We start from the raw sequence: 115,343 nt of genomic DNA on the forward strand, positions 1-115,343 counted from the left end.
TATTAGATTTTAAATATATTTATATTAATATTAGTACATTAAATGTAAGAACACACTAAATTGACTTTTATAAAGAATGGAGCTGAAAAATTAAAGTTTGTAGGAAAAATTATAATATGGTAGTATATTTATGTTAAAAAATAAATTTATTTGTAAAAATGAGTAGATATGAGAATAATAAAGTGAAAGTTAATTACATATAAAATCAATCATTCAGAGGAAAAGGTGTAAATTACATAGGAAAGCAAGAGAGGGAAGATTAATGAGAAATAACAATTTAGTCAAGAATAAGAGAGGACGTAATATTGCAATAGGTGGAACACTGTTTATTACAATAATAATAGTTTTCTTCCTTTTTATATTTAACAATAAAGTTAATACTGAGATAGAAGATATAGGCTTAAACTATATTACAGATATATCTAAGGAGATTGATGCAAATTTAGAGATTGAACTATCTAAATCTTTAAATTATGTTAAGGGTATAGCCATTTCTTTAAGTAATTTAGATACTAATTTTTCACAATATAGTTTAAATTATATCGATAAAGTTAGTTCCTTCACCAATTTTGATGATCTATTTATAATTGATATTAATGGCATGGGAAGGAAATCAGATGGAACTAAAATTAATTTATCGGACAGAGAGTATTTTAAAGATGCTATGAAAGGAAATATAGGGGTTTCAGACCTTATAGTATCAAGGATAAACAATAAAGAAGAAGTTGTTGTTTATGCACCAATATATATATAAATGGTAATATTGAGGGGGTATTAGCTGGTACATATATGATAGAAGAATATACTTCCATAGCAAAAAAAGCAATATTTAAAGGAGAAGGATTTGTAGAGATTTTTTCTGCTGATGGTAATTATATATCTAAATCAAAACATAAAAATAGCCTTATGTCTGAATGGGATAATATGTGGAACTTTTTTAAATCAGTTGAATTTGAAGAGGGTTATAGTTATGAAACTCTACATCAAGATATAACTGAAGGTAAGAGTGGCCAGATTAGATACAAAATATATGGTAAAGAGAGAATTGCACATTATATGCCAATGGATATAAAGGATTGGTATACTTTTGTAATAATACCTAAAGAGGCAATTGGAGAATACACAGGTAATATAAATAATACTATGAGTTTTTTACTAGCCTTTATTTTAATCTCTTTTATTATATTAATAGTTATAGTTATTTTATATGAACTTAAAGTACGGAAGGAATTAGTAAAGATTAATGAGGAAGTTAAGATAAGTAAGGAACGTTTTGCTATTGCTATAAACTTAACTGGTAGTCTAGTAATAGAATACGACATAGAAAAGAAATCTATACTTCATTTTAGTGAAAAGAGTGAAGAATATGGAATAAAGAAAGATGAAGAAGTTACTTTAGAAAAGCTATTAAGCCTTGGAATATTTGATGATGAATATATTAGGGATGCAGAAAATATATTTCGTAGAATTGAAGAAGGTGATGAAATGTCTGTTGGAGTAGTTAAAGCTAAGAAAAAGGATGGCAGAAGTTGCTGGGTAAAGATTAGCTTTACAACATTATACGATTCTAATGGGAAACCTATAAAAGGTATTGGAACTTTAGAGGATATAACAGACTCTAAGGTAATAGAATTGTTATATTTGCAAGAAGAACAAAATCGTATAGCTATTATGGCAGATACTGTAGAAACATATATTTTTGATGTTACAGAAAATAAATTTCTATATGGCTTCAGAAATAATGGTGAGAGATTTGAACAAAATAATAAAAGCTATGACAGTATTATAAATAAGGTGGCTAAAGAAAATATCTACAAAGAAGATAAAGAATTGTTTTTAAGTGCCTTTAAAAGAGAAAATATAAAGAAGGAATTTAGTGAGGGTAAAGTTAAAATTGCAATAGAATACCGTAAAGGAAATAAAGAAGATTTCAAGTGGTTTGAAGGAATTATAAATCTATTTTTAGATTCAGAATCAGGTAACCTATTAGGAGGTTTATATGTTAGGGATATTAATGAAAAGAAGAGTAAGGAAATATCCCTTAGGTATGATGCCGAAAGAGATCAGCTTACAGGAATATATAATAGACGAATGACAGAAAATTCTATAATAGATACCTTAAAAGATAATAGCGAAAGGCGAGTACATGCGCTTTTCTCTATTGATTTAGATGGTTTTAAGTCAGTAAATGATAGTCATGGTCATATGATAGGAGATGAACTTCTTATTGAAATGGCAAGAGAGCTTAGAGGGATATTACGTAAGGGAGATATTTTAGGTCGTATGGGTGGAGATGAATTTATTATTCTCCTAAAGGATATTAAGGATAAAAAACAAATAGAATTAAAAGCTAATGAGATATGTAATACTTTAAGAAGTTTAAAAATTATTAAAAGAGAAAATCTTAATGTGTCAGGGAGTGTAGGAATTTCTATTTCTCCAATGGATGGAACGAATTTTAGTGAGTTATACAAAAAGGCTGATGAAGCATTATATGTAGCGAAGAATGCAGGTAAGGATCAATATGTTATTTATGATGACTCAATAAAATCCTAGTATATATAGGTAAGAGAAAATAAATTATATATTATTGACTCGGAAGATAAGTATCAAAGTAGAATATCCCAATATTCAGAAATGAATTTGGGATATTTTTTATTAGTTTTCTACAGCACTAAAATAAAACCTATAATATCCAGAAAGATAAACTTACAAAATATGGTATAATAGATTTTGAGTTAGTACATAGTAACTTGATTACTATAAGTAATGGAGGTCTTATAGGGTGAAAAGTATAAGTAAAAATAGAGCAATTATAATACAGGTTATTCTTATTCTATTATCTGTAATTTCTGCTATAGTTGTTCATGCAATTCTGCCAGCTCCTGTGGAAGTTGTACAATTTGACAGCATTTTTGTTAAAGCCTTTGGGTTTCCTGCTGTAGCAGTATTTTATTTTCTTTTGATATTTTCACAGTGCGCAATAGTAGTAAGGTATGTTGGAATAAGGTCTAATGTAACTAGATTACAAATTGGATTCCGCTTTGGGATAGCCTTTGCAATAATTTACTTAGTTGGAATGCAAGAAGTTGTTGTTGAAGGATCCCCTTTTACAACTTGGGGACTTGATTTTATAAAATATCAGCTTTTTATGGGGCTAGGAGATGGGATACCTGCAATTTTCTTATGTATATTTACTGTTTATTTTACATTGAGAGATAATGAGAAAATTAAGGTAATTCATAAATTATCAATTATCAAAATTATAAAAGCAGTAATAATTATTGGGATAGCCATTTTTGCTGAGAGAATTATCGGATATGAAAGTGGTCTTATTAGCAGTAATCTTTCTACATATCCAGTTCAATGCTATATTTGGACAGGTATATTTGGAATAATGTTTGGGTACATCTATGTACTATTAAGGCCTTTGTTAGAATTTGAAAAGAAGAAGTATAGTATAACACTAAGATTCATAGCAATTATGGGCGTGAACTGGATAATTTTTAATAGCTTCATAGGATTAATATCTAAAGGAGCCATGAGTCAAATGATATTGAGAAGTGGATTAGATGTTTTAGTATTATTTCTTGCTTCAATGTTGGTAGAAAAATATATTTTAGAGGTAAAGGAAGGATAAAGCTATGTTATGACAAGAAGCTACATCTTAAATATTGAAAAAAGTAAGTATATTTATGAAGAATATAAGGATAGACTTCAACATAATAGAAAAAATGCCATTGAAGTTATGAAATATGTTATAATATATTTGATAAGAAATATCAATTAGAGTTTATGGAGGTAATAAAAATGCTTGAATATAGATACGATACCCAGTTATTAATTGAAGGGAAAAATCTTGATGAAGATAAAATCAATGAATATTTCACAAAGAACTTTAAAGGTGATTGTTTGTTAGCAGTTGGAGATGATGAATTGATAAAGGTACATTTCCATACAAATACGCCTTGGAAAGTTTTAGAGTATTGTGCTTCATTAGGGGAAATATTTGATATTGTTATTGAAGATATGGAACGTCAATCAAAAGGATTAAGAGGTTAATAAACTAAAGTTTATTTATAATTTTATTATTGATAGATTATTAAGTTGATAAGTAAATAACATTTAAAGTATCCCAATATTCAGATTTGAATATTGGGATGTTTTTTATAAAAGCCGAGAACATTAGCACTTTTCACATTCTATATATGCCATAGGAACAGTAAATACAATTTCACCTTTTTCAAGAGCAAGACTATTTAGTCTATTTTCTAACTCGATAAAAACATCATTCCAGTAATCTTCCCTAATTATTTCTTTCCAATCTTGTAGAAAGGCTAATTTTATAAAGTAATGATTAAAGAATGAGCTACCATCTACAAATCTCATAATATAATTCTCTTCAATTACCTTTTTCACAGAAAAGTAATTTCTTTTTGTAAGGTTATTAATACCGTCTAAAGAATGTCTCTTAGTTATATGTTCTTTTAGATTATTAACTTCATCTTCTAATTTGAAATGGGATAAAACATCTCTTAATATAGAATAAAACTCATTAAAGTGCCCCAATAAATTAGTAGTAAAAATAAGTTTTCCTTTTGATTTTAGTACTCTATAACATTCTGTAATAACCTCATCTGGATTTTTAAAATTATTTATACCTAAATTAGATATTACGATATCTAAGTATTCATTAGTAAAAGGCATATTTTCTCCAACCCCATTTATTAGTTCAACATTTTCTATTCTATATTGTTCCTTTTTTCTATTAGCTCTATCTAGAGCTTTTTCCAATGGATCAATTCCAAATACTTTGGAACTTTCTCCAAGTCTTTGTGCTAATTCAAGTAGGGGAAACCCAGTTCCACAGCCAATATCAGCAATTAGTGAATTCTTTTTTAGTGGAATATTATTTAGTAAAAGTAGTCCAAAAGGTGTAGACCACAGTGGTAATTCATCATAGTAGCAAACCATATTATCATCTAGATTTATATTGTCATATAAAAATTTCAAAATATTAAAGCCCCCTTAGTAATGTATTTATTATAATAAATATCAAATTTATTCCATTTATATTATACACAATTAAGGACGAAGTAATAATAGCTTCTTGATCATAAGCTATTTTAAGAGTTATATAAGATAAGGCAACGTAGAAATTGCGTCAGGTACATTCTTTGAAAGTTGAATAGTTCTGTATTGGTAAAATATGTTATAATTATTGAAACATAAGTATATTTATGAAAATTAACTTATAATAGGAGGAAGTGATTATGAAAGGAAAAATACTGAAACATTTCATTATAGCCATAGGCATATGGACAATTGTTCTTATAGCACTTATAGCATATGCTTCAAGTAAAGTAAGTAACATAGGTGCTTTAATTCTAGTACTGCTTGGATTAGCCATCCTGTGGCTACTTGTTAACTCCTTTATAATAGTATACTTTTTTAAAAAAGAAATGAAGGAAAAGATATTAAAAGATAAGATTTAACTTCCCTCAATAAAGCCTTTAATTAATATAAAAAAAATACTATACTTAGATAATGATTATAAATTAATGAATACTAAAAATAGAAAATATAAGAGTGAGGGGTTATTATATGAGGAAAAAAGATATACTAGAGTTAAAAAGACGTTTAAAGAAGGATCACTGTACCTTCACTAAAATGTGTGGCTGCTATGTTAATGGAGAAAAGCATATTATTTTAAAGTTTAGAGAAACCTTTCTAAATTTAGATGAGGATGAATACTTTAAGTACTTAGAAATAGCTAAAAAAGTACTGTCTGGAACTATTGGGAATAATATTTTAGAACTTAACTTCCCAACCAATGAAGACCTTGTAAATGAAAAGCAAATTTCTCTTATGCAACTTAAGAAAAGTCAATTAAGGGACGATGCTATACTTGATGATTTTTATGAATCAATTATAGATAATTATGATTATACAGGTAATTTTTTAATACTTATTTTTCATGATGCTTATGATGTCATGAAGAAGACTAGTGATAATGCAAAGCTAGATGAGTCAGAAGAAGTATATGAATATGTTTTATGTGCAATATGTCCTGTCTCTCTTTCAAGTCCTGGTCTTAGATATTTTGAAGAAGAGAATAAGATAAAGGCACGTATTAGGGATTGGGTAGTTGAAGGTCCAACTAATGGGTTTGTTTTCCCTGCTTTTATTGAACGTAGTTCAGATGTTAACTCTATTATGTACTACACTAAAAATGCTAAAGATACTCATCCTGAGTTAATGGAAAATGCTTTAGGTTGCTATTCAAGACAAACTGCTACAATACAGAAAGAAACCTTCCAATCAATTATTAAAGATTCCTTTAGTACTGAGGAGAAGGCTGAAAAGATCTTTATGGAAGTACAAGAAAACCTAAGGAATATGGTAGAGGAGCATAATGCAATTTATGAAGATACTGATTGTGAACCTATAAGCTTAACAAAGAAGGATATACAAAATCTTCTAATAGAGAGTGGAGTTCCAGAAGAGATTACTACTAAGATTGAAGCATCTTATGTAGATAACTTTGGAGAGGATCTTCCTTTAGCAGAAAGCTTAATTGATCCAAAGATAATTAAAGCAAATGAGCAAAGAAAAAAGGAAGAACACCTTAAGAAGCAAGTAGAAATACTTCAAACTAGACTTGAGCAAGTTAAAAAAGAGGTTGCTGTAGATAATGAAAGTGACTTGTATACAGGAGAAAATGAGGAAAAACCAGTTGAAGAAGAAGTTTTAGAAAATGATTCAGAGGAAATAATAGAAGAGGCTTTAGAGGAGATTCAGGGCAAAGAAATAGCAGATAATGAAGATACTCCAAATTATGATGTTATACTTCAAGTAAAACCTGAAAAAATACCTCAAATAAAATCTCAAATAATTGATGGGCAAAAGTGCATAGTTATTCCTATTAATGAGGATGAACAGACTACAGTTAATGGATTAGATGATTTAATTTAAAGTATATAAATTAATTATGGATAAGCCTATAAAAAGGGAAGTGGACTTAGCCTGCAATTGATATAAATATTTCTATTAGAAAAAAATGATTATAAAGATGTAAAAACTAAGAATACCATATGATATTAAGAGTAGTATTTACTTTATAGAAGTGATGGATGTAAAATATGACAATAATAAAAGCTGTATCAGAGTAAAAGTTTTTCAAAACTCTTGATACAGCTCTTTATTATTTTAATTAGTTAATATAATATTTATTTGTTAAATTAGTTAATTGGTGCAAAATCACAGTCTTTTGTGTAATTTATTAAAGTGTTACCTGCAACTAAATCTTTAGCTACTTGAATAGCTTCTACTTCAGTTGTAATATTTCGTGATCTTGCTTGGTCAAATCCATTTTGAGAATTTACAGTGTAAGTATAGTTAATTCCAGTAGTTCTAGTATCTGTAAAGAAGAAATATTGCTCCATTAACCAATATCTACCGGTATCAAGATCGGTATCATAACTCTTTGCATTTAAATAAACTAATGCTCCATATAATGCTTTATTAAAAGCATCGTATCTATCGTTAAAACCTACTCCATATTGTGTTGTTGTAATATCAAATGCCTTCTTATAAGAATCTAAAGTTGCAGTACCAAAGTTATAGTTAACATTTAAGATTCGTTGTTGTTGTGGTGTAAAAGCTCTAGACTTTACAGAGGTATTGGCATAAGTTCCATCTGGAGATGCTACATATAGTTTACCACTTTCAACTAAATAATTAACATACTGTACTAATACTGCTTCTGTGTTTGCAGTATTTCCTTTCATTAGAAGATCTGAATACCAGCCTTTACCTGTAATTGAGTTACCATTATCTATGGAATTTTCATAGCTAGTACTGTTATATAAAGCTTTGTTCCAAGTATCAAATGGAATTTGATAAAGTGCTAGAGCGGCTCCAATATATGCATTTTTATATGCATCTTTATTACCCTTTAAGCCACCATCATTTACATAAAATGTTTCAGAAAAATAATTAGCATGGTTGATAATTGTAACTACCTTCGCACCCTCTAATGGGTTAGCATTATACAAATCCTTTGCAGCCATTGGGAGGTCATTTTTAGTATAAACTGCTGAACCATATAGTGGATAGGATAAATTTATTTCCTTTGTATTGAATTCTCCACCTTGTCCACCATTACGACCTATTCCTGTTGCGGCTGATGCCGTTATTGTAGAAATAGACCATACCCCTGCTACTGTTGCTGCTAAAGCTAGTGCTAATGCCATTGTTTTGATTAATTTTTTCTTCATAAATACTCCTCCTTTTGATGATTACAAAAGTATTATATAATTTTAAATCAAAAGGACTCAAATCTTAAATTTCACAAGCAAAGCGTTTACAATATGTTATTATTTGTAAATACTTCCTTCACATACCAAATATATAGAAATGAAGTTAATTATAAATTTAACCTAATTTTAATATGTATTAAAATTATACTTTTAACTAAAGGAAAGTATATAAAATAAAATTATCTACAAATTAAGAATTGTTATATATAATAATTCTTAATCTAAATAGATAGTATTTTTAAACTTGGATAATTGTGATAGGGATGATATAATAAGAAAATATAAAAGGATATAAAGAGGTGAACTTGATGAGTGGATTTACTCCTAACTTTAATAAATAAATGTAAGGAGAAATAGTATGATTAAAAAATTTGATTTGAATAAATTAGATGAAGTAATGAAAATATGGCTTGATACAAATATAGATGCTCACGATTTTATATCAAAGGAGTATTGGACAGGAAATTTTGATATGGTTAAAGAAATGATGCCATGTGCTGAAATTTATATATATGAAGAAGATGAGATTATAAAAGGCTTTATAGGAGTAGTAGAAGAAAGCTATATAGCTGGGCTTTTTGTGAGAAAAGAATACCAAAGAGATGGTATAGGCAAGAAGCTAATTGAATACTGTAAATCTAAGTATCCATACCTTATATTAGAGGTCTTTGTTAAAAATGATAAGGCCGTAAATTTCTATAAAAAGAATGATTTTATAGTTCAAGAAGAAGGTATTAATGAGGATACAAAAGAGCTTGAATATACTATGTCCTTTAGGAAAAAGTAACATGTAATTAAGAAGATACCCTATTATTCAGAAATGAATAATGGGGTAATTTTATTTCAGGGTGTTATTAGCTTGATAATGACTGTATAATAGTAATAGGAATAAATTCAAAATAATGGAGGTGTATAAATGAGTATATTATATATAATTACAGGACCAGCAGGAGTAGGGAAATCCACTATTTCGAATTTATTAGCTGAAAGAATGAAAAGATCTGCACTTATTGAAGGAGATGATATATATCATATGGTATGTGGTGGATACGTAAAACCTTGGCTAGAAGGAAATCACTTAGATGTATTTTGGGAAAATTGTATTGATTTAATTACTAATTTTTTAGATAGAGAATATGATGTTGTATTTAACTATATATGTAAACCAAGGGATATAGAATTTATAGCAAATAAAGTTAAGGCAGAAAAGATAAAAATATGTGTACTAGTAACTGATGAAGACACAATTATAAATCGTGATAAGATGAGACCTGTTGAATACCAGATGAGAGAACGTTCTATTGTACTATTAAATGAATTTAAAGATATGAGGTATTGTAAGGAGTATTATTTTGATACAACTTTATTAACTCCAGATGATACAGTTGAAGAGATTATGAGAAATCATCATTTTGATTTAAAAGTATAGAATTAATTTTAACAAAAAATTTGTTGCGGAGGGGTATGAATTGGATTTTAATGAGATAAATAAGTTGTCAGAACAATTTTCATATAGTAAGAAATACTGGGATAGAATAGTAGAATGCATGATTAGTGATGATATTATCTCAGAATCAAAAATAGAGGTTATTCCAAATGATATTTGGTCATGGGCTAAGAGATGTATCTCATCCTCTGATAAAGTTTTAATTGCTTGGTTTAATAGTAATATACCTGCCTTTTATGGGGAAAAGCCTATTGATATTATTAGGGTTGAGAATGGGGAATATGCACTTAAAGAATTAATGATGAGGTTGCCTCTTTAATATAGAAGAACTAGTTTAAAAGGATTATGGCAGATATGAAAATAGGAGGATAAGGCTATGCAGGAATACGAAAATAAATTAGCACTAATAAATGAAATTAACAAAAGAGCAGAACTATTTATAGATGAATTTAAAGGAATATCGAATGAGTATAAGGATAAATTAGTAGAGGGAGTGGATAGGACTCCAGCTCAAATGATTGCTTATCAATTAGGTTGGATTTCATTGATTCTTAATTGGGAAAAGAAAGAACAAGAAGGGGATACAGTTGTAACACCTTCTCCAGATTATAGATGGAACAATTTAGGGGGACTTTATGAGAAATTTTATGAGGAATATGAGGGATACACACTTTCGGAGTTAATTAATCATTTTCAAAATAAAATTAAAGAGATTATTAGCTTTGTAGATAGCCTTAGTGATGAGGAATTATTTTTGCCAAGTGGGCGTAAATGGTCTAGTTCAACACCATCTAATTGGCCTATTTGGAAATGGATTCATATTAATACAGTTGCACCTTTTAAAAGCTTTAGGACAAAGATTAGGAAGTGGAAAAAGCTACAGTAATAAACTCTATTATATGATAAAGTACTAAATTCATTGATTACTATATGAATTTAGTACTTTTATTAATATAAAGAATGATTAGCAGCTTATAATTATTAAATTTATATAAAAGTTATGTATGAAAGTAAATTAATTAGAAAATATCTTACCAAAGGATAATCTCACTAAAGGAGATACAATAAGTAAGTTAAGTGGTAACGCTACAATAAAGTTTCTAGCAATGCATAGTGGATAAATCTTTAAGGCTGTACTATTAAAACCAACAGCAACAATAGCACCATACATAGACATTAATAATACCATTCCTACTACCATACAAGTTGATATTGCTAATATTACTTTGATTTGCCTTGTATTTTCATTTGGTTTCACAATTTTTAATGCAATTGGTTTTGCAAGTCTACCTACTACAAATATATCCAATAAAAGTGCTACAAAAAATCCTAGCCAAAAATCCTTTAAAAGATGATTAAAGAAATTACTATGAAGACCTTCATTTAAAATCATATTATAAATAGTCATACCAAGAACCATACCAAAACACATCATTAATGTGAAAGCAAATTTTTGAAATTTAGTTTGTCCCATAATAAAAGTTTTCCCCTTTAAAATTTAATTGTCAACTAAATTGACTTGATGATTATAACAAGAACGATTTAAAAAGTCAACTAAGTTGACTAAGGCGGTAGTTTAATTAACTTAAAATATGTTACAATATATTAAAATATAAAATAAGGTGATAAGATGAAGAGAGATTTAAATATAATAGATTTAATAAGTGAAAAACATATTATCCTTAGACGTGAAGTTGAAGATAGATGGGCAGAAAGTGAAGAAGAAGAAGATATTTCTCATACAGAAGGACTCCTTTTAGCTAAAATTAATATGGGTAAAATTTCTATTGCTGAAGTAGCTAGACAGGCAAATGTATCACGTCAAGCAATGTTTAAATGTGCTAAAAAGTTAGAATTAAGGGGATATTTAAAATTTGTGATAAGTGAGAGTAATAATAAGTACACAGAGCTTACTGATAAGGGGAAGGATTATTGTAAGAAAAGCCAAGAACTAAAAGAGAAATTAGAAGAGGAAATAGCAGATGCTTTAGGAAAGGATAAGGTAGGAATACTTAAAGAATTACTAAATAAAAATTGGATTGAGTAATAAGATATTAAGATACAAAAGCTGTAGTAATACGAGAATAAATAGAGTCTTAAACGTTCTATTTATATCATATACTTTAATTAAACTAACATTGGCTAATAAGAGGTTACATATATTAAAAACTAGAAAAAAGTGAATAATATTTATATATTGGGATTATTTAAAATATGATAGGTGATTAAATGGAGAAGAAAAATCCTATAGGAATTATGTTTATTGGATGCTTTCAGATTTTTAGTTCATTAGCATTATTATTTACACTTAATATTCAGCAAACACCGCCTTTTAATATACGATTTGCTATGCCATTCATTCCAGAAATTTTGGTAAGAGTATCTGTAGCTGTCTTTGCTATAATAATAGCTTATGGATATTTAAGACAATTTCAATGGGGTTATTGGAGTATGATAATTTATTCTATATTATTCTGCTTTATTAGCCTAACTCAATTAACTCAATATGGTCCTGAATACTTTCTAGGAAATGCTATTTATGCTGGTATAGTTACAATTTATACCATAGGAAATAGGAAATATTTTATAAAATACAATAAAGTTATGGAATAGTCTTAAAAAATTATAATAGAAACACCGTATAACTCCGAAATGGGATATAGGGTGTTTATTTATTTGCAATTCTAATTACTATTTAAGAGTAAAAAATAATTATACTATTGACAATACAACTAGTTAGTCATACTATATAGTAGTAGTAAGTAATACTAAATACCAGTGATACTAGATAGCGAAGAGGTGACTTAATTGGAAAATATCACAGAAATGTTAAAAGGCGTACTAGAAGGATGTGTTCTTGAAATCATTAGTCATGAGGAGACATATGGTTATGAAATTACTAAGAGGCTAAATGCACTAGGATTTTCAGATGTTGTAGATGGGACTGTTTATACCATATTAGTACGACTTGAGAAAAATAAATTGGTGGAAACTACAAAAAAGAAATCAGAAATGGGACCACCACGTAAGTTCTTTACCCTAAATGAAGCAGGACGTGAGGAATTGAAGAAGTTCTGGGAAAAATGGGACTTTGTTTCTACGAAGATAAATCAATTGAAGGAGGAGAGCAAAAATGTTTGATAAGTTTGTGAAATTGGTAATAGGTAGCTTAGATGAGAAGCGTGAATATAAAGAAATGATGAAGAAAGTTGATGCACTACCAAAAGATTATAACTTCGCATTTAAAAAAATCCAAAATTATATGTATACTGTTGGAGCACCTGGCGGTAACATTACCATGTTTACTGATATGACCATGTTTACAGATTTAGTAGATTTATTCGAAACTAGCGCAGCAGATGGTAGACAGGTTATCGATGTTATTGGAAGTGATGTAGATAAGTTTTGTGATGAATTTATGAGTGCTTATACTACTGATAAAGGAACATATAGGGAAAAACTTAATAGAGAGATTATGGAATGGTTTAATAAGGAGGGACAATAATTATGATAAAGCTCATTCAAAAAATGATTGGTGACAAAAAAGAGTATAAAGATCAAATGGCAAGAATAGAAGCGTTGCCAGAAGATTATAGATTTGTAATTAAAAAAATACAGGGCTATATATGGAGTTTCGCTGGAGGGGATGGTTCTGATATGGTGAAAACTCAGAGAGAATTAATAGAGTTATTTGAAACTAGTGCAGCAGATGGTAGGCATGTTCTTGAAGTAACAGGAGAAGATGTTGCTGGCTTTTGTGATGAGTTTATACGTGACACTAAAAAATGGACAGATAACTATCGTGAAAAATTAAATCGTAAGATGTTAAATAAACTTGGAAAATAGATATGATATACCAAGGATAGCTAACTATAGATATGATGTAAACTAGAAGAAGGACTCTCATATGTCTTTTTAGGTCTACTAGCTCTTCGAGAGGTAGCCTTCCATGAATATGAGAGTCCTTGTTATTATTTCATGAATCTATAAATATTTAGTATAAAGTAGGAAGAGATGGAATTTTCAAATTAAATAATATGATATAATTTAAATCATATTATAGATCTAAGCAAAGGATATTACACAAAGGAGAAAAAATATGACAGAATTTTGGGAAGAGAATTTTATAGAGAAACAAGCAATGTGGGGATTTGAGCCTTCAGACTCTGCAATATTAATAAAGGATTTATTTCTTAAAAATAAAGTTAAGGACATATTAATACCTGGAATTGGATACGGTAGAAATGCACAGCCATTTCTTGAAAGTGGAATTAATGTAACAGGTATTGAAATTTCAAAGACTGCTATTGATTTAGCAAGAGAGAATGGGATGGATTTTAAAATTCATCATGGTTCAGTATCAGATATGCCTTTTGATAATAAACTTTATGATGGTATATTTTCCTATGCACTTATTCATTTATTAAGTAAAAGTGAGAGAGAGAAATTCATAAAAGATTGCTATAGCCAATTAAAAACAAATGGATATATGATATTTACAGCAGTTTCAAAAAAAGCTCCAATGTTCGGAAAAGGAACAGAAATTAGTAAAGATCGATTCGAGACAAAGGATGGTGTGAAATTATTCTTTTATGATTTTGATTCAATAAAAGAAGAATTTGGAGAATATGGATTAGTAGAGTTCTTTGAAATAGATGAGTATAATAAGAATGTTGAAAATAAACCACCTATAAATTTTGTAATGATAAAATGCAAAAAAGAAGCTTGAAAATTAAGGGTTACTTAGAATAGATAAATTAGAATTAGTATTTATGAGGTGAATCATGAATTTTATAAGATTAGTATCAACGGATGATAAAATGTATAATGAAGCTATGGCATTATATAAAAAAGTTTTCCTAGATTCGAACAAAGAAAGAGTACATCTCAAAAAGAAATACTTGATGAAGAGGAATATCATTTCGATTTAATTTATGATGAGGATGTATTTATTGGGATCATCCTGTATTGGGAAACAGAGGACTATACATATATTGAACATTTTTGTATATACTCAAGTATGCGTAATAGAAAATATGGACAAAAAGCACTTGAATTATTAAGGGAAAAATACAAAACAATAATATTAGAAATTGACCCGCCAATAGATGAAATATCAATTAGACGTAAAGGATTTTATGAAAGAGTAAGATTTAAAGACAATTCATTTGTGCATGTACACCCTCCATATCATGAAGGGAAATCAGGACATTCATTATTTATAATGTCATATCCTAATTTGCTTAGCGAAATGGAATATGAGAATTTCAATTAATACTTAAAGAAGAAGGTTATGAAGATTTGATGTATCAATAAAGAATAAATAACTATTGAAATACCGTATTATTCAAAAATGAATATACGGTATTTTTTTATATTTTATTCTCTTATCCCCATTTGCACATTTCCTCTAAAATAGACATTAAAGACAAACCTCGCTTTGAAAGGGAATACTCAACTTTAGGTGGTATTTGAGGGTATTCTTTTCTAATGATAATGCGATCTCGTTCGAATTCTTTTAGCTGATTATTAAGTATTTTATCACTTATTTGACCTATACATATTTTAAGTTCTTCATACAGTAATACTTTATATTCTACTAACTAAAAGATTATAATCATTTTCCATTTACCACCTATAATAGAAAGTGTATATCCAAGGGAGTAGATGTTATATCAGTTAAATCAGATTTTTCAAATTTTTTCATAGTCTTCTTATCACCATCCAATATATTAGAACTTACTAAGGGGTTAGTACTTTACCTAAAAGTGCATACTTGTTTGAGTATAACATAACACATATACTTAAATGAGTAAAAATATTGGGAAATGGCCTATGTATAAAGAAAGGGGATGTATTTTATGCTTATTATGCAAAACCAGCAGGTTTTTGCGATAAAGCATGGAAAGCTATTTATCAATATGTTTTTGCATTAGCCCATGGTGCAGGAAAAGATGTGTTTTATTATGATGATTGGATAAGAAAACCGGTAACTGCTATTTGTAGTTGTAATGATGGAATACGACCAGTTATTTTTAAAATTGAATCAATAGATAAAGAAACTCTTATTGAATATACTCCTGTTAGTTAAATTAATTTGATCGGATAAATATGGAGAAGAGACCATTGAAGAAGTTAATACAATAAAGTATACTTTTATATATTAGCTACAGACAAAGTGGTAGGTATACTTTTTAGTAATCAAGAAGAAATAGTTTTGGAGGGAATAAATGAAATATCTAGGAATAACAGTTGTAATACTATTATTTGGATTAATAAATTTATATGTAGGTAAAAGTATTTTTACTTGTATTGATAGTAACATAAGTTCTACACTTGCAATTTTAATAACCATTTTTATAGTGTTATTAGCACTGTCAACTTTACTGATATATAGTATGAGATACAATTTTGGATCTATAATAGGAACCTTAGGATCATACTGGTTAGGAATTTCATTAATGCTAGCAATAGCATTAGCTGGTATTGGAGCTTTAGGTGGCATTTTAAAATCCTTAAGTATTGTTAATATTTCAAAAAATAGTATGACAGTTATAGCTTTAGTCTTAGTTTCAGTTATTACGGTATATGGAGTTTATAAGAGTAATAAGGTGGCTTTTGTTTCTTATGATGTAAATATAGACAAGTATCATAAGGGAGAAAGTATTAAAATAATAGCTATTAGTGATTTACATTTAGGGTATATAAATAATAATAAAAAGTTACAGGAATCTGTTAATAGAATAAATGATGTGAATGCAGATTTAGTTGTTATTTTAGGAGATTTATTTGATAGTAATTTTTTAGCTATTCAAAATAATGATGAAACCTTAAAGATATTAAATAGTATAAAATCCACTTACGGAACTTATTTATGTTGGGGAAATCATGATGCAGGTAGTACTTTTATACAGATGAAGGAATTTATTATGCAAACTAATATAAGGGTTCTAGAAGATGAAGTAATAGATATAAATGGCAATGTTTTATTAGTTGGAAGGTTAGATTCGGCACCAATAGGATATCAAGGTGAAAAAACTCGTGAGGCTTCTTTAGAAACTGATAAATTTGATAAAGAAAAAGCAAAAATAGTTTTAGATCATCAGCCTTCAAATATAGATGAATATATAGGTAGATATGATTTAATATTATCAGGTCATACTCATGGAGGACAAGTATATCCATTAAATCATATAACCAAAAGAATTTTCAGAATAGATTATGGCTATGATATTTTTGAAGAAGATACACATGCTGTTGTAACTTCAGGTCTAGGTACATGGGGTCCACCTATAAGAATTGGAACAAGAAGTGAAATTGTAGAAATAAATTTTAATTATTAGAAGTTTAAAGCAAATTAACTTTAAGTGGCAAATTTGTAGATATTGCGAAATAATCAATAAAATATGTTCTTTGAAAATTTAAGAATACAGATTTGTAAAAATATGTTATAATTTATTCCTAATAGTAACATATTATATAACAAATATTATTTATAGGTTGTCAGGAGGCTATTAAGAATGGTATTAATTATTCAATGCATTATTCTATGTGGACTATTTACTTTAGCGGTGCTTCCACCACTATATAAAAATCCATTAAATTGCATAATGTCATATCCTATAGCTATTAAACAAAGAGTGGAAAGTTTGCCTCAATATCGGTCATCAATTAAAAAGTACGAAACTAAACATAGTACTATTAAATTATTGTTTGCGTTATTATGTATTTTTCTTATGGCAATAGTCGCATGAGCTTCTGGTTCAAGAAGATTTATAGAAGCTTTTATACATATATTTATATTGTTTTCTGCAGTTAATCTTTATGACTTGTTTATACTAGACATATGGCTATTTTGTCATAACAAACGAGTAATTATTCCTGGGACTGAGGACATGCTAAAAGAGTATAAAAGCCCTGTTCATCATATTAGAGGTGCCATTATCGGTACATTAATTGGATTAATTGTAGCTACTGCATCAAGCGGAATAATTGAACTATTAAATTTTTCATTTTATAGATAAAATGAGCATAATCGTTAGCAGATTTCCTGGAAATATTCTTATATTATGAAGAATAAATTAAATATTAAGTTATTTAAAATACCGTATTATTTAGAGATGAATATGCGGTATTTTTTAGTGCATAATTCTAATATATTGCAAACAAAATTGCTCTTTTAAAATTGAATATTATGGCAATATAAAAAAACATATCTATTAACAAATGATAATGTATTTCTTATGAATGAAATATAAAATATACTTGGAGGTGATTATAGGTGAAAATTGATGAGAAATATAACATAATAAAGAATGCTTTTAGTAGTGAAAAAAACTACCTAAGTAATGAAATAATAGAGGAACTAATATCAATTAGTTATGAAGTTGAATTTTCTAAAAATGATATGATTTTAAATATGTTAGAAGAACAAACAGAAATATATATATTACTTTCTGGGATTGCTAGAAGCTATTATTTAGATAAAGATGGAAATGATATTACAAAATATTTTATGAAAGAAAATGATTTTTGTATCGGTGAAAGTCTTTTTTCTAAGGAAAAAAGTATTCAAGGATTTGAAGCTTTAGAAAATATAAAAGCATTAAGATTTAATGCGTATCAATTAAAGAAATTGCTTTTAGAATATAAAAACTTAACTAAGATTTATATAGAATATTTAGAGAAAAACTTAATATATAAAATGCAAAGAGAATATAGTTTTCAAATAATGAGTGCAACAGAGAGATATATAAATTTTCAAAAAGAATATAAAGAAATTGAAACAAGGGTAAATCAAAGTTATATTGCATCCTATTTAGGTATAACACCAGAGTCATTAAGTAGAATAAGGCGAACTATTAAAGATGAAAATTAGTGAAAGAAGGATTTAATATGAATTATAGTGAACAAAAAGAGTGGAAAGAGATTGAAAAGCTACTGCCTGAAAAATTACATTTTACTTCCGATTATCAGCCTCAAGAAGAGTGGTGGAGTTGGAAAGGAAATAAGGTACATTTAGACACATTTAGAAATCCCAAAGCTAAAGCGAAAATTATTTTATTTCATGGTGTGGGGACTAATGGTAGACAAATGTCAACGATAATTGGAGGTCCTCTTTCAAAAGATGGGTTTGAGGTAATTGCCGTAGATATGCCACTTTATGGTGTAACTGAAGTAAATAGAAATATGACTATCAGTTATAATGATTGGGTTGATTTAGGAAATGATTATATTAATTATGAATTAAGTAAAGATTCAAGACCTATAATTCTATATGGCTTATCTGCTGGAGGAATGGAAACATATCATGTTGCTTGCAAAAATAAAAAGGTAAAAGGTATTGTAGGAATGACTTTCTTAGATCAAAGAGATCAACAGGTAAGAAATGAAACTACTAAAAATATCTTTTGGGCACATCTAGGTGCTCCGCTAGCTGGACTAACTTGTAAAATAGGTCTTTCGAACTTTAGGATGAAAATGACTATTTGCTCTAAAATGAATACATTATGCAATAGTGAAAAGGCTCTTAAAGCAATGTTAAAGGATAAAACATCTGCTGGAAATAGTGTCCCAATGAAATTTATTTATTCATATATGACATATTCTCCAGAAATTGAACCTGAGGATTTTGATATTTGTCCAGTTTTATTGACACAACCTGAAAATGATAGATGGACTCCATTACATCTTAGTGAGCCTTTTTTAAGTAAGATAAAAAAAGTTCCAGTAACAATAGTACAACTAAGAAATGGAGGTCATTATCCAATAGAGGAATCAGCCTTAGAACAATTACATTCATATATTTTAGAATTTATTAACTTAATAGTAAAATAAATCATGATATAATTCTTTAAGGAATACCTACAAAAGACTTTAACGGACCTAAAATAAGGTAATAGTGATATTAGTGCCTGGTATGAAAATGGACATAATACCTTTTTGATATGCTCATCTTTAAAAAGATTACCATTTGAATAAGTAAAAGTATTAGAAACTATATTTAAAGGAAAATCTTCATTTGAGCCTAAAGACGTAGAATTAGTTAACGACTTTATATTGGTTGAAAGTAATACAAGCTACCAGTCTATAGTAAGACTGGTAGCTCAAAGGATACAAACACAGGGTTTATTGAAGAAGATGATAAAAAAACTTACGTTTCCGTACGTACAGCCGATGAAAAGCAAAAAACTGGCAGGATCAGTAGCTAAGGGCATAGCTTTAGATATTATAGAGAAACATTATAATATCTAATATATTATAGTATTTAAAAGCCGTATTATTCAGAAGTGTATATGCGGTATTTTTTGTTTATAATACTAATAAATTCTGTGGTATATATTACAAAATATGGTATAATAAATTGGTTATAATAAGCTAGTAGTTATAAGATTTTGAAAAATGGAGAGTACTATAATATAAAATGGTATTTTTAAATTAGTCTTTATAAAGAGTTAAAAGGTAAATTATACTTTGAGCGAAAAAGGAAAGAAGTTAATGGGCGAATTATTGAAAGTGATTAATATAGGTAGTAAATTAGAAGAACAACTTAATGAAGTTGGAATAGAAACCTTTGAGCAACTAAAAAAAGTTGGAAGTAAGCAGGCTTGGCTAGACATTAAAGCTATAGATGATTCAGCTTGTATTAATAGATTGTATGCATTAGAAGGTGCAATAAAAGGAATTAGATGGCATTATCTTGAAGATGATGTGAAAAAAGAATTGAAAATATTTTATAGTACAGTAAAGTAAGGATAATTTTAAAGTAAGTATTAGGATATTTACAAAAAAATTATAATAGTAATATGATAGGAGATAGCTATAGGAATTTGAAAGTATCGTTCAAAAATGAAAAAATAATATATGCATTATTTATGATAATTGGGTTGATTATAAGTTTAAGTGGATGTTCGTCTAGTTCTGATAAAAGAATTTTGAAAGGTTATATAAGTAAAGAAGAATACTTTGATAAAGAGGGCTTTCAGGATTATACCGATTATTGTAAATATTACTATGATAAATCTTCTGATTTATTTTCCGAAAGCGACACTTATTCAATGGTCAAAGAGAATGATATAGAAAATATCAAATCATTTTTTATTAACGTTGCATCATGGATGGAAGCAGCAGAGAGGTCAGAAGAATATGATTTTGACGATTCTTGTATTTCCGAAGGAGATTATTTTAATATAAGCCTAGTAGGGAATTCCAATCATCAAAAATTTGATAATTACTCTGTATATTTCTATGACACTCAATCAGCCACATTATTCTATATTCACTCCAATATTTGATTTAAAACTATCAATTTAGTAAATAGATCTAAACTACTAGGAAGTTAAATTAAATATATAATAGATTAAAATACCCTATTATTCAAAAGTGAATATGGGTATTTTATTTTTTATGACTATCTTTATTTTTTCTGTAAAAGTCAACAAAACTTTCAATAGTAAATTCTTCAAGACTACTTAAATCATCACTTACTAATCTGAAAAAACAACCTGGAATTTCTCCAGCATTTAGATTCTTTTTGATACAAGGATCACATCCTTTAGAATGATTACAAGGATTTAATTTACAACTTAGATCTTTACATGTACAGAAATGTTTTTGATTCTCCATAAGAGATCCCCCTTTTAAATATTATTAAGACAGAGTATATCAAATATATTGGGTTTAAACAAGGAACTGACAGTTAAATTAATAAAGATATTTTATTTATTTCTAAAAAAAATTCAGAAAAAAAGTGAATTTTTTGGGAAAAAGTGTTATGATAATAGAAAAAACTAAATTGGGGTGTAAATTATGTCAAGAGTGTACAATTTTTCAGCAGGACCAGCAATATTACCAGAAGAGGTCCTAAAAGAAGCAGGAGCAGAAATGCTTGAATACAAGGATAGTGGAATGTCAGTAATGGAAATGAGTCATCGTTCTAAAGCCTTTGAGGAAATTATTAAAGAGGCAGAACAAGACTTAAGGGATTTAATGAATATTCCAGATAATTATAAGGTGTTATTCCTTCAGGGGGGAGGATCTTCACAGTTTGCAATGGTTCCTATGAATTTAATGAAGAACAAAGTTGCAGATTATCTTATAACAGGACAGTGGGCTAAAAAAGCAGCAGCAGAGGCAAAGAAATTTGGGAAGGTAAATGAAATTGCATCATCAGCAGATAAGACTTTTTCATATATTCCAGATTTAAATGATATAAAAATTAGTGAGGATGCAGACTATGTTTACATCTGCCACAACAATACAATCTATGGTACTACATATCATAAGTTACCAGATACTAAAGGTAAAGTTCTAGTTGCGGATATGTCATCTAGTATATTATCAGAACCAGTTGATGTAAGTAAGTATGGAATAATATTTGCTGGAGCTCAAAAAAATATTGGACCAGCTGGTACAGTAATTGTAATAATTCGTGAAGATTTAATAACTGAAGATGTGTTAGAGGGTACTCCAACAATGCTTCAGTATAAAATACATGCAGATAATAAATCACTTTATAATACACCACCAACATATGGCATCTACATTTGTGGTAAGGTATTTAAACACCTTAAGAAACTTGGTGGATTAGAAGCTATGAAGAAAATAAATGAAGAAAAGGCTAAAGTTCTTTATGATTATCTTGATTCAAGTGAAATGTTTAAAGGAACAGTTGTTAAGGAAGATCGTTCTTTAATGAATGTACCATTTGTAACAGGTAATGATGAATTAGATGCTAAATTTGTAAAAGAAGCAAAACTTGCAGGATTAGAAAATATTAAAGGACACAGAAGTGTTGGTGGAATGAGAGCAAGTATATACAATGCAATGCCAATAGAAGGTGTTAAAGCCTTAGTTGAATTTATGAAGAAGTTTGAAGCTGAAAATAAATAAATAATTGAAATACCGCATATTTATAAAGATATGTGGTATTTTTATATTTTAAATAATAGTTACTTGGAGGTATGAAAGTATAGCTGAAATAATACTTGGAGGAGATTTTATGCTAGGGCATTTTGGATTTTCATATGTAGGATTAGCTTATTTACTAATGTTATTTATACCAAACCTTATATGGTCAAAGAATCAACCATCAGATTATGATTATAGTAATGAAAATAAAGTATTACTGTTATTTGAACGTATTGGACAAGTGTTAGTAACATGCTGTGCTTTGATTTTTTCAGATTTTAATCCTAGGACCTTTTCTTTATGGACATTTTGGCTAATTGCCTCATTATTTCTGATGATTATATACGAGATATATTGGATTAGATATTTTACAGGAGAACATACTTTAAAAAAATTCTACCGTAGTCTATATGGTGTACCTGTTCCAGGGGCAACTCTTCCTGTAATTGCTTTTTTATTTCTTGGAATATATGGGAAGGTGATATGGATGATTATATCCATAATAATTCTTGGTATTGGTCATATAGGGATACATCTTCAGCATCTAAAAGAAATACAATAAAAAAACATTATCATCTTACTTGAGATGATAATGTTTTTTTCTAGAGATTATCAGAAAAGCTATCAAAGAAATTAGTTATACAACGATTAATACAACCATATAGACTAGATTTATTATCTAATTTGTATGGAAGAATATTCACTTTCCTAGATTGAGAGCTATTAAGATTACCTTTTATTAAATCTAGATACTCAGGTATGTAATTACATAGTTCACTATATATAAATATATTATCTGGAGAAATAAAATTAGAGATATTATTAATACCTATAGACATTAATTCTATGTTTTTAGATATTGTAGCAACAGCCCATTCATTTTTAGCCTTATATAAGTCTGAAAAATGTTTAATTGTTGGAGCTTTTACATCTGATATAGAATTAAACTCATCTAATAATGCAGGCATAGAGCAGTATTGCTCAAAGCATCCATGATTTCCACAAGGACACTTCTTACCATTAGGTACAATAATCATATGACCTATTTCACCAGCACTCCCTTCTAGACCCGTATATAACTCACCATTAACAATAATACCAGAACCAATACCTGAATGAATATTTATAACAACAGCATTATTTAAAGGCTCTGCTGAATTTGAAAACTCTCCGATTGCAGCAAGATTAGCTTCATTTTCTAGATGAAAATTTAATTTTGGCATTAACTTAGATAGTTCACCTTTTAGATCAATTTCATCTAAGTCATAGTAAGGTGTAAATAAAATTTTATCATTATAAACTCTACCATGTACAGCAAGGGTTACACCTATAAGGTTGTACTTATATTCTTTTAGCTTATCTTCTATAGATGTAATAATTTTAACTATAAGCTCTTGAACATTATTTTTGTTAATGTTCTCTTCATAATAATCATAGACTAAAAGATTTTTTTGTAGGTCAGTTAATAAATAGCTTACATAATCAGTTCCTAAATCTATTCCCAATGCACATCCAGCCTTATTATTAAGCTCAAGAAGAATTGGCTTTCTGCCTCCACTAGAACCACTATTTCCTTGTCCTATTTCATTTATTAAATCTGCTTCTATTAAACTATTAATAATTTCTGAAACACTTGCTTTATTAAGATTAATAAGCTTAGAAATTTCAGCTCTAGATATATTAGAGGTATTTGAAAGCAGATTAAGTATCTCAACAGTATTTGATTTTCGTATATTAAATTTATTATCCATATCTACCATCCTTAATGAAAACATAAGATTAATATAGCATAGAAGATTAAAAAACTCAAAGCTGAATTAGATAATTCTAGAAAAATATAACAAATAGATTGAATGAAATGATTAGATACAAATTACAGCAAAGATCAAATATTCTAAAAATTTAAAATAAATTGAATGTAAACATTGACAATGGAAAAAGAATGTAGTTTAATATAGTTAGAAAGACAAACTAACTAACTAAAGGAGTGATCAAAATGGAATTTTTTAAAAACATTCCAGATATAAAATACGAAGGACAGAAGAGTGAAAATATGTTTTCATTTCGTCATTATAATCCAGAAGAAATAGTAATGGGAAAACCTATGAAAGAACATCTGAAATTTGCAGTAGCTTATTGGCATACATTTAATCAAGATGGATCTGATCCTTTTGGAGGAGGAACTAACATAAGGAATTGGAATGGACAAACTCCAATGGAAACTGCAAAAAACAAAGTTGATGCAGCGTTTGAATTTTTCAAAAAATTAGGAGTAGAATATTTTTGCTTCCATGACATGGATATAGCTCCTTATGGTAATAGCTTAGAAGAATTCTTTAATAACTTAGATATTATTACTGATTATATGAAAGAAAAGATGGATGAAACTAACATCAAACTTTTGTGGAATACAGCTGATAGACATTCAAATCCTATTTATGTAAACGGAGCAGCTTCAACACCAAATGTAGATGTATATGCTATCTCAGCAGCTCAAGTAAAAAAAGGTATTGATATAAGTAAAAAGCTTGGTGGAAAAAACTTTGTATTTTGGGGTGGACGTGAAGGATATGAATGCCTATTAAATACTGATATAAATTTTGAAGAAGAAAATATTGCAAGATTATATAAAATGGCTATAGATTACACAGAAAAAATAGGTCATAAATTAACTTTCTTAATAGAGCCAAAGCCAATGGAGCCAATGACTCATCAATATGATTGTGATGTAGCAACTACACTTGCTTTCCTTCAAAAACATGACTTAATGGAGCATTTTAAGTTAAATATAGAAGCAAACCATGCTACACTTGCAGGACATACTTTTGATCATGAATTAAATATGGCAAGAATCAATAATGCATTAGGTTCTATAGATGCTAACCAAGGAGATCCACTACTTGGATGGGATACAGATGAATTCCCAACCAACTTATATGACACAACATTAGCTATGATAGAGATACTAAAAAATGGTGGGTTACATGATGGTGGAATCAACTTTGATGCTAAAGTTAGAAGAAGTTCATTTGAACAAGATGATCTTTTCATAGCACATATAGCTGGAATGGATAATTATGCTAGAGCATTAAAATCAGCTGCTAGAATAATTGAAAGTGGATATCTTGATAATTTGAAGAGGGAAAGATATTCATCTTTTGAAAATGAAATGGGAAAGAAAATATTAAATAATGAAACAGATTTAGATATCCTTACTAAATATGCTTTATCAATAGAGAATGTAAATAATAAATCATCACATATAGAGTATGTTAAGTCAAGGTTAAACGATTATATATACTAAAGGAGGTAACTAATGTTTTACGTAGATGGTAATAAACTTATTCGTAAGTTTGATAAGGACATTGTAAGTATAGAGCCCTGGGGAAAGAATAGCTTTAGAGTGAAGGCTTCACCAGATGGCAATTTGCCAGACTATGAAAATGCCTTAACTGAAGAAGTGGGACAAGGTGATCCTAAGATAATAATTTATGATGATCTAAATGAAGCAGAAATTATTAATGGAAATATAAAGGCATACATAACTAATAGAAATAGAATTGTATTTAAGAATTCTAAGGATGAAATTTTACTAGAAGAATATTTAAGAGAACGTGCTATTGCAAATGATATGGGTAATGAAGATGTTAATGTTCAATCAATAAGTGGATTTTCATGTACTCTAAAGCTTAAAGCAAGAGAATTTTATCCTTTATCAGGAGGAGATTATAGACTAACTCAAAGATTTGAATCAGATCCAAAAGAAAAGATATTTGGTATGGGACAATACCAGCAATCATTCTTAGATTTGAAGAATTGTAAGTTAGAGTTAGCACATAGAAATAGCCAATTAACAGTTCCTTTCTATGTTTCAAGTAAAAAGTATGGATTCTTATGGAACAATCCTGGTATTGGTGAAGTAGACTTTGCTAAAAACATTACTGAATGGAAAATGCATTCTACAGATTATATAGATTACTGGATAACTTCTGAAGAAACACCAAGTAAAATAATTGAGAATTATACAAGTGTTGTTGGTAGAGCTCCTGAAATGCCAGATAATTTATTAGGATTATGGCAAAGTAAAATGAGATATCAAACGCAAGAGGAAGTTCTAGAAGTTGCACATAGATATAAGGAAATGGGCATTACTCCATCTGTGTTAGTTATAGATTTCTTCCACTGGACTGAACAAGGTCATTATGATTTTGATAGTAGATATTGGCCAGATCCAAAGGCAATGGTAGATGAACTTAATGAAATGGGAATAGAGGTAATGATCTCTATATGGCCAACAGTTTCTCAAAATGCTAAAAACTTTAATGAAGTTATAGAAAAGGGATTATTGGTTAAGGTTAACAGAGGAATAAGAGTTACAATGCAACAATTAAGTAATACGGTTTTTATAGACCCAACTAACCCTGAGACAAGAAAATATGTCTGGGATAAGATAAAAAATAGCTACTATAAAAATGGCATAAATATGTTTTGGTTAGATGTTGCAGAGCCAGGATATGCTACTTATGATTTTGATAATTATAGATATCATTTAGGAACTGATTTAAAGGTAGGTAATTTATATCCTAATGAGTTCGCTAAAATGGTTTTTGATGGATTAAAAGAAGAAAATAAAACACCAGTAACATTAATTAGAGGTTGTTGGGCAGGAAGTCAGAAGTATGGAACCCTTGTATGGTCAGGTGATATAGACTCAAGCTTTGGAGCATTTAGAAACCAAGTAAATACAGGTTTAAATATGAGTATGGCAGGTAATCCTTGGTGGACAACTGATATAGGAGGATTCCATGGTGGCAATATTAATAATCCAGAGTTTAGAGAGTTAATGATAAGATGGTTCCAATATGCTGTATTCTCACCAATTCTTAGAATGCATGGAGATAGACATCCTCATAAGAATGCCCTAGGTAATGATGGCGGAGGTCAATGTGAAAGTGGTGCTGAAAATGAGATATGGTCATATGGAGAAGAGGCTCAAGAAGTATTTATTAAATATTTAAATATCAGAGAAAATCTTAAGCCATATATAGCTGAGTTATTTAAGGAAACTCATGAAGTAGGGGCTCCTATAATGAGACCAGTATTCTATGATTATCCTGAAGATAAGATGGCTTGGGAAGTTGATAATCAGTATATGTTTGGTTCTGAATTATTAATTGCTCCAATTATATATTACAAACAAAGGGAAAGAGAAGTATATTTACCTAAAGGAAACCAATGGGTTGATATAAATACAAATAAAGAATATGAAGGTGGACAAGCTGTTATTGTAGAAGCTCCACTAGAAAGTATTCCTGTATTTTGTAAAAAGGGATCATTAATTCAAAGTAAAATTTATTAAGAAAGGAGGATAGGGTATGTATAAAATAGTAGTAGCATCTCATGGGAAGTTTTCAGAATCTTGCTTAGAAACAATAAAGTTCTTCTATAAAGAAACAGAAAATATATCAACAATCTCTTTAGATAATGAGGGAATTGAAAAGTTTGAAAGATCAGTTAAAGAATTATTTAATGAGATTAAAGACTCCAATGTGTTAATATTTGTAGATTTACTTCATGGAACACCTTTTAATGTTTGCTCAGAAAATATTGGATTAATTAAGGGAGAAACTGAAATGGTTTCAGGAGTTAATGTTCCAATGCTCTTAGAGGCAGCACTAAATAGTGAAAGTATGTCGGTTTCAGAATCAGTTGAAAATATTAAAAATACACAATACATAAATATTTTATCAGAGGAATTAGAAAAATTAAGCACTAACGAAGATGATGAATAAAAGGAGATGTGTGAGATGGAAGTTCAAGCTTGGCAATTAATAGCAATTGTTTTATATGGATTCTATATCAATTTTGAGAAAAATAGTACTATGTGTGGTACATATCAACCAGTTACTGCAGGTTTTGTTGTGGGATTAATAATGGGTGATGTTACAACAGGTTTATTTATTGGTGGTACATTACAACTAATGTCATTAGGTATTAGTAACTTTGGAGGAGCATCTATACCAGACTATCAAACAGCTAGTGTAGTTGCAACATTTATAACTATTTCAACAGGACAAGACCCTAATGTAGGGATAACAATTGGTATTCCAGTAGCTTTATTAATGGTTCAACTTGATGTATTAAGAAATACAATGGGTGTATGGCTTGCACATAAAGCAGAAAGCTATGCAGATAAAAGAGATTATAGTGGTATAGGTAAGATGCAAATGTTAGGTGTAGTATTAACATGTGCAACAACAGGAATCCCAATACTATTAGCAGTAATTTTTGGACCAGACTTAGTTAATGGATTAATTGATAAAAGCCCACAATGGTTACTGGGCGGACTTCAAGTAGCTGGAGGTATTCTACCAGCAGTTGGTATAGCTTTATTACTTAAGAATCTACCAACTAAAACTCACTTCCCTTATTTAGTAATAGGCTTTGTTTTAACAGTATATATGAAGATTCCTTTATTAGGAATTGCTCTTATAGCAGCATCTATAGCATTCGTAGAATTTAAGAGAGATAATGAGAGAGAAGTTGTGTCTAATTCTGTAGTTGGAGGGATGGATGAAGATGAATAATAATGAACTTACACCAAAAAAAATACGTAGTAAAGTTTTATTAAGATGGATATTTACAAGTAGTGTTTCATCTAATTATGAAAAAATGCAAGCTTTAGCTTATTGTTATGCTATATTACCATTTTTAAAATTTACATATAGAAATGACGAAGATGGATTACAACAAGCGGTAAAAAGGCATTTACAATTCTTCAATACAAATCCTTGGGTTGCTCCATACATATTTGGATTAAACATTGCAATAGAGGAAAAAGAAAAAAATAATGCTGCTGAGGCAGTAAGTTCTATAAAGAGCGGATTAATGGGACCTTTAGCTGGGGTTGGAGATAGCTTATGTGTTGTTATTCCTTGGACAATATTTGGTGCAATAGCAGCAAATATGGCTATAGAAGGAAGTCCAGTAGGAATAGTTTTGTGGATAGCAGTAAGTATAGCTATTAAATTATGTAGTTTCCCACTATTTAAAGCTGGATATTTTTCAGGAACAAAGTTAGTTAACGCTCTTGAAAGCAAGATGAAATCTATAACAAAAGGTACTTCTATCTTAGGATTAATGGTTGTAGGTGGATTAATATCAACAGTAATAAGAACTACAGTTGGATTTAGCTTTGTGCAAGGTGAAATTGAAATGACAGGTCAAGGCATATTAGATCAAATTATGCCTGGGTTATTACCAGCAGCTATAGTAGCAATAATGTATTACCTATTAGGTAAAAAGGTAAAACCAACATATTTAATTTTATTAGTAATCGTTATCTCAATAATATTATACTCACTAGGAGTACTTAAATAAGGAGGAATTTAAAATGGAAGGAATTACACATATAAGAATCGATGATAGATTAATACATGGACAAGTAGCTACAATGTGGACAAACAATCTTGGAGCAACTCGTATCATGGTTATAAATGATGATGTAGCTACTAATGATTTACAAAAATCAGTATTAAGAATGGCGGCACCATCAAATGTTAGTACCTCAATAATATCAAGGGATACAGCAGTGAAAAATATTTCATCAGGGAAATATCGTGGACAAAAAGTATTTATAGTTGTGAAATCACCTTTAGATATTCTTTACCTAGTAAACAATGGTTTAGATATCAAAAAAATTAATGTTGGGAATATGTCTTCTAAATCAAATACTGAGGTAATAAGACCATCTGTAAGTGTTACACCAGAAGAAAAAGAAGCTTTTAAGGAATTAATAGATAGAGGTGTTGAAATAACAGCTATAATGACTCCAACAGATCCATTAGTTATGCTTAAAGAATATTTATAAGAATTAAAGGGAGGCTGTAGGTCTCCCTGTTTCTTATTCAGGAGGGAAAGATTTTGGAATATGTAATAGGTTTAGATTTAGGAACAGGAACAATAAAAGGAATAGCAGTAGATCCTAGGGGCGAAATACTAGCTAAACATTCTGAAGGATACAAAGTATATACAGAAGGAAATGGCTATTCAGAACAAAGCCCAGAAGATTGGTATGAAGCTTCTTTAAAAGTATTAGAAAAAATAGTAGGAGATTTAAAGGGAGATAATCTAAAAGCTATTAGTATATCAGGACAGATGCATAGTTTAGTACTATTAGATAAGGAATGTAATGTAATAAGAAAAAGCATTCTATGGAATGATACAAGGAATACAAAGGAATGCAATTACATTATGGATAAAATGGGAGAAAGAATAATTGATATTACAGGTAATAAGTGTCTTGAAGGATTTACTTTACCTAAAATACTATGGGTAAAAGAAAATGAGCCGAGTAATTGGGAAAAAACCTTTAAGTTCTGCATGCCTAAGGATTATTTAGTATTAAAATACACAGGAAATATATGTACAGATATATCAGATGCAGCTGCTACACTTATGTTTGACCTTGAAAAGAAGCAATGGTCAGATGAAATATTAAATTCCTTAGATCTAGAAAAGGATAAGTGTCCTAAAGTATATAATTCTACTGAATCTGTTGGTGAGTTAAGTGAGGATATTAAAAGAAAACTAAATATAAACGGAATTGTTAAGATATTTCCAGCAGGAGCAGACAATCCATGCTCTGCCTTAGGCTCTGGAATAATAAATGAGAATAAGGGATTGTTAAGTATAGGAACATCTGGCGTATATCTTCAATATGAGGATAGTTATAAAAATTATAATGGCCAATTGCATATGTTTAATAATGTTATGCCAAATAGTTATTATTCAATGGGAGTTACCCTTTCAGCTGGAGATTCATTAAGTTGGTTTAGAAACACCTTTGCTCCTAATAAAAGATTTGATGAAGTTTTAGAGGGAATAGAATATGTTATGCCAGGATCAAATGGATTATTATTTGCTCCATATATTGTTGGAGAAAGAACTCCTTATTCAGATAGTAAAGTAAGAGGTACATTTATTGGTATTGATAAGATTCATGGGTTTAAAGAATTTGCAAGAGCTGTAGTTGAAGGAATTACATTTTCTTTAAAAGATTGTTTTAACATATACAATAATAGTGATGAAAAAGAGATTATTTCTGTAGGAGGAGGAGCAAAGTCAAAGGCTTGGCTTCAAATACAGGCAGATATATTTGATAAAAAGATAATCTCTTTAAAAAATGAAGAAGGCCCATCTTTAGGGGCTGCAATTATAGCTGCTGTTTCATTAAAGTGGTTTGATTCTTTTGAAGATGCTGTAAAAATAATAGTAAAAGAAAAGGAATCCTTTTATCCAAATAAAGAATCAGTAGAAATTTATAAAGAAGTATACAGCCGTTATAGAAAAATATATGAATGCATCAAAAATTTATAAATAATAGAAGGTGAAGTTATGGATAAAAATATGCTAATATCTAAATCAAAAGATGTTAAGAAAAATATAATTGAAATGATATATGAAGCAAAATCTGGCCATCCAGGTGGTTCATTATCTTGTGCAGATATAATTACATATCTATATTACAATGAAATGAATGTTAATCCTTTGGACTGCAAAGATGAGAATAGAGATAGATTTGTACTTAGTAAAGGACATGCAGCACCAGCACTATATTCTGTTTTAGCTGAAAAAGGGTATTTTGAAAAGTCGGAACTATTAGGATTAAGAAAAATGGGGAGAATTCTTCAAGGACATCCAGATTCTAAAAAAATACCTGGAGTAGATCTTTCAACAGGTTCACTTGGACAAGGAATATCAAATGCAGTAGGAATGGCATTAGGCTTAAGATATTTAGGTAAGAAATCAAAGGTATATGTTGTTCTAGGTGATGGAGAATTAGAAGAAGGTATAGTTTGGGAAGCATTAATGTCAGCTGCTCACTATAAATTAAATAACTTGGTAGCAATTATTGATAATAATGGGCTTCAAATTGATGGAAGAAATGAAGAGGTAATGGAAATTGATCCATTAGATAAAAAATTAGAGGCTTTTGGCTGGAATGTAGTTATATGTGAAGATGGAAATGATTTTGATAATATTGACAAAGCCTTTAAAGAAATAAAATTAGAAAAGAATAAGCCAAGCATAATTATTTCAAAAACTATTAAAGGTAAGGGTGTTAGTTTCATGGAAGATAAAGCAGGATGGCATGGACAAGCACCTAATAAAGAAGAGAGAGATAAAGCAATAAAGGAACTAGGAGGTATTTAAGTAATGGGAAAAGCAACAAGAGAATCATATGGAATGGCCTTACTTGAGTTAGGTAAAGAAAATGAGAATGTTGTAGTATTAGATGCAGACCTTTCTAAATCAACAAAGACTGAAGGCTTTAAAAAAGCCTTTGCAAATAGATTTTTTAATATGGGAATAGCGGAACAAAATTTAATTGGAACAGCAGCAGGCTTTGCTAATGTAGGTTTAATTCCTTTTGCTAGTACATTTGCTGTATTTGCTACAGGTAGAGCCTTTGAAGTAATAAGAAATTCAGTATGCTATCCTAAAGCAAATGTTAAAATTGCTGCAACCCATGCTGGAATTACTGTTGGGGAAGATGGGGGCTCTCATCAATCAGTTGAAGATATAGCACTTATGGCCTCTCTTCCTAATATGAATGTTATTGTGCCAGCAGAACATATAGAAGCAATGCAAGCTGTTAAAGTAGCTAGTGAAATTTATGGACCTGTATATTTAAGATTTGGAAGATGTAATACACCAGATATATATGATGAAAATTATGAGTTTAAACTTGGAAAAGCATCAGTTTTAAAAGATGGTAAGGATGTAACTGTTATTGCAACAGGAATGATGGTTAGTAAAGCTATTGAGGCAGCGAAGGATTTAGAGAAAGAAGGTATTTCTGCTAGAGTTATAAATATGTCCACAATAAAACCTATAGATAGAGAGGAAATAATTAAAGCAGCAAAAGAAACTAAAGGAATAGTAACTGCCGAGGAACATTCTATAATAGGAGGTCTTGGAGATACAGTTTCTTCAGTTGTATGCTCATTTTTCCCTACAAGAGTTGAAAAAGTAGGAATTAATGATACCTTTGGAGAGTCTGGAACACCAGAGGAGCTTATGGAGAAATACAAACTAACAACTAATGAAATTATAAATAGGGTAAAGAAAATATTGAATATATAATATATTTAAATACCGCATTTTCAGAAATGAACTTGCGGTATTTTTTTGTGATTCAAATAAACTATACAGTATTTTGGGGAAGGATAATCTTTAAAGAATATTACAATAAATGGTATAATTAATAATAGTGATTTATTAGAATGATTAAAAATATTAATTTTAGGAGGATATATTGTGGAAGATTGGAATTCAGAACAGTATTTAATGTTTAAAAATGAAAGAACACAGCCAGCAATAGATTTAGTTAATCGTATAGCTATTGAGAATTCAAGAAAAATTATAGATATTGGTTGTGGTCCAGGAAATAGCACGGAGGTTTTAGCCAAAAGATTTCCTAATGCCTATGTTCTTGGTGTTGACAGCTCTTCAGATATGATTGAACAAGGAAAGAGGGACTATCCAAATCTTGATTTTAAGAAGTGTGATGTGGGTAGTGATTTATCTAAGCTTGATAAAGACTTTGACATTGTGTTTTCAAATGCCTGTATTCAATGGATACCAAATCATAATCAGCTTTTAAATAATCTTATTGGACTGCTAAAAAGAGGTGGAATACTGGCAGTTCAAATACCAATGAATTATCAAGAACCAATCCACAAAATCATTGGAGAGGTTACTACCAATGAAAGGTGGAAGTCAGAGTTTGATAATCCTAGAATTTTTTATAATATGGAACAAAGCCAATATTTTGATTTGCTTTCAGAGATTTCATCGGAATTTTATATGTGGGAAACTACATATTATCACAATTTAGAATCTCATAAGGATATTATGGAATGGTATCGTGGGACAGGTTTAAGACCATATTCAAAAGCCTTATCAGGAACTAAAAAGGAGCTCTTTGAGCAAGAGATTTTTGAAAGGGTTGTCGAAGAATATCCAGTGCAAAAAAATGGAAGGGTTATTTTTAGATTTCCAAGATTATTTTTTGTTGCAAAATCATAAGCTATTTTTTATTTCGTAAGAGGTGATGAGATGAAAACAATACCCAATTATATATCAGTTAGTAGAATAATTCTTTCATTAACTTTAATTTTTATTAAACCATTTAGCCTAGCTTTTTATGTAATATATATTATTTGTGGATTAAGTGATATTATAGATGGGTTTATTGCGCGAAAGACAGGGACAACAAGTATATTTGGGGCAAAGCTTGATTCTGTAGCTGATATGGTAATGGTTGGAGTAATAATACTTTTGTTTTATCCAATTATAAATCCAGCAATAGAGATAATAATATGGATACTATTAATTGCTATTATCAGATTATCATCAATGGTTCTCGCTTTAAAAAAATATAAGACCTTTGCTAGTATTCATACCTATGGAAATAAAATTACAGGGATAGTTTTATTTCTATTTCCAATATTGTATTACTACATTCACACAAATGGATTAATGTATATTGTTTGTGTTATGGGAACCCTATCAGCAATTGAAGAATTTATTATTAATTTTACATCAAGTCAATTGCAACTAGATAGGCAAAGTATATTGAAAAATGAGTACAATCGAAAATTATAGTAATAGTGAGGATTTGTAAAAGTAGTGAATCAGTAGGATGCAACGGAAAGTAGCATAATTGTAATAGTAACAAGGAATGAAATTAGAAATTGATATGAGTCTTACTAAAGGTAAGGTTAAATTTGAGCTTAAAGATTCAAATGGAGATGTACAGTGGACTGAAGAAGTTACTTCAGATGAAACCTTTAAGGATGTAAAAAGCTTTGATAATATAACTGGGGAATGGACTTTAATATTTGAAAGTATCGATAATTCAGGTGATGGTTAATTAGATTTACAATTCAATAGAATATAAGGAGAGTTGGTTCAATTATGAGAGAAATGATATTAGATAATACACCTATTCGTTATTGGATAAATGATAGTAATAAGGAAGAGGGAATAATATTCGTTCATCCAGCTTTTGGAAATCATACTTGTTTTGACACACAATTTGAACATTTTAATGATGATTATAAAGTTATTGCAATTGATTTGATAGGTCATGGAAAATCAATCGGAGATGGAGCTATTACTGATACATCTAAATACATTAATCAAATAATGTTAAAAGAAAAAATAAGGAAAGTTAATTTGGTAGGTGTTTCAATTGGAGCAATACTAATTCAGGACTTTGCAAATAAATATCCAAGTAAAGTTGCATCTCTTTGTTGTATTGGAGGATATGATATAAACAATTTTGATAGTTCACTGCAAAAAGAAAATAGTAAAGAACAAATTAAAATGATGATTAAAGCCATTTTTTCAATTAAGGCTTTTGCAAAGGATAATAAAAAAATATCTGCTTTTACAAAATCAGCACAAGAAAGATTTTATGAAATGAATATTGAATTTAAAAAGAGATCTTTTAAGTATTTGGCTTCATTAGGAACCTTAGTTAATAAAGTTAAAACTCAGAGAAGAGAATATCCACTAATGATTGGGGTAGGGGAATATGATAATGATATGGCAATAAAAGCAGCTAAAAAGTGGGCTGAATTTGAGCCTAATTGTAAACTTGTTGTATTTAAAAATGCAGGTCACATTGTAAATATGGATATACCAAATGAATTTAACAATATTTTAGAAAGTTTTTTAAATAATAAATTATAAGCAGTAGATAAGATTGAAAATAGAGGGTTATAAAGGCTATTAGAATAGTATTATGCATAGAAAAGGAAGTTAATATAATGGGAGAATATTTTATGAAAATAGAAGATATAGGCTTTTCAAATTGGAGTGCTAGTGATTTAGAATTAGCATTTTAATTATGTGGAGAAAAGGATGTAACTAGGTATATTTGTGCTACAGGTAAATTTACAGAAGAGGATATTTTAAGGGGATTAAGTATTGAAATTAATAATGGAGAAAAGTATCATGTACAATACTTGCCTATATTTGAACTAATATCAGGTGAATTAATAGGATGCTGTGGTGTACGTCCATTTAAATTAGAATATAATACATATGAAATTGGCTTTCATCTTCGTAAAAAGTACTGGGGAAAAGGATATGGATTTAAATCAGCAAAGGCTGTTATAGATTACTGCTTTACAGAATTAAATGCTTTAAAACTTTATGCAGGACATCATCCTAGTAATAAAACATCTAAAAAACTTTTGAATGCCTTAGGGTTTCAGTATATAGGCGATAATTACTATGAACCAACTGGGTTAAATCATCCATCCTATGAAATGGAAAATTCAAGGCTATGAGTATAACAGAAGGTTGATATATTTCCATTGCCTCATGAATGAGTAAAATAAGATTTCAAAAACTTTAGTTTACCTTTTTATATTTAATCCAATTCTGCAATATAAGCATTGCTATAATCATTATTAGCATAGATATAAATCCAGCCATACAAAATCCAACTATAATGTTATTTACCATATCATAAATCCATCCGCTAAAAAAAAACAAAGAAATCCAGTAGATCCGGAAATAATTGAAGTAGTCTTATAAAATTGTTTATATTCTTCTATAAAAATACTATTGCAATTATTACATCTGATTTCTCCCTGCTTCCTTTTTAAAGATCTTAATCTTTCAGAGAATTTAAAATTAGAATTACATTCTGGACAACCCTTCATATAAAGCCTCCTTTTGTGAAATATTAATAATATTAACTTAATTTATTAATATAATTATAGGTCAGTCTATATTTTATATTATACATTTAATTACTATAATTACAATAATTATGGAGTGGTTATAGTGATAATATAAATTAAATAGGCAACTAAAAAAAGAGTTGGAAATGTTATTTTCAGTCCTTTTTGCCATGTATAAAAAGTTTGATTTAATTTTACTTCACAAGGATAAATATGGAGCAGGAAGGTTAAAGAAAATAAAATAGTTTAATAATATAAAAGTAATTTGTAGTTATGCATGATATGTAGAAAGGATGATGTAAATAAAGGATAGATTTGTTAAGTTATTAAGTTGCTTAGAAACTTAATAACTAGTTTATATATTTGAAACATATATGAAAATAATGGTGCAAGAAAACTTGATGGAAGAGGAAAGGATAATTAAAATGCCTATCTTATAGGTGGTAAAGAAATTAATTGGAATAGGTAGAGTGCTATTACAATTAGGATTTAACTAAGTATTCAGATGAAGATTTATTAATAGTATTAAGAAAAAGAGCAGGATACTATTTGATTATTGCAAAGAAAGGCAAGAGAGCTTTTGAATGTAGTGATAATGTCTATATAAATAATTATGATGAAGAATTGTTAAGTTAAATAATACAATAAAATAGAGATTTATTTAATGAGCTATTAAAGTTAACAAGTTAGTTTTTAGAAAAAGCCACATAAATGTTCTTTTAAAATTGAATAATAGAGTATTGCAATGTGCTATAATAGCATTAAGTTACAGATAGATAAATTAGAATTTGAAGGGGGTAAATAATAATGAGTAAATACAATTCTTTATGGGAATATGTGCAGAAAGATGGAAGTCCTTCTTTTAAATTAACTTTTGAAGAAATACAGAATATTGCTGGAATATCAATAGACCATTCTTTCTTGAAGTATAAAAAAGAACTTACAGAATATGGTTACCAAGTTGGGAAAGTATCGATAAAAGAGCAAACAGTTATTTTTAATAAGATTGATTGAAAAACTTCAGTTTGTTGATTAGCTTATTAAAGAGATAAAGAGAAGAAAACTAAAAAATATGATGTTAAAAATCTCTAAATCTTTGTTGGAAAAAGATAGAGCCATAGATATATATAGTAAGAGAGATTTGGAAAAAGCATTGCCACCTGTGATTTCTATTATAAATAAAACAGAAAAGGTTAGAAGTAAGTATGGAGAAGACAGTACTAAACATGAGATATTAACACTCATTATAGAGGCAATGTATATTTCTAAGGTATTAATAGAACGAGAAATTATACAAAGAAATAGGTAATTGATTATACAAGTTAATCAATCTCAAATTTAATAAAACTATATTACAAGTAAGCAATATAGTTTTATTAAAGATGAATCTATTCTATTTTAATTAATATCCTATCCTTGAACTTCACTAATACATTTCATAGGACAAGCAGCTTCACATGCTCCACAATCTACACAAGCAGATTCATTGATTAATCTTTTTCTATTATCTTCTTCTGAAATACAACCAACGATACATACTCTTTCGCAGGTTCCACAGCCTATACAAATTGACTTATTAATTCTTCTTGACATAGTATTCTCCTTAAATAAAAAACTTATTATAATGTTTGCTTACAAGAGGTAACAGTAACTTCTAATACTCTTGTTAAGAATGGATACTTTTCTCTCATCATATTAAAGTGCTCTCCATCTTTTAAGAATCTAGCAGTTCCTTCAATTAAAAATCCAGTTCCCATATATCTATAGCCTTCAACTTCATGACTACCAAGAGTTAACTTAACTTTAGGGTTTATATTAATATTATTTTCAGTGTTAATCATTGCAGCAGCAGGAATTAAAATCTTATTATCCTCTACTATAACTAAATAGCTATTCCATGTATTAGAAGCATGAGCCTCATTATTTGCGCAAGTTACAATAGAAACTACACCTTCGTGATTTAGAACTTCAAAAAACTTTTCATTAAACATTATATCGTCTCCTTTAATTACAGATTTAATTTATCGTGGATAACCTTTATCCATAATCATAGTATAATAATTTCTGCAGGATGTCAATAATAAAATATAATAGGGTTTTTAGGTCTTACTTGAATTAAAATCAGTAATGATGTTATTATAAAGTAAATTATTTATATAAGGAGAATGACTATAATGAAGTTTTCAATAGGAGTAGAGTATGCTCTACATTGTTTATTGTATATGGTAAATTTAGAGGAAGGAAAATCAGTTGGAATAAGGGATTTGGCAACTTTTCAAGGTATATCAGAGACTTATTTATCTAAGGTATATGCAAAGCTAAGTAAGTCTGGAATTGTAAAGTCTGTACCAGGGGTAAAGGGTGGATATGCATTAGCTCGTAGTGCAGATGAGATAACATTTTGGAATGTAGTTGAGGCTGTAGAGGGAAGTGAGCCAATATTTCAGTGTGCAGAAATCAGGCAGAATAATATATTGCTGGATAAGGATAATTTACCTGAGACACATACTAAGTGTCCTTGTTTGATTAAGGTTGTGATGCTTGAGGCTGAAGATGAGATGAGAAAGTATTTGAATGGTAAGACTTTGGGGTGGTTACATAGTGAAGTTTATGGGGGTATTTTGCCTAAGGAGATGAAGGTGGCTACTGAGGAGTGGTTTAGTAGGGGGAGGAAATAAGTAATATAGGGTTTGAATTTGTTAGTGAAGTTGGCTTTGAGAGGCTCGGGATTCCGAGTCTCTTTTTTGCTAAAAGTAGGATTTGAAGGCTTGTATTGATAGAAAAATAGAGGCTTTTACATGATGAGGTTTGGATAGAGAAGATACTATAGCCAGAGGGATGGAGGAGTACAGTGATTTATATTGAACAGAATACGGGAGTTGCAAGGAGTTATGGTTTGCATGGTTATGATAAATTAAGTTTTAAGCAATAAATAAAAGTAGACATAATATTACAGTATAGTATAATCAATATGGATGTATTTGGAATAAAATTAATTATTAATGGTTGTAGTGTCGAAAATGTATTTTAATAATATGGTTATACATTAATATGAGGGGGTCTGAACTTGGACAATATAAAGGCAAATGATCCATATTTAATAGATAGAATTGCTATTACAGATAATATGGATAGAGCATATTTATTGGAAGTAAGCGGGATATGTCCTTTGTGTGGGAAATATATGTTAGCAGAGAAGGGAAAGCGTATAAATAAGAAATATGAGATTGCGCACATTTATCCTAACAGTCCAATAGCTAATGAAGAAAATGAGCTAATGGGACTTGAAAGATTGGGTAATAACTGCGAAGATTTCGAAAATAAAATTGCATTATGTAAAGATTGTCATGGTTATTATGATTATCATAAAACGAAAGAGGAATATTTAAATTTAATAAAAATTAAAAAAAGACTACTCTCTTCTTCTAAAGCCCAAATAGCTACTTCTCACCAAGATTTAGAGCAAGAAATAATTTTGGTAATTAATGCTCTTTCACAAATTGATGAAAAGACATTAAAAAATATGAAATTGGAATATAGAGCATTGAAGATTGCTGATAAAATTGAGGATACATATTCTATATTAAAAATTAAAGTTGAAACATATGTTTGTATTTATTTTAATTTTATAAAAGAAACATTTCAAAATCTGGAGCAATCAGGACAGATGAACTTTACATTAGTTGCATCAGAGATAAAGACAAGTTTTTTGAAATGCGAAAAAGAAATGGTTAGCAAAAGTGACATATTTAAACATTTAGTAAGATGGATAGAATCAAAATCATTAGGAGCTTCAAATGAAGCATGTGAAGCTGTCATTTCGTATTTTGTGCAGAGTTGTGAGGTGTTCCATGAAATTACCAAATAAATTATTCAGTTATAGCGAAAGCATAATAAATAAATTTCCTATTATATTAAATATTTTAGAAAAAGAAGAATTAACTGTTTATGAATTATATATAAAAGTAATTAATAAATTTGCTGGTATTACTGAATTTATAGAGACATTAGAGTGCCTATTTGTTTTAGGTAAAATAGAATATAATTATATATCAAGGAGAGTTTATTATGCTATATGAGGTTATTTGTGAACAATTTAAAGAAAAAAGAATCGAATTTTATCCTAACTTAAATACTATTTTGGGTGATGACTATGGTACAAATTCTATTGGTAAATCTACTTTTTTAATGATTATAGATTTTGTATTTGGTGGGAAAGATTACATATTAAAATCTACAGATATTCAACGTAACGTTGGAGCCCATACAATTAAATTTTGTTTTATTTTTCATGGGAACAGATATTACTTTTCAAGAAATACAAATGAATTAGAAAGTGTTGGTAAGTGCAATGAAAAATATGATATTATATCAAATATCTCACTTGGAGATTATCAGAAGTTTTTAAAGAAAGGTTATGGTATAGAATATACTAATATTAGTTTTCGTGACATTGTTGGTAGGTATACTAGAATATACGGAAAAGATAATCTAAATGAGAAACGACCATTAGATATTGTCCATAATGAATCAGCTGGAGCTCCAATTAATGCATTATTAAAATTGTTTAACTTATATAATGAAATTTCTGAGCTAGAGTCATTATTAAAGAAAAGAGAAGAAGAACTAATTACATTTAAAAATGCTCAAAAATATAAATTTGTATCGTCTATTGGTAAACGTCAGTATACTATAAATTTAAATGAATTAGATGTTTTGAACAAAGAAAAGGAAAAAATTTCCGTGGATTTGGATAATAATTTGTTAGATATAGATTCAGTCAAAGCTGAGGAAGTACTGAGATTAAAGCAACGCTTGTCAGTAGCTAAAAGACAATTAAGTAAATTTTATTCTGAATTTATTTCAATAAATAATAGTATAAAAGAAACTTCTAGTCTGAGATCAGGACAATTCAATGAATTATTAGAGTTTTTCCCAAATGCAAATGTCAAAAATATCATAGAAGTAGAAGAATTTCATCATGAAATAAGAAAAGTATTGAAAAATGAATTAGCTGATAAGAAAAAAAAGCTAAGTTTATTAATGTCAACTTCACAATTAGAAATAGATGAAATTGAAGGAAATATTAAAGAAGTAATTCAGATACCTAACTTATCAAAGGCTATATTAATTAAATACTCGAATTTACAGAAAAAAATTGAAGCAATAGAAAATGAGAATAATGCATATGAAAAATTAATTAATCTAACTACTTCAAGGAATGATACAAAAGATAGAAGAGACAGCATGAAAATGGAGCAGCTACAGAAGCTACAAAGTAGTATTAATATTAAAATGCAGGAAATAAACGATTATATATATTTTGGGAAAAAGAAACCTCCTATTCTTTTCTTTGACAAGAATAAATATAAGTTTGAAACTGTAGATGACACTGGGACAGGCACTTCATATAAGAGCATGGTAGTATACGATTTAAGCGTACTAGAGATGACTGTATTACCAATTTTAATTCACGATTCAGTTGTCTTAAAGCAAATAGCTGATGATGCTATTGAAAAAATACTCTTAAAGTATAAAAGTGTTGGTAAACAGATTTTTATTTCATTTGATAAGAAATCAGCATATAGTAAAGAAAGTAGAAGAATATTGGAAGAAACAAAAGTTTTAGAACTTTCAGCAAATGGAAATGAATTATTTGGTAAGTCATGGAATAATAGATAAATTGATAAAGTGTTTTTAAAAACAAAGTAACTATAGGTATTATTGTTAATAAGTAAAATATAGAGTTAATAGTCTTAAAAAGTGGTGAACATGGTAGTATGTATTATTTGCTGTGGGATAGAAAAGGAAAAAGATAAAATTAATTACTCTTCTTGGAACAATAGGTCCCATAGGCTGAGTATTACATTCTTTACGATAGATAAAATGTTTTCTCAAATAAATCAATAAATTACACTAGGAATAGAAAAAAATGTTGGATAAATATGGATATTTGCATCATAGCAGAAAATATGTATCATTGATTTAATAAAAAGGAATATTCTTTTAAGAATACAATATTACTTTAGTTTGTATATGTGTACTAGCACTGCTACCTGAAATAATTAAAAAATTATTTTAAGTTAGTTAATTTAATATATAGTACAAATTTAAAAAATTATATCAGTGATTGTATACTCAATACTAATAAAATAAAAGAGAGGTAGGGATAATCCCTGCCTCTTAACTTTAAATTAATATTCAAATTCTAAATTAACTAAAAGTAAATGAACTTAGAAACTAAAGATGAAATCCCCAAATAAATTATGGTACAATTATAGTAATAGATTCACAATATAGGAAACATAATATATATGGATTTTTAATAAAGGAGAAAAATAATGGAAGAAATAAAAAGTAGAGTAAGAAAATTCAGAGACGACAGGGATTGGTCACAATTCCACACACCAGGAAACTTAGCCAAAGCAATAAGTATTGAGGCAGGAGAGTTATTAGAGCATTTCCTTTGGGATGATAACTACAATAAAGAAGCAGTAGGAGAAGAGCTAGCTGATGTTATGGTTTATTGCTTACATATGGCGGACTCTCTAGGCGTTAATATAGAGGATATAATAGAGAAAAAAATGGATAAGAACGAAAAGAAATATCCAGTAGAAAAAGCTAAGGGGACAAGCAAAAAGTACACTGAACTTTAAAAAGTAGGGATGGGGTAGCAAATGATAGTTTATGAGGCAAGTAAGGATGAATTCATAAAGCATGTAGATAATGATGAAATAAGTATAGCAATAGAAAAGGTATATAGAGAAAAGATTGGTAAGGCTAATCAATCTGAAGTAAGGGCATGGAAAAATTCTATGCTTTATATGTATAAAGCACTAAACATACCTCAAATTCCAGGGGATTGTACAGTTGCAATTGAATACAGAATTCCAGCAACATCAATGAGAATAGATTTTATACTTTCAGGTCTAGACAAAGATGATAAGCAAAATGTAATTATTGTAGAATTAAAACAATGGGAGAAAGTAGAAGAGGTTCAAGATGAAGATGGAATAGTTAAGACTTTTATAAATAAGGGAGTTAGAAGAACAACACATCCATCTTATCAAGCATGGACTTATGCCTGTGCAATTGAAGATTATAATGAAGGGGTAGAAAAGAATAGGATAGCTTTGCATCCCTGTGCATATTTACATAACTATATAAAAAAAGAAAATGATCCATTAATTTCAGACGGCTATAATAACTACTTAGAAAAGGCTCCAGCATATACTCAAGGAGAGGTTAATAAGCTTAGGAAGTTTATTTTAAGGTATGTTTCAAAAGGAGATAGGGGTAAAACTTTATATGACATTGAAGGTGGCAAGATAAGACCTTCAAAATCACTACAAGATGCTCTTGTATTAATGCTTGATGGGAATGAAGAATTTAAGCTTATAGATCAACAAAAGGTTGTTTTTGAAAGAATAAAAAAGGTGGCATTGAAAAATATATTATCAGGGAAGAAGCACGTTTTTATTATAAAAGGTGGTCCAGGTACAGGAAAGTCAGTATTAGCTATTAACTTATTAGTAAAGCTTAATGCAGCAGGTTATCTTACACAGTATGTTTCTAAAAATGTAGCACCTAGAGAAGTATACGCATTAAAACTTAAAAGGAACTATACTCAAAAGTTTATAGGAACTTTGTTTAAGGGATCAGGATCTTATATTGACTCAAAAGAGAATGAAATAGATGTTTTGCTAGTTGATGAAGCACACCGCTTAAATGAAAAATCTGGAATGTTTAAGAATAAGGGTGAAAATCAAATAAAAGAAATAATAAGCACATCAAAGTTATCTGTATTCTTTATTGATGAGGAACAAAGAGTAACATTTAGTGATATTGGTTCTGTAGAAGCAATAAAACATTTTGCTAAGGAACAAGGGGCGAAAGTTATTGAAGAAGAGTTAACAGCACAATTTAGATGTAATGGTTCAGATGGATATTTAAATTGGATTGATGATGTACTAGAAATAAAAGATACAGCAAACTTTGATGGATTTGACTTTGATTATGAGATTAAAGTTTTAGATAATCCAAGTGAGATTAAAGAATTAATAATGGAAAAGAATAAGGAAAATAATAAAGCAAGAATGCTTGCAGGATACTGTTGGGAATGGGAGACTAAAAATGACAATAGGGAAGACACATATGATATTGTTTTACCAGAATTTGATTTTAAAATGAAGTGGAATCTTAATAGCAAAGAACCATGGGCAATAGGAAAAAATTCTGTAAATGAAATTGGGTGTATTCATACCTGCCAAGGTTTAGAGTTTGATTATGTTGGAGTCATTATAGGTGATGATTTAAGGTATGAAAATGGACAAGTAATAGCAGACTTTACTAAAAGGGCTCGTACGGATAAGAGTTTAAACGGGATAAAGAAGTTATACAAGAATAATAAACAAGAAGCATTAGATATAGCAGATAAACTAATTAAGAATACCTACAGGGTTTTAATGACTAGGGGAATGAAAGGATGCTATATTTATTGTAAGGATGAAGCCCTTCAAAAATATTTGAAGAATAGGGTAGATAATATAAAGAATAATTTAACTCATAAAGAAATTGAAGAGGAGTATGTATTATCTGAGAAGCTAGTTATTTTATAAATATATATAATGACTATCTAGCAACTTAAGAGAAGTAAAAAAGTAATAGAAGAAGAACTATAATTGTTGATAAGGCTTAGAGTAATCTAAGTCTTATTTTTATACAAAAATAAGTACAAACAATGAGTAGCACTTTATCAATAATAAAATGTGGTATAATTTGGTTATTAGATAATTCAAGTATCAATAGTAAAAGGGGAGTTAAAAATGAAACTACAACTACTAGGCAACTGCACAGTCCTACTAACAACCAAAACAACAAAAATAATCCTAGATCCCTACTTCAGCAATAAAGGTAACCTAATCTACAAGAGATCAAAACCAGTTTCACAAGACTACAAAAACATAGAAACCCTAGATGGAATCCTACTAAGTCACGAACACTTCGACCACATTGATATAAACTTCATCAAGAAATTCAAGGATAAATGCCCGCTATACGCACCCACCCTATCATTTATACCCTTACTATTAAATAGAAAACCAGCAAAGCTAGGAACAACCTTCCAAATAAAAGATATATCAATAACAGTTGTACAAGCTAGACATATGGTTCCAACAGTAGGCTATATAATACAAGCTGAAGGTAAAACCATATATTTTGCTGGTGATACCCTTTATGGAGCCTTTATGAAAGATATAGCATCCAAATTCTCTATTGATATTGCTATATTACCAATAACAAATTATTTTCCACCTATGACCATGGGTAAAGAGGGAATATTAAAAGCATTAAATGTATTGAAGCCTAAATACTTTATTCCAATGCATAAGGATATAGTACAAATATTCAAATCAGGAGATAGTACTATTTCAAAAGAAGAATTGGAGATGTTAATAAAGGATAGTAGTCTAAATACAGATTTAATATACTTAGAAAATGGCGAAATCTTTGATGATATTGATAATTAGTAAAGGGAGAAATTAATGAAAAAGCTCAAGTTAACAAATATTCTAGGTATAATAGGGGCAGTAATATGGACACTTACAGTCCTTGGACGAGATACCAATCTTATGACAAATGAGTCAATAAAATTTATCCTTGGAATAGCACCAAATATAGGAGCACCATGGATCTTTGCATTCATATCAGAAAGTCTATATACATCATTTTATAAAAACGAATATACCTATAAACTTACAATCATAACTTTAGTAGGGATATCTGTATTAGCTATAACATCTGAAATAATCCATGATTTCTTTCTAGGTAGTCCATTTGATATATACGATATAATTGCAACATTAATATCAGTAATTATTTATGCAGCAGTGTAAAAATTAATGAGAAGTAGTAAATATATAATGTCCTACATACTACAATTACAGTTCAATATATTAATTATGTGGTATTTCATGGGAGTTAATATAGTATACACAAAAAGTTAATTATAATAAATACAGTAATTATGACTATAATAATATCTATAATGTAAGTAAGTGTCGCCTAAGGTTAAATATATTTAATCTAAGGCGACTATTTTTAGCTTTATTAGACTCAAAGAAAGAATAAGTTAATTTATTATGTGCAACCTAAGTAAAGGAAAAAATAATTGCGACAATAAAGAACACATGATAATATAGTTTTTGGTACTATATTAATAAAATCATAGTATAATCAACAAACAAAGGAAGGAAATAACAAATGAAGAGAAAAGTGGCTAAATCGACTTCGGGTGAAAGTCATGGAGGAAAAGAAAACAAAGGATCAAACTTAGTTGTAATGATAATAGGAATATTACTAGCAACTGTATTTGCAGCATCTACTGCATATTCAGGTATGAAATCAGGATTAACTGTTGCAGCAGGAATTCCTGGAGCTATAATAGGTTCAATAATTCTTGGTATGTTTTCTCGTAGCAAAAACATATTTGGTAAGAACATAATACAAGGTATGTCAAGTGGTGGAGAATCTATAGCAAGTGGTGTAATTTATGTATTGCCTGCCATTATATTAATAGGCAGTGATGTTACATTTTTTGAAGGCATAGTTGTAGGTATAGCAGGAGCTTTATTTGGAATAGGGGCATTATCTCTAGTTTATAATTATTTAATAATTGAAGAAGATCAAAAATTAATGTATCCAGAAGCTTTAGCAATATCAGAAACTATACAGGCTTCAGAAGAAGGTGGAGATGCCGGAAAGTTCATGGGTATTGGATTTGTAGTAAGTGGTATTATTAATGTATTAACAGGGTCATTTTTAAATTTAATTAATAATACTGTTAATTTTTTAGGAAGTAAGTTCTACAAGTGGAAGTTTTCTACTGAAGTAAATCCTCTTTTATTAGGTATAGGCTTTATAGTAGGAATGGAAGTTGCCTTAACTATGTTTGCAGGTTCTGTACTGGCTAACTTTGGGATAGCTCCATTAATAGGCTACTTTACTGATTTTGCAGAATCTACTGCACATTCATGGAATGATTCTTCAGTATTGCTTAATTCAATGGACGTAAACTTAATATCAGGTAATTATGTTAAGTACATAGGTGCTGGAATGATGCTTTGTGGTGGGTTAATTGGTGCAATTAAGCTTATACCAACCATAATAGTTTCATTAAAAGAGACTTTTAAAGCAAAGAGCGGGCATGATGGTAATTCAGAAAAGAGCTCAGGACATGTATTAATATTATTAGTTGGAGTTGCACTTGCATTTGTAGCTGGGTTTATAATTTCAAAAAGCATTACTATGGCATTAATAGCAGCAATAGTATCATTAATATTAGCCCTATTATTTGTAATAGTTGCAGGTCGTTTAACTGGTACAATTGGAACATCAAACCTTCCTGTATCAGGTATGACAATAGCATCCTTAGTTATATTAACACTAGTATTTGTTGTAATGGGATGGACTGGTAAGTCAGATAATAAATCTTTACTTTTATTTGCACTATTTATGGTAGTAGCAATATCAGTAGCAGGTGGATATAGCCAATCTCAAAAGGTAACTTATATGATAAAGGGAAGAAAAAATGAAATGCAAAACTATTTTGTAATATCTAGTATAGTAGGTGTTGTAGTTGTAACTGGAACAATTCTTATATTAAAGGATCAAATTGCAGTTACTGGAGTAGATGCACCATTTGCTCTTCCACAGGCTAACTTAATGTCTACTTTAACATCAGGTATAATGTCAGGAAACTTACCATGGCCTATGATTATAGTAGGTGTAGTTATAGCACTATTCTTATATTTATTAAATATGCCTATAATGACTATTGCTATAGGATTCTATCTACCTATATCAACAACTTCTATAATACTAGTAGGAGCATTAATACGTTTATTTGTTGAAAAGATGAGTAAAACTGATAAAGTAAGAGAACTTAGAATATCTAATGGAATAAGCTTATCTTCTGGACTTGTTGCAGGAGGTTCTATAATAGGTCTAGTAGGGATAATACTACAATTAACAGGAGTAATAACACCTAAGGTTCCAATAGGCTTTGCATCTGGTAATATGATGGCAATAATATTATTAATAATTTTAGTTGTAGCAACAACAGTGCCAATTATGTTATCTAAAGTTAAGGGAATAAATAAGAAGAATACTTAGATTTTAAATTATGGGAGGTAGGGTGTATCCCTGCCTCTTACTTTTTATTTTAGATTAAGAAAAAACTTCAGGATTAGTAGATTTATTAATGTATTTAATATTAAGGAGGTGTTATGGGTGAAGAAAAATTCAATAATAAGAAAGGTGGAAATTGCAGTAATTATTCCTATACTTTTACAAGGATGTTTCTTTGCAATTGCAATTTTTAGAAGTAGTATAATACCAGCATTAGTAGATAATACATTTAATATTTTTTATGATAAAGTGAACAATAAGCAAACTTATATTGAAGATCAAATGCTACAAAATTGGAGTAATATAAATAATCAAGCAGAAGAAATTAATTCATATATTTTAAATATCTTAGAAAATAAGGGGGTATCAACTAAAGAATTAAATAGTAATAATAGCTTATCAAATGAAGTGCTAACAGATATATCAGAGGATATAATTAATATGGTACATAAAAACTATACAACTGATTTTTTTATAGTCTTTGATACTGTAAATGAAAATAGTGATAATTTAAATGTAGATAAAAAAGAAGGTATTTATATAAAGGATATCAATCCTGTAGGTACTAATCATGACAATTCTGATTTATATATAGAAATAGGATCAGTTGATGTTGTTAAAAATTTGAAGATATCTCCTGCTAGTAATTGGAAAAGTAAATATACACTAAACAAAGAAGAAGCTGATAATGATTTTTTTTATAAGCCAATAAGTGAGTTGAAGGAATATGAATATGAATATGAAGACATTAGAGAATTTAGATACTGGGGTAAACCATCAAATATAACAAATCCTAAAGTTAAAGTTATAACCTATTCTATCCCACTCATAAATAATGAAGGTATACCTTATGGTGTAATTGGTGTAGGTATTGACTTAAATTATATCAATGAGATTTTAACTAAAAATGAAAAGGATAACAAGACTTCATATGCCATAATGGTAGAATCAAATAATAGTGATAATAATCTAAACTTAGAAGATATCATAAGTCTTAATAGCACTAGTGAAGAAATATTGAATTATTATAAAAATGAAAATATGAAAATAGATAATATCTACGACAATATCCATAAACTCACAAATGGAAAGAAAAAGGATACAGGTTATATTTTTAAAAAAGAGATTAATTTATATAAAACTAATGATAGATTTTCAGAGGAAAAGTGGGATATTGTATTACTTATTAAAAGAGGGGATTTATTTCAACCAATATTAAAAACTTTGGAGTATTTAGTAAGCCTAATTATAGCTTCAACAGCTATAGGAATATTCCTTGCTTTGATATTAGTAAGAAAAGTGACAAGATCAACAAGGGATTTAGCTAAAAAAGTTAGAGAAAGCAATCCTAGAGAGCCTATAAGATTAGAGGAAGTAAATATATTAGAGATTGATGAACTATCAGCAGCAATTACAACCTTAAGTAGAAATGTGGCGGAGGAATCATCTAAGCTTAATAAGGTTATTAATCTACTAAATATTCCTTTGGGAGCATTTAAATATAGAAATGGCGAAGAAAGTGTATACTGCACTAAGGGGATATTTAAAGTATTGGGAATCGAAGGTGTACATGAAGCACCAGAATATTTAGATATTGAAACTTTTAAATTAATAATTGAAGATGCAACTAAGGTTAAGTATGAGAATGAGGAAAAAATATATATATTAAAAAATGATAATGAGGAGCGTTTGATAAAAATAATAGTTCAAGAAGATGAAAATGTAACAATTGGTATTATTACTGATGTAACTAAAGAAATTTCTGAAAAGATTAAAATAGAATATGATAGGGATCATGATGTTCTTACAGGACTGTTAAATAGAAGAGCCTTTAGAAGGATGTGTATGGAGAAACTTAAGAAAGATAATCTTAATACAGCTGCATTTATTATGTTAGATTTAGATAATTTAAAGTTTGTAAATGATTCTTACGGACATGAGTATGGAGATAAATATATTCAAAAGGCAGCTAATATACTTAAGGAATTTAAGAAACATAGGTCACTAATTTCAAGGATATCTGGGGATGAGTTTTCTATATTTATTTATGGATATGAAAATAAAGGTGAAATACTAGATATAGTAAAAGAAATACATAGAACTATGAAAAATACAATATTTTATTTGCCTGGGTCTAATGAATTGATGATAAGGGCTTCTGTAGGAATTGCATGGTATCCTGAAAATTCAGAGGATTACGATACTCTAGTTAAGTACTCAGATTTTGCAATGTATTCAATAAAGAATACTACTAAGGGAGATATAGCAGAATTTAATGAAAAGGAGTATAGAGAATATTATCTATAAGGTTTCATTTAGCTTATATAGTTATCCATATGATTTAGTATCATAGAGAGGTAGGGATTGTTCCCTGCCTCTTTCTTTATCAATCATTTAGTAATAATTATATATATATTAGAGATATTATTTGTAATGTATTAATAGTATTTAATATATTAAGTTATTTTTTGGAGTTAGTATGAGTAGAAGCTTAGGTAATTGTTATTATAATGAAGATTATATTAATTTAGTAGTAGGATATAGAGGAAACTTTAAAGAAGAAATAGATAAGGTAGATTATGCTTGTGGAGCAACTATCAATGATAAACTTGCAGTTATTTCTATAGAAGAAAGTGATATAGGTAGATTAAAAATTGATATTCCTTCTATATTGGTAATTCAACATAAAAGTATATTTATATTACAGAACACAGCACCTACTAATGTTAGTAATATAGATAGAATTCAAGAAAATCAATATCTAGGATTAGATGGGAGTAATGTTTTAGTAGGTATTGTTGATACTGGCATAGATTATTTAAATAAAGAGTTTATTAGAGAAGATGATACTTCAAGAATTTTGAGTATTTGGGATCAAACAGTTATATTAAAAGAAAAAGGAGAGCAATATATAGGACAAGTATTCTCTAATGAAGAGATTAATAAAGCAATAATAGCTAATAGAAATAATGAGGATCCATATGGAATAGTTCCTAGTAAAGATGAAATAGGGCATGGAACAAAAGTAGCAAGTATTATTGGAGCTAGAGGCTACGATGATTCAGTAAAAGGGATTGCTCCTAACTGTGAATTTGTAATAGTAAAGTTACAAGAATCTAGATATTATAATAAGTTACTTAATGAAAATGGTATAAAACCTGTACCAGTATATAATGCCTCTGAGATACTATCTGGAGTAGAGTATTTAAAGAACTATGCTGTGAATTTAAGTAAGCCAATGGTAATCTACATAGGTCTTGGAACTACAGAAGGAAGTCACGATGGTAAGAGTTTGATGTCAAAGTACTTATCATTAGTTGCTGAAATAGAAGGTATAGTTGTAGTAGCAGGTACAGGAAATGAGGGGAATTTAGAAGGACATAAATTAGGAAAACTAAATGGAGTAGGTTCAATAGAAAATATAGAATTGAAAATTTCAAAACCTATGAAAAGTTTTTATTTTTATATATGGGTAGGGGAGCCTGATAGAGTGACATTAAATATAATATCACCAAATGGTACAGAATCTTCATTTATTGCAGCAAAAGTAGATAGGGTTACTAGTTTTAAGTTTGCGCTGATGGATACCTCAGTGTATGTTAGATATTTTGTGCCAGATAATTTTACTGGTAAGCAAATGATAGAAGTATCATTTAATAATATAAAAGATGGAATATGGAATTTTCAATTAAAGGGAGAATATATAACAGTAGGAAGATATGATATATGGCTTCCTCCAGGGATAACAATACCAGATGGGACAAAATTCTTAGAACCAGATCCTTACACTACATTAGTAATACCTTCAATGGGGAAGAATGTTATTTCTGTTGCACATTATAATCAAGAAAATAATTCTATATTACCTGCATCAGGAAAGGGGTTTACCTCAGATGAGGTAACTAAACCTGGAATTGCAGCAGCAGGAATTAATATTCTAACTACAGATATATCAGGAAGTAGAAGTACTTTATCTGGGAGTTCAGCTGCAACAGCAATAGTAGCAGGAGCTTGTGCTATAGTACTACAATGGGGAATAATTAAAGGCAATGATAGAAGTATGACCTCTAAAAAAGTAGAAAGCTATTTAGTTTATGGGGCTGATAGGAAAAGAGAAGATATTCAGATATATCCTAACAGGAACATAGGATATGGTATTTTAAATTTATTTAATAGTTTAAATATAGTTATAGGAAATTATAGAGTAGTAAAAGAAGATAATTATTATGAATACTATATTAATAATTTATTTATTAGGATTCCGGAAAATTTAAAATATATAAGGGAGGAGAGAATTTAGTGAATAACATTCTATACACTACACCGGGATATGTCTTTAATGACAGTAATTTTATTAATTTCATTGTCAAATATAATGGTAAAATTCAAGGGGAAAAAGTGAAGGATAAGAATGTATATTTAACACCAGTAAATGATAAATATGCAATATTAACTGTTAGAAAAGATTTTAAAGGTAATGCGGAAACCCTTTCTTATATTAGAAACTTTCAATTAGATAGTAAGGAGAATTTAATACCGCCTATAATTTATGTAAAAACACCACAATTTTATACACTTCAAGAGCTTAGTCCTATAGATGCTTCAGGTGTTGAGTTTGTACAACATAAAGACTCTTTAGATTTAAAAGGGAAAGGCACATTAGTTGGAATAATTGATACAGGGATAGATTATTTAAATGAAGAATTGAGTGATTACAATGGGAAAACAAGAGTTACTACAATTTGGGATCAGACTATAAATTCCAATGACACTAATATTAATAGAGAGGTTCCATATGGTTCTATTTTTAGTAGAAATGAAATAGATCATGCTATAGAGATAAATAAAAGTGGGGGTGATGCATATAGCATTGTTCCAAGTAAAGATGAAATAGGCCATGGTACAAATATGGCAGGAATAATTGGAGCTATTGGGAAAAATCCAGAGCTTAAAGGCGTTGCCCCAGAGTGTGAATTTGCAGTAGTAAAGCTTAATGAGGATGCACGTTTTAAATTAGATTATGGCATAAAGGTTCCCATATATAACATTACTTCAATATTTATGGCAATAGAATACCTTTTAGAATATAGCATTGATAATAATAAGCCAATAGTTATTTTCTTGCCATTAGGAACTAGTTCAGGAAATCATAAGGGTGATGGTATTTTACAGCAATATATTGAATCAGTAGTAGGACATAGGGGAGTGGTTGTTGTTAGTGGAGCTGGAAATGAAGGCGCAGAACAAGGGCATACAGCTGGAAGTATATCAAATATTGGAGGAATAGACACTTTTGATATAGACGTTGGAGAGGAACAAAAGTTTATTACATTGGAAGTCTGGATTGATAGACCTGATATTATGTCAATTGAAATTATATCACCTTCTGGAGAGAATACAGGTATAGTGCCATTAATTATTAATTCAACAGAAGAGTATACTTTTATATTTGAGAAAACAAAAATTGTAGTTAATTATTTTATACCAGAACAAATAAGTGGAGATGAACTAATATTAGTGTATTTCTTTACACTAAGGCCTGGAAGATGGAAAATAAGGTTAACATCAAATAAGTATAATAAAGGCTTATATAATGCATGGATACCTCAAAAGGGTATTACTGTTGGTGATACAAAACTTATACCATATGATCCATGTGGTACACTAACTATACCAGGAGATTCTAGTGATGTAATAACTGCTGCATCATATAATCAAAATAATAATAATATAGTAGATTATTCAGGGGTTTCACTAAGAAATATATCATTAACTCAAATTGATGTTGCAGCAGGTGGTGAGAAAATGAAGACTATATCACCAAATAACAAAGTTTCTGTTATTAGTGGAACATCAGTATCAGCAGCAGTATTAGCAGGAGTTTCTACTTTAGTCCTTGAATGGGGAATAGTAAATGGATATAATCCATATATGTTTAGTGAAACTCTAAGATCATACCTTATACGTGGAACAGTAAAAAGAGAGGGAGATATATATCCAAATCCAGAGTGGGGATTTGGAATTTTAAATGTATTTGGTATATTTGAAAATATACGTTAGAAATGTTTTGACTGGGAATGATTATTGCTTAATCAAATATTTCCATATATAATTAATAGTGGGATTTATGTGAAAAAGAAAAAGGGAGTAACTTATAGTGAATTACTTAATGGGTAGATAAGTAATTATTAAAATAGCTATAAGTTTAAAGTTTATGAGAAAGAGAGTAGTAATATGGAAGAATACGTAAATAAGAGAAATATGTTTAGAGTTATTTTACCACTAAATTTGTGTGGGGAAATAACTATTAGCAGGGTTAATGGAAAGAAAATTGACAGTGGTAGGTCTTATATATGCATAATGGATATAAGTGCAACAGGAATAAAATTTAAATCAAATTTAAATTTTCCATTAGAAAATGTTATTTATAAAGTCTCCTTTAGCTTATATGGAATTAATTATGATATAGAATCTATGTTAGCTTGGAAAAGAGACAATGATAGTAATAATTATTTCTATGGGGTAGAATTCCGTCAAACAAAAGATGAAACAGAAGAATTGGTAAAAGTTATGACAAAATTAATTATAGATATTAAAAATAGTAAAGATGGTGCTTATGTCATATGCAAGAAGAAATGTCGTAAGTTAAAGAAGAATGGCGTTGTAGCATAGGAGTAAACCTTTTCTGAGATTGATATAAAAGATATAAGAAATTACATAGATGAAACTAAAAGACTCCAGTATAATATACTGGAGTCTTTTAGTTTTATAGTCATTAGGCCCCACTCTTTGAAAGAATTAAGAAAATGTATTATTATTAATAGGAAAACTTGTATTTGTTAGATTAAATATAAAATCTAAGGGGGGGAGAAAATATGAAGATTTATTACTTCACAGCTACAGGAAATTCATTATATGTAGCTAAGAAAATAAAAGATGCAGTAGGTGACTGTGAGTTAATATCTATACCAACTGCTTTAGAGAAGTCTGATTTTAATATAGATGATGATGTTATAGGTTTAATATATCCTATTCATTGTGGCTCACTACCTATTGTTGTAGAAGAGTTTATATCAAAATTAAATGTAAATAATAATACATATATCTTTGCAATAGGAGTTACTGGAGGGGGAGGAGCTAAAGATAGTTTCCCTCATATTAATGAACTTCTAGGCTCAAAAGGTGAATTAAGTAATTATACAACGGTTAAATACATTTCAAACTATACAAGAGCAGGTAAAAATCCAACTAAGGAAAGAGCTCTTAAGGCAATAAAGTTATATGATCCTGAAATAGATACCTTTATTGAAAGTATTACTCAAAGAGAAATAAAGAAAGTTGATTATAGAAGAGGGGGGAAATTATACTACAACTCTTGGAAAAAGTGGTTTAAGAATAAGGACAAAGCCTTTAATGTAAATGATGATTGTATAGGTTGTGAAATGTGCAAAGCTATTTGTCCGGTACAGGATATAGAAATGGTTGATAATAAACCAGTCTGGTTAGGAAAATGTACTGATTGTATGGGTTGTATAAATATATGCCCTAAGAAAGCTATTAATATTGGCAATAGAACTTTAAAGAAAGATAGATATAGAAATCCATTTATTGAAGTTAAAGAGTTAATATAGTATTGAGTAGCGCTTTTATTAATTGATTGAAATGAGATTAGATATAGGTAAATGAGCTTATATAATAACACTAAATAAGATGTTGACAATAATAATATTTTTAAATAGAATATAGTAAAGTAAATTCTTTGAAGGAAAGAGTAAATATATACTTAGTATCCAAAGCGAGTAGGGTTGGTGAGAGCCTATGAGAAAGGTAGTATTGAAAGACATTCTGGAGAAGCTTATCTGAACTATAGTAAGATAAGACGGGTTTCCTCCGTTATAGGGGCTTAAGATGATAATGTATTAATACATTATTGAATTAGGATGGTACCGTGAATATGCATTCACTCCTATTAGGAGTGGGTGCTTTTTTTTATATATAGGAAGAGCGCATTCTATATATGGTACTCATTTTAGTTCAATTAAACATTATTAAAAAGGGTGGTACCGCGAAATATTTTGCCCCTTGAGTTTTTACTCAAGGGGATTGTTTTTTTGGAGGTAATAATATGAAAAGAAAATTAGTAAATGAATTAAAAGAATTTATAGATGAAAAAGTATGTATTAAGGGATGGATTTATAAAATTAGGAGATTAAAAAATATCACTTTTATAATTATTAGAGATAGATCAGGGTTAGTTCAATGTATTGTAAATAATAATGACTTTGATTTATCTGAAATAAGTATTGAGTCAGTAGTATCTATTATTGGAAAGGTGAAAGAAAGCAATAATAAATTAAATCCATTTGAAGTAGAAGTAGAGAGTATAGAGATTATAAGTAAAGCGGATAGTGAGCTTCCAATAGAAATAAATAAGGGAAATTTAGAAGTTAATTTGGACACAATGCTTAATAATAGAGTATTAAGTTTAAGACACCAAAAAATAAACGGAATTTTTAAAATACAAAATATTATAGTAAATGCATTTAGAGATTTTTTAAACAATGAGGGATTTACAGAAATTCATACACCTAAAATTGTTAAGGAAGGTGCAGAAGGTGGCACAGAGGTTTTCGAAGTGAAATACTTTGAATATAAAGCTTACCTTGCTCAAAGTCCTCAATTTTATAAACAAATGATGGTTGGTTCTGGATTTGAAAGGGTATTTGAAATAGGTCATGCTTATAGGGCAGAAGAGCATAATACAAATAGACATCTTAATGAGTATATAAGTATGGATTTAGAAATGGGATTCATTGAAAATGAATTTGATATTATAGAATTAGAAGAAAATTTATTGAAATTTATACTAAGAGCCTTAGAAGATAAGGGTGGAAAATATTTAGAGCTCTTAGAAGTGGAGTTGCCAGTAATAAATGAAGAGATACCTAGGATCAGATTTAATGAAGCAATTAGTATATTAAAAGAGAATTATAATAAAGAATTATTAGAGGGAGATTTAGATCCTGAGGCTGAGAAGCTTATATGCAAATATGCAAAAGAAAAGTTAGGCAGTGATTTTCTATTCTTAACTCATTATCCAAGGAAGAAGAGACCAATGTATACAATGCCACATGGTAAAGAAGGTACACATAGCTTTGATTTATTATTTAAAGGAATAGAGATTACAACAGGTGGGCAAAGAATACATGACTATAAAATGTTAGTGGAAAATATGAGGTATAAGGGACTTGATTCTAATAACTATAAAAGTTATTTAGAATTATTTAAGTATGGCATGCCTAAGCATGGAGGATTAGCTATTGGATTAGAAAGAATTACAGCAAAAATTTTAGGTCTGGAAAATGTAAGAGAAGCAACTTTGATTACTAGAGACAGAAAGAGACTTATTCCATAATTTAATAAATTAGTAGATAGGCTGATTAAAGCCTATCTCTTTTTTATATATAAAAAAATAGAAAGATGTAAGAATTCATTAAGAATTAGAATACGAGGATTATATATTTATCTCCTATAATTAAAAGTGTAGCAAAGAAAAATTAGGAATTTAAATAAAGAAAAAATAATGAATAAAGGGGCAAATAATATGTGGTTATCTAAAATGAAAAAAAGGAAGGGTCAGTATTTTTTACTGGGGATTATATTTACTATAGCAATTGCACTTATATCAGTAAGCACAATAGTTACAGCAGTATCTGAAAGCTTTGTGCAAAAGTATTATGAGGGGGATAGCACACCTGATATTACAGTTATTACAACAAAGGAATCAGTAATAGAGAAAACTGCTAGTTGGTATGAGTCTCAGGGAAATGAAACTAGAAATTATAAAAAATATGATTTATTTTCAGTTTCAACAAATTTAAGTTTTAATGATGAGATAAATGATAATCTTATGAGTTATGTTATTCCAATTGATAATGTGGAAAATTTAAGTAACAAAATGAATATTGTTGAAGGTAATAAGGAACAGATGGCACCAAAAGAAGGCGAGATGTGGATACCTTCCACAATTGCAGATATTAAGGGTATTGAGGTTTCAGACACCGCGAAAATAATAGATAGTAATGGAAAGACCTCAGGATATAAAATATCAGCAATAGTAAATGACTCAAATCAAGCAACAACTGGAGTTGGAATTCTTTATCTTTATGTAAATGAAGCTAAAAGGGAAAGTTTAAAAGAACTACCAAAAGGAAATTTGATAACTATGAATTGCGATGGAGATCCATCAAAAAAGAATGTGGAATTATCTGAGTATATTAACGAGCCTCTTGGAGGAGCAATAGTTGATAAAAATCTTTATGTGGTTACCTCAGTAATGTCAGCTAGTTTGGCTGGAGGCTTTGGGATAATAGCTTCAATAATATTAATAGTAGTTTTAATCTTAATATTAAGATCAAATATAAAAAATAACATTTTAAAGGAATATAAATCAATAGGTATATATAAAGCAATGGGATATTCCTCAAAGAAAATAAGAAGAGTTTATTTATACGGATATGGACTTGTGTCAATAGTATCATCTTTACTTGGAATATTAATAAGCATTCCAATGGTGTCTTATATATGCAATATTATTTTTAAATATTTTGGAGAATACAAATTTGATGTGACTTCATTAGCAATAGTTATAGTGGCATTTATACTATTTAACAGCTTAGTTTATATTAATCTTTATAGAGTACTTAAGGTAGTTGATAAGATTAAACCAGTAGATGCAATAAATATTGGATTAACATCATCACAGAAAAAGATGAAAAAATCTTTAATTAGTAATAGTAGCTCAAGTTTTGCTATGGCAATTAATGATATGTTCAAATATAAAAAGAAAAGTATATTAATCTTAATGATATTTACCTTGGTCTTCTATATTTCAGTATTGTTCCTTAATGTAGCAAATACAATGATGACATTAGATAGTAGTTTATATAAAGTATTTGGTACTGCAAATTCAGATTTAGTTATAGCAGCACCTAGTGATATAGAGGATTCTATAAAGGATGTTAAAGATTATTTAGATAATGATGATAGGGTGGATAATTACTACCTTTGGGATGTTATAGGACAAAGTAAGGTTGCAATTGATGGTTCAAAATACAATATAGACAGTGGAACACTTATGGCAATGACTTATGATAAATATAACAATGAAGATTTCTCTATAACAGAAGGTGTAAATCCAAGAAATAAAAATGAAGTATCACTAGATGGATCTATACTAAAGAACAACAATTTTAAAATTGGTGACTATATAACAATAGATATAGAAGGGGAAAATAGAGAATTTTTAATTGTAGGAAGTTACTTTTCTATGATGGCAGGTGGGTCAAGTATAAGATTAACTAATGATGTATTATCTAGTGGATCAAATGGAAATATTGCTTTTGTAAAATTAAAAAATGTAGAAGATTATGAAGGATTAAAGAAGGATTTAGATAGTAAATTCGAAGGCATTTCAGTAGATAATATTTATGCTCCATTAAAGAATACTGCATCACAAGTTGTAGATTCTGTTGTGCCAATTTCATTAATACTATTGGTTGGAGTATTAATATTTGGGATTTTTAATATCATAGATACCTTAATAACAAGTAATCTAGATAATAGAAAGAACTATGGAATAATGAAAAGTTTAGGCTTTGATTCAAAATATATTAGAAGAAGAAGTAACTTTAGAATAATGACCTTAGCAATAATCGGGGCAGTAATTGGAGTTGGGGTTAATGTTCTATCATCAGATAAATTAATGAAAGCAGCATTAGGCTATGACATACTAACAATTAATTATAGTATGACTACAATACTTGTAGCCATAAGCTTTGGTTTGATAATTGTAACAATGCATATTTGTAATAGATCAATAAAGAAAATATCAACAGTAGAATTAATAAAAGAGTAGAGGGGTAATTAAAATGAAAGAAATATTAATAAAAACAGAGGATTTATGTAAATCATTTATTATAGGAAAAACAGGAATTAATGTATTAAAAAATCTTAATCTAGAAATATATAAAGGTGATTTTACAGTAATTATGGGAAGTTCAGGTTCAGGTAAATCAACTTTGTTATATTCATTAAGTACAATGGACAATCCTACTTCAGGAAAGATAAACTTACTTGGAAAGGATGTATCAGAAATAAATGAAACAGAAGCAAGTAAAATTAGAAATAAAGACATAAGTTTTATATTCCAAGGGATAAATTTATTACCGGACTTAACTATTTATGAAAATATAACTTATGCAGCTATGTATGATAAAAAGAATAAAAAAGATATTCAAGATAAAGCTGATAAATTATTAAAAGAATTAGATTTATATGAGCATAAAGATAAGTATCCATCAGAAATCTCTGGAGGAATGCAGCAAAGGGTAGCAATTGCAAGAGCTATAATAAATGAACCAGAAATAATATTTGGTGATGAACCAACAGGAGCATTAAATTCGTCAATGGGAGCTACTGTCTTAGATATATTAAGTTATATAAATGATAAGGGACAATCAATAGTTATGGTTACTCATGATATAAAGTCAGCTTTGAGAGGAAATAGAATACTTTATATTAATGATGGAAGAATTGATGGAGAGGTTAATCTAGGTAAATATAACGCAGGTAATTATAAAGAAAGAAAAAACAAGTTGCAAAGATTTTTAGAAGAAAAATCTTGGTAGAACTTGTAAGAAAATTAATAAAATGTTAAAATTATAACTAAGATAAGCTCAGTAAAATATTATTTTGCTGGGCTAAAATTTTAGGGGGCAAACTATGGATACAGAAAAGGTTCTTATAGTTGAGGATGATAATGATTTAGCTAATTTAGTGAAGGATTATTTAAGAATAGAAGGGTATGTTGGCGTTATAGCTATAGATGGACAAGAGGGCATAGAACTTGGGAGGAAAGAAGAATTTTCTTTAATAATATTAGATATAATGCTACCAGAAGTTGATGGAATAACAGTATGTAGAAAAATTAGGGAGGTATCTAATATTCCAATCATTATGCTATCTGCTAAAAATGGAGAAATGGACAAGATATTATCCCTTGGAGTTGGGGCAGATGATTATATGACAAAACCTTTTTCGCCAATGGAGCTACTTGCAAGAGTAAAATCACAACTGAGACGTGCAAACTTTATTGTGTCTAAACCCTTAGAAGAAGGAGTAAAGGAGTATGGTGATTTAAAGATTTATTCTAAGAGCTATAAGGTAATCATTAAAGGGGAGGAAGTGGTCCTAACTACTAAGGAATTTAAATTATTAGATTTTCTAACTAAGCATTCTGGACAAGTATTTAGTAAAGAACAGCTTTATGATGGAGTATGGGGATGTAGTGAGTTTATGGATGAAAACACAATAGCTGTATATGTAAAAAGATTACGTAGTAAGCTTGGAGATATAGGGAAAAATTCTATTAAAACTGTATGGGGAGTAGGCTATAAGTGGGAGTACTGTGATGAATAAATATATAAAAGCTGCATTATCCAGGCTTTTAATAATACTTATAGCTTTAGTAATTTTCTTTGGGATATCCTTAGTTCTTTTAGTTAAAGATGACTATTTTAAAGATATTACAAACAGCTGTAGAATATTAGTTTCAGAACAACTTTATAACATAACATTAGGTGAAGAAAATGCAGAAGGAAAATATACATATAGGATTATTGCTTTGGACGGAAAGGTTATAAAATCAACAGAAAAGAATGGATATGATGAGATTTCACTAAAGAATATTTCCTTTGATAATTGGTATGAGGAAAATAATGAAGGATTAGTTAGGTATTCAGCACCATTAGTTATAGATGGAAAAATTGAAAATATAGTTATTTTTACAATTCCAAAGGATGATGTAATAACCTTGAGAAATGATAAAGGCCATAGAGAGATGTACAAGATAGCTGCCATATTGATTTTTTTGAGTATTTTATTAGTTGTTTATAGAATTTATAGGCTTTGGAATAAAGATGTTTTATTACCAATTAGTGAAATGCATAAATCAGCTACAGAAATATTAAAAGGAAATTATCTAGAAAAGGTAAGCTATGATTATAATAGTGAGATAGGTAAATTTTCTCATGATTTTGAAAATATGAGAGATAGCTTAAGGGTATCCGGGGAAAGAGAAGAAGAATTAAAGATAGCAGAAAAAGAACTATTGGCATGTATTTCACATGATTTAAAAACACCTATAGCAAATATCTTAGGATATTGTGAAGGGATAATAGATGGTGTAGTTTATGAAGAAAAAGATGTAAAGAGATATACGGGAATAATACATAAAAAAGCAAGAGATTTAACAAAGCTTATAGATGATATACTGGAACTTTCAAAAGCAGAGATAAATCAGATGACAATAAAAAAAGAAGAGATCTATTCAAAGGAGTTTTTTACTGACTTGTTAGATGAAGTATCAATGGATGTAGCTTCTAGTGGAAGAAAGCTTGTGAAAGAGGTTGAAATACCTAATTTATTAATTAATTTAGATAAGGATAAAATCACACAAGTTATAAATAATATTATTTCTAATTCAATTAAGTATACTTATGAAAATGGAGTTATAAGTATTGCCTTTAAAAAGATTGATGACGGATTAGAAATACATATAAAAGATAACGGTGTAGGTATAGCAGCTGAGGAAATTCCTTTTGTCTTTAATAAATTTTATAGAAGCGAAAAGCATAGAAATCAGAATATACAAGGATCTGGACTAGGATTATCTATAGCTAAATATATTGTGGAAATGCACAATGGTAGCATAGAGATGATTAGTAATAAAGATAGTGGGACTAGTGTTATTTTTAAGATTAAAAATTAAAAAAATTGGTAGCGATGGGATAAATAAAATGAGAAGTATATGGAGGAAAAGATGAGAAAAATAGTAAGTATTATATTAATAGTTATTCTTACATCATTATCATTGGTTGGTTGTGGTTTTAAGTTTAAGTTGGATTTTTCAAAATCAGATTATGATGTTGAAGAAATTGTGGAAACAGGTAAGGTAGGAACTGTTGAAGATTTAAAGAAAGTAAATAGTAGAAGGTATAGAAATTTAACTAAAGATTTATACGACAATGAAGAGATGCTTCTATCTAAAGATGATGATTATCTTTTTACTGTGAAGGAATACTCTCCATTTAGAAGTAGTTTTGGAATGAGTTTTAAGTATTTTAGAGGATACAAGACCATGGCGTATTTTTATAGATACAGGCAGACTACTGATAATATTACCTTTAGATATAAAGGTGCATTAAAAAAGGGAAGATGTAAAGCGATTATAATATCACCTTCTTTAGAGATAGTATCATCAATTGATTTAAATGGAGAAGGGGCTATTGATGTTCCTATTACAGAGGATGGTAATTACTATGTGAGATTAATTGGCGATGACGCATCAGGTGAGGTAGAGTTAGATGCTAAAGGTAATGACTTAGTTTATAAATTTGCTCCTGAAAGTTTTGAGAAAGCAATTGATACAGGATTATACGATTATCCATAGGTAAGGGGGAATTATGAAAGAAAAAGATATTCTTATTATAGATGATGATAATGATTTAGCCATGATAATAAAAGATGCCTTAGAGGATCATGGATATAAAGGAGAAATAGCTAATTCAGTAAACAATGGATATGAAGCATTAGAAAAGGATAAATATAAATTAATCATATTAGATGTAAATCTACCAGATGAAACAGGTTTCGACTTTTGCAAAAGAATCAGGGAAGAAAGTAATATTCCTATAATATTCATAAGTGCAAGAACAAGTGATACAGATAAAATAACAGGACTAGATATTGGTGGAGATGACTTCATTCCAAAGCCCTTTTCCCTTTCAGAATTACTATCTAGAGTTAATGCAAATATTAGAAGGGCATATGGCTTTAAAAAGGAAGAAAAATTCAGATTTTATAATATAGAGATTGATTTAGACAATAGAATAGTAAAAAAAGATGGACAAGTTTTAAGCTTATCATTAAAGGAGTTTGATTTACTTAAATACTTTATACAAAATAGAAACAAAATCCTAAAGAAGGCAACTATATTTAATGAGGTTTGGGGTATCTTTAGTGAAATTGAAATATCCACCTTAGCTGTTCATGTAAGATGGCTTAGAGAAAAGCTAGAGGAGGATTCTTCAAATCCTAAAATATTAAAAACAGTTTGGGGTATTGGATATACATTTGAGGTGCCACAATGAGAAAAAGAATAGTATTAATAACCCTAGTATTTACCTTAGTTATTACTGGGGTATTTTTCATGGTCTTTAAATCAATGGATGTAAAAGAAATGGAAAATAAGGAAAGATTGCAGATTGTTGCATTAAATGAAATTCAAGAGTTAACAAAAAAAGCTATAGATGATAAAAGTTATACAGGGGAGCTAGAGATAAAAATAAGTGAGTTACAAAATGAAATAAAGGGAGATAGTATAAGTAATGTTCATGCTTTAAAAAATAAGATGAAAATAGTATATCTTTCAGTTATAGCTTTTATATTAATAATCTTTTACTATATTTATATTAGAATAATTAAACCATTTAACTCTTTAGAAGGCTTTGCAGAGGAGGTATCTAAAGGAAATTTAGAAGTACCCTTATATATAGAAAGAAAAAATATATTTGGAGACTTTTCCTATTCCTTTGATAGAATGCGGGAAGAAATTAAATATTCAAAGGAAAGAGAAAGGGGCATTATAGAAAATAATAAGACAGTTATTTCAACAATTTCTCATGATATTAAAACTCCAGTAGCCTCCATACGAGCATATTGTGAAGGTCTTAAATCAAATATGGACAGTACCTATGAAAGAAGGGAAAGGTATCTTTCTGTAATTATGAAAAAATGTGATGAAGTTACCCGCCTTACTAATGATTTATTTCTTCATGCTCTTACTGATTTAGAAAAGCTAGAAATAAATTTAGAAAATCATAATAGTAAGAATCTTATAGAAAGAATTTTAGAGAGTATTAAATTTGATTCCTCAATAATTAATATAGTAGGAGAAATCCCTAGTCTTAATATTCTAGTTGATGAAAAACGACTTAATGAAGTCTTTCAAAATATTATTAATAATAGCTTAAAGTACGGTAATGGTGAAAAAATAGATCTCTATCATTCAATAGAGGATGGATATTTATGCTCTTACATTAAGGATTATGGAGATGGAATAAGTGATAAGGACATGCCTTTTATTTTTAATAAGTTCTATAGAGGAGAAAATGTTAAAGGGAAAGAAGGTAGCGGTTTAGGCTTATATATTGTTAAGTATATTATGGATAATATGAAAGGTGAGGTAGCCATAAAAAATAGATGTGATGGGGTAACCCTGATTCTTAAGATAAAAATCTCTTAAAGATTTCTTAATAACTTAAATGATAGGATTATTATAGAGAGGAGAGATAATATGAAAAAGGAATTGTTAAAGGCAAGAAATATATGCAAAAGCTATGCTAATGATGGGTTACAAAATCATGTGTTAAATCATGTGGATTTAGATATTTATGAAGGTGATTTTACAATAATCATGGGAAGCTCAGGCTCAGGTAAATCAACACTTTTATATAGTTTAAGTGGTATGGATAGTATAAACAATGGGGAAGTAATTTTAGGGGATAAAAGTATTTATACTATGAAAACAGATGCTTTAGCCAAATTTAGAAGAGAAAGAATAGGCTTTGTTTTTCAACAGATGCACCTTGTATCAAATTTAAGTATATTTGAAAATGTTGCAGTACCAGGCTATTTAGTTTCAAAGACAAAGGAAGTAAATAATAGAGCAAAGGAGCTTTTAGATAAGTTTGGACTTAAGGATCTATATAAAAGATTGCCTTCACAAGTTTCAGGTGGACAACAGCAAAGAGCTTCAGTTGCAAGGGCACTTATCAATAATCCAGAGCTTATATTTGCAGATGAGCCAACAGGAGCATTAAATTCAAAAGCAGGGAAAGAGGTTTTAGATGTTTTAACTGAAATTAATAGAGGTGGACAAAGCATCTTAATGGTAACTCATGATATAAAGGCTGCTTTAAGGGGAAATAGAATTATTTATATTGAAGATGGAAGAATCGAAGGGGAACTAAACTTAGAAGCCTATAAAGACGAAGCTAGAAAATCAAGGGAGACTCAAATTTTCTCATGGTTATCTAGTAAGGGGTGGTAGTATGGCTCTTTGGACAATAATTAAATCAAATCTAAAGAAGAAAAAGCTTAATGTTATAAGCCTATTCCTATTATTTTTTATTATTTCAATATCCGTTTCTGTTTTCTTAAGCTCTGTTATTAATGGACATAAAAGTTATGATGAGGCATTAAAAAATGCTGCTTTACCAGATATAGTTAATTATCTTGATAAAGGGCAAGGAAATGAGGAACTTATAGAAAATCTGAGGCTTAATAAAATAGTAAAAGAAGTAGAAACTATTGATTTTATTTTATCCAAGACTGTTATCCATAATGAAGAAGATGGTAATATTTCTGGTCATATATATGTTAATGATAACAAGAAACACCAATATAAAATGGAGGATGGTACAGTAATAGATGCTCCTAAAAGTGGGGAAGTATATTTACCCTATGTTTTAAAGAAAGATTTTAAGGCAAAGGTTAATGATGATATTATCTTTAAGGTTGATGGTAAGGAATATACCTTTAAAATAGGTGGTTTTTATGAGGAGCCCTTATGTGGAAGTAATAGCATAGGAGTAAAGTATTTTCTTGTTAATTTAGATGATTTTAATAGAATAAAGAATGAAATAAATATTAATGATGCCATGAAATTGATGGTAAATACTTTTATTAAAGATGAATTTAAGTGGGAAAACTTTAATGAGAATTTATTAAAGTTAAATGAGGAAACCTCTATTGAAAAGTATGGAAATTACTTTAGACAAGAAAGTTTACGGGAATATACTTTTACCATGACAGATATGATAAGTGCTATATTTATGGGGTTTATAGGCTTATTATTTGTAATAGTAATTTTAGTTATAGCTCAATCTATAAAGACACAAATTGAAATGGATTATACCTATTTAGGAGTATATAAGTCCTTAGGCTTTACAAATATAAAACTAATATGGATATTCATATTACAATATTTAATCATAGGATTAGTTGGGACTGTAGCAGGCTTAATTGGAGGAGTTTTAGGTGTTGATACCATTGGTAAAATCCTTCTTTCTAATACTGGATTACTTTATAAGGGAGGAATTAGACTTTTACCATGTTTAGGGCTTTTTTTAGTAATTATGATAGTTATAATTTTTGTAACATTTATTGTTACAAGAAATGTTACTAAGATATCAGCAGTAGAGGCTATTTCACTAGGAAGATCACCTGTTTACTTTAAAGGGAGAATTAATTTCTATTTAGATAGGGTAACAGCTTTACCTTTAAGTATTAAGCTTCCAATAAAACAGATTGTTACAAATATAAAGCAATATATAGTATTAACTTTAGTAATTTCATCTCTCACATTTTTTATAATGTCTATTTTCTCTATTGGAGATTTATTAAATGAGGAGAATATTTCAGGAGTTTTTAATCTTGTAAGAAGTGATATAACAGTATATTTTGAAAGGGACGAGGATAAAGAAGTCGCTGAAGATATAATTAAGGATGTTAAAGATATGACTACTGTAACTAAAAGATTTTTTATAAGAGGAACATACAAAGCTGTAGATAATATGAGTATGTATGTTATGGTTGTTGATAATTCAGAAGAGGTACTGTCAAAGCCTGTAGAGGGAAGACTACCTAATTATAAAAATGAAGTTATGCTTAATAAGAAGGTTTGTGAAATCCTTAATAAGGGTATTGGAGACAAAATAATTATAGAGAATGAAACTGGAGCTAAGAAGGAGTATATTGTTACTGGAATACATGATTCCATGAGTGATATGGGGAAGAACGTAGTTATTTCTCTAGAAGGTATAAGAGAGCTTGAAGATTATAAGGTTCCTGCAATAGACTTACAAATTAAAAATAGAGAAAATACCCCTGAGATTGTTAGAACATTAAAAGAAAAGTATGCAAAATATAATGACAGAATTAATATAGTAGATAGGTATACTGAGGAAAAGAAAGAGATGGAAGATATATATAGTACAATAAATTTAAGCATTACTATAGTAACTGTTATATCAATTGTAACTGTAATATTAATTACTATTTTAGTTTGTAGCCAAACATTCCTTAAGGAAAGAATAGATTTAGGAATATTAAAGTCACAGGGATTTACATCTAAGTTTTTAAGATTTGGATTTGCTTTAAGATTTTTAATAGTTTCTTTAGTAGGAGGAATAATTGGAATAGTATTAAATTTTGTTTTTAATGATATGCTAATGAGATTAATATTTACTAATGTTGGAATGAGTAGTTTTATAACTGAGTATTCATTATTTAATGTATCAGTTCCTGTAATAACTCTTTCACTTTTTACCATCATGGCTTCTTATATTATAAGTGTTAAAATAAAAAATGTAAGTCCGAAGGATTTGATAGTTGAATAGGAATAGTTTATCAAAGGAGGTAGGGAATAATCCATACCTCTTAATTTATGCAGAAATATAATAAAAAGTTATATTCTAAATATAAGAGAGGAGATCTAAAGTTGTTAATGTTAGTAACATAGATTAATTAAAATCTTAATGTATTATTACCAATATTTATTATATATTTTGAACTATAATTCGATTACATATTTATTAATATGTGTAATAATTTTTAATGAAAATGATTTAGTCACAGAATATTAATATCTACTATAGTGAATTCTATTGTATTTAAGAAATATAATTGATAGAATACGTTATGGAAATATAATGTATATATGGTTATTAATTGATGTGAATTGGTAATAAATTAAATAATAAAAGGGGGATAATTCTGAAAATGAGGGGATTAAATAAATTCAAAAAAGTTATAGCAATTTTACTAACATCGACAATGGTCCAAGGAACTTTTATACTTAATGTATCAGCTAAAGATGAAAAGTCAGATGATAAATTAAATATATTCTACCAAGGAAATGAAGTGAAACCATTAATTGATAAAGAATTAGAGAATTCAAAACTAGATTCAAAACTAGATTCAAAGCTTTTAGAGTTAACTGGAAATCAAAAGTTAACAAAATCAGCTAACTCAATGGTATATGTATATATAAAGACAAAGACTGGAGAAGGTACTAAAATTGTTGAGCCTTATATAAATAAGATTGGTAACATTGATAGTGAAAATAAACTTTTTACAGCCTGGGTTAATGTAGATAAAATAAAGGAAATTAAAGCTTTAGATGAGGTTATAAATATTGAAATAGTAATTAAACCTAATATTAATGTAGCAACTGAAGGGGATCAATTACACAGAGCTGACCTTGTAAGAAAACTTAATAGTGGTTCTAATGGGAAAGGTATGAAAGTTGGGGTTATCTCTGATGGTGTTGATCATTTGAATGATTCTGTTAAGAAGGGGGCACTACCATCAAATGTAACTGTATTAAGTAATAAGGTTACTGGTGATGAAGGAACAGCCATGTTAGAAATAGTACATGCTTTAGCACCAGGAGCTGACTTGTATTTTAATGATTGTGGGGAAGATAAAATTGGATTTAATAAAGCAGTTGATAATTTAGTAGCAGCAGGCTGTAATATAATAGTAGATGATATTTCATGGATTACGGAGCCATTCTTCGAGGATGGAATAGTTGCCACCCATGTTAAAGATGTTATAAAGAAGACAGGAATATGCTATATGTCATCTGCTGGAAACTCGGCTACAAGTCATTATACAGGACTTTATTATAATGGTGGCTATAATAATCATGACTTTAGTTCTGGTAAAAAGCCAGATGATAAGAATATGTACATTCGAGTTAAGCCAGGTGAAAGTGCCATAGTTGTCTTACAATGGGATGATCAATTTGGTAACTCAAATAATGATTATGATCTATATCTTAGAGATATGAATGGAAATATTATTGGTGAAAGTAGTGCTTATCAAAATGGTGCTGGATCAAATCCATTAGAAGCTATTCAATATACAAATAATACAAGTAATAGTATTGATGCTGTTATAGATGTGAAAAATTCTGAAGGAGAAGCAGCACAAAAAACATTAGAACTATATATTTATGGAGAGAATTATATAAATAATGTTGTTTCAAGTGATTCAATTTTTGGTCAAGCTGCTGTTCCAGAAGTTATTACAGTAGGTGCAATTGAAGCTTCAGCTCCAAATGAAGTTGCTAACTACTCCTCACAAGGACCAGTGTCTAAGCTTAATAATGTAAAGATAAACAAACCAGATATTAGTGGAGCAGCAGGAGTGTCTGTTACAGGTGCAGGTGGATTTCCAACAAAATTCAGTGGTACAAGTGCAGCTGCACCACATATAGCAGCAATAGTAGCTTTGTTATGGTCAAAAAATCCTGGAATGACAAATAATCAAGTTAGTAACTTAGTAAAGAATAATGCTAAAGATATGGGGACAGTAGGTTACGACAGTATTTATGGAAATGGTAAAGCAGATGCATTGGATTCATATTTAGCAATGAAACCTATTGCAGTTATAAATAGAAGTAATACTACTTATAAAGGATTTAATGTTAATTTAAATGGGAAGGAAAGTCTTGGGAAAACAGGAGCTACCTTAAAATATAATTGGGCCCTTCTTTCAAAACCTACAGGTAGTCAAGCACAATTAGGTGGAGCAACTACTGCAACACCTTCATTTAAAGCAGATTTAATAGGTAATTATAAAGTATCCCTTACTGTAAATGATGGAAGCACTAATAGTGATACTGTATATATTGATGTTAAGGCTAAAAATATTAATAGTACAATTGACGATATTGATGAAAGTTCAGTTGATACATCAAAGACTATTAATATTGGAAAAGATGTTAAGGTTAAGCCTATAGCTTTAACAGATGGTTGGGTGATTACGGCTGATAATACGAATAAAATCAAAATATTGAATGTGATTTCTAGTGAAGTAGCTAAGGAGTATCAACTTACATCAGTGCCAAATTGTATTGATTTTGACTTTGATAGAGGAATAATAATTGCATCAGTAAAAGATGAAAAAAAGATTATTAAAATTGATGTAAATACAGATGAAGTTACTGAAATAGCCACTACCTATTCATATGGTGGAATTACATTTGGTGAAGAGGGATATGCTTTTGCATATGCAGGAATATGGCCAAAGGGTTATATAAGTACAATAGATTTAGTAAGAAAGCAAGTAGTTAATAGTATTGAAGCAGATGTAGATGATGTTGGATCAATTATTTATGATAAAGATAATAATAATTTATTTCTTGCAGAGAAGGGAATAAGTCCAAGTTCAATTTATAGATATACTTATAATGAAAGCAGCAAGGGTATACAGCTTCAGCAAAGTGCAAGGTTAGGAGGAAATGGACTTGATCTTGCTATGTCATGGGATAAGAAACACATAGCATTCTCTTGTGGTGGAGGTAATGGATCTGGATATACGATATTTGATATTGACAGCTCAGATATAACTAAGACCTTTGGAGAATGGAATACAGGTTCATATCCAACAGCAGCATCTTTCACAAGTGATAGCAAATATATAATTACATCAAATAGTTATGAACTTAAACTATTTAGTGTTAAATACCATACTCTTTTGAAGACAATTAAAAGAGGTGGAGCTGATAATAATGGTAAAGTACTATTTTCAAGAGGTGGTAAGTTAATACATGACTTTGATTCAGGAACCTTCACTTCTTACAAGAGTGGAATTATGCCAGCTGATGTTAATACTGATAATAGGGTAGATATTAAAGATATATCAGAGATTGCAAAGAGTTATAACAGTAAACCTGGAGATAAAGTAGAGTGGGATTCTTCTCTTGATTTAAATCATGATAACTTTATTGATATTTATGATTTAGTTTTAGTATCAAAGGAAATAAAACAGTAAAAAAACTTGGCAGGTCAAGTACCTGCCAAGTTTTTTTAGTTATTATTTTTAGGAGTATTATATCATATATAGAGAATCCAATAAGATATTTTGCATAGTTAGCTTACTAGAATCTAAGTTAAGTTTTTAAATATTCCATATATATCTAACATTCCATATCCCCATTGAGGGTTTGGATATATGTCACCAGTTCTTTTTCTAGTTCCCCTTGTTAAGTATGTTTTTACATTTTGTGATGAAAGTAGAGGATTATTACCTCTTACTATGCCCCATTGGAATAACAAAGTACAAGCTCCTGCTAAAATAGCTGCTGAAACACTTGTACCATTTAATTGATCAATTCTATTATTGGGTCCAACTGCTAAAGCATCTTTTCCACCTGCTGCTATATCTATTCTATCTAGATATAGTTCACTAAATGCCATACCTGAATAATTTAGTATATTATCATTCTCTTGATTATAAGCTGCAGCTGTAATTATTTCAGCTGAATCACCTGGAATTGTAATAGTTCCATAAGGGATACTAGAAAAGAATCTAGTATTCTTACTTTTGATTCCACTTTGAAAAGTCCAAGAGTTAAAGGTTGCATTAGATCCTTTATCTAAAGTTAGTCTAAACTTCCAAGTACCGGATCGTATATTATGCATGGCAATTCTTATTAATTGCTCTCCTGTAAATACTTCTGGGATAAATTCTTTAGAAACAACGGTAGTTTCCTCTAATATAAATTTAAAAGAATCTACACTGCCTATAGAACTTTGCATTATACCGGACTCTTCACCTGAAGGAGAGATTACATTAATACTCACGACGTTAGGTAAATCAATCCAAAAATCTACAATTAAATTTTTATCTTCATTTGAAATTATAAGCTCTATAGTTTTACTATCACCTACATTTTGTATTAAACCTGATGTATGTCCCCCTTCATTACCTTCGTTTCCAGAGCCAGTTACAATTACTATTCCTGTATTAATAGAAATTGATTTTATATATTTATCCATTATAGAGTTACCTTTATGATTTCCGAGGCTTGTTCCTAGTGGTAATAATATAACTAATGGTTTAGACTCTTTCAAAGCATAATTTTTTAGAAGTTCTAAAGCTGAAAATAAGGATGTGATATTATAAGTAGGTATTTTTATATCAAATCTTTCTTTTATTGAAATAGCTTCTAATAACTTAACAATTGCAAATTCACAATTAGGTGCAACTCCTGTAAGTAAATCATTTTTACCTTTAGCACCAACAAGAGATGCCATATTAGTCCCGTGTCCAATTTCATCTTTAGAAGGTACAATATCGTAAGGATTACCTCCTTTTCTATGTTCTTGCAATGCCATATTTATCTTTTCTTTAGTAAATATGCTTCCGTAAGGGGTTTCAAGGTTAGTTTTTTTACCATCCATTATAGTTTGATCCCAGATAAAGTTTATCCTTGTATTACCATTATCATCTATAAATTCATCATTTAAGTAGTCTATTCCTGTATCAATTATACCAACCACAACACCATTACCCTTTAAATTTATTGAATCTTCATTTTGTATATATTTCAGGTTAGTAGCCTCTTTTGGGGTAGTTTGTAGTAATGTATATATTTCTAATATTTTAATATAGGTAATAGCATCAAATCTTCTATTATTCCTTTCAATTATATTTCGAATATATGTTATTTCATCATCCAGATAATTTAAGTCTATTTTTACGGATAATGTTGCGTATTTATCATTAATTATAGTTACATATATACCATCAATATCCTTAAATTCTTCAGATATATTACCTTCATACTGAATTAGAAAGTGTCTATAATCTAGATTTGCATAAATATTTTCAGGAATATCACTAATTCTATTAATCAAATAAATCAATCCTTTTATCGCATATTCTATAAGTATCTATTTCTATTCTCATTAAAAAACTTTTTGATTCATACTCATAATATTTAGATGTTGCATTTCTATATATTCCACCTATGAATTCAAAGGTATTTAATATATTTAAAGTACCATAACCAGTTGTCTCATTAGGGTAAGTTCTATTACTATCTTTGTCTGCACCATAAATTAAGTAACTTCTGACTTTAGCTGAAAATATTTCTGAATCGTGGTTATCAATTATTGCCCATTGAATAATTAAAGCACATACACCTGAAACAATTGCTGTGGCAGCTGAACTTCCACTTGCAGTTGCTATTATTCCACCTGGAGAAGTAGTTAAAATATTAACTCCAGCTGTTGTAATATCAGGATTAATAGCTCCATCTGTATTATATCCACGTCCTGAGGTTCCAACTATAGAATTAGTTAGGCTATTATAGTAAGCTACTGTAACTACATTTAAAGCTGTTGATGGAATAGTTAGTGTATTTAGTGGATCAGGCTTAAGAAATCTAGTACCATCAGGTAAAAGAGATAGGGGTAATAGCCATATATGGAACCTTCCATCAATTATATAATCTCCTTTTAGTCCAATCTTCCAAATACCTTTTCGTATATCTTTAAATGATAATTTTATAGTCTCATAGCCAGTTGTTACGTCTGCATCAGAAATCCTAACAGTGAGAGTTGTATTAATTAATATATAATTAACTACCTTTTTCTTAGATATATTTGCATCTATATATCCTGAACTTTCACTATAGGGAGAAGTAATATTTATAGACATTCTATTTGGTCTTGTTATCCATATATATAGTGAAAAGTTTTTTAAGTCCTTTGTAATATTTAATTCTATAATATCTTCTTCACCAACAAATTTGATATTGTTTGAGTAATGTCCATCTCCTAAACCTTCATTACCAGTTCCAGCCACTATTATAATACCTCTTTTATCAGAGATTTCAGATAAGTAAGTTGATATTAGATTATTAGCATTATGGGCACCTACAGTTGTTCCTACACTAATATTAATTATAAGTGGCTTATTAACCTTTATAGAATATTGATATAAATAGTCTATTCCTGCTAATACTTCAGGTGTATTATATACAGGAACTTCTTGAAGGCCATTCTCTTTTAATATCTTTTTATAATTAGCAGAAGGGGCCAATTTAACTACAACAAAGTTACAATCGTTAGCTACACCTTCTATTGCTTTATCGTAGCCTCTCGCACCAATTATCCCAGCGATTTTTGTACCATGTCCATTAGTATCTACTGATGGCACAATATCATATGGATTCTGATTATTTGCCTTGGCTTTTAGTGCTCTATTTATTTCATCACTAGTAAATTCTTTACCTAAGTGATATGGATGAACAGGAGCTTGAATTGTTTGATCCCAAATACTTTCAATCCTTGAAGTACCATCTTCTCTTATAAATTCTTTATTCAAGTAATCAATTCCAGTGTCTATTAGACCAACTAATACTCCTTTACCAGTTAAATTTAGATAAGGATTTATCTTCATCTGATTGATCTCATCAACACTATTTGGAGAAATATCCTGAAGTACATATGCTCCTCTAACTTCAATAAATATAATGGAAGGAACATCTTTCAGTAATCTAGGAATATCATCTTCATTCACAGCAACTACTGCTAACTTTTCGTTTATTATATCTCCAAAAGCATAATCTACTTTATCAATTTCACCTTTAAAGTCACCTCTATATTCAGCAATGTATCCCTCTGTATCTTCATCTAAGTATGGATTGTAATACTCATCCCTAATAGTAGCACCACCTATATAAAATTTTAACAGCCATATAATTACTAATACTCAAATCTTCAATAAGTTGAAGCTAAGCATTGATATGAGACAAGATTTGTTATTATAAGCTTCAGATGGAGTAGGAATCCTATTAAGAAAACTCCATCTAAGCTTAAGAATCACTTTATACATATATATGAATAAATTTATAAAATAAGATTGATTTAATTATAATATTTATTTCGAAATATATATGGTATAGTCCATATGAGAGTCATATAGTTCCATGAAATCAACTTCCTTATAAATAGATATGCAGTTTAGTGATTGTCCTAATATACTGTTAGCAGAAGAGTATATGTTATATAATGGTACTAATAAGCTTGGGGGGATATAAATGAAGAAAGATAATAAGTCCAAAGGAGTAATTGGATTTATATTACTCATAATAGTCTGTGTAGTAATTGGTGGAATAGTGGGAGCAATACTAGGTTCGAGAAAAAGTGATATACCTGATTTAGGACTATTTGAATTTATATTAGTATTTGTAACTCTTTTTATTACTTTTATAATTCAGGTGATAATACACGAAGGAGGGCATTTAGTATTTGGACTTCTATCTGGATATGAGTTTGTATCCTTTAGAGTAGGATCATTAACTATAGTTAATGATGATGGTAAGCTTACTATAAAGAAGTTCAAAATACAAGGAACTGGCGGCCAATGCCTTATGATGCCCAAAAATGAAGATTATAGAGAAATTAAATATATTCTATTTAACCTAGGTGGAGTATTTATGAATACTGTAGTTTCAATTGCATCAGTAGCTATTTGCATAACATATTCTGATAATATTATTTTAAGTATATTTTTAAATATGATGATTATATCAGGTGTAATTATTATTATCACTAATGGAATTCCAATGAAAGTAGGAGGAATTCCTAATGACGGATATAATGCACTATCAATTGGAAAAAGCGATATAATAAAATACTCATTTTATATCCAACTAAAGATAAATGGACTTATGTATAAAGGAAAGAGGATTAAAGACATGCCAATTCAGTGGTTTCAGCTTAAAGAAGGTGCAGATTATAATAATCCATTAATAACTCCAGTAAAATGTATTGAGGCTGCTTATTATCATGATAAACTTGACTTTGACAATGCAAAGAAATGCTATGAAGACTTATTAGAAGTAGCGCCTGATATACCAAAGGTATATGAATATGAAATAGATTGTGAGCTTCTATTCTATGAAATTATTGGTGATAGAAAACATGAAGTAATAGAAAGGTTATATACTGAAGAGTTAAAGAAGTATATTACGGCTACTGAGACTCATATCACAAAGAAACGTCTGATGTACGCGTATTACCTTATAATAGAAAGGAATATGGATAAGGCAAATAAATTATTAAAAGAATTTGAGGCATTGAAAAAGACTTATCCATCTAAAGGGGAAATTGCAAATGAAGTAGAAGTAATGGAATTTGTTAGAAAGATTAGTTTGAAGCTTATATAAGGAGATTCAAAAAATAGCTTACAAGGCTAAATATCTATGATATATAAAAAGATTTTGAGAATTTAGATAATGGCACTTATAGAGAATCACTTGAAACGTTAAATTTAATGTGAATTATTATAGTAAAGGAGGCTATTATATGGAGTTAGATATTAGTATTATTTTATGGACAGTTATTAATATTACCTTAGTAGTAGCAGTTGCTATATGTATATATAAAGGTATAATATCAGTTATGAATTAAATTAATGGTAATAGAGAAATGAACAATAAGGTAGATATTATTTTAAAAAAATTAGAAGATAAACACAAATAATGTGATAAAGGAAGCCAATCCAACAGAATGGATTAGCTTCCTTTTTAAGTTAGAGTTCTTATTATTTTTGTATATTGTTTTGCCTAGATTTTTAACAATAAATAAGTGTAGTATAAAACATATAGTTAAATAGAAAAAGGATTTAAATTGAAAAATATATGAAAAAGGTGTTATAATATATCTAATGTTGGCGAATTATGGGGACGACGTGAAATATAAATCATTTATATAACTAGTTTTATTATATTGCTGATGATTGTTATAAAAATATAAATATAAAATATATAGGAGTGTACAATGTTAAAAAGTAAAAAATTAAAAATTTCACATCAATTAATAATGGTATTTTCATTAATACTACTATTTTTGTTTACTATAGGCGGCTTAGGTTTATTAAGTATGCATAAAATTAATAAAGAATCTAGTACTCTATATTATGAAAATGCTGTAGGTATGTCTAGTATTGGGGAACTGGGTAAAGTTCAATTAGAAATGTATGTTGGAATAGAAGAATTAATGAAAGTTAATGATACTAAAGAGGAATCAGAAATATTAAAACAAATTGCAAGTCTAAAACAGAGGGCATTAGATATTATAAGTGATTACGATGCTACAATAACAAATGAAGAGGATAGAAAGCTTTTTGATGAGCTTAATAATACAGTCATTAGATATAGAGAAACTAGGGAATCAATTCTTGCGCTACTTAAAGATAACAAGAAGGATGAGGCAAATGAATTAATTCCTAGGTATACTAGCTTAATAAAAGATTGTAACGAAAAAATTAATGAATTAATTGAGCTAAATAAAAAGTGGGCAGAAGAGGCTCTAAATAGTAATTATAATATCTATAAAAATTCATCAATTTTTATAGTTGCAATTTTAATAATAGCAATAATAATAGCAATAGTTTCTGAAGTTGTAATAATAAAAAGCATAAAAAATGGAATAAATAAAATAAAAATATTAGCAACTAGATTATCAAATTATGATCTCTCTAAATCAGTTATGGTTTCAAATAATGAATTTGGAGATATAGATGAAGCTCTTAATAAAGCACAGGAAAATATGAGGGAACTAATAACAACTTTAATAAGTAGCACTGACGAAATTAGTTCTGCAAGTGAAGAACTATCAGCAACAATAGAAGAGATGACAGCACAATTTGAAGAAATAAATGAATCTACAAATAAAGTAAATTCAGTGATTCAAGAAACTAGTGCAACTACTGAGGAATTATCGGCAGCTATGTCTGAGATAGATTCAAGTATAGGTACCTTATCAGATGAAGCAATAAATGGTAGCTCAAATTCAGAGAAGGTAAAAGAAAGAGCAATCAAAATTAAAAACAAAACAAATAACATAATAGTTAGTACAAATAAAATATATAAAGAAGTTGAAAATGACATTATTGAGGCTATGAATAGAGGAAAAATAATAAATGAAATAGTAGTTATGGCTAATGTTATTGAAGGAATATCAAATCAGACTAATTTATTAGCATTAAATGCTGCAATAGAAGCTGCAAGAGCTGGAGAAAATGGAAAAGGATTCTCTGTAGTTGCAGAGGAAGTTAGAATTTTAGCAGAGCAATCAAATGAAACTGTAAAGAAGGTTAAAGATACTATAAAAGAAGTAGAAAGTGCTTTTAAGTATATTAATGAAAGTAGTAATGTGTTACTTAAATTTATGAATGAGGAAATAGTAAAAGAGTTTAACGAATTTGTAACAGTTGGAAATCAATATGAAGCAGACGGTATTTACATGAACTCAATGAGTGAAAATATAGCTTCAATGAGTGAAGAAATAACATCTACAGTAAAAGAGGTAAGTAAAGCAGTTTATGGGGTAGCTGAGATGGCTGAGTCATCATCAAGTAATCTTGGTTCTGTTAATGAAAATATTAATGAGGCAACTATTGCTATGGAAGAATTAGCACAAACAGCTCAAAGTCAATCTGAGCTAGCTCAAAAACTTAGTGAAGTTGTGTCTAAGTTTAAAATATAATATAGCTTAATTTAGAAGTAAATAAAGATAATACTTATAGGGTAATAAATAATATAAAAAATCCACGATATTTTGTTGTGGATTTTTTTGTATCTAAAGTCTTTAACAATTATTTTACAACTTTGTAATATTAAATAAAGAGTTAGTCAAAAGTTAATGATATACTAATAAAACAATATAAGTAATATTGGAGGGGTATTAGTGGAGGGTAAAAAAAGTACATGGATTAAAAGGTCTATATTAATTATTCTAGGAATTTTGGTAGGGATAGTAGGTCTATTATATTTTACAGATAGAAAAGTCTTTGACGGAGAATTTAATGATGGTAGTAAAATCACAATCGAAAATATAAGCCCTACTGAGATTGAAAATTTGAACAAGTTATGTAAGGTTTGGGGTTTTACAAAATATCATCATCCTAAGGTTGTAGCAGGTAAAGTTAACTGGGATTATGAACTATTTAGAGTAATGCCAAAAGTACTTAATGCAAAGGATTCAAATGAAGTAGATGAAATTTTATACGGCTGGATAAATGAATTTGGTGAAATTAAAGAGGGGAAACCAAGTACTACGGGAGCTGTAATGCTAGAAGCTGATAATGGTTGGATAAAAGATGAAACTTATTTAAATAAAGAATTAAGTGACCTATTAGTTAAGCTTTCAAAGACATATATTACAGAGAGAGATAAATCCTATGTTGCATTTCAGGATGATACCTATTGTGATTTTAAGAATGAAGATGACTATAAAAATATGAATTTTGATGATGATGGATATAGGATTCTTAGTTTATTTAGGTATTGGAATATAGTTCATTACTTTAATCCCTATAGAACAGTAATGGGAGAGGATTGGAATGCTGTGTTAAATGACTTTATACCAAAGTTTCTTGAAGCTAATGATGAATTATCCTATAAGCTAACAGTAGCAGAATTATCAACAAAAATACATGATAGCCATGGAGTGACCTATGATGAAAATAAAACTTTACAGAAGTTCTGGGGAATAAATAATGCACCATTAAGATTTAGCAAAGTAGAAGATAAAATTGTAATTACAAAGGTAATAACAAATCTTGCAAAAGATATGGATATTAAAGTAGGTGATGTTGTAGTAAAAGTTAATGATAAAGATATATTTGATGTTATAAAGGAAAAATCAAAGTATATTTCACTTTCAAGAGATAGTGCAATAGTAAATAACTTAACACCATATTTATTTGCGACAAATGAAGATAGCTTAAAGCTCGACATAGAAAGAGATGGTAAAGAAATAAAGACTGAAGTTAAGTGTAGTCAAATAAATATATACGAAGAAGAGGGTGAGTCTAATAAGCTATTATATGGAAATATTGGATATATAAATCCTGGTAGGTTGAAGCAGGGTGAAATAGATACAATAATGAAAAACTTTATGGATACAAGGGGTATAATAATTGATTTAAGATATTATCCATCAGATAACTTGATTTATAGTTTAGCAGGTTATATAAAACCTAATAAGAGTCAATTCTCAAAGATAACCATGGCTAATCAGTCTGTACCAGGAGAGTTTATATATGGTGAAGATTTAGAATCTGGATACGATAACCCAAATTACTATAAGGGAAAGGTTATTATATTAAATAATGAATGTACACAAAGTAATGCAGAGTTTGTTACTATGTCTCTTAGAAATGCACCTAACGCAACAGTTATAGGAAGTAACACTATTGGAGCTGATGGTAATATAACAACAATTAAATTACCTGGAGGAGTATCGACTATTATGACTGGCCTTGGAGTATACTATCCAGACAAAACTGAGACTCAAAGGGTTGGTTTAGAACCTGACATTAGATTAGAGCCAACTATTGAAGGTATTAAAGCAGGCAGAGATGAGCTAATTGAGAAGGCTTTAGATATAATAAATAGTTGAAAGCATAAATAAGTATATTTAATAGTAATATTAGAAAAAGTTACGTTCTCATATAATGAGACTAGAGATAATTGTATAGAAAGCAGAAAATAAAAAACTTTTACTTGTATTTAAAGGTACAGGTAAAAGTTTTTATTTTTAGTATGTATATTTAAGTAGTAGATTGTGACTATAAAGTTATATACTAATGAGGAATTTATTGTAAAATAATAGTATAATTTATTTAACTTACAGTAATTCTTTTAAGGAGGCAAAAATGTTTAAAATAATGATAGTTGAGGATGATAAATCCCTTAGAAAAAATATAGTTCATTTTCTAGAAAGCAAGGGCTATAGCCTATATCAAGTTAATGATTTTAAATATGTAGAAGGATACTTTGATAGTATAAATCCACACTTAGTTCTTTTAGATATAAACCTACCTTATGATGATGGTTTTTATCTTTGTGGAGCTATAAGACGTAAATCTAAAGTACCTATAATTTTTATATCTGCAAGGAGTAGAGATATAGAGCAGGTTATGGGAATAGAACTAGGAGCTGACGATTATATAACAAAGCCATTTTCTCTTGAATTATTAGCTGCAAAGGTAAATGGACTTTTAAGAAGATGTTATAGTGAAGTATTGAGTGAAAATGATAATGTTTATGGATTAAGGTTAGATGAAAAGTCCTTTAAGATTTCATATAAGGGAATTATCAAGGAATTAAGTAAAAATGAATTTAAACTTATAAAGAAGTTTATTGAAAATCAGGACAGGGTTTTATCAAGAGAAGAGCTTTTAGAAGAGCTATGGGATGATAGTTCTTTTATTGATGATAATACATTAACAGTAAATGTTACAAGAGTTAGGAATATTCTAGTAACCTTAAATATTAAGGATGCAATTAAAACAAAGAGGGGGCTGGGATATATTTTTGATACCACCACTTTAAGAGAAGGAGATAGGTAATATGATTATAAGTTTTTTCAAGGATCAGGTGGAATTTATAACTATCTATTTTATAAACTTCGGATTAATAATTTTATTTTATACATTATCAACTGATCATACTATAGAGATTATATATCCATTTTTAATAAGCATATTCACATTAAGTGTATTTCTTGTATTTAAGGGATTTGGATATTTTGAATTTAATAGAAGTCTTAAAAGATCCTCAGGAAAGGAAGTTAATATACTTAATGAATATACTGAAGAGGAAAAGGAAGTAGTAAGAGTTATTAAGGAAATGGAGAGATATTATATTGATGAAATAAGCAGGATAAAAAATAATAATCTCAAGAAGAATAAGTTCATTTCTCAATGGATACATAATATGAAAACTCCTGTTTCTGTAATTGACTTAGTTGTTCAGAGGTTTAAACTAGGGGAAATTGATATAAAGGATACTATTAAAGGTGTATATGATGAGAATACAAGGTTATTTAATAATTTAGAGCAGGTCTTAGATATGCTTAGATTAGAGGATTTTTCCAAGGATTACATATCAGCTGAAACTAGTTTAAATGAATTATTAAAGTCTGTAATTAATGAAAAGAAAAATCAGTTTATTTACAATAAAGTATATCCGAAAATAGAGATAGATAGTGATGTTATGATACTTACTGATTTAAAGTGGAGTAAGGTAATGCTATCACAAATATTATCTAATGCAATAAAATACTCAGCAGATGAAAATCAAAAGAAAATGATATACTTCACAATTAATAAGTTAGGAAATGTAGTAATTCTTAACATTAGAGATGAGGGGGTTGGTATACAAAAATATGATATAGGGAGAATATTCGAACCCTTCTTCACTGGTGATAACGGAAGAAAATTCAAGGATTCAAGCGGTATTGGTCTATTTATTGTTAAAGAAATATGCGAAAAACTTAATCATAAAATCGAAATTTCTTCAAAATATGGTACTGGTACAACTGTAAAAATAAAATACCTTTCAAAACTGTAAGCTTTCATTAGTTTATTCGATGTCTATAAGGCAGGCCTTATCTTAGAATAGTAATATAGCTAAAAGGGAGAGAGTCAAATGAAAGTATTAGAAGTAGAAGATATTACAAAGATATATAGTAGTAAGGGCATAAGTAATTCAACTAGGGCTTTAAATGGAGTATCATTTTCAATAGAGAAGGGTGAGTTTGTAGGGGTAATGGGTCCATCAGGAAGTGGAAAAACCTCATTATTAAATATTTTAAGTGGAATAAATAAACCTACATCAGGAAGAACTGAAATTGTTGGCAAAAATATAAATACAATGAGTGAGGATGACTTATCTTTATTTAGAAGACAAAAGCTTGGATTTGTATTTCAGGAGTTTAATCTCTTAGATTCATTGACTTTAAAAGAAAATATAATGCTACCAATGATACTTGATAAAAAGTCTAATGAAGAAATGAATAATAAAGCAGATGAAACAATGTCAGTATTTGATATTAAGGATATAGGAGATAAATACCCTTATGAGGTTTCAGGAGGCCAGCAGCAAAGAGTAGCAGTTAGTAGAGCAGTAGTTAATGAGCCAGTAATTGTTTTTGCAGATGAGCCAACAGGAAATCTTGATTCAAAATCTTCAAATGCTGTTATGAAGCTATTTACAAAAATGAATAGGGAATTAGAAAGTACAATATTAATGGTAACTCATGATGCCTTTGCAGCAAGCTTTTGTAAGAAAATAATATTTATAAAAGATGGATCTATAAACATGGAAATTGTAAGTAGTGGAAATAGGAAGGAGTTCTTTGATAAAATCCTAAACTGTCTTGCGGTTTTAGGAGGTGAAGATAATGACATTTAGAGAAGTTGCTATTAAGAATTTTAAATCTCACATTAAGAAATATTCTATGTGTTTTATATGTAGTAGCTTTTCTATAATGATACTATTTATGTATTCAACACTGCTTTTTAATGGGAGTATTATATCTACAGATAAAGAAAGCAATGGAATGGATCTATTAATGTATATATCAATGTTTGTAGTAATTGTATTTTCAATCTTCTTTATTAATTATACAAATAATGCATTTCTAAATTCAAGATATAAGGAATTCGGAGTTATGATGACTTTAGGAATGAACAGAAGGAATATCATAAAAGTAATATTTGTAGAAAATATGATTATAATAATATCTTCTTTAGTTATCGGAATAATTTCAGGAGCTCTATTCTCACGATTATTTCAAATGGTCATAGTGGATATACTAGGGTTAAAGGGAATAGATTATAGCTTAAACTATAAAAGCTTTGTATTAACAATATCTGTATTTCTATTTATATTTCTAACCCAACTACTTATAACAAGCATTACTACAAAGAAGTTTACCATAGAGGAATTGATAAAGAAGGAAAGAGTAAACCAAGGTAAATTAAAAGCAAAGATATTACCAGGGATTATAGGAATCATAGTACTAATTTCATCAATTGTAGGGATATTAATAATAGGAAATGATGAAAACCTTAGAGGGAATATTGAGCTAGGAGTTGTAGTTATTATAGTTATGTTTATAGGGGTATATATAGTAATATCATCCCTTGGAATGTCTATACTAGCACTAGTAAAATCTATGCCTAAAGTCTACAGTAGAAATATAATTGAAGTTACTAATTTAAATAGAAAGTTCAATTCTCAAAAGAAAGTTATATTTGTATTAACATTGTTAAGCACATTTACTATATTTGCAATAGCACCCTGTTTAGCTTTGTTAAATGAAACAGCAGTTGTTGTTGATTTAAATAAAAATGATTTAGAAATAGCGGAGGTCTTTGGCTTAAATAAAGTTAATGAAAATCACATTGAAGAAATAGCAAAAAATCATAATATAGAAATTGAAAATAAAGTTAAGTTTGAATTTATGGTACTAAACTTTGAGACAGATAATGGTGGAGTAGATTTTACATCTAAAAAACCAATTTTAAGTGAAAGTCAGTATAATTTCTTAAGTGATAAGAAGCTGAATATTAGTGAAGGTGAAGCAATAAAGCTTACAACTAGCTGGTTACCAGATAATGATAATATACAAGAGGGAGATACTCTATATTTAGAAAATATCAGTGAAAAGGTAGCATTTAAAGTGAGTAATGCTCTTAGAGATCAATGGATAGCTAATGATCGAGTCTTTCCAACAAAGTCAGGAATAGTTTTAAATGATAATGATTATATAAAGTTAAAAGAATCCACTGATAGATCTGCAATAGGAATTTGCTATCAATGGAAATTATCTGAATGGAGAAATAAGGAGGATTTTGTTGCTGATATAAATGAATCATTAATAAATAATCCTAGTTACGGATCAGAAGAATATAGAGCGTTATCAAATAAGTATTTATTTATATCAAAACCTATTTTATATAATGAAATGAGGCAAGGTTATAAATTCTTTGTCTTTACAAATACAATAATGGGAATTCTATTTTTTATAGCATCAGCAACTGTTCTATTCTTTAATCAATATATGGAACTAGAGGAGAGTAAAAGGAGATTTGATAAACTTTATAAAATTGGCGTTTTAAAGAAGGAAGTTAATAAGATCATATCAAAAGAGCTTCTAGTAACCTTCTTTGCACCTGTATTTATAGGAAGTATAATATCTGCAGTTCTTATGAATTTTGTAGCAAATGTAATGGGTGGAAATGATATGATATCACAATTTATGAGTAGTTCATATAAGGTAATAGTTGTATATTTAATATTTCAGGTTATATTTTATTTTTTTACTAGATGGAACTATGTGAGAAAAATTAATAATTAGTGATGGTGAGGTAGAAGGACTTGCATTCAACAATTAGTCCATTAAAGAAAAAACTGCACAGTAGAACTGTACAGCTTTTTCTTATTATAATAAGGATAAATATGTTTAAAGCAACTGAATCAGCACTTCTAACTCTTCAGATAACTCTTTTGCAAGGGTAAAATCATTGTCTTTTAAAGCCAATTCTATTTTTCTTTCAATAGATTTTTTATTTTGTTCAATTTCTAAATAGTCTTTGTCAAAGTGACTAGCATAAATAATCTTTCTAAACTTTCTAAGACTCATTCTTCTAATTGTCTTATCCTCAATAATTAAAACATAATCCATAGAGTTTACTATAGAATAGAAGTCATGAGAAACCATGAGAATAGCTCCATTATAGTTTGCTATGGCTTTTTCCAGCGCAATTTGTGAATAGGTGTCTAAATGGCTTGTTGGTTCATCAATAAGCAACATATTTGCATTACTAACAGAAATTCTAGCAAGTTGAAGTATATTTTTTTCACCACCAGATAAAGCCCCTATCTTTTGATTAAGAACTTCTTCTTCGAAATCATAATTTGAAAGATATGATTTAATATCCTCATAACTTTTAAAGCCAGCATCGAAGAATTCTTCAAATATGGTATTAGAATCATTTATTATTTTGTCTCGGAGTTGAGATAGATAAGCTAATTTTATTTGTTCATTTATCTTAATAGAATTATTATTATTTTTAAAGATTTCTTTAAGTAAAGTGGTCTTTCCAGTACCATTTGACCCTACAATAGCAACTTTATCAGTAGATTTAATCTCAAAGCTAACATTCTCTAGAAGTATTTCATCAAAGGAAACACTATAATCATTGACTTTTAATGCAATAGTTTCTTCTATATCATTATCAGTAACCAAAGAGATATTAGGTTCTTTAATATCCACAAAGGGTGCTTTAATTCTACGTTTTTCTAATCTTTCTTGAATTTTAACTCTAGCATTTAGAGTTTTACCTCTAAAGGATTCAGCATTTTCAGTTGCTATAACTCTTAGTTTATCTATTAAGATCTCGTTTCTTTTAATTTCTTCGTCATCAGCAGCTGCTAGTTCTTGTAACTCAATTTTAGTTTGAAGTAATGTGAAGTTATAATCAATATAGCCTCCATCAAACTCTTGTAGTTCCATATTTTCAAGGTGAAGTATTTTATTGAAACAATGATTCAATAGATATCTGTTGTGGGTAATAACTAAGATTGTCCCTTTGTGTGAGTTAATTAGATTTTTAAGAGAATTAAGATTTCCAAAGTCTAAAAATACATCTGGTTCGTCCATAATCAATAAGTCAGGATTATTTAACATTCCCTTAATTACTTGAATAAGCTTGAATTCTCCACCACTAAGTTCAGAAACTTTCATATCTTTATACTTTATTAAGTTTGTAAGATTAAGCTTTTTAGTAATAAGGTTTTCGTAGTCATGTCCATTAATTGCATCAAAGGCATCTAAAGCTTCTTGATACTTTTCTAGTAACACATCAACATCAGAAGATGTCTCCATTTCAGCACAAATAGAGTTTATTTCATTTTCTAGTGTAATAAATTCCTCAGCTATATATTCGAAGACTGTAATTTCTTTTTCTTTATCTTGTTCTGAGAATTGACGTACATACCCTATTCTACAATTTGGAGCAATCTCTAAGGTGCCATCAAACATATATCTTTCTGGCTCCATAATTATATCTATCAGTGTGCTTTTTCCACTGCCATTTGTTCCTATAAAGCCGCAATGTTGACCTTCTTCTAATGTAAATGAAATTTTATTAAATAGATCCTTTTGCGGAAATGAGTAGGATAGGTTATCAACTTTTATCATATTATTACCTCTCTTTATCACTAAAAAAGAGCCTATAAAATAAGCTCTGCAATTAGTATCTTATCAATTTATATTTATACTCGATTTTTATGTGGGAAAAACCTTTTTTCCAGGTTTAACTATGATAGCATAACACTTTTTTTGACTAAATTCAATGATTTCATATAAGGAAGAAAGTTAAATGAAATCTAGTACTTAGCATAATTATAGAGAAGGTCTCTAAGTAATGGTATAATTTAGGTGGTGGATCTGTTAAAGATAAGGTAATTAATAAGCCTTTAAATATAATTAATAATAGATGGGGTGGAAGCAATTTATACAATTGGGGAATTAGTTCAAAAGCTAAATATTAATAAAGAAACTATAAGATATTATGAGAAAATTGGTTTGTTAGATAAAGCAGATAAAGATAGAAATGGATATAGAATATATGGAAATAATGATATAGATAAAATACAGTTTATATGTATGGTTAAAAAGTTAGGATTTAGATTAAAAGAAATAAAGTTACTTATTGATGATGAAATTTTATATGGAGATTTTAAAAATATTAAATTAGTTGTTGATGAAAAATTAAATGAGATAGATATTTTAAAGAAGGAGTTAGAGGAAAAAGAAAAGCTTCTTAAAAGAGTAAAGGAAATATTGATATCAGATAAAGTTCCTAATTGCAATGAAATAAAAAAAATTCTTTAAAATAGTATTGACTGTGTACTATAGTACAGGGGTTAAAATGCCATTAGAATATAAATTAAAGGAGTAGATTTTCTAATGGAACTTATTAAAAATACGATAGTATATTTTTCAGGAACAGGTAATAGCTTTGAAGTAGCTAAAGATATTAATCATGAAATCCCAAATTTTAATTTAATTAAAATTACATCTCTTGCTGAGGAGAATAAGATAACTTTTAGGGGGAGTGTATTAGGTATAGTTTTCCCTGTATATTACGGAAGGCTACCATTAATTGTTGAGAAAATATTAAGTAAAGTAGAAGCTAGGGAAGATACTTATGTTTTTGCAGTAGCAACTAATGGAGGTGCACCATCAGATGTGTTAATTAAATTAAGTAATCTTTTGAAGATGAATAGGATAAATTTAAACGCTGGTTTCTTAGTTAAGATGCCTAGAAATAATATATTTTCTTATAGTGCAATTAATCTTGAAAAGCAAAGAAAGATAATTAAAAATGAAAAGAATCTTATTAAGGGAATATCAAATAAGATTATTAATAAGGAAGACTGTGGCTGTGAGGTGGATAACATAATTTTTGTACTCTTTGATAAGGCTACGACAAAATTAACAGATAAAATCAGGAGTGAGATCAATTACAATGATAAGTATTTTTGGACTACTGATAATTGTAATGGATGCGGCTTATGTGAAGAGATTTGTCCAGCTAAGAATATTGAGATTATGGATAAGAAACCCCTTTGGAAAAATAAATGTGAGAAGTGTACAGCCTGCATTCAATATTGCCCGAATAAAGCAATTGAATGGGGTAAAAGTACATTGAAAAGAGTTCGATATACAAATCCTAATATAAGTATTAGTGAATTACTTAATAATCAGTAATTTAAGCTCTTATACTACAGATTCATATATTATAAATAGGAAGAAGACTTAAGATATATAACTTTAGTATTCATTTTCTTTGACCATTGTCTGTTTATTATGTATAAAATATAATACAATTAAGGGTGATAATTAACAGGTGGTGTCAATTTGATAACTGTGGAAGGAGGATTAAGGGATGAGTAAGAAGTTATCAGATATAAATATTGGATTGGTTTTAGCTGGAGGAGGGGCAAAAGGTGCTTATGAAGTTGGAGTTTATAAAGCATTAAGGGAGCTCGAAATTGTAGATAATATAAAAGTTATTTCGGGTACATCTATTGGTTCAATTAATGCTCTTTTTATTGCTATGGATGATCCGAAAATAATAAATTGTAGTTGGAGCAATCTAAATTATTCACGTTTTTTACTAAATCAAGAAAGAACACGATTAAATAAAATTTATACAGTCCTAGAGAAAATAAAAAATATAAATGTAGAAAGTAAAATGTTTGAGCAGATAAGATTAAGTGACATAGGTTTATTATCGCAGACTGGAGTTAGGAAATTTATCGATGAATATATAGATTTAAATATTATAAATAATTCAGGTAAGGAAATATATGCTAGTGCATATAACGTAGATAAGGAAAGGGCTGAATATTTTAAATTGAATGACTGCAGCGAAGATGAAATTAAGGAGAGAGTTCTTGCGTCATGCTCAATACCACATATATTCAAGCCTATAGTTATTGATGGAATGAGATATGCAGATGGGGGAATACAATCTCCTTTATATTCAAAAAATAATGTAGACAATGTACCTATTTATCCTTTGAAAAATTATGACTGCGATATTATAATTGTTGTTTATTTGTCTTATAAAAATAGTGTAAATAAAAATGGATTTGAAAATACACATATAATTGAGATTTATCCATCATCCCCATTAGAAATATTAAATGGAATAGGTACCATTAATCTAAATAAAGATACTATAGAAAATAACATTGAACTTGGATACAGAGATGCTATGGTAATACTTGCGCCTTTTGTTATTAATATTTTAAAGGGTAAAAGCATAGCGGAATTAGTAGAAAAAAATAAATTTACATGTAAAAAACACAACATATAATCAATACATAAAAATATGTGATAGGGTCCTTTATATTTAGTTTAGGATGCTATGAAATATTTAGAAGAAATAAGGTAACAACGTATTTATTTGGTATAAAGTAGCACCCTGTTTTATATTACTAAAAGTAATGCGCAATATATTATAGCAGGGAGAAGATTGTATGATATTTTATTTTACTGGCACAGGAAACTCATTATATGTTGCCAATGAAATTTCTAAAAATATTAAGGAAGAGATAATATCAATTCCTAAAGCTATAGGAAAAAAAGAGTTTTCATATAAACTTAAAGAAGATGAAACAGTAGGATTTATATATCCAGTACATGGATGGAGACCTGCAAAAATTGTTTTAGACTTTGTAAAGAAGTTAAATTTTAAAGATTATGATGGTCAATACGTGTACTCGGTATATACATCAGCAGGAGAAGCAGAAGCAACAGTGGAGGTCTTAAATTCCACACTTAAAGAAATAAATATTTCTTTAAAGGGAAACTATCATATATTATTGCCAGGTAACTACATACTAGAGGATAATAAGATACCAGTGGAAGAAGAAAACAGAAGAATAAGTGATGCTAAATCAGAATCGGAAAAATTGCAAAATATATCAGTGCTAAAGAAAATACTTATAAAAAAGAAAGACATTCATTTATTAAGTCCTATGTTATAGGAGGTCTGTTATTTCCATTATATGCTCGAACATTAAACTTTGAAGTCAATGATAAATGTATAAGCTGTAGAGGATGTATAGAAGGTTGCCCTGTTAATGCATTGAAAATTGATAGTAATAAGATTGTTAGAGATGTGAAAAAGTGCATTCTATGTTTGAAATGTATAAATTGCTGTCCTAAGGAAGCTATTGATTTCGGCAATATTACCAAGAATAAACGTAGATATAAAGATCCTGAGTATAAAAGTGGTTATTTTTAGACGGATATGATGAAGTATTAAAGTAAAAATAAATTTTTAGTAAGTTTATTTAAGATTAATAAAGCTATGAGTTTTAGATAAAGAAACTAGAAAGGTTGGATTAATTATGATAAGACCAGTTGTAAAAGATATAGTATTCTTAGGACAGAAATCAGAACCTGCAACTAAAGATGATTTGGAAGTTATTAATGATTTAGTAGATACATTAAGGGCAAATTTAGAGTATTGTGTTGGTCTGGCTGCTAATATGATAGGAGTTAGAAAATGTATACTGGTATTTAGTGTAGGTAATATTATTATACCTATGGTGAATCCAATTATATTGAGAAAAGAGAAAGCTTATGAGACAGAAGAGAGCTGTTTATCTTTAACAGGCATTAGAAAAACAACTAGATATGAAACAATTGAAGTAGAATATCTTGATAGAAACTTTAAGAAAGATAAAGAAAGATTTACTGGATTTACTGCACAGATTATTCAACATGAAATAGACCATTTCGAAGGTATAATAATTTAATTATAATGAAATTGATTCTCTTAACAATTCATATAACATAATTAAGAATATTAAGTATATTTATAACCTTATCATTTGCTAGTAAAGGATAAGGTTTATTTTTATATATTCATTCTACCAGAAAGATTTAATAAAATATAAATCAAATATGAAAAAAATTAATGGATTGTAATAAATAGCGTTATTTTATGATAATTAAATAAAATCTGTAAATAGATGTATTAAACTTTAAATCACTATGACTAAATTATCTAGAGAGGGTAATATGAGCGATTGAATATATTAATACAGTAGCCGAAGGAGATGAGTATCGAAATAAACATCCATTTAAACTCCAAGGGTCATATAGAAGTAGTAATAAGATAGCAGAAAAAATTGAATCTATAATGAATGATGATGATTTATTTAGAATAATCCTTGCAAAATATGAAAATGATTCATAAACATTAAATACTTGAGCAGAAGCTAATATATTAAGCAGAAAGAATTATCTGGATTATAAAGGATGAAGAGAAAAGAGGTTTTAAAGAGATAAAAACTATTTATGTTAAAAACAAGCTAATGAAAGGTGATGACAAGTTAGACGAAGGATTATTGGACTAAGTTCTATTACAGATAATTTGGAAATGATTAAGAGGATACTAACAAGGATTACAGGCTATGAAGTAGAAAAATAGATTAATAATTATGAAAATGAAGAATAATATATTTTAAATACTAATAAATATATTAAAGTTAGGGAAACTTAAATATAATCACTATTAGTAATACCAACTATATTGATTTTATTAACTAATAATAATAATTAGTTGACAAAACAAACTACTTATAGTATTATAAATATATAGAAACAAGAGAAAAATTTACAAGATTATAAAAATAAAATATATAGATTAAGGGAGATATGATTATGAAAAAATTATTTAAATGTACAGTATGTGGATATGTATCGGAAGGATTAGAAGCTCCAGAAGTTTGTCCAAAGTGTAATTTAGGAAAAGAAAAGTTTGTTGAACTTAGCAGCGAAGAAGCTGGAAAAATATATGCATCGGATAGAACTAACAGCATTCATGCTGAAATAATTCTATTAGCAGAAAAAATTGCTGAGCTTTCAAAAGAAGGTATAGAAATAAACCTAGATCCAAAGTGTGTAAATGGATTTGAAAAGGCTAAAAATGAAGCTTGGGTTATAAAGCAAAGATGTAAAGCAGAATTAGCAGGACATATGGCTAACGGTAAGTGGTAGAAAACTACATCAAGGTTGGATATTGTAATAAAACAATATCCAGCCTTTTTTTGTTTAAAAACTATTCAAGCTTTTCACATTATTAATTTAAATAAAAAAGATGTAATTATATATTATAACAATGAAAAAATGTTATAATAATGTGAAAATATAGCATCAATGTATAAAAACTAAGTTTCACAAGAAGAATTGACAGGAGGGGATGAAATGCTTAATACTAAGGTAGATTTGTTAAAGGGAAAAATTCTAAGATCACTAATTATCTTTGCAATTCCACTTTTTATATCAAATCTATTTCAGCAGTTATATAATACAGTTGATATTATGATTGTAGGTAATTATTTAGGAGATACCTCATTAGCAGCCATAGGTGCAAGTGCAGCTGTATATGAATTACTAGTAGGATTTGCTTTAGGGACAGGAAACGGTCTTAGTATTGTTACAGCAAGAAGTTATGGAGCTAATGACGAGAATTTAATCAAAAAGTCAGTAGCAGGATCATTAGTTATAGGGGTAGTAATAACATTAATAATTATGATTATTTCGAAAATATTCCTTATGCCACTACTAGAATTATTAAATACACCAAGTAATATTATAGAGGAATCATATTCTTACATTTCTACAGTAACAATGTTTGTTGGAGTTATGTTTTTATATAATCTTTGTGCAGGAATATTAAGAGCAGTTGGAAATAGTATGATGCCCTTATTGTTCCTAATAGTATCATCAGTAATAAATATTATTCTAGATATAGTATTTATTACGGAATTTGGTATGGGAATTAAAGGAGCAGCAGTTGCAACAGTAATATCACAAGGAGTTTCAGGTATACTATGTATAATATATATCTATAAAAAGTGTCCAATCCTTATTCCAAAGAAGGAACATTTCAAATTTGATAAGGAATTATACAAAGAATTATTAGGACAAGGCTTATCTATGGGAATTATGCTTATGATAGTATCTGCAGGAACAGTTATACTACAAACTGCAATTAATAATTTAGGATATCTTATTATTGCAGGACATACAGCAGCCCGTAAGATTAATAGTTTTGCAACGCTACCTATTTCTTCAATATCAATGAGTCTTGCAACCTTTGTTTCACAAAATAAAGGAGCAGATCAAGTAAGGAGAATAAGGGAAGCAGTACGTTATTCAAATATTATATCAATTGTATGGGGAATTATAGCCACTGTTCTTTTATTCTTCTTTGCGCCGATGATTATGAAAGTATTATCTGGCTCAAGTGAACCGACAGTAATTGATAATGGTGTAAAATATTTATTATTCAACTCACCATTTTTTGCAGTGTTAGGGATTTTATTAAACTTAAGAAATGCATTACAAGGAATAGGAGAAAAGTTATTACCTCTTGTTTCCAGTGTAATTGAATTTATAGGTAAGATAGTATTTGTTATAGTCTTTATACCAGGTCTTAAGTATTTTGGAGTAATTATTTCAGAACCAGTTATTTGGTGCTTAATGTGTCTTCAACTTGCATACTCTTTCTATAGAAATCCATATATAAAGAAAGGGAAAGAGAAAAAAGTTGAAGTAGGAGAAATAAATGGGAATTAGTAGCTTTTTAAAGTTAGTGGAGATTCAAACCACAGTTGCAAGTGTTATACCTTATATGTTAGGTACAGTCTTTGCCTTATATAAGTTTAATAACTTTAATGTGATGGAAGGAATATTATTATTTCTTGGTATGTTATTTTTTGATATGACAACTACTGCTATTAATAATTATATTGACTATACTAAGGCTATTAAAAAAGGTGGCTTTGGATATGAGGTACATAATGCAATAGGTAGGGATAACCTAAACCTTAACATAGTTAGATATACAATTGTCACAATGCTACTTATATCCATAGCCTTAGGGTTAATATTATTTTTAAAAACAGATATAACAGTATTTATAATAGGAATTATATGTTTTTCAATTGGAATTTTATATTCATTTGGACCAATTCCTATTTCAAGAACTCCATTTGGAGAAATTTTTTCAGGGATGACACAAGGCTTCTTACTTACATTTTTAGTTGTTTATATTCATGTATATGATCAAGGTATAATTAATTTAGAAATGTCTAAGGAAGTAGTTGAATTATTAGTAAATATAAAATTCTTTGTATCTGTTTTTATCATAAGTCTGCCAGTTATAACAGGAATATTCAATATAATGTTGGCTAATAATATTTGCGACATGGAAGATGATTTAGAAAATAAAAGATATACTTTACCTATATACATAGGCAAAGAAAAAGCTCTACAGGTTTTTAAATTTACATATTATGTTGGATTTATTTCAATAGTTATTGGAGTTGCAACAAGATTACTTCCTTTAGTATCATTATTTGCACTAATAGGATTTATACCTGTAAATAATAATATTAAGGTATTTTTCAAATTACAATCTAAGAAAGATACATTTGTACTAGCAGTAAAGAGTTTTGTAATAGGTAACGTAATATATGTAGGGACTTTGTTGATTGGATATGTACTTATGTAGAATAAAAATAGAAATTATAAAGAAACCAATGATATTTATTAATATCATTGGTTTCTTTATAATTATTTACAAGTATTTAAAAAAATGCAAGTAAAATGTCTTTTCCTTAGTTTGATATAAACTTTCTAATTTCGAAATAATACAGATTTGATCTTTAGTAAGTTCTTTTAATTCATTGAATTTGATTTTTCTTTCTTTAATAACTATTTAATGAAATTAAAGGCTTTTGTTTCGATTAAGGGATTTAGTACTTGTGTTATTTTAACCAGCAATAGATGAAATAATTAACTTAAAAGCTCTGCAGATGTAGTGGATAATGAGAAGTAGTGCTTTTTTCATTTGCATTAAATTTAAGTTTTATAATTTGATATTATAAAATATGGTTTAATATAATACCTAATAATTAATATTAATAAATAGTAAATAAAAGCTAAATGAATATAAAAAGGTATGTAAATGTTTAAATAGGGTGGATTATAGAAATTTAGGTGAAAATAAACTTTGTGGTAATTGGTACAAATAGCAATAATAATATTATAAGGAATAATTGAATAGATCATTAAGGAGGAGCAATTAATGCTAGTTGAAATAAATAAGTTAACAAAAAGTTACAAGGATTTTAAAGCAGTTGATATTGAAGAGTTAGATGTTAAGGAAGGCGAAATATTTGGATTTTTAGGACCTAATGGTGCTGGTAAAACAACAACTATAAGCATATTAAGTGGTTTATATTCTAAATATGACGGGAATGTCAAACTATTCGGGAAAGATATTAAAGAGGATCCTATTTTTATAAAAATGAATATGGGAGTAGTTCCACAGGATTTAGCTCTTATAGGTGATTTAACTGCTGAAGAAAATGTAACTTTCTTTGGTGAATTATATGGCTTAAGAGGTCAAAAACTTAAAGATGCAGTGAAAGAAACTTTAGAGTTCGTTGGATTATGGGATAGAAAAAAAGACTTTCCAGGTAAATTTTCTGGAGGGATGAAAAGAAGATTAAATATAGCTTGTGCTATAGTGCATAAGCCTAAATTAATAATTTTAGATGAGCCAACAGTTGGAATAGACCCTCAGTCAAGAAATAATATACTTGAAACTATAAAAAAATTAAATGAACAAGGATCAACAATAATATATACTTCTCATTACATGGAAGAAGTAGAGGCTATTTGTACAGATGTTTGTATAGTAGATAAAGGAAAGATTATTGCTAGAGGTAGTATTGAGGAATTAAAGGATTTAGTAAGCCATGAAGATGGAAGAAGAGCATCCTTAGAAGAAGTATTTCTTAAGCTAACTGGCAAAAGTCTTAGAGATTAGGGGGTAATAGTATGAACTTCCTAATAATCGCGAAATATAGATTAATTCAATCTTGGAGGGATAAGCAGAGTCTTATATCTATGATGCTTGTACCTATATTTTTAATATTAATACTTGGAAATGCTTTAAAAAGTAATGAAGACTTTACTGCTAGAAATATAGATAAAGTAAATGTTTTATATGTAAATAATGGAACAGGTGAAGGCTCTAAAACCTTCGAAGATTTTATTAATAGAGAAGAGCTAAAAGAAATTATAGAACCTAATAAAATAGATAATATTGAAGAGGGGAAATCCCTTATAGAAAGTAGAAAATACGATGCATTAGTCCTATATGATGAAAGTTTAGAAGGAAAGCTACAGGTTGTTGGTTCAGATTATAATGAATTAGGAGTATCGATAGTTAAAAGTGTTGTAGATACTTATAGTTCATCAGCCAATACCTATGAAGCATTAGCAAAAATTAATGCAAAAGATTTTTCATTTATAAAGCACAATAACTTAAGTGAAGAGACTATTACAGTTTCAGGTAAAAAGCCTTCATCAATAGATTATTATGCAATAACAATGTTAGTGATGATAATTATGTATGGTTCAATATATGGCAATTTTGCTATAGATAAATCCTACTATGGTACAGTAGGAAATAAAATAAAATCTGCTCCAGTAAAGCCTGGATCAATATTTATTGGAGAAGGAATTGGTGTAGTTCTTACAATAATGCTTCAGGTAATAGTACTCTTATTAGTTTCAAACTTTGTATTTGGTGTTAACTTTGGAAATAGTATACCACTTATTCTACTAGTTTCCTTATCACTTTCAGTTCTATCAACATTACTTGGTATGCTTGCATGTATGGTAACTAAGAAAGGTTTAATAGGATTAGCACTATTAAATGTATTGGTTCCTATTTTAACTTTTCTAAGTGGTGGCTTTGTTAAGGTAAACTTTAGTGGAATTATTGGAGGAATAGCTAAGATGACTCCAAATTACTTAGCTACAAATGCTATATTTAAAGATATTTATGGTGGTGCTAATACAGAAGTATATCTAAGTATATTGGGAATTTGGATTATTTCTGCAATATTATTTGTAGGTGCTATGGAAATAGGGAGAAGGGAAAAGATATGACAATATTTAAAACAACGTTAAAAAGGTTATTAAGAGCAAAATTAAATATACTATTCTTAGTAGTACTACCTCTTATATTTATGATAATTGCTTTTTCAGGATCAAATGGCACACCACCATTAAAGGTTACTCTTATAGATAAAGATAGTACTAAGGTTACAGAAAGTATCATTAATGATATAAGCTCAAAAGCTGAAGTGAATTATAATAGTGAGGATACAATACAAGATAATTTAATTAATAATGAAATTGATTATGCAATAGTTATTCCAAACGGCTTTACAGCAGATTTAATTGCAGGTAAAGCTCCTCAACTAAAAGGATTTGAAGCAAAAGAAGGTAATACTTCCATGGCAATCAAATCATCTTTAGATAGTTATATTAACACATTAAAATACTTTGCTAAAAATACTAATGGAAATGAAAAGGAATTTTATAGAGCATTAAACTATTATTTAGAAGGTTCTTATAGTGTATCTTACGAAAGTGTAGATAAAGGTGAAGGGAATAAATCAAAGACATCACAAGCAATGGCATTCATAGTCCTAAACATGCTGTTCTCTGCAACTTCAATAACAAATATTATATTAAAGGATAAGGAGAAGAATGTATTCACTAGATTATTTACTACACCTTTAAGTAGATTTAAATATATAATGCAAAGTTTAATGGCATTTTTAGTAATTACATTTACCCAGATAACTTTATACTTCTTAATGTTTAAATTTATATTTAATTTTAATTTAGGAGAGAGTCCTTTAAGTATTTATTTACTATTTTTGATATTTGGTATATTTACAATTTCACTTGGAGTATTTATTACTACACACTCCAAGGATACAAGACTTTCAGGAACAATAAGTACACTTGTTATTCTACCTTTTGCAATGCTTGGTGGATGTTTCTGGCCAAGGGAAGTAATGCCAAGCTTTTTAAAAAGCATTTCAGAATTTGTTCCTACTACTTGGATAAATACAGCTAATAGTAATGTTTTGTATGGTGGAGGATTAAATGAAGTCACTGGAACAATAGCATTATTACTTGGAATATCAATAATTCTACTTGGACTATCGTCAAATAAACTTAAGAATAGAGTTTAAAAAAATCTTTTGATGAAGGAAAAAAATATGTTAAACTTATAGATAATCCTTACGATATAGGACTAAAATAATTAATAGTGGAGTGAAATGTATGGGAACGTTAGAGAAGAAATTACAGCTAGAAGTTATTAAAAATTGTGAAATAGCTGAAAAAGAATGTGATTGTAAAATGACAAGACTTCTAGAAACAATAGATAGGTTTGGAATAGTTAGAACTGCACAGGAAATTATAAGAAAAGGTAGAACATCAGATTCTTTTAATAAATTGGCAGAAGAAGGACACATTAAATTAACAATGGAAGCGACTATAGTAAAACCCAAATATGCAGAATTATTTACTGACGAAGAAGTAAATTATTGTTATGATTTATTATGCGAAAAAGGTTATTACTAAAAAGAGATAATGTTAGAAAATAGCTAGTAAAGGATATATGAAGCTTACTAGCTATTTTTTGTTGAAAAATATAATAGATAGCAGAATCAAACTGTATTTTATGTATAGAAAACTGTATCTCATACCTAAAGCATTGTGTAGAAATAACCAAGATAATATAATTAATTCATCGAATGAAAGAGAGGTAATGAATATGGGAATCTTTGTTTATATCTTATTTTTATTAATTGGGGTTACATTATATTTTTGTGCAGTATCCTATGGATGTATTTATACTTGCCCAAAGTGTGGAGAAAAGTTTACTGTTAATATAAAGAATCTATTCTTAACAATACATTTCTGCCAAGAGCATTATGTAAAATGTCCTAAATGTGAAAAGAGATCTTTTATTAAAGGAAAAAAAGAAATATTGAAATAGAGAAGAAGATAGAACTTGCTGTATATTTGACAAGAGTTGAAAACCTATGTATAATGATTTTTAACCAGTAAGAAGAAATTTGTAGGAAAGATAATTTTGATTATCCTAGTAGTAATTAGTAGGACAGTAGTTTAGTAGTAGAAATGTTGAAGTGAATTATAAGTGTAGTAAGTAATTGTAGGATAAAGATTAGTAAATCACTTAGCATTTTAGAAGAAAAGTATTAAAACATAAGTAAATATAATTATTTATTTAAAATACAGAAGATTAAGTAGCAGCATGGTAGGACAAGTAGTGGAATAGCTTTAATAGTTAGTTAATTTAGGATTTTATCTCCTCTCCATATAGCTTTGTGGAGGGGAATTTTTATATTTAAAATTATATCTATATTTGTCTACAATAAGTCAATACTACCAAACTCTGTTGTATTATACTATTTACAAATGAAAAACAATATTAGGAGGATGGTAGTATGGTAGTAAAAAAAATAGCTTTATTAAGCTCAATTTTAGTAGGCATGTCTTTATTTTCAGCATGTTCAAATGGGGAAGGAAATTCTATAGCACAAGAAAGTAAGGTGAATATAGGAATATCTCAAATAGCATCTCACCCAGCTTTAGATTTAGCAAGAGAAGGATTTATAGAAGCTTTAAATTCAAATGGCTTTAAAGAAGGAGAAAATCTGAATTTAGAAATACAAAATTCAGAAGGGGATATCTCAACATCACAGATGATAGCTCAAAGTTTTACATCAAGTAACAAGGATTTAATATTTGCAATTGGAACTCCTGCAGCTCAGGCAGCTTTTAATACAACAAATAATATTCCAATAATAACAACTGCAGTAACAGATGCTGTACAAGCTGGTCTTGTAAAATCAAAGGACAAGTCTGGAACAAATGTTGCAGGAACAAGTGATGCAGTACCTTTAGAAAAGCAATTAAAACTTATTAAAGAGCTAGTTAAAGATGTTAAGACAATAGGAGTCATATTTAATACTAGTGAAGTTAATTCAGAAATCCAGGTTAATGAATTAAAAGAATTAGCTAAGAAAAACAACATAGAAGTTATTGCAAAAGGAGTAAGTAGTGTTAGTGATATAAGTCAAACTTTGGACTCCATTTTAGGAGATATTGATGTATTATACACTCCAGCAGATAATTTAGTAGCATCATCAATGGCAATTATAACTAATAAAGCAATAGAAAAGAAAGTACCAATAATGGGAGCAGAAGAGGCTCACGTTAAAGGTGGAGCTTTAATTACAGAAGGAATTAACTACAAAAAATTAGGCTTTGAAGCAGGTCTTATGGCAATTGAAGTCTTAAAGGGTAAGGATATATCAGAATTATCCATAAAATCCTTAGAAGATACAGAACTTGTTATAAATGAAGATACCTTAAAAAGTCTTTCTATAAACATTGACGATGAAATAATGAGTAGAGCTAAGCTTATAAAAGGAGGGGAATAGTATGACCTTCTTTATGGGAACCTTAGAACAGGGCCTTATTTTTGCAATAGGAGCTCTAGGAGTATACATAACATACACAATATTAGATTTTCCAGATCTATCTGTAGATGGAACATTTAGCTTAGGTGCTGCAATTACTGCAGCCCTTATAGTGAAGGGGACTAATCCTTTTATATCACTAGGACTAGCCTTTGCTGGTGGAGCTATTGCTGGTTTAGTTACAGGAATATTACATGTGAAATTTAAAATAACTAATCTTTTATCAGGTATTTTAGTTATGATAGGATTATACTCTATAAACTTAAGAGTAATGGGAAAGGCAAACCTTCCTATGTTCAATAAGGAAAGTATATTTTCTAGTAATTTATCTAAGGCAGTTATCCTAGGATTAATAGTTTTATCAATTAAAATATTAATGGATCTTTTATTTAAAACTAAATTTGGTTTTATTTTAAGAGCTACAGGAGATAATGAAACATTAGTTACATCTCTTGGAGTAAATAAAGGAACAATGAAAATAGCTGGACTTATGATATCGAATGGACTTGTAGCCTTAAGTGGAGCTATAATGGCACAACACCAAGGATTTTCAGATATATCTATGGGGAACGGATTTATAGTTATAGCATTAGCTTCAATAATACTTGGACAATCTGTTTTTAAGAAAAGTAGATTATTAAAAGGTACTACTATTGTTATAATAGGTGCATTTTTCTACAAGTTGAGTGTAGGATTTGCAATAAATTTAGGATTCCCACCAACAGATTTAAAGTTAATAACATCATTAATAGTTGTTGTTGCAATAGTTATGAATAATAATGATTGGATAAACAAACTAAAATTTTCTTTAAATAAGGAGGGAAAACTTAATGCTTAAGATTGAATCGATTAATAAAGGTTTTAATAAGAAAACGGTAAATGAAACTAGTATATTTAATAACTTTAGTTTAGAGATAAATAAAGGAGATTTTATAACTATTGTTGGAAGTAATGGAGCAGGAAAATCTACTCTTTTAAATATAATATCCGGAGATATGAAGTTAGATTCAGGTAAAATAATTTTAGAAGGAAAAGATATAACTAATATAAAGGATCATAAAAGATCTAAATTTATTAGTAGAGTATTTCAAGATCCAACTAAGGGAACATCACCATCTATGACTATTTTAGAAAATTTATCCTTGGCAGATAATAAGGGGAGTAGATTTGGACTTTCTCTAGGAGTTAATAAAAAGAAAATAGAAGAATACAAAATTCAGCTTTCTATATTAAATTTAGGACTTGAAGATAAGCTTAATACAAAGGTAGGAATGCTATCTGGTGGACAAAGGCAAGCTCTTTCTCTACTAATGGCAACATTCAACACTCCAAAGATTTTACTTTTAGATGAGCATACAGCAGCCCTAGATCCAAAAACATCCGAAACTATTATAAATCTTACAAATACCATAGTTAAAGAAAAGAACATTACAGCAATTATGATAACTCATAATTTAACTCACGCTATAAAATTTGGAAATAGGTTAGTTATGATGCATAGAGGAGAAGCAATTCTTGATATAGGAGAATTAGAAAAGAAAAATTTAACTAAAGAGAATCTTGTAGAAGAATTTAATAAAATTACTTTTAAAGAAGAACTTTCAGATAGAGTTATCTTTGCTTAGTATAATAAATTACAATACACTTGCAGTTAAAATGTAAGTGTATTATTTTTTTACAATTTAAGGATTATTTAATAATTGGTATTTTATAATAAGTTTAAAGGTAGAGAATAATTTATGAGAGGGGTAAGATTTATGTTTTTTAGAATATTGAAAAAAGATTTAAAAAGAAAAAAATCAATGAATATAATTTTGTTAATATTCATAATACTAGCAACAACTTTTTTAGCAAGTAGTATAAATAACTTAATTGCAATATCACAGTCTGTAGATTATTTCATGGACAAGGCTAAGACACCAGACTATATGATTGCAGCTTATGATAGGGGAGAAAATAAAGACTTCGATAATTGGATTAATAATTCCCAATATCTAAATTCTTATGAAATTGATAGGGGAACAATACTTTCTAAAGATAGTATTAAAATAAAGGAAGGTGATAAAATTCGAGAGTTTGAACCCTTTGGAGAAAGTATACTCCAATCACAACCAAAGAAGTACGGTAAATTACTTGGTGATAATGGAGAAGAAGTTACTTTGAAATCAGGGGAGATTGCTTTTTCACAGGCTGATAAAAGTAAAAATAATTTAGAAGTTGGAGATAAGGTCATTGTTACTTTAGGAGATATTGAAAAAGAGTTTACTATAAAGACCTTCACCAAAGATCCTATTTTTGGTTCAAGCATGAATGAGATGAAAAAACTTCTTATTAGTGATGACGATAATGAGGTTTTTAAAACCTTTAAGGAAGCAAGTAGAATTAATAATTATTATATAATGTCAGATGATACAGTTGAATTAGATAAAGAATTTAGAGGAATAGATGCTAATACAATAATAAATCTTGACAAGTCTTTTATTAAAACTAGTTTTATTCTGGATATGTTGCCATCTGCTCTTTTAATTATAGTAAGCATTTGTCTTATATTAATAGCATTTCTAATTTTAAGATTCACAATAATTTTTACGCTACAAGATGATTTTAAGGAGATTGGAGTTATGAAAGCTATTGGTCTTAAAGAGTTTGCTATTAAAAAAGTATATTTAATAAAATATCTAGCAATAGCAGTTTTAGGTGTGTTAATTGGCTTAGTAATAAGTTTTCCATTTGGTGATTCATTATTAAAACTATCTTCAGGAAATATTTTGATGAAACCTTCTACTGGAAATATCCTTATTAATATAGGATCTTCCCTATTGATAGTTTTATTAGTTCTTTTATTCTGCTATACATGCACAAGAAAGTTAAATAAATTTTCAGCAATAGATGCAATTAGAAATGGAAGTACAGGTGAGAATTTCAAAGGAAAATCAAGATTAAAACTTAAGAACTATAAAAATATTAAGGTACCTATATTTATGGCTATTAACGATATTTTATGTAATTTTAAAAGGTTTGTAGTTTTAATTTTAACCTTCTGCATTGGAACTATTTTAATTATTGTTCCGTTAAACACTATAAATACTTTAAAGGATGGAAATATAATAAAGGCATTTGGATTGGATTATAGTGATGTATTAATTGAGACTGATGAAATGGATAAATATATAAGTGGAATTAATAAAGAAGAATATATAAAAGATATGGATAGTCTTAGGGAATCTTTTAGAGATAGTGGAATAAATGTGGAAATCCATGGAGAAGTATTATATAGGCTTAAATTTTATGCTGAGGACAAAGATAATATTCTTTCATCTATGGCATTTCAATCTCTAGGAAGTGTAAGTAATAATCACAATGTTCTAGAAGGTAAGATGCCTGAATTAAAAAATGAAGTTGCATTAACTGAAGCTGTAGCTAAAAAGCTGAAGGTTACTATTGGGGAAACAATTAATGTGAAAATGGCTGAGGGTGATAAAGAATTAATTGTAACTGGATTCTTTGAAAGTATGACTAACATGGGTGATTCAGTAAGATTAAGTCCTAAAGCTGAAGTGGATTTTAAAGATATAGCAAGTGTATTTCCTTTTCAAGCTAATTTTGATAGTAGTATAGAGTCACAAGAACTAATTGATAAGTTAAAGGATAAGTATCCAAGCTATACATTTAAAAATTCACATGAATATGTTTCAAGATATATAGGAAGCACCTTAGATCAACTTGATATTATGAAGAATTTGATTGTACTAATAGTAATATTTATTAATGCTTTAATAACAATTTTAATGATGAAAACTTTTATTAATAAAGAAAAAGGTGAAGTAGCAATGCTTAAAAGTATTGGCTTTAGAAATAGTGCAATTAGATTATGGCAAAGTATTAGAATAAGCATAGTTCTTGTAGTTGCAATTATTTTAGGTGTTATATTATCTAAGTACCTTGGTCCTGTAACAGCAGGTCAAGTCTTTGCAATAATGGGTGTTAATAATATTGTGTTTAAGGTAAATGTATTAGAAGTATATATAGTTTATCCAATTATACTACTTATGGTAACTACAATAATTGCTTATCTAAGTGCTGGATCAGTTAAGAAAATAGATTTAAAAGAAATTAATAATATGGAATAAGGTGGGATTAGTGATGAGTTCATTAAAAGTTAGAGATTTATGCAAAACTTATATTATAAATAAAATTCAAAATAATGTTTTAAGAAATGTAAACTTTGAAATTAAAGAGGGGGAAATGGTTGCTATTATGGGACCTAGTGGGTCAGGAAAATCAACTCTTCTTTATGTAGTCAGTGGAATGGACAATTCAACTGCAGGAGAGGTAGATTATTTTGGAAAGAAAATAAGTGATTTTAGTAAAAATGAAATGAGCGATTTAAGATTAGATGAAATGGGATTTATATTTCAGCAAATGCATATGTTAAAAAATCTTTCAATCGATGATAATATAATAATACCAGCATACCAGTCAAAAAAAGGAAATGATAAAAAAGAAATTAATAATAGAGCGAGAGAGATAATGAATAAGCTTGGAATAAGTGAAATTGCAGAAAATAATACAAATGAGGTTTCTGGTGGGCAACTTCAAAGAGCTTGTATTTGCAGAAGTTTAATTAATTCACCAAAGATGATTTTTGCTGATGAGCCTACAGGTGCTTTAAATCAACAAAATTCTAGGGAAGTTATGAAGGAACTTAATAGAATTAATCAAGAGGGTACAACAGTTATGCTTGTAACTCATGATATGAAGGTTGCGGCTAAATGTGACAAAGTAATGTATATAGAAGATGGTTCAATAAAAGGTGAAATTGAGTTAGGAAGATTTTTTAATGAAAATACTTTTAAAGGGAGAGAAAGAAAGGTTAATAATTGGCTAATGGAGATGGGATGGTAATATGGTAGACTTACTTCTGGTAGAGGATAATTTAGAACTTGCAGATTTGATTTGTACTTTTTTAAAAAAAGATGGCTTTAGCATTATAAATGTTGAAACTGGAGAAAAAGCATTAGAATTTCTTGAAAGGGATGTTGCTAAGGTTGTACTTTTAGATATAATGCTTCCTGGTATTGATGGTTTTACAGTATGCTCTAATATTAGAAAAAATCATAATATACCAATTATTATAATGAGTGCAAAGGTTAATAAAGAAGATAAGCTTAATGGTTTTACTCTTGGTGCAGATGATTATATTGAAAAGCCAGTAGATATTGATATTTTAAGTGCAAAGGTTTCAGCCTTAATAAAAAGGAACTATGAACTAAAAGCAGAGCGTAAAATTATAAATTCTGGTGCTATTTCAATTAATAAAGGAGCAAATGAAGTATATATTCATGGAAGCTTATTGAACATGACCTCAAAGGAGTTTGAATTACTGCTTCTACTTGTAGAGAGTCCTGGTAAAACCTTAAGTAAGGATTATCTATTTAATAAAGTTTGGGGTGCAGATAGTTTTAGTGAAAACCAAACACTTACTGTCCATATAAAGATGCTTAGGGATAAGATTGAAGAGGATTCCAAGAATCCCAAAAGAATAATTACGCTATGGGGAGTAGGTTATAAATATGAAGAAATTTGATAAAGTAATCTCAGTTGTTATTCTGGCCTATTTAGTAATTACACTAGGAACACTTGCGTTATTTAAGGGAATAAATAAAAAATCAAGTAGTGAATATAAGGTTGAAATAAATAAAATATATCAAGGCTTAGCAGAGGATTTTTCCTTTGCTGAGCCTGATTTAGATTCTTATGAATTTATAAAATCAGTATCTTTTTTAGAAAATTTAGAGGAGATAAGTAAAGGTGAAATTAGTGAGTTTTATAAAAGCACAAATGGATTAGAGTATGAAATTAAACCTTGGTATGAAGGAGAAGAATTATTAGGTTATTTAAGATTTAACTATGTACGTAATAATTTTGATACTAGTATTTTATTTAGAGTAGAATTTATGTTTTTAATATTTTCAACTATAGTTGTATCAGTTTTATTCTATGTTAGAAATTCAATTATTAAGCCTTTTAATATTTTAAGTAAAATTCCATACGAGTTATCAAAAGGTAATTTTAAGGAAGATATTAAAGAAAATAAAAACAGATATTTTGGTAAATTCCTTTGGGGAATTAATATGCTAAGGGAAAACTTAGATCATCATAAAATAAAAGAACTTAAACTTGAAAAGGAAAAGAAGTTGCTACTTCTTTCTATTTCACATGATATAAAGACGCCATTAAATACAATAAAGCTTTATGCAAAGGCAATAGAAGAAGAAATTTATGACAGTAATGAGAAGAAGATACTAGCTGGAAAACAAATACAAGAAAAATCATTAGAAATAGAAAAATTCGTAAAGGAGATTATAAAGACTTCAAGTGAAGATATCCTTGAAATTGATGTTAAGAATAGTGAATTTTATTTAAAGGATTTAATAGATAAAGTAATAGTAACTTATAAAGAAAAATCTGCTTTGAAAATGACAAATTTCATGGTTGAGGATTATAGTAATAAATTAATCAAAGGAGACTTAGATAGGGCATTTGAGGTAATAGGAAATATAATAGAGAATGCCTTTAAATATGGTGATGGCAAGGAAATAAAAGTATCCTTTTATGAAGAGGATTACTGTCAGCTTATAAAAATATTTAATAGTGGAGCTATAATAAGTGAAAATGAATTTAATCACATTTTTGATAGCTTCTATAGGGGAAGTAATGCAAATGAAAAAGAGGGAAATGGTCTCGGTCTTTACATCTGTAAATATATAATGAAAAAGATGGATGGAGATGTTTTTGCAGAACTGGAGAGGGATGGGATGAGCTTTACATTAGTTTTGAGATAGAGAAGCTAAGTAACTAATTTAATCTATCGTAAATGTAGAAAGTTCTTGTTGTTTAAGGCAAGGACTTTCTATATATTACTTATAAATATTGAGTAATAAATATATTTCAATAAGAGGTTATTAAAGAAAAAACCTTTTGGGTAAATTGTATGTCTAATATATATAGGTACCTAAATGGAAGAGTGAATGAAGATGTAAAGGAGTAACATATATGTTTAGTGAGGAAGATGTGAGAGAGGCCATAAATGGTGATGACAATGCATTTATGAAACTTATAAATGAATGTAAAGAACAGTTATATAGAACGGCATATGCTTATGTTAAAGATGAAGAAATGTCATTAGATATTGTTCAGGAGACTGTATGTAAGGCATATACATCAATTCATAAATTAAGGGAAGCAAAATTATTTAATACATGGATTATTAGGATTGCAATTAATATATCAACAGATTTTTATAAAAGAAAAAGTAAGGTAGTTTATATCGAACAAGAAGAATTGTTAAGTATAATGGGTTCAACAAAAAACCAAGAAGATGAACGATTATATTTGTTAGAGGTAATAGATAAGATGGATGAAAAACATAAAAAAGTAATAATATTAAAATATTTCGATGATTTAACTATTCAGGATATATCAAAGGTCCTAGATATACCAATAGGAACAGTTAAAACCCATTTAAATAAGGGACTTTCATTTTTAAGAGAATATATGAAAGAAGAGGTGATTTAATATGAGTGATAAGTATAAAGACATAATCAAAATACCTGAATCATTAGATAATGCAATATTAAATGGGCTTAAGGCTGGAAAAAGGAAAAAGAAGAATGATAATAAAATAAAGATAGCAAAGAGAGTAGCAATGGTAGCTAGTATATTTATAGTATCTATGTCATTAGTAGCTATGATAAATCCAAAATTAGTGTCAGCTATTCCTATAGTAAGTAGCATATTTGAATATATAACTAGTAATAATTTAGGTGAACCTACTAATAAGTACGAAAATCTCCTAGATAGTAAAAATATTAATGTTGAAAAAGATGGAGTGAAGGTTACTTTAGACAATTTAGCTATCGATGACAATATTTTGGTAGTAACTCTTTATATTGAATCAGATAAACTAGAAGGTTATGATTTAAGCAAAGCTGCAGGAGATTTTTTAAACTTAGAAATGGATATGAAAATAAATGGAGAATCACCATCTTCTTATTCACCGACAGTTAATATAATAAATGAAAATAAGGGTGCTGTAATAATTGAAGCAGATGTTTCAAAAATAGATTTTGAAGATGCTGTTAATCTTAATCTTAATATAAACAAAATAATAAGAGAAGGAAGGAATATTGCAACAGGTCCATGGGAGCTAAAGATAAATACTACGAAAGAAAAGTCTTTAAAGGTTTATTCATCTGATGATTTTATGAGTTTAGGTGGTAAATCAATACATGTTGATAAATTAGTTATAAGCCCATTAGCAAATATCCTTTATATTTCAGGCAAATATAATACATTTAATGATTTAGAGAAAAATAATTTTGTGATAAAAGATAACTATGGTAATATTTTATCTTATAATTTTAAGAGAGGAACATCAAATAATGCTGGAGAATATAATTATGAGATTAAGATACTAGATGATTTATCCAGTGTAGATTATATTCAAATAATTAAATCAGAGGGAAATGAAAGTATCAAAAAAGAAATTGAAGGATTTGATTATTATGTATTAAAAACAACCGTGGAAAATGAAGAGAGATCAAATAGGAAAGAAGAAGTTATTTCTAGAAAACCAACTAAATCAGAATTGGATAATGGATATGGATTAGATAAAGTATTGTACTATGTAAACATTGATAGAAATAGATCATTTCAAACTATAGACGAGTTAAGTGGAAAAGAAATTAGTGTAAATAGTTCTGATAAGGTTACTATTAAAAATATTGAATCTACTAATTATAATACAAAAATTACATTGAAGATTAGTGGTGCATATGATTATAACTTGCTATCAAATTTAGTAATACTTGATGAAAATATGAATGATATAGTTAAAAGGGAAGGAGATTCTGGTGCAATATTACAAGATGAAGGCAATAAGTTAGTGACTATCACACTTAATGCTATAGAGAAAAATAAAAGATATACTATAGCAGTGCCCACTACTACTGATTTAAAATTAGATGAAAATTCAAAGATAACTATTAAGTTAAAAAAGTAGAGATCTTTAGATTCTAAAAGGAAGGCAATGATATTAATAAGTATCATTGCCTTCTATTATAATTACTTCATCCAAGAAATAATATAAGTAAAATTTTTATTATCTTTTTGAGAATTAAGTTCTTTAAATTCACCATTTAGATTATTTTCAATAGCTGTCAAATGAAAATGACAAAGCGCTATTCCAATATCAATTCTACTTAAGCCCTTAGTACTAGCTATATAAAAATGTAATTTATTATCTTCTTTTAATACTCTCCAAGGTTGTTTATTAATTGCTGAAGGAGCTAGTCTTAACATTTCAAGTGACTCTAAATACTCTCCAGAATCATTTGAATCAAGTGGAGTTTCAAAGTTCCCATTAAAGAATAACTCAGAAAATGGTTTACGTTTATTGTTGTGATTGCCCATTAAAGTTGCCATAATTGATTTTTTACCACCTTCATAGCCAACAGGTGAAACTATAGGTAATATTTCATTTTCTTTTAGGTTAATAGCCTTAGCAAACTCACCTTTATTAAAAGTTCCACCAAGCCATACTGTGCCTAAGCCTAAAGATGTACAATACAAGATTACTTTTTCTAATGAATAACCAAGTGCCGTTAAAGATAAATCATCATTTTCACAAGCAGACACTAAAAAGTAATTTGCACCTTTAATAACACCATAAGTCCCAAGTTTTATATCTTTAGTAGTTTCATCATTTTTCACTAACTGTATTTTAATTTTTTTATTAAAAGGGTTCTCTATGCTATCTACGAAATTTTTTATTTTCTCTATTGTCTCTTCAGACAAAGGAAGATCATTATAATTTCTAACTGAATGTCTAGTTTTGATTAAGTCTTTTACTGATTGATTAAATGGATTACTCACAATTAATACCTCCCGATGTTCTATTAAGATTTATATAAATAAAATTTACACCATTTAGTAATAAAATCAGTTATATTTTGAAGTAATGATAGTGTATCACTATATTATAGGCTATGTCTAATTCATATAAATTATAATTACATAACTAAAAGTTATTGATTCTAATTTGATTAGATAGCCCAAGCTATTCTTAATATTTTCACTGCCTCAGTAATATCATCTAGACTTAAAAATCCAAAGCCAAGTAATATTCGTGGATATTCATAAAGTTTTGAGTTTAATAAATAGTAAGAATAAGGGTGCACCTTAATATTATAATTTAGTGCTGCTTGAACAAGTTCCTCTTCTGTCATACCATTCTTAACTTCTATTAATATATGAAGACCAGCATTTTTACCAATAACCTTAACAATCTCATTAAATTCTTTATTTAATAAATTTATTAATAGACTATGTTTTTTACTATATAATTTTCTCATCTTATGAATATGTCTTTCGAAATAGCCCTTGTCCATAAACTCAAAAAGAACTTCTTGATTAAGTCTAGAGACGGATTGTTCGTATAAGTTACAATGTATATGATATAAAGGTAATAGTTTTTTAGGTAACACCATATAGCTTATGCAAACAGAAGGAAATAAGTATTTTGAAAAATTACTTATATAGATAACATTATCTTTTAGTGATAAACCCTGCAATGATGGTATTGGGTTACCTATATAACGATACTCTCCATCATAATCACCTTCTAAAATTAAAGCATCATTTTCATTAGCCCATTTAAGAATTTTAAGTCGTTTAGAAATTGAAGTAACCATTCCTGAAGGAAATTGCTTAGATGGAGTAGTATAAAGGACTGTGGCATTACTTTTATATAAATTATCAATATTAACACCATCATTATCTAAAGGAATTCTAGATACTTCATAGCCTAAGTTTTTAAAGATAGATTTCATCTCCATGCAACCAGGATCTTCAATGGCAGTTTTTTTCATATCATTTTTTGATATCAGAATAGAAACAATATTTATTAATTGTTGGACTGTAGCGCCAATTATTTTCTGCCCTTCATCACATTGGACATTTCTGCTGTAGTTTAGATAAGTAGCTAGTTTTTTTCGGAGAGTTAGATTACCTTGACTTTCATCTGGTTTATACAAATCATTTCTATCATTAAGAAGTAATTTAGATAATATCTTTTTCCAAGTAGCATAAGGAAAGGCTTCAAGGTCTGCACCATTTGGATCGAAATCATATTCAATATTTTTAGAAGGAGTAGTTTTAATACAGGTAGATTGGAAAGGAAGAGTAGGAGAAGAATAGCTATAATTATCTATTTCATTTACATATAAACCACTTCTAGACTTACTAATTACATAGCCTTCACTTATTAACTGTTGGTATGCATTTTCAATAGTAACTCTACTAAGGTTAAGTTTATCTGATAGCTGTCTAATAGAGGGAAGTTTATTACCAGCAGAAATATTACCTTTAATAATTTCATTTTTTATATACTCATATAGCTGACGGTATAATGCTTTTTTATTTTCTATAGTCAAGATAGGATTTAAATCAATCATAAATATTCACCAACTGGCCTTATTAAATTTAATAGAACTGTATCTTTTTATAATAACAGTTTACTATTACAATTATTATAACATAATAATATTGGGGAGTAGTAAATGAAGGATTTGAAAGCAACAATAAGATTACCACAGGCAGTAGCACTATATATTGCATCAGTATTAGGTGCTGGAATATTAATAATTCCAGGGATTTCAGCAGAAATAGCAGGACCAGCAGCTATTATAGCTTGGGGCACTATGGCGATTTTAGTAATCCCAATGGCACTAACAATGGCATTTCTATCACAGAAGTATCCAGATAAAGGAGGAGTTTCACATTTTGTAACACTGGCATTTGGTGAAAGGATTGGAGCAATAGTTGGATGGTTTTTTCTAATGTCTGTACCTATAGGTGCACCAGTTGTGGCTTTATCAGGATCA

General features: G+C 28.8%; 110 protein-coding genes, 2 pseudogenes and 1 other annotated feature (1 of these 113 running past the window's edge). Of the genes and pseudogenes, 98 read left to right on the forward strand and 14 right to left on the reverse strand.

All coding sequences use genetic code 11. The features are described 5' to 3' along the window. The first annotated feature begins 262 nt into the window (after positions 1–262). From ACSYT2_RS05440 to ACSYT2_RS05460, 5 genes are all read left to right on the forward strand, one after another. The gene (locus tag ACSYT2_RS05440; RefSeq protein ID WP_438383970.1) at positions 263–754 is read left to right on the forward strand and encodes a PDC sensor domain-containing protein; all 492 of its coding nucleotides are present in this window, start codon (positions 263–265) and stop codon (positions 752–754) included. A 35-nt stretch (positions 755–789) separates the two neighbouring features. Next, a complete protein-coding gene (locus ACSYT2_RS05445) occupies positions 790–2,556 on the forward strand; it encodes a diguanylate cyclase domain-containing protein (protein WP_438383972.1) in 1,767 nt (588 codons plus the stop codon). 229 nt (positions 2,557–2,785) lie between these two features. Further along, the gene (locus ACSYT2_RS05450) at positions 2,786–3,640 is read left to right on the forward strand and encodes a hypothetical protein (protein ID WP_438383973.1); all 855 of its coding nucleotides are present in this window, start codon (positions 2,786–2,788) and stop codon (positions 3,638–3,640) included. A gap of 9 nt (positions 3,641–3,649) precedes the next feature. Next, the gene (locus ACSYT2_RS05455; RefSeq protein WP_438383975.1) at positions 3,650–3,790 is read left to right on the forward strand and encodes a hypothetical protein; all 141 of its coding nucleotides are present in this window, start codon (positions 3,650–3,652) and stop codon (positions 3,788–3,790) included. Between the two features lie 20 nt (positions 3,791–3,810). After that, positions 3,811–4,062, forward strand: a complete 252-nt coding sequence (locus tag ACSYT2_RS05460) for a fatty acid kinase subunit FakA-related protein (RefSeq protein WP_438383976.1) — start codon at positions 3,811–3,813, stop codon at positions 4,060–4,062. Between the two features lie 123 nt (positions 4,063–4,185). Here ACSYT2_RS05460 and ACSYT2_RS05465 read toward each other — a convergent pair whose 3' ends face one another. Further along, entirely contained in the window at positions 4,186–5,013 is an 828-nt protein-coding gene (locus ACSYT2_RS05465) for a class I SAM-dependent methyltransferase (RefSeq protein ID WP_438383977.1), read from the reverse strand. 260 nt (positions 5,014–5,273) lie between these two features. On the opposite strand from ACSYT2_RS05465, the gene ACSYT2_RS05470 reads away from it, so the two are divergent. After that, positions 5,274–5,495 carry a hypothetical protein gene (locus tag ACSYT2_RS05470; RefSeq protein ID WP_438383979.1) on the forward strand — a complete coding sequence of 74 codons (222 nt, stop codon included), beginning with the start codon at positions 5,274–5,276 and terminating at the stop codon, positions 5,493–5,495. 109 nt (positions 5,496–5,604) lie between these two features. Next, positions 5,605–6,975: a DUF4317 domain-containing protein gene (locus tag ACSYT2_RS05475; protein ID WP_438383981.1), complete on the forward strand. Its 1,371-nt coding sequence runs from the start codon at positions 5,605–5,607 to the stop codon at positions 6,973–6,975. 266 nt (positions 6,976–7,241) lie between these two features. On the opposite strand, the gene ACSYT2_RS05480 is transcribed toward ACSYT2_RS05475, so the two are convergent. Beyond that, a complete protein-coding gene (locus tag ACSYT2_RS05480) occupies positions 7,242–8,279 on the reverse strand; it encodes a hypothetical protein (protein WP_438383983.1) in 1,038 nt (345 codons plus the stop codon). A 400-nt stretch (positions 8,280–8,679) separates the two neighbouring features. Here ACSYT2_RS05480 and ACSYT2_RS05485 point away from each other — a divergent pair, with 400 nt between their 5' ends. From ACSYT2_RS05485 to ACSYT2_RS05500, 4 genes are all read left to right on the forward strand, one after another. Continuing rightward, complete coding sequence (locus ACSYT2_RS05485; RefSeq protein WP_430856174.1) at positions 8,680–9,108, forward strand: N-acetyltransferase; 429 nt, start codon at positions 8,680–8,682, stop codon at positions 9,106–9,108. 129 nt (positions 9,109–9,237) lie between these two features. Beyond that, positions 9,238–9,750, forward strand: coding sequence for an AAA family ATPase (locus ACSYT2_RS05490; protein ID WP_438383985.1), 513 nt, complete (start codon positions 9,238–9,240; stop codon positions 9,748–9,750). Positions 9,751–9,790: 40 nt separating this feature from the next. Beyond that, positions 9,791–10,087: a hypothetical protein gene (locus ACSYT2_RS05495; protein WP_430856176.1), complete on the forward strand. Its 297-nt coding sequence runs from the start codon at positions 9,791–9,793 to the stop codon at positions 10,085–10,087. A 57-nt stretch (positions 10,088–10,144) separates the two neighbouring features. After that, positions 10,145–10,654 carry a ClbS/DfsB family four-helix bundle protein gene (locus tag ACSYT2_RS05500; protein ID WP_438383987.1) on the forward strand — a complete coding sequence of 170 codons (510 nt, stop codon included), beginning with the start codon at positions 10,145–10,147 and terminating at the stop codon, positions 10,652–10,654. A 129-nt stretch (positions 10,655–10,783) separates the two neighbouring features. Here the strand turns inward: ACSYT2_RS05500 and ACSYT2_RS05505 are convergent, their stop codons facing one another. After that, positions 10,784–11,242 carry a DUF2798 domain-containing protein gene (locus ACSYT2_RS05505; RefSeq protein WP_438383988.1) on the reverse strand — a complete coding sequence of 153 codons (459 nt, stop codon included), beginning with the start codon at positions 11,240–11,242 and terminating at the stop codon, positions 10,784–10,786. A 156-nt stretch (positions 11,243–11,398) separates the two neighbouring features. Between ACSYT2_RS05505 and ACSYT2_RS05510 the strand changes: the two genes are divergently transcribed. The 7 genes from ACSYT2_RS05510 (at position 11,399) to ACSYT2_RS05540 (ending at position 15,043) form a co-directional block, all read left to right on the forward strand. After that, positions 11,399–11,815 carry a MarR family winged helix-turn-helix transcriptional regulator gene (locus ACSYT2_RS05510; protein ID WP_438383990.1) on the forward strand — a complete coding sequence of 139 codons (417 nt, stop codon included), beginning with the start codon at positions 11,399–11,401 and terminating at the stop codon, positions 11,813–11,815. Between the two features lie 182 nt (positions 11,816–11,997). Then, positions 11,998–12,381, forward strand: a complete 384-nt coding sequence (locus tag ACSYT2_RS05515; protein WP_430856180.1) for a hypothetical protein — start codon at positions 11,998–12,000, stop codon at positions 12,379–12,381. Positions 12,382–12,576: 195 nt separating this feature from the next. Beyond that, positions 12,577–12,909: a PadR family transcriptional regulator gene (locus ACSYT2_RS05520; protein WP_430856181.1), complete on the forward strand. Its 333-nt coding sequence runs from the start codon at positions 12,577–12,579 to the stop codon at positions 12,907–12,909. Beyond that, the gene (locus ACSYT2_RS05525) at positions 12,902–13,273 is read left to right on the forward strand and encodes a DUF1048 domain-containing protein (RefSeq protein WP_430856182.1); all 372 of its coding nucleotides are present in this window, start codon (positions 12,902–12,904) and stop codon (positions 13,271–13,273) included. Before ACSYT2_RS05520 ends, ACSYT2_RS05525 begins: the two co-directional genes overlap by 8 nt. Before the next feature lie 2 nt (positions 13,274–13,275). Beyond that, positions 13,276–13,614 carry a DUF1048 domain-containing protein gene (locus tag ACSYT2_RS05530; RefSeq protein WP_438383992.1) on the forward strand — a complete coding sequence of 113 codons (339 nt, stop codon included), beginning with the start codon at positions 13,276–13,278 and terminating at the stop codon, positions 13,612–13,614. Positions 13,615–13,867: 253 nt separating this feature from the next. Further along, positions 13,868–14,497: a class I SAM-dependent methyltransferase gene (locus ACSYT2_RS05535; RefSeq protein WP_438383994.1), complete on the forward strand. Its 630-nt coding sequence runs from the start codon at positions 13,868–13,870 to the stop codon at positions 14,495–14,497. A 201-nt stretch (positions 14,498–14,698) separates the two neighbouring features. Beyond that, positions 14,699–15,043 carry a GNAT family N-acetyltransferase gene (locus ACSYT2_RS05540; protein WP_438385002.1) on the forward strand — a complete coding sequence of 115 codons (345 nt, stop codon included), beginning with the start codon at positions 14,699–14,701 and terminating at the stop codon, positions 15,041–15,043. 112 nt (positions 15,044–15,155) lie between these two features. Here ACSYT2_RS05540 and ACSYT2_RS05545 read toward each other — a convergent pair whose 3' ends face one another. Beyond that, complete coding sequence (locus ACSYT2_RS05545) at positions 15,156–15,350, reverse strand: winged helix-turn-helix transcriptional regulator (RefSeq protein ID WP_438385003.1); 195 nt, start codon at positions 15,348–15,350, stop codon at positions 15,156–15,158. Positions 15,351–15,589: 239 nt separating this feature from the next. Between ACSYT2_RS05545 and ACSYT2_RS05550 the strand changes: the two genes are divergently transcribed. The 7 genes from ACSYT2_RS05550 to ACSYT2_RS05580 all read left to right on the forward strand — a co-directional run bounded on the left by ACSYT2_RS05550 (position 15,590) and on the right by ACSYT2_RS05580 (position 21,062). Next, on the forward strand, positions 15,590–15,859 hold the full coding sequence (locus ACSYT2_RS05550; protein WP_438383996.1) for a TIGR04076 family protein: 270 nt from the start codon (positions 15,590–15,592) through the stop codon (positions 15,857–15,859). 139 nt (positions 15,860–15,998) lie between these two features. Further along, positions 15,999–17,111, forward strand: coding sequence for a metallophosphoesterase (locus tag ACSYT2_RS05555; RefSeq protein WP_438383997.1), 1,113 nt, complete (start codon positions 15,999–16,001; stop codon positions 17,109–17,111). 552 nt (positions 17,112–17,663) lie between these two features. After that, positions 17,664–17,792 (forward strand): hypothetical protein, encoded by a 129-nt coding sequence (locus tag ACSYT2_RS05560; RefSeq protein ID WP_438383999.1) that lies wholly within the window; start codon positions 17,664–17,666, stop codon positions 17,790–17,792. 257 nt (positions 17,793–18,049) lie between these two features. Further along, positions 18,050–18,646 carry a Crp/Fnr family transcriptional regulator gene (locus ACSYT2_RS05565; RefSeq protein ID WP_438384000.1) on the forward strand — a complete coding sequence of 199 codons (597 nt, stop codon included), beginning with the start codon at positions 18,050–18,052 and terminating at the stop codon, positions 18,644–18,646. A gap of 17 nt (positions 18,647–18,663) precedes the next feature. Further along, the gene (locus ACSYT2_RS05570) at positions 18,664–19,605 is read left to right on the forward strand and encodes an alpha/beta hydrolase (RefSeq protein ID WP_438384003.1); all 942 of its coding nucleotides are present in this window, start codon (positions 18,664–18,666) and stop codon (positions 19,603–19,605) included. 660 nt (positions 19,606–20,265) lie between these two features. Next, positions 20,266–20,520: a TfoX/Sxy family protein gene (locus ACSYT2_RS05575; RefSeq protein WP_430856187.1), complete on the forward strand. Its 255-nt coding sequence runs from the start codon at positions 20,266–20,268 to the stop codon at positions 20,518–20,520. Positions 20,521–20,642: 122 nt separating this feature from the next. Beyond that, on the forward strand, positions 20,643–21,062 hold the full coding sequence (locus ACSYT2_RS05580) for a hypothetical protein (protein WP_438384005.1): 420 nt from the start codon (positions 20,643–20,645) through the stop codon (positions 21,060–21,062). Between the two features lie 103 nt (positions 21,063–21,165). Here the strand turns inward: ACSYT2_RS05580 and ACSYT2_RS05585 are convergent, their stop codons facing one another. Then, entirely contained in the window at positions 21,166–21,393 is a 228-nt protein-coding gene (locus ACSYT2_RS05585) for a DUF6485 family protein (protein WP_430856189.1), read from the reverse strand. A 183-nt stretch (positions 21,394–21,576) separates the two neighbouring features. On the opposite strand from ACSYT2_RS05585, the gene serC reads away from it, so the two are divergent. Together serC and ACSYT2_RS05595 are read left to right on the forward strand one after the other, a co-directional pair. Beyond that, the gene (gene serC / locus ACSYT2_RS05590) at positions 21,577–22,659 is read left to right on the forward strand and encodes a 3-phosphoserine/phosphohydroxythreonine transaminase (protein ID WP_430856190.1); all 1,083 of its coding nucleotides are present in this window, start codon (positions 21,577–21,579) and stop codon (positions 22,657–22,659) included. A 109-nt stretch (positions 22,660–22,768) separates the two neighbouring features. Further along, positions 22,769–23,239 (forward strand): hypothetical protein, encoded by a 471-nt coding sequence (locus ACSYT2_RS05595; RefSeq protein WP_438384008.1) that lies wholly within the window; start codon positions 22,769–22,771, stop codon positions 23,237–23,239. A gap of 40 nt (positions 23,240–23,279) precedes the next feature. On the opposite strand, the gene ACSYT2_RS05600 is transcribed toward ACSYT2_RS05595, so the two are convergent. Next, on the reverse strand, positions 23,280–24,428 hold the full coding sequence (locus ACSYT2_RS05600; RefSeq protein ID WP_430856192.1) for an ROK family transcriptional regulator: 1,149 nt from the start codon (positions 24,426–24,428) through the stop codon (positions 23,280–23,282). A gap of 245 nt (positions 24,429–24,673) precedes the next feature. Between ACSYT2_RS05600 and xylA the strand changes: the two genes are divergently transcribed. The 14 genes and pseudogenes from xylA to ACSYT2_RS05670 all read left to right on the forward strand — a co-directional run. Then, positions 24,674–25,981, forward strand: a complete 1,308-nt coding sequence (xylA, locus tag ACSYT2_RS05605) for a xylose isomerase (protein ID WP_438384010.1) — start codon at positions 24,674–24,676, stop codon at positions 25,979–25,981. A 12-nt stretch (positions 25,982–25,993) separates the two neighbouring features. After that, a complete protein-coding gene (locus ACSYT2_RS05610) occupies positions 25,994–28,036 on the forward strand; it encodes a glycoside hydrolase family 31 protein (protein ID WP_438384011.1) in 2,043 nt (680 codons plus the stop codon). Positions 28,037–28,052: 16 nt separating this feature from the next. After that, complete coding sequence (locus ACSYT2_RS05615) at positions 28,053–28,469, forward strand: PTS sugar transporter subunit IIA (protein WP_438384013.1); 417 nt, start codon at positions 28,053–28,055, stop codon at positions 28,467–28,469. Between the two features lie 15 nt (positions 28,470–28,484). Beyond that, complete coding sequence (locus ACSYT2_RS05620) at positions 28,485–29,264, forward strand: PTS mannose/fructose/sorbose/N-acetylgalactosamine transporter subunit IIC (RefSeq protein WP_430856196.1); 780 nt, start codon at positions 28,485–28,487, stop codon at positions 29,262–29,264. Next, positions 29,251–30,057 (forward strand): PTS system mannose/fructose/sorbose family transporter subunit IID, encoded by an 807-nt coding sequence (locus tag ACSYT2_RS05625; RefSeq protein ID WP_430856197.1) that lies wholly within the window; start codon positions 29,251–29,253, stop codon positions 30,055–30,057. Before ACSYT2_RS05620 ends, ACSYT2_RS05625 begins: the two co-directional genes overlap by 14 nt. 13 nt (positions 30,058–30,070) lie before the next feature. Continuing rightward, the gene (locus ACSYT2_RS05630; RefSeq protein ID WP_438384015.1) at positions 30,071–30,547 is read left to right on the forward strand and encodes a PTS sugar transporter subunit IIB; all 477 of its coding nucleotides are present in this window, start codon (positions 30,071–30,073) and stop codon (positions 30,545–30,547) included. Positions 30,548–30,600: 53 nt separating this feature from the next. Next, positions 30,601–32,055 carry a xylulokinase gene (gene xylB / locus ACSYT2_RS05635; protein ID WP_438384017.1) on the forward strand — a complete coding sequence of 485 codons (1,455 nt, stop codon included), beginning with the start codon at positions 30,601–30,603 and terminating at the stop codon, positions 32,053–32,055. Between the two features lie 18 nt (positions 32,056–32,073). After that, positions 32,074–32,892: a transketolase gene (locus tag ACSYT2_RS05640; protein WP_438384018.1), complete on the forward strand. Its 819-nt coding sequence runs from the start codon at positions 32,074–32,076 to the stop codon at positions 32,890–32,892. Positions 32,893–32,895: 3 nt separating this feature from the next. After that, complete coding sequence (locus tag ACSYT2_RS05645) at positions 32,896–33,825, forward strand: transketolase family protein (RefSeq protein ID WP_438384020.1); 930 nt, start codon at positions 32,896–32,898, stop codon at positions 33,823–33,825. Positions 33,826–33,999: 174 nt separating this feature from the next. Beyond that, positions 34,000–34,770, forward strand: a complete 771-nt coding sequence (locus ACSYT2_RS05650; protein WP_438384021.1) for a methyltransferase domain-containing protein — start codon at positions 34,000–34,002, stop codon at positions 34,768–34,770. A 30-nt stretch (positions 34,771–34,800) separates the two neighbouring features. Continuing rightward, entirely contained in the window at positions 34,801–35,349 is a 549-nt protein-coding gene (locus ACSYT2_RS05655; RefSeq protein ID WP_430856204.1) for a CDP-alcohol phosphatidyltransferase family protein, read from the forward strand. 76 nt (positions 35,350–35,425) lie between these two features. After that, a complete protein-coding gene (locus tag ACSYT2_RS05660; RefSeq protein WP_438384023.1) occupies positions 35,426–35,617 on the forward strand; it encodes a hypothetical protein in 192 nt (63 codons plus the stop codon). A gap of 44 nt (positions 35,618–35,661) precedes the next feature. After that, entirely contained in the window at positions 35,662–36,441 is a 780-nt protein-coding gene (locus tag ACSYT2_RS05665) for an alpha/beta fold hydrolase (protein ID WP_438384024.1), read from the forward strand. A gap of 170 nt (positions 36,442–36,611) precedes the next feature. Next, positions 36,612–37,043, forward strand: a pseudogene (locus tag ACSYT2_RS05670) (GNAT family N-acetyltransferase); the annotation flags it as partial. A 171-nt stretch (positions 37,044–37,214) separates the two neighbouring features. Here ACSYT2_RS05670 and ACSYT2_RS05675 read toward each other — a convergent pair. After that, on the reverse strand, positions 37,215–37,421 hold the full coding sequence (locus ACSYT2_RS05675) for a hypothetical protein (protein ID WP_438384026.1): 207 nt from the start codon (positions 37,419–37,421) through the stop codon (positions 37,215–37,217). A gap of 828 nt (positions 37,422–38,249) precedes the next feature. Between ACSYT2_RS05675 and ACSYT2_RS05680 the strand changes: the two genes are divergently transcribed. Both ACSYT2_RS05680 and ACSYT2_RS05685 read left to right on the forward strand, forming a co-directional pair. Then, complete coding sequence (locus ACSYT2_RS05680; RefSeq protein ID WP_430856208.1) at positions 38,250–38,456, forward strand: hypothetical protein; 207 nt, start codon at positions 38,250–38,252, stop codon at positions 38,454–38,456. Between the two features lie 85 nt (positions 38,457–38,541). After that, positions 38,542–38,751: a hypothetical protein gene (locus tag ACSYT2_RS05685; RefSeq protein WP_438384028.1), complete on the forward strand. Its 210-nt coding sequence runs from the start codon at positions 38,542–38,544 to the stop codon at positions 38,749–38,751. A 101-nt stretch (positions 38,752–38,852) separates the two neighbouring features. Here ACSYT2_RS05685 and ACSYT2_RS05690 read toward each other — a convergent pair whose 3' ends face one another. After that, the gene (locus ACSYT2_RS05690) at positions 38,853–39,035 is read right to left on the reverse strand and encodes a 4Fe-4S binding protein (protein ID WP_438384030.1); all 183 of its coding nucleotides are present in this window, start codon (positions 39,033–39,035) and stop codon (positions 38,853–38,855) included. 26 nt (positions 39,036–39,061) lie between these two features. Further along, positions 39,062–39,433 (reverse strand): pyridoxamine 5'-phosphate oxidase family protein, encoded by a 372-nt coding sequence (locus ACSYT2_RS05695; RefSeq protein WP_438384031.1) that lies wholly within the window; start codon positions 39,431–39,433, stop codon positions 39,062–39,064. A 183-nt stretch (positions 39,434–39,616) separates the two neighbouring features. Here ACSYT2_RS05695 and ACSYT2_RS05700 point away from each other — a divergent pair, with 183 nt between their 5' ends. From ACSYT2_RS05700 to ACSYT2_RS05820, 25 genes are all read left to right on the forward strand, one after another. Next, positions 39,617–40,120, forward strand: coding sequence for an RrF2 family transcriptional regulator (locus tag ACSYT2_RS05700; RefSeq protein ID WP_438384033.1), 504 nt, complete (start codon positions 39,617–39,619; stop codon positions 40,118–40,120). Between the two features lie 389 nt (positions 40,121–40,509). Next, on the forward strand, positions 40,510–41,310 hold the full coding sequence (locus ACSYT2_RS05705) for an ABC-three component system protein (protein ID WP_438384035.1): 801 nt from the start codon (positions 40,510–40,512) through the stop codon (positions 41,308–41,310). Further along, positions 41,294–41,521, forward strand: coding sequence for an ABC-three component system middle component 7 (locus ACSYT2_RS05710; protein ID WP_438384037.1), 228 nt, complete (start codon positions 41,294–41,296; stop codon positions 41,519–41,521). Before ACSYT2_RS05705 ends, ACSYT2_RS05710 begins: the two co-directional genes overlap by 17 nt. Further along, positions 41,511–43,124 (forward strand): DUF2326 domain-containing protein, encoded by a 1,614-nt coding sequence (locus ACSYT2_RS05715; protein ID WP_438384039.1) that lies wholly within the window; start codon positions 41,511–41,513, stop codon positions 43,122–43,124. The genes ACSYT2_RS05710 and ACSYT2_RS05715 overlap by 11 nt, the downstream gene beginning before the upstream one ends. 659 nt (positions 43,125–43,783) lie before the next feature. Continuing rightward, positions 43,784–44,098, forward strand: coding sequence for a nucleotide pyrophosphohydrolase (locus tag ACSYT2_RS05720; protein ID WP_438384041.1), 315 nt, complete (start codon positions 43,784–43,786; stop codon positions 44,096–44,098). A 21-nt stretch (positions 44,099–44,119) separates the two neighbouring features. Continuing rightward, positions 44,120–46,060, forward strand: a complete 1,941-nt coding sequence (locus tag ACSYT2_RS05725; protein WP_438384043.1) for a DNA/RNA helicase domain-containing protein — start codon at positions 44,120–44,122, stop codon at positions 46,058–46,060. Positions 46,061–46,267: 207 nt separating this feature from the next. Then, the gene (locus ACSYT2_RS05730; RefSeq protein WP_438384045.1) at positions 46,268–46,972 is read left to right on the forward strand and encodes an MBL fold metallo-hydrolase; all 705 of its coding nucleotides are present in this window, start codon (positions 46,268–46,270) and stop codon (positions 46,970–46,972) included. A gap of 15 nt (positions 46,973–46,987) precedes the next feature. Continuing rightward, positions 46,988–47,338 carry a hypothetical protein gene (locus ACSYT2_RS05735; protein ID WP_438384046.1) on the forward strand — a complete coding sequence of 117 codons (351 nt, stop codon included), beginning with the start codon at positions 46,988–46,990 and terminating at the stop codon, positions 47,336–47,338. Positions 47,339–47,705: 367 nt separating this feature from the next. Continuing rightward, positions 47,706–49,616 (forward strand): OPT family oligopeptide transporter, encoded by a 1,911-nt coding sequence (locus ACSYT2_RS05740; protein ID WP_438384048.1) that lies wholly within the window; start codon positions 47,706–47,708, stop codon positions 49,614–49,616. 117 nt (positions 49,617–49,733) lie between these two features. Then, positions 49,734–51,938: a GGDEF domain-containing protein gene (locus tag ACSYT2_RS05745; RefSeq protein ID WP_438384049.1), complete on the forward strand. Its 2,205-nt coding sequence runs from the start codon at positions 49,734–49,736 to the stop codon at positions 51,936–51,938. A 172-nt stretch (positions 51,939–52,110) separates the two neighbouring features. Further along, positions 52,111–53,931 (forward strand): S8 family peptidase, encoded by a 1,821-nt coding sequence (locus ACSYT2_RS05750; RefSeq protein WP_438384050.1) that lies wholly within the window; start codon positions 52,111–52,113, stop codon positions 53,929–53,931. Further along, on the forward strand, positions 53,931–55,691 hold the full coding sequence (locus tag ACSYT2_RS05755) for a S8 family peptidase (RefSeq protein ID WP_438384052.1): 1,761 nt from the start codon (positions 53,931–53,933) through the stop codon (positions 55,689–55,691). The genes ACSYT2_RS05750 and ACSYT2_RS05755 overlap by 1 nt, the downstream gene beginning before the upstream one ends. A 174-nt stretch (positions 55,692–55,865) precedes the next feature. Then, positions 55,866–56,303: a PilZ domain-containing protein gene (locus ACSYT2_RS05760; protein ID WP_438384054.1), complete on the forward strand. Its 438-nt coding sequence runs from the start codon at positions 55,866–55,868 to the stop codon at positions 56,301–56,303. Positions 56,304–56,506: 203 nt separating this feature from the next. Then, positions 56,507–57,262 (forward strand): EFR1 family ferrodoxin, encoded by a 756-nt coding sequence (locus tag ACSYT2_RS05765; RefSeq protein WP_438384056.1) that lies wholly within the window; start codon positions 56,507–56,509, stop codon positions 57,260–57,262. Between the two features lie 119 nt (positions 57,263–57,381). Continuing rightward, positions 57,382–57,602, forward strand: a binding site (T-box leader). 154 nt (positions 57,603–57,756) lie between these two features. Next, complete coding sequence (gene aspS / locus ACSYT2_RS05770; RefSeq protein ID WP_438384059.1) at positions 57,757–59,046, forward strand: aspartate--tRNA(Asn) ligase; 1,290 nt, start codon at positions 57,757–57,759, stop codon at positions 59,044–59,046. A 204-nt stretch (positions 59,047–59,250) separates the two neighbouring features. Continuing rightward, entirely contained in the window at positions 59,251–61,548 is a 2,298-nt protein-coding gene (locus ACSYT2_RS05775) for an ABC transporter permease (protein ID WP_438384060.1), read from the forward strand. A 13-nt stretch (positions 61,549–61,561) separates the two neighbouring features. Continuing rightward, positions 61,562–62,320 carry an ABC transporter ATP-binding protein gene (locus tag ACSYT2_RS05780; RefSeq protein ID WP_438384062.1) on the forward strand — a complete coding sequence of 253 codons (759 nt, stop codon included), beginning with the start codon at positions 61,562–61,564 and terminating at the stop codon, positions 62,318–62,320. 94 nt (positions 62,321–62,414) lie between these two features. After that, the gene (locus ACSYT2_RS05785; RefSeq protein WP_438384064.1) at positions 62,415–63,110 is read left to right on the forward strand and encodes a response regulator transcription factor; all 696 of its coding nucleotides are present in this window, start codon (positions 62,415–62,417) and stop codon (positions 63,108–63,110) included. Continuing rightward, positions 63,103–64,461, forward strand: coding sequence for a sensor histidine kinase (locus tag ACSYT2_RS05790; RefSeq protein WP_438384066.1), 1,359 nt, complete (start codon positions 63,103–63,105; stop codon positions 64,459–64,461). Before ACSYT2_RS05785 ends, ACSYT2_RS05790 begins: the two co-directional genes overlap by 8 nt. Before the next feature lie 51 nt (positions 64,462–64,512). Then, positions 64,513–65,142: a hypothetical protein gene (locus tag ACSYT2_RS05795; RefSeq protein ID WP_438384069.1), complete on the forward strand. Its 630-nt coding sequence runs from the start codon at positions 64,513–64,515 to the stop codon at positions 65,140–65,142. 13 nt (positions 65,143–65,155) lie between these two features. Further along, complete coding sequence (locus ACSYT2_RS05800) at positions 65,156–65,842, forward strand: response regulator transcription factor (RefSeq protein ID WP_438384070.1); 687 nt, start codon at positions 65,156–65,158, stop codon at positions 65,840–65,842. Continuing rightward, positions 65,839–66,996 (forward strand): HAMP domain-containing sensor histidine kinase, encoded by a 1,158-nt coding sequence (locus ACSYT2_RS05805; protein ID WP_438384072.1) that lies wholly within the window; start codon positions 65,839–65,841, stop codon positions 66,994–66,996. The genes ACSYT2_RS05800 and ACSYT2_RS05805 overlap by 4 nt, the downstream gene beginning before the upstream one ends. 51 nt (positions 66,997–67,047) lie before the next feature. Then, positions 67,048–67,803 (forward strand): ABC transporter ATP-binding protein, encoded by a 756-nt coding sequence (locus ACSYT2_RS05810; RefSeq protein WP_430856241.1) that lies wholly within the window; start codon positions 67,048–67,050, stop codon positions 67,801–67,803. A 1-nt stretch (position 67,804) separates the two neighbouring features. After that, positions 67,805–70,153 carry an ABC transporter permease gene (locus ACSYT2_RS05815; RefSeq protein WP_438384074.1) on the forward strand — a complete coding sequence of 783 codons (2,349 nt, stop codon included), beginning with the start codon at positions 67,805–67,807 and terminating at the stop codon, positions 70,151–70,153. 382 nt (positions 70,154–70,535) lie between these two features. Further along, positions 70,536–73,595, forward strand: coding sequence for a S8 family serine peptidase (locus ACSYT2_RS05820; protein ID WP_438384075.1), 3,060 nt, complete (start codon positions 70,536–70,538; stop codon positions 73,593–73,595). Positions 73,596–73,708: 113 nt separating this feature from the next. On the opposite strand, the gene ACSYT2_RS05825 is transcribed toward ACSYT2_RS05820, so the two are convergent. Next, entirely contained in the window at positions 73,709–75,463 is a 1,755-nt protein-coding gene (locus ACSYT2_RS05825) for a S8 family peptidase (RefSeq protein ID WP_430856244.1), read from the reverse strand. Next, the gene (locus ACSYT2_RS05830) at positions 75,456–77,132 is read right to left on the reverse strand and encodes a S8 family peptidase (protein WP_438384078.1); all 1,677 of its coding nucleotides are present in this window, start codon (positions 77,130–77,132) and stop codon (positions 75,456–75,458) included. The genes ACSYT2_RS05825 and ACSYT2_RS05830 overlap by 8 nt, the downstream gene beginning before the upstream one ends. Positions 77,133–77,652: 520 nt before the next feature. Between ACSYT2_RS05830 and ACSYT2_RS05835 the strand changes: the two genes are divergently transcribed. The 7 genes from ACSYT2_RS05835 (at position 77,653) to ACSYT2_RS05865 (ending at position 87,772) form a co-directional block, all read left to right on the forward strand. Then, a complete protein-coding gene (locus tag ACSYT2_RS05835; RefSeq protein ID WP_438384080.1) occupies positions 77,653–78,783 on the forward strand; it encodes a M50 family metallopeptidase in 1,131 nt (376 codons plus the stop codon). Between the two features lie 613 nt (positions 78,784–79,396). Further along, entirely contained in the window at positions 79,397–81,106 is a 1,710-nt protein-coding gene (locus tag ACSYT2_RS05840; RefSeq protein ID WP_438384082.1) for a methyl-accepting chemotaxis protein, read from the forward strand. A gap of 201 nt (positions 81,107–81,307) precedes the next feature. Further along, positions 81,308–83,023 carry a S41 family peptidase gene (locus tag ACSYT2_RS05845; RefSeq protein ID WP_438384083.1) on the forward strand — a complete coding sequence of 572 codons (1,716 nt, stop codon included), beginning with the start codon at positions 81,308–81,310 and terminating at the stop codon, positions 83,021–83,023. A gap of 256 nt (positions 83,024–83,279) precedes the next feature. Further along, the gene (locus tag ACSYT2_RS05850; RefSeq protein WP_438384085.1) at positions 83,280–83,975 is read left to right on the forward strand and encodes a response regulator transcription factor; all 696 of its coding nucleotides are present in this window, start codon (positions 83,280–83,282) and stop codon (positions 83,973–83,975) included. A gap of 1 nt (position 83,976) precedes the next feature. Next, positions 83,977–84,978, forward strand: coding sequence for a sensor histidine kinase (locus ACSYT2_RS05855; protein WP_438384087.1), 1,002 nt, complete (start codon positions 83,977–83,979; stop codon positions 84,976–84,978). Positions 84,979–85,056: 78 nt separating this feature from the next. Beyond that, on the forward strand, positions 85,057–85,821 hold the full coding sequence (locus ACSYT2_RS05860) for an ABC transporter ATP-binding protein (protein WP_438384088.1): 765 nt from the start codon (positions 85,057–85,059) through the stop codon (positions 85,819–85,821). Beyond that, on the forward strand, positions 85,811–87,772 hold the full coding sequence (locus ACSYT2_RS05865) for an ABC transporter permease (RefSeq protein ID WP_438384090.1): 1,962 nt from the start codon (positions 85,811–85,813) through the stop codon (positions 87,770–87,772). The genes ACSYT2_RS05860 and ACSYT2_RS05865 overlap by 11 nt, the downstream gene beginning before the upstream one ends. A 105-nt stretch (positions 87,773–87,877) precedes the next feature. On the opposite strand, the gene ACSYT2_RS05870 is transcribed toward ACSYT2_RS05865, so the two are convergent. Next, complete coding sequence (locus ACSYT2_RS05870) at positions 87,878–89,617, reverse strand: ABC-F family ATP-binding cassette domain-containing protein (protein WP_438384092.1); 1,740 nt, start codon at positions 89,615–89,617, stop codon at positions 87,878–87,880. A 303-nt stretch (positions 89,618–89,920) separates the two neighbouring features. Between ACSYT2_RS05870 and ACSYT2_RS05875 the strand changes: the two genes are divergently transcribed. The 22 genes and pseudogenes from ACSYT2_RS05875 to ACSYT2_RS05980 all read left to right on the forward strand — a co-directional run bounded on the left by ACSYT2_RS05875 (position 89,921) and on the right by ACSYT2_RS05980 (position 112,462). After that, positions 89,921–90,313, forward strand: coding sequence for a MerR family transcriptional regulator (locus tag ACSYT2_RS05875; protein WP_438384094.1), 393 nt, complete (start codon positions 89,921–89,923; stop codon positions 90,311–90,313). A 75-nt stretch (positions 90,314–90,388) separates the two neighbouring features. Then, on the forward strand, positions 90,389–91,192 hold the full coding sequence (locus tag ACSYT2_RS05880; RefSeq protein ID WP_438384096.1) for an EFR1 family ferrodoxin: 804 nt from the start codon (positions 90,389–90,391) through the stop codon (positions 91,190–91,192). A 178-nt stretch (positions 91,193–91,370) separates the two neighbouring features. Next, positions 91,371–92,306, forward strand: a complete 936-nt coding sequence (locus ACSYT2_RS05885) for a patatin-like phospholipase family protein (RefSeq protein ID WP_438384098.1) — start codon at positions 91,371–91,373, stop codon at positions 92,304–92,306. Positions 92,307–92,469: 163 nt separating this feature from the next. Further along, a pseudogene (locus tag ACSYT2_RS05890) lies at positions 92,470–93,155 on the forward strand (EFR1 family ferrodoxin); the annotation flags it as partial. Positions 93,156–93,345: 190 nt separating this feature from the next. Beyond that, a complete protein-coding gene (locus ACSYT2_RS05895) occupies positions 93,346–93,756 on the forward strand; it encodes a peptide deformylase (RefSeq protein ID WP_438384099.1) in 411 nt (136 codons plus the stop codon). A gap of 910 nt (positions 93,757–94,666) precedes the next feature. Then, entirely contained in the window at positions 94,667–95,002 is a 336-nt protein-coding gene (locus ACSYT2_RS05900; RefSeq protein WP_438384101.1) for a rubredoxin-like domain-containing protein, read from the forward strand. Between the two features lie 207 nt (positions 95,003–95,209). Continuing rightward, positions 95,210–96,586 carry an MATE family efflux transporter gene (locus ACSYT2_RS05905; protein WP_438384104.1) on the forward strand — a complete coding sequence of 459 codons (1,377 nt, stop codon included), beginning with the start codon at positions 95,210–95,212 and terminating at the stop codon, positions 96,584–96,586. Continuing rightward, on the forward strand, positions 96,576–97,523 hold the full coding sequence (locus ACSYT2_RS05910; protein ID WP_430856265.1) for a 1,4-dihydroxy-2-naphthoate polyprenyltransferase: 948 nt from the start codon (positions 96,576–96,578) through the stop codon (positions 97,521–97,523). The genes ACSYT2_RS05905 and ACSYT2_RS05910 overlap by 11 nt, the downstream gene beginning before the upstream one ends. Before the next feature lie 576 nt (positions 97,524–98,099). Continuing rightward, positions 98,100–98,846, forward strand: a complete 747-nt coding sequence (locus ACSYT2_RS05915) for an ABC transporter ATP-binding protein (protein ID WP_430856266.1) — start codon at positions 98,100–98,102, stop codon at positions 98,844–98,846. 11 nt (positions 98,847–98,857) lie between these two features. After that, on the forward strand, positions 98,858–99,976 hold the full coding sequence (locus ACSYT2_RS05920) for an ABC transporter permease (RefSeq protein ID WP_438384107.1): 1,119 nt from the start codon (positions 98,858–98,860) through the stop codon (positions 99,974–99,976). Further along, a complete protein-coding gene (locus ACSYT2_RS05925; RefSeq protein ID WP_438384109.1) occupies positions 99,973–101,076 on the forward strand; it encodes an ABC transporter permease in 1,104 nt (367 codons plus the stop codon). Before ACSYT2_RS05920 ends, ACSYT2_RS05925 begins: the two co-directional genes overlap by 4 nt. A gap of 91 nt (positions 101,077–101,167) precedes the next feature. After that, entirely contained in the window at positions 101,168–101,470 is a 303-nt protein-coding gene (locus ACSYT2_RS05930) for a hypothetical protein (RefSeq protein WP_430856269.1), read from the forward strand. 193 nt (positions 101,471–101,663) lie between these two features. Beyond that, positions 101,664–101,888, forward strand: a complete 225-nt coding sequence (locus tag ACSYT2_RS05935) for a hypothetical protein (protein ID WP_438384111.1) — start codon at positions 101,664–101,666, stop codon at positions 101,886–101,888. Positions 101,889–102,360: 472 nt separating this feature from the next. Then, a complete protein-coding gene (locus ACSYT2_RS05940; RefSeq protein ID WP_430856271.1) occupies positions 102,361–103,359 on the forward strand; it encodes an ABC transporter substrate-binding protein in 999 nt (332 codons plus the stop codon). A 1-nt stretch (position 103,360) separates the two neighbouring features. After that, positions 103,361–104,236, forward strand: a complete 876-nt coding sequence (locus tag ACSYT2_RS05945) for an ABC transporter permease (RefSeq protein WP_430856272.1) — start codon at positions 103,361–103,363, stop codon at positions 104,234–104,236. Continuing rightward, a complete protein-coding gene (locus tag ACSYT2_RS05950) occupies positions 104,229–105,023 on the forward strand; it encodes an ABC transporter ATP-binding protein (protein WP_438384114.1) in 795 nt (264 codons plus the stop codon). The genes ACSYT2_RS05945 and ACSYT2_RS05950 overlap by 8 nt, the downstream gene beginning before the upstream one ends. A 132-nt stretch (positions 105,024–105,155) precedes the next feature. Next, entirely contained in the window at positions 105,156–107,528 is a 2,373-nt protein-coding gene (locus ACSYT2_RS05955) for an ABC transporter permease (RefSeq protein WP_430856274.1), read from the forward strand. A gap of 13 nt (positions 107,529–107,541) precedes the next feature. Continuing rightward, the gene (locus ACSYT2_RS05960; RefSeq protein WP_438384117.1) at positions 107,542–108,303 is read left to right on the forward strand and encodes an ABC transporter ATP-binding protein; all 762 of its coding nucleotides are present in this window, start codon (positions 107,542–107,544) and stop codon (positions 108,301–108,303) included. A gap of 1 nt (position 108,304) precedes the next feature. After that, positions 108,305–108,985, forward strand: a complete 681-nt coding sequence (locus tag ACSYT2_RS05965; RefSeq protein ID WP_438384119.1) for a response regulator transcription factor — start codon at positions 108,305–108,307, stop codon at positions 108,983–108,985. Further along, complete coding sequence (locus ACSYT2_RS05970; protein WP_438384120.1) at positions 108,972–110,243, forward strand: sensor histidine kinase; 1,272 nt, start codon at positions 108,972–108,974, stop codon at positions 110,241–110,243. The genes ACSYT2_RS05965 and ACSYT2_RS05970 overlap by 14 nt, the downstream gene beginning before the upstream one ends. A 211-nt stretch (positions 110,244–110,454) precedes the next feature. Further along, positions 110,455–110,976, forward strand: coding sequence for a sigma-70 family RNA polymerase sigma factor (locus ACSYT2_RS05975; protein WP_438384122.1), 522 nt, complete (start codon positions 110,455–110,457; stop codon positions 110,974–110,976). 1 nt (position 110,977) lies between these two features. Beyond that, positions 110,978–112,462 carry a DUF4179 domain-containing protein gene (locus ACSYT2_RS05980; protein WP_438384123.1) on the forward strand — a complete coding sequence of 495 codons (1,485 nt, stop codon included), beginning with the start codon at positions 110,978–110,980 and terminating at the stop codon, positions 112,460–112,462. A 62-nt stretch (positions 112,463–112,524) separates the two neighbouring features. On the opposite strand, the gene ACSYT2_RS05985 is transcribed toward ACSYT2_RS05980, so the two are convergent. Together ACSYT2_RS05985 and pdxR are read right to left on the reverse strand one after the other, a co-directional pair. Further along, a complete protein-coding gene (locus tag ACSYT2_RS05985) occupies positions 112,525–113,334 on the reverse strand; it encodes a nitroreductase family protein (RefSeq protein WP_438384125.1) in 810 nt (269 codons plus the stop codon). A 170-nt stretch (positions 113,335–113,504) separates the two neighbouring features. Then, the gene (gene pdxR / locus ACSYT2_RS05990) at positions 113,505–114,914 is read right to left on the reverse strand and encodes a MocR-like pyridoxine biosynthesis transcription factor PdxR (RefSeq protein WP_438384126.1); all 1,410 of its coding nucleotides are present in this window, start codon (positions 114,912–114,914) and stop codon (positions 113,505–113,507) included. A gap of 105 nt (positions 114,915–115,019) precedes the next feature. Between pdxR and ACSYT2_RS05995 the strand changes: the two genes are divergently transcribed. Then, positions 115,020–115,343, forward strand: partial view of an APC family permease gene (locus ACSYT2_RS05995; protein ID WP_438384128.1) — the beginning only. The gene runs 915 nt beyond the window's last position; 324 of the gene's 1,239 nt are visible here — the first part of the coding sequence; it begins with the start codon at positions 115,020–115,022; the stop codon falls past the right edge of the window.

The organism is Clostridium zhoujianii (assembly GCF_051590805.1).
Lineage (GTDB): Bacteria > Bacillota > Clostridia > Clostridiales > Clostridiaceae > Clostridium.

Bases quoted from the DNA above. Each gene is read 5' to 3' on its own strand.
- ACSYT2_RS05440 (WP_438383970.1), top strand. From the start codon at position 263: ATGAGAAATAACAATTTAGTCAAGAATAAGAGAGGACGTAATATTGCA.
- ACSYT2_RS05445 (WP_438383972.1), top strand. From the start codon at position 790: ATGATAGAAGAATATACTTCCATAGCAAAAAAAGCAATATTTAAAGGA.
- ACSYT2_RS05455 (WP_438383975.1), top strand. From the start codon at position 3,650: ATGACAAGAAGCTACATCTTAAATATTGAAAAAAGTAAGTATATTTAT.
- ACSYT2_RS05460 (WP_438383976.1), top strand. From the start codon at position 3,811: ATGCTTGAATATAGATACGATACCCAGTTATTAATTGAAGGGAAAAAT.
- ACSYT2_RS05470 (WP_438383979.1), top strand. From the start codon at position 5,274: ATGAAAGGAAAAATACTGAAACATTTCATTATAGCCATAGGCATATGG.
- ACSYT2_RS05475 (WP_438383981.1), top strand. From the start codon at position 5,605: ATGAGGAAAAAAGATATACTAGAGTTAAAAAGACGTTTAAAGAAGGAT.
- ACSYT2_RS05480 (WP_438383983.1), bottom strand. From the start codon at position 8,279: ATGAAGAAAAAATTAATCAAAACAATGGCATTAGCACTAGCTTTAGCA.
- ACSYT2_RS05485 (WP_430856174.1), top strand. From the start codon at position 8,680: ATGATTAAAAAATTTGATTTGAATAAATTAGATGAAGTAATGAAAATA.
- ACSYT2_RS05490 (WP_438383985.1), top strand. From the start codon at position 9,238: ATGAGTATATTATATATAATTACAGGACCAGCAGGAGTAGGGAAATCC.
- ACSYT2_RS05500 (WP_438383987.1), top strand. From the start codon at position 10,145: ATGCAGGAATACGAAAATAAATTAGCACTAATAAATGAAATTAACAAA.
- ACSYT2_RS05505 (WP_438383988.1), bottom strand. From the start codon at position 11,242: ATGGGACAAACTAAATTTCAAAAATTTGCTTTCACATTAATGATGTGT.
- ACSYT2_RS05510 (WP_438383990.1), top strand. From the start codon at position 11,399: ATGAAGAGAGATTTAAATATAATAGATTTAATAAGTGAAAAACATATT.
- ACSYT2_RS05515 (WP_430856180.1), top strand. From the start codon at position 11,998: ATGGAGAAGAAAAATCCTATAGGAATTATGTTTATTGGATGCTTTCAG.
- ACSYT2_RS05525 (WP_430856182.1), top strand. From the start codon at position 12,902: ATGTTTGATAAGTTTGTGAAATTGGTAATAGGTAGCTTAGATGAGAAG.
- ACSYT2_RS05530 (WP_438383992.1), top strand. From the start codon at position 13,276: ATGATAAAGCTCATTCAAAAAATGATTGGTGACAAAAAAGAGTATAAA.
- ACSYT2_RS05535 (WP_438383994.1), top strand. From the start codon at position 13,868: ATGACAGAATTTTGGGAAGAGAATTTTATAGAGAAACAAGCAATGTGG.
- ACSYT2_RS05555 (WP_438383997.1), top strand. From the start codon at position 15,999: ATGAAATATCTAGGAATAACAGTTGTAATACTATTATTTGGATTAATA.
- ACSYT2_RS05560 (WP_438383999.1), top strand. From the start codon at position 17,664: ATGCTAAAAGAGTATAAAAGCCCTGTTCATCATATTAGAGGTGCCATT.
- ACSYT2_RS05570 (WP_438384003.1), top strand. From the start codon at position 18,664: ATGAATTATAGTGAACAAAAAGAGTGGAAAGAGATTGAAAAGCTACTG.
- ACSYT2_RS05575 (WP_430856187.1), top strand. From the start codon at position 20,266: ATGGGCGAATTATTGAAAGTGATTAATATAGGTAGTAAATTAGAAGAA.
- ACSYT2_RS05580 (WP_438384005.1), top strand. From the start codon at position 20,643: ATGATAATTGGGTTGATTATAAGTTTAAGTGGATGTTCGTCTAGTTCT.
- ACSYT2_RS05585 (WP_430856189.1), bottom strand. From the start codon at position 21,393: ATGGAGAATCAAAAACATTTCTGTACATGTAAAGATCTAAGTTGTAAA.
- serC (WP_430856190.1), top strand. From the start codon at position 21,577: ATGTCAAGAGTGTACAATTTTTCAGCAGGACCAGCAATATTACCAGAA.
- ACSYT2_RS05595 (WP_438384008.1), top strand. From the start codon at position 22,769: ATGCTAGGGCATTTTGGATTTTCATATGTAGGATTAGCTTATTTACTA.
- ACSYT2_RS05600 (WP_430856192.1), bottom strand. From the start codon at position 24,428: ATGGATAATAAATTTAATATACGAAAATCAAATACTGTTGAGATACTT.
- xylA (WP_438384010.1), top strand. From the start codon at position 24,674: ATGGAATTTTTTAAAAACATTCCAGATATAAAATACGAAGGACAGAAG.
- ACSYT2_RS05610 (WP_438384011.1), top strand. From the start codon at position 25,994: ATGTTTTACGTAGATGGTAATAAACTTATTCGTAAGTTTGATAAGGAC.
- ACSYT2_RS05615 (WP_438384013.1), top strand. From the start codon at position 28,053: ATGTATAAAATAGTAGTAGCATCTCATGGGAAGTTTTCAGAATCTTGC.
- ACSYT2_RS05620 (WP_430856196.1), top strand. From the start codon at position 28,485: ATGGAAGTTCAAGCTTGGCAATTAATAGCAATTGTTTTATATGGATTC.
- ACSYT2_RS05625 (WP_430856197.1), top strand. From the start codon at position 29,251: ATGAAGATGAATAATAATGAACTTACACCAAAAAAAATACGTAGTAAA.
- ACSYT2_RS05630 (WP_438384015.1), top strand. From the start codon at position 30,071: ATGGAAGGAATTACACATATAAGAATCGATGATAGATTAATACATGGA.
- ACSYT2_RS05640 (WP_438384018.1), top strand. From the start codon at position 32,074: ATGGATAAAAATATGCTAATATCTAAATCAAAAGATGTTAAGAAAAAT.
- ACSYT2_RS05645 (WP_438384020.1), top strand. From the start codon at position 32,896: ATGGGAAAAGCAACAAGAGAATCATATGGAATGGCCTTACTTGAGTTA.
- ACSYT2_RS05655 (WP_430856204.1), top strand. From the start codon at position 34,801: ATGAAAACAATACCCAATTATATATCAGTTAGTAGAATAATTCTTTCA.
- ACSYT2_RS05660 (WP_438384023.1), top strand. From the start codon at position 35,426: ATGAAATTAGAAATTGATATGAGTCTTACTAAAGGTAAGGTTAAATTT.
- ACSYT2_RS05665 (WP_438384024.1), top strand. From the start codon at position 35,662: ATGAGAGAAATGATATTAGATAATACACCTATTCGTTATTGGATAAAT.
- ACSYT2_RS05675 (WP_438384026.1), bottom strand. From the start codon at position 37,421: ATGAAGGGTTGTCCAGAATGTAATTCTAATTTTAAATTCTCTGAAAGA.
- ACSYT2_RS05680 (WP_430856208.1), top strand. From the start codon at position 38,250: ATGAGTAAATACAATTCTTTATGGGAATATGTGCAGAAAGATGGAAGT.
- ACSYT2_RS05690 (WP_438384030.1), bottom strand. From the start codon at position 39,035: ATGTCAAGAAGAATTAATAAGTCAATTTGTATAGGCTGTGGAACCTGC.
- ACSYT2_RS05695 (WP_438384031.1), bottom strand. From the start codon at position 39,433: ATGTTTAATGAAAAGTTTTTTGAAGTTCTAAATCACGAAGGTGTAGTT.
- ACSYT2_RS05700 (WP_438384033.1), top strand. From the start codon at position 39,617: ATGAAGTTTTCAATAGGAGTAGAGTATGCTCTACATTGTTTATTGTAT.
- ACSYT2_RS05710 (WP_438384037.1), top strand. From the start codon at position 41,294: ATGAAATTACCAAATAAATTATTCAGTTATAGCGAAAGCATAATAAAT.
- ACSYT2_RS05715 (WP_438384039.1), top strand. From the start codon at position 41,511: ATGCTATATGAGGTTATTTGTGAACAATTTAAAGAAAAAAGAATCGAA.
- ACSYT2_RS05720 (WP_438384041.1), top strand. From the start codon at position 43,784: ATGGAAGAAATAAAAAGTAGAGTAAGAAAATTCAGAGACGACAGGGAT.
- ACSYT2_RS05725 (WP_438384043.1), top strand. From the start codon at position 44,120: ATGATAGTTTATGAGGCAAGTAAGGATGAATTCATAAAGCATGTAGAT.
- ACSYT2_RS05730 (WP_438384045.1), top strand. From the start codon at position 46,268: ATGAAACTACAACTACTAGGCAACTGCACAGTCCTACTAACAACCAAA.
- ACSYT2_RS05735 (WP_438384046.1), top strand. From the start codon at position 46,988: ATGAAAAAGCTCAAGTTAACAAATATTCTAGGTATAATAGGGGCAGTA.
- ACSYT2_RS05740 (WP_438384048.1), top strand. From the start codon at position 47,706: ATGAAGAGAAAAGTGGCTAAATCGACTTCGGGTGAAAGTCATGGAGGA.
- ACSYT2_RS05750 (WP_438384050.1), top strand. From the start codon at position 52,111: ATGAGTAGAAGCTTAGGTAATTGTTATTATAATGAAGATTATATTAAT.
- ACSYT2_RS05760 (WP_438384054.1), top strand. From the start codon at position 55,866: ATGGAAGAATACGTAAATAAGAGAAATATGTTTAGAGTTATTTTACCA.
- ACSYT2_RS05765 (WP_438384056.1), top strand. From the start codon at position 56,507: ATGAAGATTTATTACTTCACAGCTACAGGAAATTCATTATATGTAGCT.
- aspS (WP_438384059.1), top strand. From the start codon at position 57,757: ATGAAAAGAAAATTAGTAAATGAATTAAAAGAATTTATAGATGAAAAA.
- ACSYT2_RS05775 (WP_438384060.1), top strand. From the start codon at position 59,251: ATGAAAAAAAGGAAGGGTCAGTATTTTTTACTGGGGATTATATTTACT.
- ACSYT2_RS05780 (WP_438384062.1), top strand. From the start codon at position 61,562: ATGAAAGAAATATTAATAAAAACAGAGGATTTATGTAAATCATTTATT.
- ACSYT2_RS05785 (WP_438384064.1), top strand. From the start codon at position 62,415: ATGGATACAGAAAAGGTTCTTATAGTTGAGGATGATAATGATTTAGCT.
- ACSYT2_RS05790 (WP_438384066.1), top strand. From the start codon at position 63,103: ATGAATAAATATATAAAAGCTGCATTATCCAGGCTTTTAATAATACTT.
- ACSYT2_RS05795 (WP_438384069.1), top strand. From the start codon at position 64,513: ATGAGAAAAATAGTAAGTATTATATTAATAGTTATTCTTACATCATTA.
- ACSYT2_RS05800 (WP_438384070.1), top strand. From the start codon at position 65,156: ATGAAAGAAAAAGATATTCTTATTATAGATGATGATAATGATTTAGCC.
- ACSYT2_RS05805 (WP_438384072.1), top strand. From the start codon at position 65,839: ATGAGAAAAAGAATAGTATTAATAACCCTAGTATTTACCTTAGTTATT.
- ACSYT2_RS05810 (WP_430856241.1), top strand. From the start codon at position 67,048: ATGAAAAAGGAATTGTTAAAGGCAAGAAATATATGCAAAAGCTATGCT.
- ACSYT2_RS05815 (WP_438384074.1), top strand. From the start codon at position 67,805: ATGGCTCTTTGGACAATAATTAAATCAAATCTAAAGAAGAAAAAGCTT.
- ACSYT2_RS05820 (WP_438384075.1), top strand. From the start codon at position 70,536: ATGAGGGGATTAAATAAATTCAAAAAAGTTATAGCAATTTTACTAACA.
- ACSYT2_RS05835 (WP_438384080.1), top strand. From the start codon at position 77,653: ATGAAGAAAGATAATAAGTCCAAAGGAGTAATTGGATTTATATTACTC.
- ACSYT2_RS05840 (WP_438384082.1), top strand. From the start codon at position 79,397: ATGTTAAAAAGTAAAAAATTAAAAATTTCACATCAATTAATAATGGTA.
- ACSYT2_RS05850 (WP_438384085.1), top strand. From the start codon at position 83,280: ATGTTTAAAATAATGATAGTTGAGGATGATAAATCCCTTAGAAAAAAT.
- ACSYT2_RS05855 (WP_438384087.1), top strand. From the start codon at position 83,977: ATGATTATAAGTTTTTTCAAGGATCAGGTGGAATTTATAACTATCTAT.
- ACSYT2_RS05860 (WP_438384088.1), top strand. From the start codon at position 85,057: ATGAAAGTATTAGAAGTAGAAGATATTACAAAGATATATAGTAGTAAG.
- ACSYT2_RS05865 (WP_438384090.1), top strand. From the start codon at position 85,811: ATGACATTTAGAGAAGTTGCTATTAAGAATTTTAAATCTCACATTAAG.
- ACSYT2_RS05870 (WP_438384092.1), bottom strand. From the start codon at position 89,617: ATGATAAAAGTTGATAACCTATCCTACTCATTTCCGCAAAAGGATCTA.
- ACSYT2_RS05880 (WP_438384096.1), top strand. From the start codon at position 90,389: ATGGAACTTATTAAAAATACGATAGTATATTTTTCAGGAACAGGTAAT.
- ACSYT2_RS05885 (WP_438384098.1), top strand. From the start codon at position 91,371: ATGAGTAAGAAGTTATCAGATATAAATATTGGATTGGTTTTAGCTGGA.
- ACSYT2_RS05895 (WP_438384099.1), top strand. From the start codon at position 93,346: ATGATAAGACCAGTTGTAAAAGATATAGTATTCTTAGGACAGAAATCA.
- ACSYT2_RS05900 (WP_438384101.1), top strand. From the start codon at position 94,667: ATGAAAAAATTATTTAAATGTACAGTATGTGGATATGTATCGGAAGGA.
- ACSYT2_RS05905 (WP_438384104.1), top strand. From the start codon at position 95,210: ATGCTTAATACTAAGGTAGATTTGTTAAAGGGAAAAATTCTAAGATCA.
- ACSYT2_RS05910 (WP_430856265.1), top strand. From the start codon at position 96,576: ATGGGAATTAGTAGCTTTTTAAAGTTAGTGGAGATTCAAACCACAGTT.
- ACSYT2_RS05915 (WP_430856266.1), top strand. From the start codon at position 98,100: ATGCTAGTTGAAATAAATAAGTTAACAAAAAGTTACAAGGATTTTAAA.
- ACSYT2_RS05920 (WP_438384107.1), top strand. From the start codon at position 98,858: ATGAACTTCCTAATAATCGCGAAATATAGATTAATTCAATCTTGGAGG.
- ACSYT2_RS05925 (WP_438384109.1), top strand. From the start codon at position 99,973: ATGACAATATTTAAAACAACGTTAAAAAGGTTATTAAGAGCAAAATTA.
- ACSYT2_RS05930 (WP_430856269.1), top strand. From the start codon at position 101,168: ATGGGAACGTTAGAGAAGAAATTACAGCTAGAAGTTATTAAAAATTGT.
- ACSYT2_RS05935 (WP_438384111.1), top strand. From the start codon at position 101,664: ATGGGAATCTTTGTTTATATCTTATTTTTATTAATTGGGGTTACATTA.
- ACSYT2_RS05940 (WP_430856271.1), top strand. From the start codon at position 102,361: ATGGTAGTAAAAAAAATAGCTTTATTAAGCTCAATTTTAGTAGGCATG.
- ACSYT2_RS05945 (WP_430856272.1), top strand. From the start codon at position 103,361: ATGACCTTCTTTATGGGAACCTTAGAACAGGGCCTTATTTTTGCAATA.
- ACSYT2_RS05950 (WP_438384114.1), top strand. From the start codon at position 104,229: ATGCTTAAGATTGAATCGATTAATAAAGGTTTTAATAAGAAAACGGTA.
- ACSYT2_RS05955 (WP_430856274.1), top strand. From the start codon at position 105,156: ATGTTTTTTAGAATATTGAAAAAAGATTTAAAAAGAAAAAAATCAATG.
- ACSYT2_RS05960 (WP_438384117.1), top strand. From the start codon at position 107,542: ATGAGTTCATTAAAAGTTAGAGATTTATGCAAAACTTATATTATAAAT.
- ACSYT2_RS05965 (WP_438384119.1), top strand. From the start codon at position 108,305: ATGGTAGACTTACTTCTGGTAGAGGATAATTTAGAACTTGCAGATTTG.
- ACSYT2_RS05970 (WP_438384120.1), top strand. From the start codon at position 108,972: ATGAAGAAATTTGATAAAGTAATCTCAGTTGTTATTCTGGCCTATTTA.
- ACSYT2_RS05975 (WP_438384122.1), top strand. From the start codon at position 110,455: ATGTTTAGTGAGGAAGATGTGAGAGAGGCCATAAATGGTGATGACAAT.
- ACSYT2_RS05980 (WP_438384123.1), top strand. From the start codon at position 110,978: ATGAGTGATAAGTATAAAGACATAATCAAAATACCTGAATCATTAGAT.
- pdxR (WP_438384126.1), bottom strand. From the start codon at position 114,914: ATGATTGATTTAAATCCTATCTTGACTATAGAAAATAAAAAAGCATTA.